The following is a 112,169-nucleotide window of genomic DNA, read 5'->3' as shown; positions in this document are numbered from 1 at the left end:
GGCTCGTTCACCGGTGCGGTGAATGGTCAAACCGGCCGTCTTCAAGCCGCTGACGGGGGTACCGTATTCCTCGACGAAGTCGATTCTCTGCCCATGGCTCTGCAGGCGAAGTTCCTGCGCTTCCTCGAGACCGGCGAGATTCAGCCGGTCGGCGAAACCCATACGTTGAACGTAGACGTCCGGATTATCGCCGCGACCAATGCCAATCTTCAGGAAAAGATTGCGCGGGGAGAGTTCCGTAAAGACCTCTATTACCGTCTCAACGTCGTTCCGATCGAGATACCGCCGTTGCGCGAGCGCATGGGCGACATCCAGTTGCTGCTGCAGCACTTTATGACGCAGTTTGCCGAAGAGCATAAGCTTCCGGAGGCTTCGTTCAGCAAGGCGGCTCTCAGCCGGCTTGCAACTTACTCCTGGCCTGGCAACGTCAGAGAACTTCGCAATGTGTGCGAGCGACTGTCCATCCTGCTGGCCGGGCGGACTATCGATGAGGGCAATCTGCCTCTGGAGATCGTCAATAGGGTGCCGTCGCAGAAGCCGGTATTTGACTTGCCTGAGCTGGGCATCGATCTGGAAAAAGTCGAGATGGATCTGATTCGCCAGGCCTTGGCGCGGACCAATGGCAACCGCAGCCGCTCGGCCCGGCTTTTGGGAATCTCACGGGATACTTTGCTTTATCGCATGCAGAAATACGGAATCAGCTAAGAGACATTTTCCTGGGCGGTCTCACTCTCCCGCCCAACGGAATTCTTAAAGCCCGCGGTAAGACCACGGGCTTTTTTCGTTTAGACGAACTTCAGACCTTTTTTCGCAGCAATCCGCATGCGTAAGGCATTGAGTTTGATGAACCCTTCCGCGTCTTTCTGGTTGTACGCGCCGCGATCGTCCTCGAACGTGGCGATGCTCATGTCGAACAGGCTGTTGCTGTCGGACTTGCGGCCGACGACGGTCACATTGCCTTTGTAAAGCTTCACTCTGACTTCGCCGTTCACTGCCGCCTGCGAGGCGTCGATTAGTTCTTGCAGCATCAGACGTTCCGGGCTCCACCAGTAGCCGTTGTAAATTAGGCTGGCATAGCGGGGCATCAGTTCGTCCTTCAGATGTGCTACTTCGCGGTCCAGCGTGAGGGATTCGATGGCGCGATGGGCTCTGAGCATGATGGTGCCGCCCGGTGTTTCGTAGCAGCCGCGGGACTTCATGCCGACGTACCGGTTTTCGACGATATCCAAGCGGCCGACGCCGTTAGCGCCGCCCAGTTGGTTGAGCTTCGCCAGGATTTGTGCGGGTGAGAGCGATTCGCCGTTGATAGCTACGATGTCGCCGCGCTCGTAACTCAGCTCGATATAGGTCGGTTTGTCCGCTGCTTTTTCCGGGGACACGGTCCAGCGCCACATGTCTTCCTCGGGTTCGGCCCATGGATCTTCGAGAATGCCGCCTTCGTAGGAGATGTGCAGCAGGTTGGCGTCCATGGAATAAGGCGATGCCTTGCCACGTTTCATTTCGATCGGAATGCCGTGCCGCTCGGCATAGGCCAGGAGCTTCTCGCGCGAATTCAGATCCCATTCCCGCCAAGGGGCGATGATCTTGATGTCGGGCCGCAGCGCGTAAGCGCCCAATTCGAACCGGACCTGATCGTTGCCCTTACCGGTAGCGCCGTGGGCGATGGCGTCGGCCCCGGTCTCGTTGGTGATTTCGATGAGACGCTTGGCGATCAAGGGTCGGGCAATCGACGTTCCCAAGAGGTATTCGCCTTCATAGATCGCATTGGCGCGGAACATCGGGAACACGAAATCCCGGGCGAATTCCTCCTTGAGGTCGTCGATGTAGATTTCTTTGATGCCGAGAGCCTGAGCTTTGGCACGCGCGGGCTCCAACTCCTCGCCCTGGCCGATGTCCGCGGTGAAGGTGACGACTTCGCAGCCGTAGGTCTCCTGCAGCCACTTGAGGATGACAGAGGTGTCGAGCCCGCCGGAGTAGGCGAGGGCGACCTTTTTTACAGTCTGGTTGGACATGATGTTCCCGTTGCGTGAAGAAGAGAAAAACGGCGAGATTATAACGTTGTCGCGAAGCTCGCGCAGCGTGAGGCTACGGATTTCGAACGTTTCGAGAGGTCAAGGTTCGGATGACCTCGGGTGAATTTTTCTGCTATCCCGATCTGACGGTCCCGTGAGAGTAGGCGACCAACAGCGATCGTCTGGGAAATCCCGCGTTGATCGCGGAGCTGCTGTCGTGTCCATGGCCGAGTTCGATCCCCCAAACACGCGCGACGGTCATCGAGTTCGTCGCCGATGCCGGCTCGTAACGGCAACGATATCGCAGTTCTTTCACAGCCCGTACTTCTTCCGCTTTCTCCAAAAGGTCGCTCGGCTCATGCCGAGCAATTGCGCAGCGCGGTCGATATGGCCATGGGCGGATGCCAGGGCTCGGCGAATGCGATCGGCCTCGTTTTCCGTTACCGGCAAGTCGGCGACCGTCGGCGATAGGGGCTCTTCTCGAAATTCGGGCGGCAGATCGTCCAGCTGCAGTACGTCGCCCCGTCCCACGGCAAAGGCGTATTCCACGACATTTTGCAGTTCGCGCACGTTGCCGGGCCAGTGATGATCCAAAAGCACCCGCATGGCTTCCGGTTCGATGCTCTGGATACGGCGCGGCCCGTGAAGATTGTGCTGGTCGATGAAGTGCTGCAACAGAAGACCGATGTCCTGCCGCCGTGCCCGCAGCGGCGGCAGAAAGATGGGGACCACGCGCAAGCGGTACATCAAATCCTCGCGGAAGTGTCCGGCCTTGACTTCCTCGCGCAGCGACCGGTGGGTGGCCGCGACGATGCGCACGTCCACGGTGATCGGATGATCGCCGCCCACCGGGATAAAGGTTTTCTCCTGGAGTACGCGCAGCAGCTTGGCTTGCAGTTCCAGCGGGAGTTCCGCGACTTCATCGAGGAAAATCGTGCCGCCGTCGGCGCGTTTGAACAGTCCCTGGTGATCCTTGATCGCGCCAGTGAATGCGCCGCGGACATGCCCGAAGAGCTCGCTTTCCAACAGATTGGCGCTAAGCGTGGCGCAGTTGATGGCTAAGAACGGATGACTGCGGCGATGGCTTTCCTCGTGCAGGGCTTGAGCGACCAATTCCTTGCCGGTGCCCGATTCGCCCCGGATCAAAACCGTTGCTTCGGTCTGGGCGACGTTGCGGATGATTTGGAAGGCTTGCTTGAGGGCGGAATCGCGGGTGATGAGGCCATGAAAGACTTCCGCTTTATCCGCCGCTTGCAGTCCGATGCTTTTCGTTCTGGGCTCGGCCTCTGCCGGCCAAAGCATTTCGATCGCTCCCGCAAAACGCCCTTGGGCGTCGAAGAAAGCTTGGGCCGAGCGTTTGACGCGGACGGTTCCGCCCTGTGCATGATCGAGTTCAATCGAAACGCCGTCGATCCTTCCTTCTTGGGCAATGCTATTTCGAACATCGCGATCTCGGCAACGGATGGCAGAGCTACAAGGTTGTCCCAGCACTTGCTCGCTGGAAAAGCCGAGCAGGCGCTCTGCTCCACGGCTCCATAGCAAAATTTCGCCTTTTGCGTTAACGACGAAGACGGCGCCGCCCATCAGTTCGGCCAAAGTCGATACGGCTCTATCGGGTCCAACGGTGCTCAACCAACGATTCAGAAAAGGAGAGAACTGGCTCACAATGAGGCGATTGAAAGGTTTCGGGGGTGTTTCAAGCGACGTGTTTTGTTGCACATAATGTATCACGCGAAACGTATAATGAAACGTCGGGTAGGTAGGGCCATGGCCAGGAGTCGTAAAAACCCGCGAAACGCCGGGCACGCCGTAGATGCGAAGGGTTGTTCCGGCGTAGGCACGGTCTTTGTAAGTAGTCAGTCAGAGTTGGCGGATTCCTGATCCAAAGGAGGCTACGATGATCTTCAAACAACTTTTTGAACCCGATACCTTTACCTACACCTATCTGCTCGCCTGCGAACGGACCCGTCGCGCGTTGCTGATCGATCCGGTCGCGACCGAGGTCGAAAATTATATTGGCCTAATAAAAAAACTCGACCTTGATCTGCGCTACACGATGGAGACTCATGTCCATGCCGACCACATTACGGGCTCCGGGCTTTTGCGCGAGCGTTTGGGCAGCAAGAGCGTCGTGCACCGTGACGCTGGCGCCATGTGCGCCGATCTTCTGGTGACCGACGGCATCCTGCTTCAGATAGGGGACATCGAAATCGAGGTGCGGCACACTCCCGGCCACACCAACGGCTGCGTAAGCTATGTCGTCGGCGACCGGGTTTTTACCGGCGATGCGTTGTTCATCGGAGGTTGCGGGCGTACCGACTTTCAGCAGGGCGATGCCGGTCGGCTGTACGACAGCATCATCAAGAAACTGTTCACCCTGTCGCCCGATACTCTGGTTTATCCGGGGCATGACTACAACGGCAACACGGTTTCTACCATCAAACAGGAGATGGCCAAAAATCCACGCGTGGGAGGCGGCAAGAGTCGCGAGGAATTCATCGATATCATGAATAAACTTGACCTGCCGTATCCGAAGTACATCGATCAGGCGTTGCCGGCAAACCAAGCCTGCGGCCGGGAACTCGCCGTACGCCACGGCTGAAACGCTCGCTCGCCAGAGAAACATTACCGGAACCCGGCCTCTGTGCGTAATTGAGAGGTCGGGTCATCCGGTATTTGAGGGAGATTGCTCATGACCCTCGTCGTCATCTTATCGCTCGTGATCGGTTTGCTGCTGGGATTGCTCGGCGGTGGCGGATCGATACTCACAGTCCCGGTGCTGGTCTATTTGGTCCATATCGAACCTAAAACAGCCATTGCTACATCTCTAGTCGTCGTGGGCGTCACCAGCCTCGCCGCAGTTGTCAATCACGCCCGCAACGGGCGGGTCTGCTGGCGTACCGGACTGATCTTCGGCATCGCGGGCATGGTGGGTGCCTATGGCGGCGGACGGCTGGCGGCCTATGTTCCGGGCGGCGTTTTGCTGTTGCTGTTTGCTGCCATTATGTTCGGCACAGCTTTGGCGATGTTGCGCGGGCGACGGCAAAACAACGTGGAAGCGGATGCGGTTAAGCCGATTTGTCCGGCCGATCTCCCTTTGCTGGCGATTATATTCGACGGGCTCATGGTTGGTGTCCTCACCGGATTGGTGGGTGCCGGCGGCGGCTTCTTGGTCGTGCCTGCCTTGAATTTGCTCGGTGGATTGCCCATGCACGCGGCTATCGGCACCTCATTGTTGGTCATCGCCATGAAATCGTTTGCGGGCCTCGCCGGATATATTACTCACGTCAGTATCGATCTCGAATTGGTTTCCATCGTCACCGGCGTCGCAATCGTTGGCAGCGTGTTAGGCGGACTGCTCTCTCGCCATGTCAGTGGACAATCATTGCGGCGGATCTTTGCGGTATTCGTCATCGCGATCGCCTGCTACCTCCTGTACAAAGAACTGACGCCCCAATTGATCGCAGAGACTCGGGAAGCGCTTCTGAATCGTCCCGATTTCTTTTTAGGTATGGCCACCATGCTGGGGATCGTTGCGATTGCACGGCTTTGGCGATGGATTCATGCTCAAGGCCTGCATCAAAAAAAAAGTAGCATTTACGCTGAATCCCGGTAAATTGCTGAGCGCTATAAAGATGATTGGCATGCAATTTCGGTAATATTGGCATCCGGCACGGAATTGTTCGGCGATTCTGAGAGCGCCAAATTTGGCGCTCAAATGCCCATTCACCAGTTTACCCATTAAGGGCTGATCGACCAGGACATGCATAACATCCGCTTACCGTTTCCCCGCTCTGGGCTTTATGCCATCACTCGAGAAGCTTACCGGAATGAACAAGCCTTGGCCGAGGCTGTGGCGGCAGCCATTCGGGGCGGGGCTGCCGTGGTTCAGTACCGCGCGAAAGCCTCCCGCGATCCGCTACGCGAGGCGGCGCGTCTCTTGGCCGTCTGTCGCGACGGCGGCGTGCCGTTGATTATCAATGATGATGTGGAACTTGCCCGTCGTGTCGGTGCCGACGGGGTGCACGTGGGTAAGGACGATCTGTCGTTGACGGAAGCGCGGGACGTTCTGGGGCCGAACGCCATCATCGGCGTATCCTGTTACGATTCGGTCGATCTCGCCGTCCGGGCCGAAGCCGGCGGTGCCAGCTATGTCGCTTTTGGCCGGTTTTTCCCTTCCAAGACCAAGCCCGATGCGCCTTGCGCTCACCTCGAAACGTTATCGTTGGCCAAGCGGCAGTTAAGCATTCCTATCGCGGCCATTGGCGGCATTACGGCTGAGAACGGTGGCCAGTTGGTACATGCCGGGGCGGATTTATTGGCGGTGATCGAGTCGGTATTCGGGGTGGGCGATCCTTGCCTTGCTGCCTCGGAATTTGCTCCTTTGTTTGAACACGTAGGAAGAAGCGAAAGGCCCGTCTCGCCGCCAGCACTTTAACTGGAGTGGCGGCTCGGCGCGGACCAATGGGTAACACTTCAGTTAGGCAGTTAGCGTCTTCTTGCCGCGACGAGTTTTCAGCAGGGGAATGCCCCATGCCAGCAACAAGAGGCTCGCCGGCTCTGGAACCGGGCTTCCCGAAGTCGGGGGAGGAGTGCGAATCAAGCCGTGCAGCGAGGCGATCTTCACGAAGTCGTCTTTCGTAGTCAATCCACAAGTCTGTCCAGGCCCGCAGGAAATTTTCGGATTGTAGGCGCTGACCAGCCAATATTTGGAGGTGATGCCGGTCGGGTTGATGTTCGTCGGCTGGTCTTTTTGTAAATTGGCGTAGTTGTCAACCAAGGACCACCCACCGGTCGTGGTTAGATTGCTATAGTTGTATCCGGTTAGGTTCGGCAACACAGCGGTGTCGCTCGTATCTGCGGTATACGCCAGAACCGTGATATCCGTGTCGCAGGTTATTTGAGTATAGCCAATGTCACATTGGCTAGTGTTGCCAAAATTCGGCCATCCGATGGTGATTTGGTCCAGTGCGACGGCTGCATCGAAAGCGAAGACTATCGAATCAATGCGTCGGTAATTGTCCATCGCGTGTTCCGGTGTGGAGCAACTTGAGTCGCCGGCGGAACAAACGCCCAATCCTCCGGAATAGGTGCCTACGTTTGCTGTCCGGAGATTTCCGCTTCCGTAGGTGTTGCTTGAATTTACGTAGGCTGACCACTCTAGGCCAGGAGCACCGCTAGTCGTCGTGATGCCACTGTTGGGGAGTCCCCAGGTATAGTTCGCCGAAGCTATGGGCGCTAAAAATGAAGCAAAGAATCCAACCAAAGCGAATTTACCGAGTCGTTTCAGTGTACGCATTCTGTTACTCATCGTTTTATTGTTGTTACAGCAAGTATTATGCAACCGAGGTGCCAATACTGTTTTTTTGTTAATTTTCAATGGCATGGGCTTTAATGTCGCTAATGAGCGACGGCCATATGGAAAAACTGTAAAAAAAACTGACATGAGGACGCGCTTGTGGGAACAGAACGAGAACGAAAAACTTGGGTGAATCGGTGCTCGTTTCTTAAGTAACGAATTTTTCAAGCGATTGTTCTCGACAAGGAAAATGTAAGCGTCGTACAGCGATCCGAATCTCGACCCGCTTACCGATGATCCTGCAGCTTAGCCTGTAATTTCTTCGCGTCTTCGATCTCATCGAACATCGTATTCGCACGTAAAGCTTCGTTTAGCTCGTTAAGGGCCTCTTTTCTCCGGCCCAGTGCATCCAAGGCGACGGCAGTGTGGTAACGGATTTCGGGGTCGGACGACGAACGAATATGGGCGTTCCGCAAGTAGGGCAATCCTTCGGCAGGCTTTCCCTGTCGCACGAGAATCCATCCGATCGTGTCGTTCACCGAGGGGTTGTCCGGAGCCGCTTTGTGGGCTCGTTCCGCGAGCTTCAAAGCTCTCGGGTCGTTTGCATTCGAATAGAGAACAGCCAGGTTGTTTAAGGTAGGCGGGTAGTCCGGGTATCTTTTGAGAATCCGTTCGAAATACCCGATCGCCTCAGCCTGTTTCCCAGCCTGGAGATAGCCCTCGGCGAGGGCTTGCATCGAATTGAAATCCTCCGAGTGGGAACTTACCCATTGCTCCAGGAAACGGAACGCTTCCTCGCCTTTCCCCGCCAGTCTTTGCGCCTGATAGAGCCTGACGGCGCCCAGTGAATCTTGGTTCTTCTGGAAGGCGGATCGATAACTGACAATGGCCTCGGCGTATTGGGATTGATGCATCCGAATGTCGCCCGTCAGTTGATCGCTCAAAGCGAGGTCGGGATGTCGGTTGTGCAGATTCTCTACTACTTCGATGGCTTTTTCGGTTATCCCAGATTTTAGGTAAGTCTCCACCAAAGCCGCCTGGACGGGAAGATAATCCGGGTTGGCGCGGGCGGCGCTTTCGAGAGACCAGATTGCGTCGCTCACGGCATCCGCAGCGATTTGCAATCCAGCCGTTTTAAACAATCGCTCGGCATCGTTGAATGCCGAGCGGGCTATCTTCTGCAAGATAACTTGCGCGACCGGTTTTTTACCAAGGGCAAGCTGACAGCGGGCGGACGCCGTCAAAACGTCCAAATTGTCGGGAGCTATCGTTTCCGCTTCCTGAGCCACAGCGAGTGCTTTTTGGGTATCGCGGACTCCTAGATACCTGTCGATCAGTTTGAGTTTGATGTGTATGGCCTTGTTATCGGCGGCTCGCGCTTTTTCGAGCCACCGTAGAGCCTCGGTGCTGCGTCCGCGGGCATCCTCCAGCGCAGCGAGTTGGATCATGGTCTGCGTATCCTGGGGCCGTTCTCGAAGAATACCCAAGAAGCGATTTTCGGCTTGCTCGATTTTCCCTTCGATTAGATCTAACTTGCCGAGATTAATCAGCGAAGGAAGAAAGCTGGCGTCTTTTGAGAGCGCTTTTTCGAAATTCTTCCGGGCTGAATCGCGCTCCCCGGATGCCATTTGGGCCGCCGCCAGCATGTTGATCAGCGTCAGGTTATTCGGTTCTCGCTCCAGCGACTTTGTCAGAATCTTCACGGCTTCCGCTGGCTGCCCCCGTTTTAGGTACAGCACACCGAGCGCGATTGCCGCTGGGCGCTGGCCGGGATCGTTCTCGAGAATGGATCTCAGTTCGCTGATACCGATGTTCTGCTGACTCGTTCCCAAGCGGCTAAATGCCAACTGGGTTTTGACCTCCGCTAAACCGCCGCTGGCTTGGCTCGCTTTCTCGAGTGCGGTGATCGCGTCCGAATGCTGGCCTTTGTGCATGTAAGCGGTGCCGAGCAAATACAGCAAGCGGAAATGATCGGGATGGTACTTGAGTGCCTGGCTGAGGATACGGATAGCCTCGTTATGGTCTCTTTGCTCCACCAGCACCGAGCCGAGCGCTTCGGCGACTTCTGCATGGCCTGGATATTGCCCGAAATAGTGGGTCAGGAATTCACGAGCTTTTTCGAAGTGGCGCAGGTTGTAATTAGATAACCCCGCCACCAGCAATAAAGTAGGTTTTCCCCTTACGACTTGCGTATCGAGTCCATCGATAACGGTTACAGTTTCGTTCAACGCGGTTTTCGCAGCTTCGGGCGCACCGTTACGCGCCATTAACAGCGCGTAAAGGTAGTTGGCCCTAGGCTCGAAGGGTTGCGTCTTTCGCAGAAAATTCAGGTCTTCCGAAGTATGATCGTTCTTGCCCAGCTCGAACAGCAGGCCGGCGCGGGCGAGTCGGGCCTCGTAGTGCTTCGGTTCTAGGTCGATCACGCGGCCATATTCTTCTATGGCTTGTTCATGTTGCCCCTTGGCGTGACTGATCGACGCCTTGAGATTCCAGCCATCGGCATTGGTCGCATCGCGGGATACGGCTTCTGCTGCGATCTTTTCGGCGTCGTCCACCATGCCTCGCCGCAAGAGCAGGGTTCCCTGCCCAACCAATGGCGAAACGGCTTTCGGATCGAGTTTCCCTGCCTCCCGGAAACTCGCCGCCGCTGCTTCGAAATCCCGCACCTCCGTATAAGCTTGTCCGCGTAGAGCGAGAATCTCGGACCGAAGCTCCGGTGGAAAACCTTCGGCCGACACCGTCGCGAGCAGATCGTGGTACTTCATCTGCGTTAGTAGGGCCTGGGCGAGTGGCACTACGGTCAAGGAGCGATCCGCGCCCAGGCGATTGGCGTTAAGCAGTTCCTCGGCCGCTAGTTCTCCGTTTCCTAGTTTGAGATAAGAGAGTCCCAGAAGCAGATGAGCCGAAGGTAGTCCAGGTGATAACTGTAGAGCATTCTTCAGTTGAATCACCGCAGTGTTGTAATCCTCCTTGTTGTAATAAACCAAGGCGTCTTCATAAAAAGCGGAGGCACTCTGGGTTTCGGCCCGGGAAACAGGAGACGTTAGCAGGACGGCCACAAAAACATAAGCCATTTGAACTTTAAGAAATACAAAAGGCTTAAAGACTCGAGCCTTGATCGATTGCATGAAATGGTCTCGACAACAATAAGTGGATTGGATCTGAGCTCTCAATGATAGAAGAGCAGTTGAAAAATATTACGAGCCGGACGAGAGGAAGCGGAAAAACGCAGCCTGGAATTTTCGTGCTTTTCTTCTGATTCTAGCGGCTATCCCGTCCCCGATGTCCGCTAATACGTTCTGCTGTCTCTTTTCATAAATATAGTCATATCATGAACTGGAACTGGTCTATTACCAATCTTTTCGCTGCGTTGCTGTTGCCTCCGCTCAACATGCTCGTTATCGGAGCAATCGGTTTCTGGCAGCTCAAGATGCGGCCTCGGCTGGGCCGCGGTTTGATCGCCGTCGGCCTTTTCGGATTGGGGCTGCTGTCGATACCTTACGTGTCCAACTGTCTGTTGGCTACGCTCCAGGTTCCGCCTCTGCCTGCCGTCGACCGCGATGCGGAAGCCATCGTGATTCTCGGCGGGGGCATTCGGTCGAATGCACCGGAGTATGGCGGCGATGCAACCGTCAATGATCGCACTCTGGAAAGGATTCGATACGGAGCGTCCTTGTGCCGCAAGACCGGAAAACCGATCTTGGTCACCGGCGGCGCGCCCGAAGGCTACGCGGCGGAAGGTCCTATCATGCGCTCGATTTTGGAGAACGAGTTCGGCGTCCCGGTCCGCTGGGTCGAAAGCAGGTCCCTAAATACGAGAGAGAATGGCCGATTCTCCGCGCCGATTCTCAGGCAAGCAGGCATACGCCGGATTTATCTCGTCAGCCATTCCTGGCATCTGCCGCGAGCGGTTCCGGAGTTCGAGCGGGAAGGCTTGGAAGTGGTCCCTGCCGGAACGGGATATGTGCCGACGGACCGCCTCAGGCCGATCGATTTTGTACCCAGCTATCGGGCCATAACCAACAGCGCCTTCGCATTTCACGAATGGATCGGCCTGGCGTGGTATCGGATTCAAGGCTGACGGCAGGCAGTTCCGGGAGCGATTAGGAATTGGTCCAAGATTCTTGTCAGTTCAACGGGCCACCGCGATCCATGCGGCGCCCTGCCAACTGGGCGATCTCTGAAAGCGGCAGCGGCCGGCCGAACAAATAGCCCTGGCCAAAATGGCAATGGTGGCTGCGGAGAAATTCGAGTTGTTCGGGCGATTCTACTCCCTCGGCAACGACCTGCAGGTTGAGATTGTGGGCCAAACCGATGATCGCTCGAATGATTTTTCCGTCATCGGTCTCCAAACACGCGCCGGCGATGAAGGATTTGTCGATCTTGAGGGCGGAAATTTTGAATTGCCTCAGGTAGCTTAGCGAGGAATAACCGGTGCCGAAGTCGTCGATCAGCACGTCGATCCCCATGTCGGCCAGCTGATCCAACACGGCGATGGTCTCTTGCACCTGCTGCATCGCGAGGCTTTCGGTCAGCTCCAGTTTGAGCCGTGACGGCGAAAGACCGACGCGTGACAGAATGTACCCGATGATCTTGGTGAGGTTATTCCGGAATTGATGGCCGGATAGGTTCACCGAGACGCTGAGATCGGTTCCCAGGATTTTCCCGAACTGAAGACAGTCCCGACAGGCCTGCTCGAGTACCCAATCTCCGACCGGATTAATCAGGCCGGTGTCTTCCAATAGCGGCACGAACTGGTCTGGAGGAATCATGCCGCGGTCCGGGTGATTCCAGCGGATGAGCGCCTCCATGCTGACGATGCGGCCGTTTCGTAGGTCAACCTGAGGTTGATAATGAAGCGAGAATTCTCTTCGCTCCAGGGCGTTGTATAAGTCGTTTTCCAAATCCAGCCGCGTGCTGTTTTTCTCGTGGATTTTGCCGGAATAGAACTGATAGGTGTTCCGGCCTTGGTGCTTGGCATCGTACATCGCCAAATCGGCGTGGCGGATCAAGTCGTCGACGTTTTCGGCATCGCGGGGGCTCAAAGCGATGCCGATGGTCACGGTAATGCGGCGTGTACGATCGCCGAACAGAAAAGGTTCCGTAAATGCCTCCAACACCCGCTGGGCGATTTTGTTCGCATCGTCTGGGCCACCCAGGTCGTTGACAATAAGTGCAAATTCATCGCCGCCCAGCCTTGCAACGACGTCGCCTCGGCGGGTGCGTCCATTTTCACGCAAGCACTTTGTCAGCCGCTCGGCAACCTGTTGCAGCAGGCGGTCGCCGATCTGGTGGCCGAAAGTATCGTTGATGGTCTTGAAGCGGTCGATGTCGAGGTACAGCAACGCCGCCTGCTTGCGTTCGCCATGCGCCCTGAGGATGGCTTTTTTCAGGTGATTGCGGAACATCAGTCGGTTAGGAAGTTCGGTCAGATGGTCGTGATTGATCAGCTGATCGACGAGAGAATTCGTAAATTTTCGGGAGCTTAGATCGGCAAATACACCTATGTAGCGAATGACTTGATGTCCGTCGTCCTTCAATGCAGTGATGCTCAGCCATTCCGGGTAGATCTCGCCGCTCTTCCGTTTATTCCAGATTTCGCCCTGCCATTGGCCGGATTCATCCAGGCTGAGCCACATTTGGCGATAGAATTTCCGGTCGTGCCGTCCGGAACTGAACATCGAAGGTTTGCGTCCTATCACCTCGTCTTTCGAGTAGCCGGTGATGGTGGTCAGCGCACGATTCACCATCACGATATTGGCTTTGGCGTCGGTGATGAGGATGCCTTCCGAACTGGTTTCGAACACGCTGGCGGCGATTCGAAGCTGTTCTTCGGCGCGCCGGCGTCCTTCTTTGTTCCAGATATTCCGGATTGCCAAGGCTAAAGTATCTGCAAAGGTGGCGACGAGAAGTTCGTCGTCCCCGTCGAAGAACCCGCCGTCTGTCTTATCGCAGAGATAGAGGCGCCCATACGTCTCTCCGTTGTGGGAAATCGAGACGGCGAGAAGGTTGCGCATGGGCGGGTGGCCCGGCGGAAATCCCGCCGCATGCGGGTGCTCGTGCAGATTCTGCAGCCGCAGAAACTGGTTCCGGGCCAGCGCCCTCCCGAGGAGTCCCTTTCCTTCCGGCCAGTGTTCGATGCGCTGCGCCTGTTCTTCGCTCAAACCTGTGTAGATGAATTCGGCGACTTGGCCTTGCTCGTCGAAAATCCCGATCGCCCCGTAGCGCGCCGACAGCAGACGGGTCAGATATTCGAGAGAACTTTCCAATAGATGCCGTTCCAGCTTTATCGTATTCATGATCCGCAGCAAGGAACGGGTCGCTAGGCTAAGCGATCTCAGCTGCTCGGACCATGATGGCGAAGGATCGCGATTCGTCGACAATTCGGCATGGCGATGCGATTCATCCGACAAAAGCTCCTTTTCGCGCTTCAGGAGCGCGTCAATCAGGCTGGTTCGGGTTACGGCTCCGATAAAATCGCCGCTATCGTTGAAAACCGCTAGAGCCGCCAGGTGCTCGTTTTCCAGCCGGTTTTTCACGATTTCGAGCGGCGTGTTTTCATGGACAGGGGCCGGAATCGGGTCAACCACCAAGTCCGCCAGTATCTGGTCCGGATTCCGGGCGATTTGTTCGCTCGATACGAGTCCCAGAAAGAGACTTATCCCAGCGGGGAGGACATCGAAAACGCTATAGATACAGCCCGGCTCGAGCTCCTCTCGTGATGGCCGGTCGTCGGCTTTTGCTCTTGTCAGTTGATCGGTTAATGCTTCCCGTGCGCAAAGTCTCGAGCGTCCGATCGGATGGTTAGTCGAATCGCTCATTCGTCGGCCTGGGCGAAACGGTTCATGAGGTTTTCAAGATCCACAGCCAACTGTAACGCTTGTTCACTAGTGTTGGCGGTCCGCTCAGCCTCTTTCGCGATGTTCTTGGTTTTTTGGTTGATGTTTTCAACGTTGCGCATGATTTCTTGAGTGACGCAGGATTGCTCCTCCACGGCACTTGCTACCTGCACATTCATATCCTTGATTTCTTCAATCGCTCGCGTGATCTCGGAAAGCGTTTCATTGCAGACCTCCGCCTGTTGCACGCTCACTTGAGCTTGCCGGCGGCCTTTCTCCATAACGGCGGTGGCTTCCTGGGCTTCTTTCTGCAGCCGCTCGACGATTTTCTGGATTTCCCGGGTCGAACTCTGGGTGGTGGACGCCAGCTTGCGTACTTCTTCGGCAACGACCGCGAAACCGCGTCCCCGCTCGCCCGCGCGCGCAGCCTCGATGGCGGCGTTCAAGGCCAACAGATTGGTTTGATCGGCGATGTCGCGGATCACGTTGACTACGACATCGATGCCTCTGCTTTCTTGTTCCAGTTTTTCTATCACCTGTGCGGCATTCTCGACCTCATGGGCCAGGTCGTCGATTGCAACGCTGGTCTGCCCCACGGCATGTTTGCCCTTGCCGGCTGCATGGGTCGCGCGGTCGGCTGCGGAAGCGGCTTCTGCGGCATTGCGGGCAATGCTCTGAACGGTTGCCGTCATTTCATCGACGGCCGTCGCTACCATGGCGATCTCCGACTGCTGATGGGTGAGGTCGTTGCTGGTCTGGGCCGCAGCCTGCCGGGCGTGAGTCGCCATGTCCTGGAGCCGGGCGGCGGCGTCATCGAAGCGCCCGATTACGGTTCGCAGCCTAGCCTGCAAGGAGACGATAGCGGTCTGCAATTGGCCCACTTCATCATCTCTTCCGGCATAGACCTTTCGGGCGATGCCGTTGTCGATGAACTGCTTGGAGAAATTCGCAGCCTGGGTGAGCGGCCGTGTGAGAAGACGTGCCATGAATAACGAGAGGGCCATACTGACGGCGGCTGCCGCATAAAACGCGGGTTGCGCGCCGGCTCCGGTAAAACCGAGAGCTAGCAGGGGTGCCGTGGCGACGAGAAATCCGACGAACGCTTTCGCCGAGAAGCTCAATCGGAGCAGCGAAGGCAGCTTGAACTTTTTTTCGCGGAACGACCGGTAGAGCGCTTCGGCCCTAGCAACGTACTCCCGTGAAGGACTCACCCTCACCGATTCGTAGCCGATTATGCGGTCTTTATCCAGCATCGGCATAACGAATGCGTCCACCCAGTAATAGTCGCCGTTCTTACATCGATTTTTGACGATGCCCATCCAAGGGGTCCGGTTTTTCAAGGTGGTCCAGAGATCGGCGAACGCTTCCGGCGGCATATCCGGATGTCGAACGATATTGTGGTTCTTATTCAATAGCTCCTGTTCGGTGAACCCGGCGACTGTCTGAAAGTCCTTGTTCGCGTAAGTGATGATTCCCTTTAAATTGGTAGTCGAGATCAGTTGTGTAGCGGCGGGATACGTCGATTCGTTTGCAGTGACGGGAAGATTGATTTTCATAGAGAAGCCTTTGTTCAGTCCGCTCGGCAGGCAAAGCGCGGGCGCGCGTTCCGTTTGCATCGTCGAGGCAGGGTTCGTTCACGTTGCGAAAAGCCCATCCGCGCTGGTGTTAGGAAAAATCCGGGGACCATGGGGATGACGGCCTAGAGTATAGGTGGGAGGAAACAAGAAATTTCTTATTTTTGGCGCTGGGTCGTTTTCCTGGTTCGTGTACTGCCAGCGAGGCAGTTCGGATAGCAGGAGGTGGGCGGCGCCAAGAGCGGCGGCGCAGGCCGAATCGCACCGGCCCGATTCGCATATTCGCCGAACTGGTCTAACTTTTGGGCCAGTTCTCCAGAAGTTCTATAGTGACTGTCGGGATCGGAACGAGCGGCGGCTCCCAGCCGTCGGACCGAACCGGCTGGAGGCTCCGGTTTTCTTACAGGCGCTTTTTAGGGGTCCGTTATGTCCGAACACACCGATACACTGATTGGTCATTTGCTGGAAGTTCGCAACGGTCAATTCGTAGCCAAGCTATTGAGCGAGGAGGAAGGCTTTTGCCCGACTGTGTCGGTGGACGGTGAGCTCAAAGTGGTCGGACAACCGGGATCTTACGTATCGATCCGTCAGCACGGTTTTCGATCCTTGGCGCTGATCAATCATGTAGAAGCAGATCGTTCCGGTGGTCGAATATGCCGTTCCGCGGCCGGCAGCCTGGTCGCGCTTACGCCGCTCGGACAAATTACCGATGAAGGCGTGTTCCAGCGCGGTGTAAGGCATTTTCCGACACCCGGCGCCGAAGTGCACATCGTGGCCGAGGACGAGATCGATTCGATTTTCGCGAATTACCGGCAGTATCGGTTCAATCCCGGCTATCTCCGCAGCCATCCCTCGACCGGCGTTTACCTGGATCCGTCGGCTTTGTGCAGTCGCCATTTCGCTATTCTCGGGCAGTCCGGCTCCGGCAAGTCATGGTCGGTGGCAAGTTTGATTCAGCGCATGGTCGATGCCATGCCCAACGCGCATATCATCCTGCTCGATTTGCACGGCGAATATTGCTGGAAGGATAGGAGCAGGGCTCTCCATTCCGCCTTTAAGCCGGAACAGACGCGTTATCTCGACGCCCGAGCCCTGGAAATTCCTTATTGGCTGATGACTTTCGCCGAGTTGCTCGACCTGCTGATCGATCGCAACGACCCGGGAGCTGCCATACAGACTGCTTTCCTGCGCGAGACGATTTACGAGTTGAAGAAAAAATCGGCGAAATCCCTGGATTTGGAAACAATCTCGCTCGACTCGCCAATTTATTTCTCGTTACAGGAGGTTTACGACAGCTTCAAGGAAGCCAATGAATTCCGCACCGATTTCGGCAAGACCAAAGGCCCGCTGTTCGGCCAGTTCGACGAGTTTCTGGTCAAGCTGCTGAGCCGGCTCAATGACGTGCGCTATGATTTTCTGCTCAATCCGGTAAGACGGAACCGCTCGGAGAGTCTGCCCGGGCTGCTGCGGGATTTCGTCGGATTGGGCGACCCCAAATGTCAGATCACGATTATCGACTTGAGCCCGGTACCTTTCGACGTGCGTCCGACCGTTTCCGCGCAGATCGGGCGCTTGGCCTTCGAGTTCAATTACTGGAACCCGTTCAACCGAGAGTTTCCCATTCTCCTGGTCTGCGAAGAAGCTCATGCCTATATTCCCCGTGAGTCCAACACCCAGTTTGAAGGCACTCGCAAGACCATGGAGCGGATCGCCAAGGAAGGGCGCAAGTACGGTGTCGGTTTGGGGGTTATCAGTCAGCGGCCCCACGAGTTGTCGGAAACGGTATTGTCGCAATGCGGCACGTACATCTGCCTGCGCATTACCAATCCCGACGACCAGGACTATGTGCGCAAGCTGGTGCCGGAGGGCGAGTCCGATTTGGTCGATATCCTGACGTCTCTCAGCCGGGGCGAGGCCATGATCCTCGGCGAGGCCATCCCACTCCCTACCCGGACCCAGATTTATAAGCCCGACCCGACGCCCAACAGCAACGACGCGGATTTCTATTCGGCGTGGAAGTCCGGTCCGGAAGATTTAGACATCGAGGGTATCGTCGATCGATGGAGGCGGCAGGGGCGGTAAGCCGGGTGCTTGTCCGGTACTGGCCAGATTTCCGCCATTTTCTTGAATGTCTTGGGTATTATTAATCAGGCCCGTAAATACCCTCCTGGTATTTCGGGCCGCCGCCCAGGCCGGTACAAGCCCGGCCTGGGCTCACGCGGCTTGTCGCCGCGCCGGGGCATCCCTGCCCCGGATTAACCCGGCCTATATTTATAGGCCGGGTTAATAATGATTTAGATTGCCTATCTAAGGTCGGTCCACAATCTTATGCACAGGGACGGTGAACAACTGTCGTTCCTGCTTTAGTGGAGCGGCCACGCCTCAACGGTTATAATGCCGGTTGGTTATTTACGCGGCGTATCTGAAGCGGCGCGGCTCCTTTACGGTACAGCACTCCCTCATGACTTCCTTCGCCAAAGAAATTATTCCGGTCAGTCTCGAAGACGAGATGAAACAGTCCTATCTCGATTACGCCATGAGCGTGATCGTGGGGCGCGCCTTGCCGGATGTGCGTGACGGTTTGAAGCCGGTACATCGGCGCGTGCTTTACGCCATGCACGAGCTGAGCAACGATTGGAATAAGCCTTACAAGAAGTCTGCCCGCGTCGTGGGTGACGTCATCGGTAAATACCATCCGCACGGCGACGCCGCGGTGTATGACACGATCGTGCGCATGGCCCAGCCGTTTTCGCTGCGCTATATGCTAATCGACGGTCAGGGCAATTTCGGGTCGGTCGATGGCGATCCGCCGGCGGCCATGCGTTATACCGAAGTGCGCATGGCCCGCATTGCGCACGAATTGCTCGCCGATCTCGAGAAAGAGACGGTCGATTTCATCCCGAACTACGACGAATCCGAAAAAGAGCCTTCGGTACTGCCCACGCGCATTCCGAACTTGCTCATCAACGGTTCGGCAGGCATCGCGGTGGGCATGGCGACGAATATCCCGCCCCACAATCTCACCGAAGTCATCAGCGCCTGCTTGTTGCTGATCGAGAATCCGGATGCCGGCATCGCCGAACTGATGGAACACATCCCGGGACCGGATTTTCCCACAGCCGGCATCATCAATGGGGCGAGCGGCATCCGTGAAGCTTATCTCACCGGCCGGGGCCGCATTTACATCCGTGCCCGCTGCGATTTCGAGGAAGACGGCGGACGCACCAGCATCATCGTCAGCGAGTTGCCGTATCAGGTGAACAAGGCCCGGCTCATGGAAAAAATCGCCGAGCTGGCCAAGGAGGGGAAGCTGGAGGGCATTTCCGGGCTGCGCGACGAGTCGGACAAGGACGGCATGCGCATGGTGATCGAACTCAAGCGCGGCGAAGTGCCGGAAGTGGTGCTGAACAATCTCTATCAGCAGACCGCCATGCAGAGCGTGTTCGGCATCAATACCGTGGCCTTGCTGGACGGACGTCCGCGCTGTCTGAACCTCAAGGAGTTGCTCGCGGCGTTTATCGATCATCGCCGCGAAGTCGTCACCCGGCGCACGCTGTACGATCTTCGAAAAGCGCGCGAACGTGCGCATATCCTGGAAGGTCAGGCCGTCGCTCTCGCGAATATCGACGAAGTGATCGAACTGATCAAGACGTCGCCCAATCCTGCGGAAGCGAAACAGCGGCTATTGGAGCGCACCTGGCGTCCCGGCGTGGTTTCGGATCTTCTGGCCAGGGCGGAAGACGCAATGCGGTCCCGTCCGGAAAACCTCGCGGCCGGTTACGGTCTGACCGAACACGGTTACAACCTGTCGCCGGAGCAGGCGCAGGCAATTTTGGATCTCCGTCTGCACCGCCTGACCGGGCTGGAGCAGGACAAGATCATCGATGAATACAAGCAGCTGTTGGCGCAGATTGACGAGCTCCTCGAAATTTTGGCCAGCGACAAGCGATTGATGGAAGTCATCCGCGACGAGCTTGTCGCCATCCGCGACCAGTTCGGCGACAAGCGTCGCACCGAAATCATCGAGGACCGTCTCGATTTGTCCGCGGAAGATCTGATCACCGAGGAAGACGTGGTGGTCACGGTTTCCCACGAAGGCTACGTGAAATCGCAGCCGCTCGGCGCCTACCGGGCGCAACGGCGGGGCGGGCGCGGCAAGGCGGCGGCGACCACCAAGGAAGAGGATTTCATCGAAAAACTCATCGTGGCCAACACCCATGACACCATTCTGTGCTTTTCGAGCGTGGGCAAGGTGTACTGGCTCAAGGTCTACGAGCTGCCTTCGGCCAGCCGCGTGTCGCGCGGCAAGCCTTTCGTCAATCTGCTGCCGCTGGAGCAGGGCGAGCGCATCAATGCCATCCTCCCGATTCGGGAATTCGACGAAAGCCATTACGTTTTCATGGCGACCGCCTCGGGTATCGTCAAAAAAGTGGGGCTGCGGGAGTTCGAGCGTCCGCGCCCGTCCGGGAAAATCGCCATCGATCTGCGGCAGGACGATCACTTGGTGAACGTGGCCATCACAGACGGCAAGCAGCATGTCATGCTGTTCAGCAATGCGGGCAAGGCCGTGTGCTTCGAGGAAGAGGACGTGCGGCCCATGGGGCGTGGCGCAACCGGCGTCCGCGGCATGACGCTGCACGACGGCCAGAAGATCATTGCCCTCATCATCGGCACCGAGGGTTCGGTGCTGAACATTACCGAAAACGGGTTCGGCAAGCGTACGGCGCTGAGCGACTTTCCGATACACCGCCGCGGCGGCCAAGGCGTGATCGCCATCCAAACCAGCGAACGTAACGGTTCGGTAGTCGGCGCCGTACTCGTTCAGGATTCGGACGAGATCATGCTGATCACCGATGCCGGCACGCTGGTGCGGACGCGGGTCGAAGAGATTCGGGAACTCGGGCGCAATACTCAAGGCGTGACGGTGATCCGCCTCAGTCCGGGTGAAAAAGTCGTCGGAGTGGACAGGATTCCGGTCCTTGAGGGCGAAAACGACGAGTTGGCGGAAACGGATGAAGACCAGGAGGGCGACGATGGCTAGGGTTTACAATTTCAGCGCGGGACCGTCCATGCTTCCAGAGCCGGTGTTGCTCCGCGCGCGCGAAGAGTTGCCGGATTGGCATTCCACTGGTATGTCGATCATGGAAATGAGTCACCGCGGCAAAGATTTTGTCGCCGTCGCCGAGAAATCCGAGGCGGACCTGCGCGAGCTTCTGACGATTCCGGCGAATTACAAAGTCTTGTTTTTACAAGGTGGCGCGACCGGACAATTCGCGGCGGTCCCAATGAATCTTCTTCGGGGAAAATTCAAGGCTTGCTATGTCAATACCGGCCTCTGGTCGGAGAAGGCCGTTTCCGAGGCCGAGCGGTACTGCTCGGTCGCTATTGCGGCGAGTTCCAAGGAAAGCGGCTTTACGACTGTTCCGCCTCGCTCCGATTGGCGCATCGATCCGGATGCGGCTTATCTCCATTACACCGCCAACGAAACCATCGGCGGGGTCGAATTCCAGGATGTTCCTGACTCGGCCGGGCTGCCGCTGGTTTGCGACATGTCGTCCAATATCCTGTCGCGCCCGCTGGATGTCGGCCGATTCGGCCTGATTTACGCCGGCGCGCAGAAAAACATGGGGCCGGCCGGTATCGTCGTGGTGATCGCGCGCGAAGATCTGATCGGGCAGGCCCTGACTGGTACGCCGTCGATCTTCGACTATAAGAAGCAGGCGGACAGCGGTTCCATGCTCAATACGCCGCCGACCTACAACTGGTATTTGCTGGGCCTGGTGTTGGAGTGGCTGAGGGATCAGGGCGGATTGGCTGCCGTCGAAGCGCGCAATATCCGTAAGGCGGAAAAACTGTACGCCGCTATCGACGGTTCGACGTTCTATTCGAACCCCATCCAGCCGGCTTATCGTTCCCGCATGAACGTCCCGTTCCGGCTGGCGAAAGCGGACCTGGAAAAAACGTTTTTGGCCGAAGCCAAAGCAGCAGGATTAGTGAACCTGGAGGGGCACCGGTCGGTAGGTGGATTCAGGGCTAGCATCTACAACGCGATGCCTGAAGAAGGAGTCGATGCCTTAATCGAATTCATGCGCGAGTTCGAGCGCAGACACGGATAGTTTCATGTTCAAGATTCTCACCTACGACAACATCTCGGTGGCCGGATTAGAGCGACTGCCCCGCGACCGTTACGAGATTGCGTCGGAAATTCAGCATCCCGACGCGATACTGCTGCGCTCCCATAACCTCCACGGCGTGCCCATCCCGGAATCGGTGAAGGCGGTGGGACGTGCCGGCGCCGGGGTGAACAACATTCCCGTCGCGGAGTATTCGAAGTGCGGCATTCCGGTGTTCAATGCACCGGGCGCCAACGCCAATGCCGTGAAAGAGTTGGTCATTGCGGGGATGCTATTGGCGGCCCGCAACATTTGTACGGCTTGGGACTTTGCCCGCCAGTTGGAGGGCGACGACGAGACGATTCATCACCGCGTCGAAAAAACTAAGAAACAATTCGCCGGTTTCGAGCTGGCGGGCAAGACCTTGGGGGTTTTGGGACTGGGCGCGATCGGCGTAAGAGTGGCCAATGCGGCGACGGGTTTGGGCATGCATGTGATCGGTTACGATCCGCTGCTTACGGTCGAAAGCGCCTGGCAGCTGTCTTCGTCGGTTGCGCGGGCCGCGAGCATCGACGATTTGATTGCGAAGGTCGACCTCCTGACCTTGCACGTGCCGCTGAACGACCAGACGCGCCACCTCGTCAATGCGGCACGAATCGGCATCATGAAGAAAGGGGCGGTCTTGCTCAATTTTTCCCGCGCCGGCATCGTGGACGACGCCAGCGTGTACGGCGCTTTGAACGCAGGCCATCTCGCCGCCTATGTATGCGACTTTCCTTCGCGCGCCATGCTGGACCATCCCCGCGCAGTCGTACTCCCGCATCTCGGTGCCTCCACCGCCGAAGCCGAGGAAAACTGTGCGGTAATGGTGGCCGATAGGGTGCGGGATTTTCTGGAAAACGGTAACATCCGACACTCGGTGAATTTTCCGGACGTGGTCATGCCGCGGACCGAGGGCGTCCGCCTCGGAGTAGCGAATGAGAACGTGCCCAAGATGGTAGGGCAGATTTCCGGTGCGCTGGCCGACGCCAACCTCAATATTCTCGATTTGTTGAACAAGTCGAGAGGTGAACTTGCTTATACGCTCATCGACCTCAATACCGAGGTGCCCGCCGAAACGCTGGAACATATCCGGGCCATCAAGGGAGTGCTTTCCGCCCGCGTCATATAACGAGTTGTCATGGAGAATTCGAACAATACATCGACTGTCGATACTGCGTTGCTTCACCTCCGCAAGGAGATCGATGCGATCGACGATCGGATCTTGGAGCTGTTGAACCAGCGTGCGCGCTGCGCCCAGCAAGTTGCCGAAATCAAGACGGCGGCGGGCGAGGTCGATTGTTTTCACCGCCCCGAGCGGGAAGCGGAAGTGCTGCGGCGCATCGCCGAAAACAATAGCGGTCCTTTGAGCCAGGAAGCAGTCACCCGTTTTTTCCGCGAGCTCATGTCGGAATGCCTGGCCTTGGAAAAACCGTTGACCGTTGCTTTTCTCGGTCCTCAGGGCACGTTCACGCAGCAGGCCGCTTACAAACACTTCGGCCATGCCATTCAGGCGGTGCCCTTGCCGGCTATCGACGAAATTTTCCGGGCTGTCGAAAGCGGCGCCTGCCAGTACGGCGTGGTGCCCGTCGAAAATTCCACCGAAGGGGTGATCACCCACACCCTGGATAGCTTTTTGCGATCCTTTTTGCTCATCGCCGGCGAGGTGGGGCTGCGTATTCACCACAACCTGATGAGCAAGTTGAGTAGCTCCGAAGAAATACGTGAAGTTTTCTCCCATCAACAATCTCTCGCTCAATGCCGCGAATGGCTGGATCGTTATCTTCCGAACGTTCGGAAGACCGCCGTCAGCAGCAATGCCGAGGCGGCACGACTTGCCGCTGTCATGCCGAATACCGCGGCCATAGCGGGGGAAGTGGCGGCCGAGCTGTATGGACTCAATGTTCTGGAGCGCAACATCGAAGACGAGCCGGACAATACCACGCGGTTCTTGGTGATCGGGCGGAATCCGGTCGGAGCCACCGGAAACGATAAGACGTCGTTACTCCTCTCGACCCGGAACAATCCCGGCGCTCTTTATGCTGTCCTCGAGCCTTTTGCGAGGCACAGCATCAGCATGACCAAAATCGAATCCCGACCGTCTCGCCGGGGTACGTGGGACTATGTCTTCTTCGTCGATGTGGAAGGACACCGGAATGAACCTCGATTGGCGGAGGCATTAAAGGAAGTTGAGAAAAGCGTCACGATGTTGAAAATCCTCGGTTCTTATCCTCGGGCCTCGTCTTGATCGTTTGATCCTAGTATTCGACTCATCTTTATGAAAGCAGAGCATTTAGCCGTTCCCGGAGTTCGGGCGCTCACGCCTTACCTGCCCGGCAAACCCATCAGTGAACTGGAACGGGAGTTAGGGCTACGCAATATCGTTAAACTGGCATCGAACGAGAACCCTCTAGGGCCTAGCCCGAAGGCGCTCGAAGCAGCACGTCGTGCATCATCCGAAATCCACCTATACCCGGACGGCAGCGGTTTCGAGCTCAAGGCCGCATTATCGCGCAAACTCGATGTCCGACCCGAACAGATTACCTTGGGTAACGGTTCCAACGACGCACTGGAGTTGGTGGCCCGCGCTTTCCTGTCCCCGCAGTCGAAAGCGATCTATTCCGAATATGCCTTTGCGGTTTATTCCATCGTGACGCAAGCCGTCGGCGCACAGGCGGTCGTTGCACCGGCCCATGACGGCTCTCACGGGCCCCGTTATGGCCATGACTTGCAGGCCATGGCCCAGGCAGTTGATGAATCGACGCGGGTCGTATTCATTGCCAATCCCAATAATCCGACCGGGACCTATTTGACGAAATCGGAGTTGCGCAGTTTTCTCGGCGACCTTCCCGAGCATGTCATCGCCGTTGTGGACGAGGCGTATTTCGAATATGTTGAAGCTCCCGACTATCCCGATTGCATAGAGTGGCTGTCCGATTTTCCCAGTTTGATCGTGATCCGGACTTTTTCCAAAGCCTATGGACTGGCGGGGCTGCGGGTCGGGTATGCGGTGTCGAGCCCAGCGATTGCCGATCTTTTGAATCGCGTGCGGCAACCGTTCAACGTCAATTCTCTGGCCTTGGAAGCCGCCAAGGCTGCACTCGACGACAACGATCATCTGACCCGTTCGGTGAGCTTGAATCGAGAGGGCCTGTGCCGGCTAAGCGAAGCCTTCACCGAGCGCGACTTGAACTTCATTCCTTCGGTCGGCAACTTCATTATGGTCGACGTGGGAAGACCGGCAGCCCCGGTTTACGAGGCGCTGTTACGGCAGGGCGTCATCGTTCGGCCGGTTGCCAATTACGGTCTTCCCAATCATTTGCGCGTCACCGTCGGTACCGAGGAAGAAAACCGGATTTTCCTGGCCGCACTGGACTGTGTCTTGGCCTTATGATCGAGCGTCTATGCATCATCGGCGTGGGGCTGATCGGCGGATCGGTGGCGCGTGCCGCGCGCGCCAAAGGGCTCTGCCATGAAATCGTGGGCGTCGATGCCGATACCGATAACTTGCGAAAAGCATTGGAATGCGGTGTCATCGACGTCGGGTTTTCCGATGCAAAGCAGGGCGCTGCAAATGCAGACTTGGTGATGATCGCGACCCCCGTCGGAACTTTTGACGCCATTTTGGGCGCGTTGAAACCGGTATGGTCCACCCGAGCGGTCGTTACGGACGCGGGCAGCACGAAGTGTAATGTCATCGAATCCGCCGAAAGAATTTTTGGTGAAATTCCCGAAAATTTCGTGCCGGGCCACCCGATCGCGGGAGCCGAACGGAGCGGTGTGGATGCCTCGACCGCCGATTTGTATCAGGGCAAGCGAGTTATCCTGACGCCTCTAAACAACACGTCGCCGCTGGCCATCAAGCGGGTTGAGCGTTTTTGGCAAGCGATAGGAGCCAAGGTTTCGGAAATGGAGCCAGCCCATCACGACGAAGTGTTGGCCGCGACCAGCCATTTGCCTCACGTGTTGGCCTTTACGCTGACTTACATGCTAGGTAAGAAAGACGAGCAGCAGGAAATTTTTCAGTATGCCGCTGGCGGATTTCGGGACTTTACCCGTATCGCGTCCAGCGATCCGAAAATGTGGCTGGATATCTGCCTCGCGAACCGGCGGCAAATCGTATCCTTGATCCATCAGTTCCGCGAAGAGCTTAGTGTGGCCGCCGGTCTGATTTCGAGAGGGGCCGAGGACGAACTCTATTCTTTATTCTCCGAAGCCCGCAGTGCGCGACAACGATTCTTAGATCAACTTGAAAAATAACAGGTCCATGCAGAACAACACGATCAGCTTTCGGGTGCAGCCGGGTGGCACGCTTCGCGGAGAGGCACGGGTGCCCGGCGATAAATCCATCTCCCATCGATCCATCATGTTGGGTGCGCTGGCCGAAGGCACGACCCGCGTCACCGGCTTTTTGGAAGCGGACGATTGCCTCGCCACTATGAATGCGTTTCGGGCGATGGGCGTCGACATCGAGGGCCCGCAAGACGGGCAGGTGTGCATTCGAGGTGTGGGGCTGCATGGGTTGCGTGCGCCCAAAGAACCGTTGTACCTGGGGAATTCGGGCACGTCGATGCGTCTCCTTTGCGGTCTGTTGGCGGGGCAGCATTTTGACTCGGTTTTGACCGGCGACGTTTCTCTTTCCCGCCGCCCCATGAAGCGAGTAACCGAGCCGCTACGTACGATGGGCGCAGTGGTGGAAACTACCGAGGCGGGAACCGCTCCGCTCAAGATTAGAGGCAGCACGAAGCTGAGGGGGATTCACTACGATATGCCGGTGGCCAGTGCCCAGGTCAAGTCCTGTCTTCTCTTGGCCGGGCTTTACGCCGCCGGCAGGACGTGTGTGCGCGAGCCGGCTCCTACGCGCGATCATACCGAGCGCATGTTAGCCGGATTTTCCTATCCGGTGGTTCGTGAAGGCGATACCGTATGCGTACAGCCGGACGGGAGACTTGTTGCCTGCGACATCGATGTGCCTGGCGACATATCATCGGCGGCATTTTTCATGGTCGGCGCAGCAATCGGCGAAGATGCCGATGTCACCCTCCGGCATGTGGGCGTGAATCCGACTCGTACCGGGGTTTTGGACATTCTGCGTCTGATGGGGGCGGATATTCAGGTCGTCGATGTCCGCGAGATGGGCGGTGAGCCGGTTGCGGATATCCGCATCCGTTCAAGTCGCCTGCGCGGGATCGAGATTCCGCAAGAATTGGTGCCTTTGGCGATCGACGAGTTTCCGGTTCTGTTTGTCGCCGCGGCTTGCGCCGAGGGGGAAACTCGATTGACCGGCGCCGAGGAACTACGGGTCAAGGAAAGCGATCGTATCCAAGTAATGGCTGACGGTTTGCAAGCCTTGGGCATCGACGCCCAGCCGACGCCGGATGGGATGATTGTACGGGGCGGAAAACTGTCCGGGGGGAAAGTAAATTCCCACGGCGATCATCGTATTGCCATGGCATTTTCTGTTGCCGCGCTGCGGGCCGCCGGCCTGATCGAAATCGACGACTGCGCGAACGTCAATACATCCTTTCCGAGCTTCGTGGAGTTGGCGCGCGATATGGGCCTAAACATCTCTGCCATTTTCGGCGAGATCCTATGACAACGAAGGTGCCGGTGATCACCATCGATGGGCCGAGCGGTGCCGGCAAGGGGACGGTGAGCCGTGCGTTGGCCAAGACGCTGGGCTGGCATTTCTTGGACAGCGGGGCCATCTACCGTTCATTGGCCTTCGCCGTTACCCAGGCTGCGATCGACCCCCACAATGTCGACGCCGTTGTCAGTGTCGCTCGGTCGATGGATCTTCAATTCGAGGCGAACGATCCGCCGCGCATCCTTCTGAACGGCCAGGATATTGCCTGTCAAATCCAGACGGAAGACTGCGGCAACACGGCTTCGAAGATCGCCGCTTATGGGCCGGTACGACAGGCGCTCTTGCAGAAGCAGCGCGATTTTCAGCGAGAACCCGGCTTGGTCGCAGACGGCCGCGACATGGGCACAGTCGTTTTTCCCGACGCCCCGTATAAGATATTTTTAACTGCCAGCGCGGAAGTGCGCGCAAAAAGGCGGCATAAGCAGTTGAAAGAGAAGGGGGCTGATGTTAACCTTGAACGCTTAACGAAAGAGATTGAAGAACGGGACCGGCGCGACAAGGAACGTGCTGAGGCGCCGCTGACTGTACCGGATGGCGCTGTTCTGATTGATTCGTCCGATCTCACGATTGATCAAGTTATCGCCCGATGTCTCGATATTATAGGCGGTAGGTAAGATCGTAATCGGTAATTTTTGAGGCGTTGCCGGCGTTTGCTCGGCAATTTGTTTAACCAATTAACCCAAACGGCTAGGGAAACTTGGCTGTTAGAACCAAGTTCGTTTTATGAGCGATAGCTTTGCACAATTGTTTGAAGAGAGTCTGGCTCAGGCGGAAATGCGCCCAGGCAGCATCATCACGGGCACCGTAATCGATATCGGCCCCGATGTGGTCGTAGTCAATGCGGGATTGAAGTCGGAAGGCGTCATACCCAAATGGCAGTTCTTGAATTCCGACGGACAAATCGAAGTACAGATCGGCGACACGGTCGAAGTGGCGCTCGACATGCTGGAAGACGGTTTAGGGGCTACGCTGTTGTCCCGCGACAAGGCAAAGCGGTTGAAGGCATGGCAAGAGCTCGAACAGGCGTACGAGAAGAATGAGACCGTGGTCGGTAGAATTACGGGCAAGGTACGCGGAGGCTTCACGGTGGCCGTCGGTGCGTTGCGCGCCTTTTTGCCCGGATCTCTGGTCGATGTGCGTCCGGTCCGCGACACATCCTACTTGGAAGGGCGCGACCTCGAATTCAAGGTCATCAAGATCGACCAAAAGCGCAATAATGTTGTGCTTTCCCGCCGCGCCGTAGTGGAATCCGAGTTCAGCGCCGAGAAGGAAGCGTTGCTCGAGAACCTGAAAGAAGGTGCGATCGTCACGGGCGTGGTGAAGAACCTGACCGATTATGGCGCCTTTATCGATCTCGGCGGCATCGACGGCCTGCTCCACATTACCGATATGGCTTGGAAGAGAGTGCGGCATCCCTCGGAAGCCGTTCAGATCGGCCAAGAAATCCAGGTCAAGGTACTTAAATTTGATCAGGAAAAGAATCGCGTCTCGCTTGGCTTGAAGCAGCTGGGAGAGGATCCGTGGCTGAATATCGCACGTCGTTATCCGCCGGGCACGCGCCTTTTCGGAAAGGTCAGCAACCTTACGGATTACGGCTGTTTCGTCGAGTTGGAAGAGGGCGTCGAAGGCCTCGTTCACGTATCCGAGATGGATTGGACCAACAAGAACGTCAACCCGGCCAAGGTTATCCAGTTGGGTGAGGAAGTCGAGGTCATGGTACTCGACATCGACGAGGAGCGTCGTCGCATTTCTCTCGGCATGAAGCAGTGCAAGCCCAATCCTTGGGAAGAATTTGCTGCGAGCCACAAGAAGGGCGACAAGATTAAGGGCAGCATCAAGTCGATTACCGATTTCGGTATTTTCATCGGACTGGAAGGTGCTATCGACGGTCTGGTGCATCTGTCGGACATTTCTTGGTCCATTCCGGGCGAAGAAGCGATTCGCCAGTACAAGAAAGGCGATGAAGTGGAGACCATCATCCTGGCCATCGATCCTGAGCGGGAACGAATCTCGCTCGGCATAAAGCAGTTGGAGCAGGATCCCTTCCAGAATTACTTGGCGACCCACGAGAAAGGCAGCATTGTCAACGGGGTTGTCAAGGAAGTCGACGCTAAGGGGGCAGTTATCACCCTGGCTGACAGTGTTGAAGGCTATCTCCGCGCGTCCGAAATTTCTCGCGATCGAGTAGAAGACGCTCGTACCCAGTTGAAGGTAGGCGACGAAGTCGAAGCGAAGTTCATCGGGGTCGACAAGAAAAACAAATCCATTACTCTCTCGATTAAGGCGAAGGATCAAGAAGAGGAAGCTGCTGCAATCAAGGGGTACTCACAGCAATCTTCCTCCGGTATGCCTACTTTGGGAGATATCTTCAAGGAACAGATGGAAAATAAATAGTCAGGTCAAGCAAGGGGGGCGGACACACTGCCCCCCGCTATTTATGGAAATGACAGTGACAAAGTCAGAATTGATCAATCTCTTAGCAGAGAAGTACGGCCACTTGGCGTTTAAGGATGTCGAGTTGGCGGTAAAAGGAATGATCGAACATATGACCCATGCCCTTTCATCGGGCGAGCGCATCGAAATTAGAGGGTTCGGGAGTTTCTCGCTGCATTATCGTCCACCGAGGATGGGGCGGAATCCAAAAACAGGCGACTCAGTCGAGTTGGCTTCCAAGTTTGTACCTCATTTTAAGCCTGGCAAAGAACTGCGAGATCGAGTCAATCAAGCGCGGAGTTGAGTTGCCCCTGAGGCCGCCACAAATTAGGCGATATAGATTTGGTCCATTAAAGGCATCGTATTGCGTCTCCGTCCCTCTGTCTCTGTCCTAGCATATTCTGTTTAGCACACCAGCCGGTGTAAGTCCTTCCTCACAAAAATTGCCATCCAGCCGTGACGTGCTCCGACGTGCATTGCTGCACTGGGATCGTCTGGGTCCGGCGACAAGTCAATCTTGGAAAGTGCAGTGGAATGCGCTGGAGTGTCAGCAACCACGCCTATCAACTGCCTTGAAGGTGTCTATGAGAACGCCTCCAATACTGTCCGCTTCGGCAGTAACAGAACCCAAGCGCTGCTTTCATCGGTCTCTCATCTGTAAAGCACTGCCTAAATGACTTGTCGGCAAAAGCTTACGCAAAAATCCGAAAATTCCTACAGTAATTTCAATTGCATATGCGGCATCGACTGCTAGCTTTAAGCTTGCAACATATTTGCAACCTACAGGAGCCGTCATGTTGAAGCTTAGGAAAGTTATATTTGCATTAATGCTTTTTAGCTGTGCGTGGTGCGTATCAGCTGAACCAGTAGATATTAATTCCGCTACGGCCGACCAGCTTGCCCAAAGTTTAAACGGTGTAGGCAAGGCAAAAGCGGAAGCGATTATTCAGGATCGTGAAAAAAACGGCAAATTTAAGTCGGCGGATGATTTGGCGCGTGTCAAAGGAATTGGCACCGCGACAATCGAAAAGAACCGCGACAAGATTACTGTCGGCGCTGAAGCACCAAATTCGGCAGCGGCATCTGCCAAGGCCAAATAATCAAAAATCGACTATCGATTCCGAAAGGCTCCTTCGTGGAGCCTTTTTTTTGAAAAATAAATTTCCATCCTTGGTGAGCGCCATCGAACTCAAGGCTAAAATACTCGAGGGAATTAAAACGAGTGAAAGTGATTTCTATGAGTTCAAACATCGTATGGCACAACGCGTCCGTAACACGAGAAAAGCGAGAGCGGCTTAATGGGCACAAAAGCTTTATTTTATGGTTTACCGGCCTTTCCGGGGCCGGTAAATCGACCTTGGCTCATCGTGTCGAAGAGCTGCTGTTCGAACGGGGATGTCGTACCTACGTGTTCGATGGCGATAACGTACGGCATGGACTTTGCTCTGATTTAGCGTTCAGTATAGAAGACAGACGGGAAAATATCCGCCGCATCGGCGAGATGAGTAAGCTGTTCATCGATGCAGGCGTTATTGCTCTGACGGCTTTTATATCCCCGTTTCGACGGGACCGACAAATGGTGAGATCACTAGTCGGTGAGGGAGATTTCATCGAAGTTTACTGCGATGCATCGGTAGAGGTGTGCGAAAATCGTGACGTCAAAGGTTTGTATAAGAGGGCTCGACTTGGCGAAATTCCTGATTTTACAGGCATCTCTTCTCCGTACGAGGAGCCAGAAAATCCTGAAATTACCTTACATTCAGGTGTCGACTCTTTGGATACATGTGCTCAGATAGTGCTTCGATATCTCGAGGATAAACACAAGATTTAATTTGGTTGAGTAAAGAGCAAAGCAAACAATGAAGAGGATTGTAAGAAAAGCAGTTTTTCCGGTTGCCGGCCTAGGAACGCGATTTCTTCCAGCCACTAAGGCGAGCCCGAAAGAAATGTTGCCTATTGTAGACAAGCCATTGATCCAATATGCCGTGGAAGAAGCGGTTGCGGCCGGGGTCGACGTCATGGTGTTCATTACTAGCCGGACGAAAAGGGCAATTTCAGATCATTTCGACAAGGCCTACGAACTTGAAACCGAGCTGGCCAACCGCGGTAAGTCGGAGATCTTGCGGATTGTTCAAAACATCGTCCCGCCCCATGTCACTTGCGTTTACATTCGCCAAGCGGAAGCCTTGGGCTTGGGGCACGCAGTCAATTGTGCTCGGGCTGTGATTGGAGATGAACCCTTCGCCGTGTTGCTGGCTGACGACATGATCGACGATGGGCATACCGGCTGTCTGTCGCAGATGGTTAAAATCTTCGACGAATGGCAGTGTTCGGTACTGGGAGTTGAGAGGATCGCTCCTTCGGAAACTCAAAGCTACGGCATCGTTAAAGCTAATCTGATTCAAGACAACATTGGAAAGTTGGAGCAAATCGTCGAGAAACCGAAGCCAGAAAATGCACCTTCGAATTTGGCGGTAGTTGGTCGGTACATTTTAACCCCTGCCATTTTTGACAAACTCGATAACGTGGCTAAAGGGGCCGGCGGCGAAATTCAACTTACCGATGCTATTGCGATGCTGCTGCACGAGGAACCGGTTCTAGCTTATGAATTCCATGGTAAACGTTATGACTGCGGTTCAAAGCTCGGATATTTGATCGCAACGGTAGAGCAGGGCCTGAAACATCCAGAACTGAGTGATAGCTTCAAGGACTATTTGACCACTCTCAAGTTGTCGTAGTAGCGCCTGAAGGGTGTCACCGGGCGGATGGAGTTCCCATACGCGGAAGTAGGGGAGGGTCTAGGTAAGGTCGGACATCTAAAATCAGTGCATCGTCCGCGCGATTTTTTACGAACTCAGACGTCGCGCGTTGTACGGCCCGATGCTAAGCTTTGAGGTGAGCGTGGCGGTCGAGTGATCTCTCTCGACCGCCAAGACTTAAACAATGCTTCGTACGCGCAATTGACCACTCAAATATAGAGAGCGCTGCGCGAACGCGCGTCAATGCAGTGTCGGAGAAAGCGACGCATAGGTCCAGTTAACGCAAGTCCTCGGAAAACAGCGAAACACTCTATTTCAGTTTGGCCAAGCCTTCGCCTCGCGGATCGCTGGCGGCGTAAACCCGATTAATGCTCTTGTCCCAGAGAACCGATTGCATGTCACCGTAGCGGCGATCGATGGGTTTCAACTCATGACCCCTTTTCTTAAGTTCCACTTGCTCCTCCTCGGTTAGGCCGCCGGGTTCATATTGGATAACATCCGGTAGATATTGATGGTGAAATCGAGGAATGGACACCCAAGAATCCGGTGTGTGGCCTTCGGCGAAATCCAAAACGGCTAGCAGTACCATGGAGACGATACGGCTTCCGCCGGGGGTTCCGATCATGCCTATGCGATGCTGGTCCTCAACAAACGTCGGCGTCATGCTGGACAGCATCCGTTTACCGGGTGCAATGGTGTTAGCCTCACCGCCTACCAATCCGTAAACGTTGCTTGAGCCGGGATGAGCGGCAAAATCATCCATCTCGTCGTTCAGCAATACGCCGGTGCCAGGAGGCATAAATCCGGAGCCAAAAGGATAGTTGACGCTTAGAGTGGCGGCGACACGATTGCCTTCCCTGTCTAGAACGGAAAAATGAGTGGTGTTTTCGCCATCCGGCTCAGGGGCGTTGAACTGACTTAAATACAGACTCGGGAGTGCTCGGCTCGGGTGTATCGCCGCGCGTAAACCGGCGGCATAATTCGGGCTGAGTAACCGACGTAACGGCATCATTACGAAATCGGGATCACCCAGGAATCGCTCGCGGTCGTGATAGGCGCGCCGCATGGCTTCGACTATGAGATGCTTGCGGGTAGTGCTGTCGACGGCTTTCAGATCGTAGCCGGACAATATGTTCAGGATTTCGATCAAGCCGATCCCGCCCGCGGAAGGCGGTGGTGGCGCGGTTATGCGTATTCCACGGTAGAAGCCTTGAACGGGCTCCCGCTCGACTACACGATAATCGGACAAGTCTTGTACGGTCCAAATGCCGCCGGCACTTCGGACGCCTTCGACTAATCTTTTCGCGGTATCGCCGTTATAAAAGCCGATCTTGCCGGATTCGCCGAGCTGCGTGAGCGTATTCGCGAGTTCCTTTTGCTTCAAAAGCGCACCGGGCTCGGGCATTTTCCCATTGACTAGAAAAACGTTGGCTGCTGCTTTCGACCTGCGCAATACGTCGGCGCGAAATGACAGTAGTCGACAATGACGTTCACTTATGGGAAACCCGTCTTCGGCATAGCGAATAGCCGGCGCTAAGTCGCTAGAGAGTGGGAGCCGTCCGTAATTCCGGGCAAGATGCACGAGCGCAGCCGGCATGCCTGGAATGCCCGCAGAAAGAGCTCCGTTGACTGATTTGTTGGGCACGGCTTTTCCTTCGTCATCGAGGTACATGTCGGGCCGGGCCGCCAAGGGAGCCCGCTCTCGACCGTCCAGCATCACCGTTTTGCCGTCGGACGCTCGATGAAGAAGCCAAAAGCCGCCACCGCCGAGCCCCGATCCCGCAGGTTCGACCACTGCGAGTGCTGCACTGATGGCCACCGCGGCATCGAACGCATTACCGCCCTTATCCAGAATTTCAAAACCGGCTTCCGTGGCGAGCGGGTGCGCGCTGGCGATGGCAGCTTGTGGCGGAGCAGCCGTCGCTACCGGCAAGAAAAAGATAAGGCAGAAAGTGAGCCGGATTAGCCGCGGCTTAAGAAACGACCTGCTAAGAAGTTTAAGCGTGTTGACTTGGCGGTTGACCCATGGAGAGTACGGACGGAATCGACTGTCCATTACCTAATTGTCACGTTAAGGCGAAGGTAAGCCGTTAGGCCTTGAGCCCCAGTACGTCCTGCATGTCGTAAATGCCCGGCGTTTTGTCCATAAGCCAAATGGCGGCGCGCATGGCTCCCTTGGCAAAGGTCATGCGGCTGGTCGCGTTATGGGTAATTTCGACGCGCTCGCCTTCGTCGGCGAACATCACGGTATGTTCGCCCACGATATCGCCAGCCCGAATCACGGAAAAGCCTATCGTTTTGGGATCGCGTTCCCCGGTGTAGCCTTCCCGTCCATAGACGGCGCATTCGCGCAGATCTCGGCCGAGTGCGGCGGCCACGACCTCGCCCATACGTAATGCCGTCCCGGAGGGGGCATCCACTTTATGCCTGTGATGGGCCTCGATGATCTCGATATCGGTTTGCTCGCCGATGACCTTCGCAGCGATTTCCAACAGTTTGAGGCAAAGATTTACCCCTACGCTCATGTTCGGTGCTAGTACGAGCGGTATCGTAAGTGCGATATGTTCGATATCCGCTTTCTGTTCAGGCGTGAAGCCAGTCGTACCGATAACGAGTCGTTTACCGTGCTCCCGACACACCGCGAGATGTTCCATGGTTGCCTCGGGACGGGTGAAGTCGACGACGACATCGAGGTCCGAGATGACGCGGCTCAGGTCGTCGACCACCGGGATGTTGAGCTTCGACAGTCCGGCAAGCTCTCCGGCGTCCTTCCCCGTTTCGGGGCTGCCTTTTCTCTCCACCGCGGCTCTCAAGAGCATTCCGTTGGTGTCGAGGCAGGCGCGTATCAAGGCTTGTCCCATGCGACCAGCGGCTCCGACGATTCCAACTTTGATCATTATGGTTTTCCTGAGATATGGCTTTGGTATTTTCGTGTCGATCAGTGGCCTTGCGGCGTTTCGATAATCCGGCAATCCGGCAATTAAAGCCCGAGTTTGTCGAAAAACTGTTTCACTCCGTCGAGCCAGCCATGCGCTTGTGGACTGTGATGACTGCCGCCCCCGCTCAGGGAGTCGTCCAGTTTCTTGATCAACTCGATCTGGTCCTTATTGAGATGTACCGGCGTTTCGATACGGACTCGGCACAACAGATCGCCCTGCGGGCCGCCGCGCACCGGTTTTACCCCTTTGCCGCGCAGCCGGAACAGCCGGCCGGTTTGGGTTTCCGCGGGAATCTTAAGTACCACTTTGCCATCGAGCGTTGGAACCTCCAGTTCGCCGCCCAAACAAGCGGTCGGGAAGCTGATCGGAACCTCACAATAGAGATTGGCACCATCCCGGGTAAAAATCGGGTGCTCTTTAACGGAGATTTGTACGTACAAGTCGCCCGGTGGTCCTCCGCTTTCTCCCGCTTCGCCTTCGCCGGCCAAACGGATACGATCCCCCGTGTCCACACCTGGCGGGATCTTGACTGATAGCGTTTTGGTTTCCTGAACACGTCCCTGCCCGTGACAGACGCGACAAGGATCCTTTATTTGCTGGCCCGTACCGTGACAGGTCGGGCAGGTTTGCTGCACGGCGAAGAAGCCTTGCTGCATGCGGATGGCGCCATGGCCCTGGCAAGTAGAGCAGGTCGTGGGTCCCGTGCCCTTCTTGGCGCCGGTGCCATTGCATTCGTCACAAGTTACGAAGGTCGGTACGCGGATCTTGACTTCGGTGCCCGCGACCGCTTCCTCGAGGGTGATCTCCAGGTTATAGCGAAGATCGGCACCGCGTTGCACGCGACTGCCCCGTCTTCGGCCTGTCGCACCGCCACCGAAGATATCACCAAAGACATCACTGAAGATGTCGCTGAAACTTTCGCCGGTAAAGCCGAACCCACCGGCTGCGCCCATGGATGGATCAACTCCGGCATGGCCGAATTGATCATAAGCGGAACGCTTCTTCGGATCGGAAAGCACATCGTAGGCTTCCTTGATCTTTTTGAACTGCTCTTCCGCTTTCGGATTGTCGCGGTTGCGATCTGGATGATATTTCATCGCTAAGCGGCGAAAGCTCTTTTTGATGTCGCTATCGCTCGCGTTTCGCGCCACGCCTAAAAGTTCGTAATAATCTTCTTTCGCCATAACATAAAGAGCCGCAGGGCTTTGCCTGCGGCTAAGTTGGAGTCAATGCGCAGGACGCATCAAACTTGCCCGAAATACTCAGGCGTTAATTCCTCGCCACCTTCCCTCACCCGAAAGCTCGACTGCTTTACGCATAAACTTAGGAGAGGAGGGCGGATGAGCAGAGCAGTTTGCTTCCGCTCATCTGCATTCATGGCACAGTGCCAAACCGAGCGATAAGGCCTTATTTCCGATCCTCTTTCACTTCTTCGAATTCGGCATCGACGACATCTTCGCCTGCCTTGGCTTCCGTCGGTTGTTCGGTTTCAGCGCCGGGCGAACCAGCTGTCTCGCCTTTCTGTGCGTATAAGCGTTCCGCCAGTTTACCCGAAAGCTCGGTCAGATGTTCAGTCTTTCGCTCGATTTCCGCCTTATCGTCACCGTTCATGGCGGTCTTCAATTCACTAATCGCACCTTCGATTTTGCTGCGCTCGTCGCTTTCCACTTTATCGCCAAGTTCGTGCAGCGTCTTGTTCGTTGCATGGATCATGGCGTCTGCGTTATTGCGCGCAGTTACCAGTTCGTGCAGTTTCTTGTCTTCTTCGGCATGCAGTTCCGCATCCTTGACCATACGCTTGATCTCGTCCTCGGTCAGGCCGCTGGAGGCGGTGATGCGGATCGATTGCTGCTTGCCAGTAGCTTTGTCCTTGGCCGACACGTGCAGGATGCCGTTGGCGTCGATATCGAAAGTCACTTCGACCTGCGGTATGCCGCGCGGAGCCGGCGGGATGTCGGTCAGATCGAATTTGCCGAGAGACTTGTTGTCTTTCGCCATTTCACGTTCGCCCTGCAGGACGTGAATCGTAACCGCGGTTTGGTTGTCCTCGGCCGTCGAGAAGACCTGCCCGGTTTTGGTGGGGATGGTGGTGTTCTTCTCGATCAGCTTGGTCATGACGCCGCCCAAGGTCTCGATGCCTAGAGACAACGGAGTGACGTCCAGCAGCAGTACGTCTTTGACCTGTCCACCTAGAACGCCGCCTTGGATCGCCGCACCGAGCGCCACCGCTTCATCCGGATTGACGTCCTTGCGAGGCTCTTTGCCGAAGATGTCCTTCACGAAATCCTGAACTTTCGGCATGCGCGTCTGCCCACCGACGAGGATAACCTCGTTGATTTCGCTGGGCTTGAGGCCAGCATCCTTGAGCGCGGTTTCGCACGGGCCTTTTGTCTTCAAGATCAGATCCTCGACCAAGGATTCGAGCTTGGCACGGGTAAGCTTCATATTGAGATGCTTGGGCCCGCTCGCATCGGCCGTGACGTAGGGCAGGTTGATGTCGGTCTGCTGGCTCGAAGACAGCTCGATCTTCGCCTTTTCCGCCGCTTCCTTCAGGCGTTGCAGAGCCAACGGATCATTGTGCAGGTCGATGCCGTTCTCTTTTTTAAACTCGTCGCAGATGTAATCGATGATGCGCAGGTCGAAGTCTTCGCCGCCAAGATGGGTGTCGCCGTTGGTGGAAAGTACTTCAAACTGATGCTCACCGTCGACTTCGGCAATTTCGATGATGGAAATATCGAACGTACCGCCGCCGAGATCGTAGACCGCAACTTTGATGTCTCCGTGCTTTCTGTCCAGACCGAAGGCCATGGCTGCGGCGGTCGGCTCATTGATGATGCGCTTGACATCGAGCCCAGCAATGCGGCCGGCGTCTTTCGTTGCTTGGCGTTGGGAGTCGTTAAAGTACGCGGGTACGGTGATGACCGCCTCTTTGATCTCCTCGCCGAGAAACGCTTCGGCGTCCTTTTTCAGCTTCATCAATACGCGTGCCGAAATTTCCGGAGGGGCCATTTTTTTGCCGTTGACTTCGACCCACGCGTCGCCGTTATCGGCTTCGACAATCTTGTACGGCACAAGATGTATGTCTTTTTGAACCACAGAATCCTTGAAGCGGCGTCCGATAAGCCGCTTTATGGCATATAAGGTATTCTTGGGATTGGTGATCGCCTGCCGCTTAGCGGACTGCCCGACCAGTACCTCGTTATCGGCCGTAAAGGCCACGACCGAGGGGGTGGTGCGAGCGCCTTCGGCATTTTCGATGACGCGCGGTTTGCCCCCTTCAAGAATGGCCACACAGGAATTGGTGGTGCCCAAATCGATGCCAATAATCTTCGCCATTTAATTCTCCAAATTAATCAATAGCTTGTGGGTTAGGTGTGGGTTTAGCGTTAATATGGGGGCGCCAAGGCTGATTTCAAGCTTGCTCGTCGATGCGCGTGGATTCTGCGGCGGCTTGGGCAATAACCACCATGGCCGGACGTAACAGGCGATCATGGAGGAGATATCCTTTTTGGAAAACTTTTACCACCGTATTGGGCTCGATATCAGTGGTCGGTTGCATCGCCATGGCCTGGTGTAAGTCCGGATTGAACTTTTCGCCTATGGGATCCACTGCTCGGACGCTGAATTTTTCCAGTACCGAATTCAGCTGCTTTAGCGTGAGCTCCATGCCTTCGCGCAATTTCACCACATCCGAGGTCTCTCCGACGGCCGCTTGCAGCCCGAGTTCGAGGCTATCGACCACGGTCAATAGCTCCTTCGAAAATTTCTCCAGAGCATATTTATTGGCATTCTGGAGTTCTTTTTCCGAGCGTCGGCGCAAATTCTCCAACTCGGCCTGGGTGCGTACGAATTTGTCCCAATTCTCCTCCGCTCGGCGAGTTGCTTCGGTCAATTGCTGTGCAAGTTGCTCGATCGGCGTTGGTTCGACAACACCTTCTTCCGTTGTGATTGCCGTGTCGACAGAAGCGGCTTGTTCCGCTTGATCTGGCGCCTTTGGCGCCGATTCGGGCGAAGCCTGGTCTTTGCTCATATAACTGCTCCTCAACGAAAAATAATGAGCCCGTGTGCCTATGCACGCACACAGGTCGACGATTTCTACCAATATGGGTTAAGAATTAAGATGGGGTCAGCGATTTTTGATTCAAGGCGGCCCCCAACAATTTCGCGGTAATGTCAACCAAAGGAATGACCCGCTCATACGCCATGCGGGTGGGGCCGATAACGCCGAGTACGCCTACCGCCTCGCCATTGAGAGAGTAAGAGGCGGTTACCAGGCTGCACTGATCCAGCGCACGATAGCCGGATTCCTCGCCTATAAAGATCTTGACGCCGGGGGTTTCTAGGCAACGGTCTAGTAGATGGACTAAGTCTTCCTTCTGATGAAACGTTTCGAATAAGGAACGGAGCCGCTCCATATTGGCCAAATCGGCAAAATCCATCAGATTGATTTCGCCGGTTAGCACAAACGGGTTCCGACGTTTTCCTTTATCCTTAAGTGCCAAATCCGCGATTTCAGCCGCATCAATAATTTCCTGGCTTAAACGATTCCGCATTTCCTGCAAGTCGTTAAATAGACTCTCGCGGATCGCAGTTAGATCCTTGCCTGCATAGGTTGAATTGAGGAAATTTGCTGCCGCTTGCAAATCGGCAGGCGTGAACTGACGGGGTGAGTGAATGATCTTGTTGTGGACTTCCTGTTCGTTAGTGACCAGGATGACCAGCAAGCGTTGACCGGACAGCGGGATAAATTCGATGTGTCTGAAGGTGACTATCTCCCTGCGCGGCAACATCACGAGGCCCGCCATATGGGTTACTTCCGAGAGGACGCGAGAGGCGGCTTCGAGCAAATCGTCGGGATCTTCCTGAGTATTCAGGTCCTGGCGGAGCTGTCGGATGATGTCTTGCTGCAAAGGTTTGATGGTCAGCAAGGTATCAACAAAAAAACGGTAGCCGGTTACCGTCGGCATGCGTCCCGCTGACGTATGTGGCGATGTGATCAGCCCTATGTCTTCGAGATCCGCCATGATGTTGCGGATCGTCGCCGGGCTTAAATTCAAGCCGGTGTCGCGCGCTAAAGCCCGCGAACCAACCGGCTGGCCTTCGCCGATATAACGCTCCACCAGCACTTTAAGCAAGTGTTGGGCTCGCTCGCTCAATTGGGGATATTTAGGCACCGGTATCCTCGAATGGTGGGGGTTTTAGCACTCGAGACCATCGAGTGCTAAAAAGTTAGCAACCCCTAGATAATGTGTCAAGAAGCTCATACCATATCGAGCAAAGCGGCGTCTAATTAGGTGTAAATCTTAGGTCACCACATGGCGAACGCTTCCATATCCAAGGAGAGAATTATGCAAGGCGACTCGACGGTTATCGATTATCTTAATCGCGTGCTGGGCAACGAACTGATCGGCATCAACCAGTATTTTCTTCATGCGAGAATGTACAGGAACTGGGGGTTGGGCGAGCTCGACAAGCACGAATATGATGAATCTATCGGTAAGATGAAGCGTGCCGACAAGTTGATCGAGCGTATTTTGTTTCTTGAAGGATTGCCAAACTTGCAGGATTTGGGGCATTTGAAGATCGGAGAAAATCCGGAGGAAATGCTCGGCTGCGACCTTCAGTTGGAACTTCAAAGCGTATCTTTGCTGCGCGAAGCGGTCGAGTTTTGTGAAAAGGCCGGAGATTATGTCTCCCGAGATCTTCTGGAAGAGATACTCGAAGATGAGGAAGAGCAGGTCGACTGGCTTGAAACGCAGGCGGAGTTGATTCGGAAAATCGGCCTGCAGAACTATTTGCAGTCTCAGATGTAAGCTGCGGTACCGGTCAGCCCCATTTACAGTGACGCGGGACGCTCGCGGCTTCAGAAACATATGCCATCCATTTTCCGGAACGTAGCCCTAATCGGGAAGCCCGATGCGCCACGCATAGCCGAAACCCTTTCCTCGCTTTACGGACATCTTACCGGGAGATGCCTGCGTGTTTTGGTGCAACGGGACTGCGCTCATTTCGTAGCCGATTCTTCGCCGGAAACGTGTACCGTTGCCGAAATAGGCCAGTGCTGCGATCTCGCAATTGTGGTTGGCGGCGATGGCACACTTTTATCCGCCGCGCGTGTTCTCGCGCAGTTCGAGATTCCATTGATTGGGGTCAATCTGGGGCGATTGGGGTTCCTGGTCGATATTTCTCCGTCGGACGCCGGAGCGAAGCTCGATGAAATTCTTGACGGACGCTACAGTGCCGATGAGCGCTTTCTGTTGCGGGCGAAAATTTTTCGCAACGGTCATGTGATATACGAGCAGACGGCGGTTAACGAAGTAGTCGTGCATAGCGGGAATGCCGCCAGCATGATCGAGATTGAGGCATCGATCAACGGCGTTTTTCTGAATTCGCAACGCTCTGATGGGCTTATCGCGTCAACTCCCACGGGCTCTACGGCTTACGCCCTGTCGGCTGGAGGTCCGATTCTTTATCCCACGCTTAAGGCTATCGTATTAGCGCCGATCAATCCCCATACCTTGTCTAATCGTCCGATCGTGGTGGATGACGACAGCGTAATCGAAATTGCCTTCCGTCCCAGCAAACAATTCAAAGCTCAGGTCGTTTGCGACAATGTGTCGTTTCCTGATGTCGAAATAGAGGATCGCATCGAGATTCGAAGAGAACCTAAGACTTTTCGCATTCTTCATCCGCTTGACTATGATTTCTTTGAGATTCTCAGAGCGAAGCTCAACTGGAGCTCCGGTTATCGAAGCTGACTATGCTTGTCCACCTCAGCATCAGAGATTTGGCCGTCGTCCGATCACTCGATCTGGAGTTTGAGCGCGGATTGACCGTGCTAACCGGCGAGACCGGCGCCGGGAAATCGATATTATTAACTGCTTTGGGGTTGGCTTTGGGCGAGCGTGCCGATTCGGGGTTCATCCGCCCCGGGGCTGCGCGCGCCGAGATCAGTCTTTCGTTCGGCTTGGAGGATGCTGCAGATGCGCGTCGCTGGCTCGACGAAAATGAATTATCGGAGGACGGCGAGTGTCTGGTGCGGCGGGTTATCAGTCAAGACGGCCGTTCGAAGGCTTTCGTCAATGGTCGCCCGGTTACCTTGCAAGCCTTGCAGGAGTTGGGTTCCAGCTTGGTCGAGATACACGGCCAGCATGCTCATGTACATCTTCTGAAGGCAGCGGAGCAGCGCCGGTTACTGGATGAAGCCGCTGGGAACGAATCGTTGTTGGTCCAGATCGGCAATCTCTATGATCGTTGGCGAAGTACTCGGTGCGAGCTGGAAAAGCTTACCAATACAGCCAAGGATCAAGCCGCCCGCGAAGAGTTGTTGCGCTACCAAATCGACGAGTTGGAGCAGCACGGCATCTCTGGGCTCGATTACCCGGCCCTAGTTGACGAGCATACACTCCTTGCCAATGTTGGCAAAATTCTCACCACCGGTCAGGCGCAGCTCGAACTCCTCTATGAAGATGAAAGTCAATCGGTCAACGCGCGCCTGGCGCAAGCTATCCATGCCCTATCGGATTTGAGCCGGCTGGCTCCCGAACTGGAAGAAACGACCGCTCTCCTAAATGAAGCGCAAGTGCAAGTTAAAGAAGGGGCATTGCAGCTCCGTCGTCAACTGGAGCGGATTGAGGCCGACCCCGGTCGTCTGGACTGGCTTGAACAGCGCCTTGGCGATATCCATCGTTTGGCCCGCAAACACCAGGTCCGGCCGGAAGAATTGCCTGGACTGCTTGATTCGCTACGCTCGGAATTGAACGGTATCGCCCATGGATCGGAAAGAATCGAAGCGTTGGAGTCGGATCTTCGGCAGGTCCTCACGGATTACGGGAAAGTTGCCGATATGTTGTCCCAACGCCGTCGTACGGCCGCTAGCCGGTTACAGTCACGGATCTCGGAGATGATTCAGGAATTGGGCATGCCACAGGGGCAGTTTTTGGTGGATGTGGGTGCCGAGAATGCGAAAGAACCGACCCCGTTTGGCCTGGATCAGGCCGAGTTCTTGGTAAGCGCCAACCCGGGATTGCCGCCGCGTCCTTTGGCCAAAGTCGCGTCTGGCGGCGAATTGTCACGCATCAGTCTAGCCATTCAGGTGGCTGCTACCGACTCCAAGACAGTTCCGAGCTTGATATTCGATGAGGTGGATACGGGAATCGGCGGCCGGGTGGCCGAAATCGTCGGTCAAAAACTGCGCGCGCTGGGACAGGGGCGGCAGGTATTTTGCGTGACCCACCTGCCTCAGGTTGCGGCTCAAGGTCATTACCACTTGTTAGTAGAAAAAGTCAGCACCGATGGGGTAACACTATCGACCGTCCGAAAGCTTTCTCGTGAAGAGAGGAAGCAGGAGATTGCGCGTATGCTTGGTGGAATCCGTGTCACCCAGCAAACCTTGGCGCATGCCGAGGAGATGTTGAATAGCCACTTGCAAAGCGAGTTGGAGGTGTGACTGAGCGCTGAAGATTGTTTAAGAAGTGAACTGTACGAGCCATTTGCAGTGCGACAAAGGCCCTCGGATTATACGGTAGATCTAAGACAAACGAAGAACTTGTCGGGCGGCAGAGCCGCCCGACAAGTTGACTAGCACGCTATTTCTTTCTCCCTGGCCAAAATCACTCCGTGCCACTTTCGACACTCGATTTGTCCGGTACGACAACGGCAGTAGTGCTCCGACTTTCTTCGGCTGGTCGGTGCTCATCGGTGGCTCGGTTGTCATTGGCCGTCGAGACCACTTCACCCGTTTCGCGGCGATCTTCGTGAATACTGTCATCGGGTCCTTCGCTGGACTCACTTCGTTTGGCGCTAAACCTCTTATCTCGTCTGCCGCGCCCCCGGCGTTTGGCCAAGGATCGGCGAGGCGATTTACGCGCTTCGAGACTCAAATCTTCCGCTTCGGTTTCCTCGCTATCATCCGATGGTGAATCAAGCTCAAAGGACCCGATAACCGGCGTACTAACTGAGCTTATGCTTTCGCGCTCGCCCCGAGATTCCTCGGGCGCCCTGGGCCTTGGCAAATGGACCGCAGGAATCTCCGGCTTTTCCTCTTTCTCCAGCGACGGACGGTCTGGTTCGGTTACGATTTGGACCCCATTGTCGGAAACCAGAGCGGACATGATTGTCTCAGTCGGTGCCTCTTCGGTAGGTTTGTACCCAATCGTTTGACGCTCCGGGATCGGGAGATTGGCGTCTTCGATTTTCTCCGGGGCGATCTCTCTAGCTTGGTTTTGCTGGCCGCTACGCGCTAAGCCGGGCTCGCCCCGCCTCGGGCGTCTCCTGCGCGACCCCCCGCGTCTGGACTGATCTCGGGTTCGCCGGTCACCATTGCCGAATTCCTGTTTCTCCGGAATTGGAGTTCGGGCTTCGATTTCTCTGGTTTCAAGCATTTCCCCGCTCATTGACTGCTGACGCTGTTTGAAGTCGGCTATCCGATGGGGGCGGTGTTGAGCGACTTGTGAGAGTATCGGCTGAGGCTTTTCGACGACAGCTTCCGCTTCATCCTCAAGTTTGCCGCCGGTCAAAATCGACCAGAACCGCTTTATGAAGCCACCTGCGGCGTGTTTCCCTGCGCTAGTAATCGGAGCCGGATGAGCGGGCAGGAATTCCTTAACGGCAGGCTCCGCGCTGATTGATGCGCTTTCCCTCGTAAATCTGGGGAGCTCGGATTCAGCTGACTTCAGCATCTGATAGCTCGGTTTCCGCTCTCCTTCTTCCTCTGCGCCAGTGCTTCGCACGCGCTGGATTTCATACGCCGGCGTCTCAAGATGTTTGGTCGGTATTACGATAACACTAACTAGGTGGCGCTTTTCGATGTCCGCGACAGCCGAGCGCTTTTCGTTGAGAAGGTAGGTAGCCGAATCTACGGGCAGATGCGCGATAACCTTGTCGGTATTTTTTTTCATCGCCTCTTCTTCGATGATACGCAGTACCGAGAGTGCCAACGACTGTACGCTGCGCACGGAGCCTTGGCCGTTACATCGTGGACAGGTGAGCAGGCTGGATTCACCGAGCGACGGTCGGAGGCGCTGACGGGACATCTCGAGCAAACCAAAACGAGAGATTCGGCCGATTTGTATCCGGGCTCTATCCGCCTTGATCGCGTCACGTAATCGGTTTTCGACGGCCCGCTGATTACGCGCCGCCATCATGTCTATGAAGTCGATCACGAACAAACCGCCCAAATCCCGCAGTCTGAGTTGGCGCGCGATTTCGTCGGCGGCTTCCAAGTTGGTATTTAGCGCTGTTTCTTCGATATCGCCGCCTTTGGTTGCCCGGGCGGAGTTGATGTCGATCGCTGTCAAGGCTTCGCTGTGATCGATTACGATGGCTCCACCGGATGGCAAAGGGACCTCGCGGCTGTAAGCTGTTTCAATCTGGCTTTCGATCTGATAACGACTGAATAGCGGGACTGTGTCTTGGTAAAGCTTTGCCTTTTGGATGAACTGCGGCATGACCTGCTGCAAAAAGCTGCGCACCAGCTTGAAAGTGCCCGCATCATCGATCAGTATCTCGTCGATATCGCCGCGGAGATGATCTCTCAGCGCACGAATGATCACGTTGCTTTCCTGAAAGATTAGGAACGGGGCGGCCTTTTCCTTGGCCGAGCGGTCAATAGCCTCCCACAATTGCAAAAGGTAATTCAGGTCCCATTGAAGTTCTTCGGCTGACTTGCCGCCCCCGGCAGTCCGCACGATAAGCCCCATGCCTTCCGGAATTTGGAGTTGATTCATAACCTCGCGCATGTCGGAACGAATATCGCCCTCGATACGTCGAGAAATGCCGCCGGCGCGCGGATTATTGGGCATTAGCACCAGGTAACTGCCGGCCAGGCTGATGTAAGTCGTTAACGCCGCCCCTTTGCTCCCGCGCTCCTCCTTCTCGACCTGAACTATGACTTCCTGTCCCTCTTTGACTAAATCCTTGATATCCCGGCGGGAAAATTCCTCGTCCAGGGGCTGTCCGAAATAGTTCGGCGTAATTTCCTTGAATGGCAAGAAGCCATGGCGGTCGGCGCCATAATTGACGAAGGCCGCTTCGAGACTGGGTTCAATGCGGGTAATAATACCTTTATAAATGTTGGCTTTTTTCTGTTCTTTGGAAGGGATTTCTATATCAAAGTCGTAAAGTTTTTGTCCGTCCACCAGTGCAACCCGAAGTTCTTCGGGCTGAGTGGCGTTGATTAACATTCTTCTCATCCGGCTGGTCCTTTAGCGGTTCCCCGAAGAAGCGGGCAAGCGGTTTCATGCAGCCATTGTTCTTATCAATCAAAGCGTGTTCTCAATTGACGTGAATGCGCCTATTGCGCTGAAAACCGAATCTTGACGTTGCGAGGGATACCCTGCCTCAATCGGAGGAGGGGGTTCCATTCTTCTCTTCAGGTCACGCGATACTCGCTCGTCATGGGTCGAGCGAAAAAACCCTACTGTTGTCGTTTTTTCCGGCCAAATTTTTCTGTTTGGTACTTTGACCTTCTAAACAAAATGTTCTGTCTGTCGCCAATAATTCCGTTCAGCAAACGGTTCTCGGTTAGATCTGGCATTTGCCAGGGATGGACTATTTTGGGCTGACGTGTGAGCAGTCGAGCCCCGCTACCTCGAAAATCGAGTCGTATCCCGCCGCTCTGCGCGACGGCGTCCTCATTTAACCGCGAAACTTACGATTCTCCCGCCCCATGTCATGTAGCCCCGAGACAGATTGCTTTATAGGCATTCTTATCGACCATTTAGTCCAGGCCGTTCTAATTCTTCATGGGCTATCACCACCGGGCACGGTCCGGATAACTACTAGGCGTTCGGTTGCTGTCAACCGTAAGCTAACTATAACAATCTTAAGGAGAGTCATCAATTTGGCTGGGCAAAGCTGATATTATGTTCCTATGAAACAAGCATTGAGTGGCGCCTCTGTCAGATGGATCGAAGTGGATGAGGAGAGCGCGGGGCAGCGAATCGACAACTTTCTATTCACACGCCTTAAGGGAGTGCCGAAAAGCCATATTTATCGAATTTTGCGTACCGGTGAAGTCCGCCGAAATGGCGGACGCATTCAGGCCCAAGATCGGCTGGATACGGGGGATGTGATCCGTGTTCCACCGATTAGGGTAACGATGAGCAATCCCAGCCAAATTCCGGAGACTTTCGTGCGAGCCCGTTTGGAGCCTCGCATTTTGTACGAGGACGATGATCTTTTGGTCCTTAATAAACCTGCTGGCATGGCCGTGCACGGCGGTAGTGGATTGAGTTTCGGTGTGATCGAAGGGTTGAGGGAAATCCGGTCGGAGGCACGGTTCTTGGAGCTTGTGCACCGTTTGGATCGAGATACCTCCGGTTGTTTGCTGATCGCCAAGAAGCGCAGTGCCCTGCGAGCTCTGCACGCGCAATTTCGTGGTGACGAAGTAAAGAAGGTTTACCTGGCACTGCTTGCCGGAGTGTGGGCGAGAGCGCGATGGATTGCGGATGCGCCGTTAAAAAAGAATGTCTTGCAGAGCGGCGAACGGATGGTTAAGGTCGCGCGCGAGGGTAAGCCCGCAGTTACCGAATTCAGGCGAAGGGAGCGCTATTTTGATTCGACGCTAGTTGAGGCACGTCCGGTTACTGGGCGAACCCATCAAATTCGGGTCCACGCTCAATCTATGGGGCATCCCATTGTCGGCGATGAGCGGTACGGCGATGAGAAAGTCAATCGGGAGTTTCGTCGACTTGGTTTGAAACGTCTTTTTCTTCACGCTTTGGAAACGGTTTTTCTCCACCCGCGTACGGGCACTCCGATCGAGGTAAAGGCTCCGCTTGATCAGGAGCTTTCCGAATTTCTTAAAGTGCTGCCGCGATGAGGAACCAATTCGATCTTTTGGTTTTTGATTGGGATGGCACTCTGTTCGACTCGGTCGGATGGATCGTGGATTGCTTGCAGCGGGCTGCGCACGGCTGCGGTCTCCCTATTCCGTCTGACCAAGAGGCTAAATCCGTCATAGGTCTCGGGTTGATGGAGGCGATGGAGGCTTTATTTCCCGAATATCCTTCCGAAATGGCGCGCCGCTTGGCGGAAGGTTATCGCCGTCATTACGGTGACAGGATAATTAGTGCGGATGGTTTATTCGCTGGTGTGCTCGATATGTTGACGGAGTTGAGGGGGCGCGGTTACCGCCTTGCGGTCGCTACTGGGAAGACCCGCGCGGGGTTGAATCATGCGCTTGCCGCAACTGGGACGGAGCTGTTTTTTCATTCGACCCGCTGTGCGGATGAGACGGTTTCCAAGCCGAACCCGGAAATGCTCTTTCAACTCATGTCTGAAGCCGGCATCGCCCGAGAGAGGACTTTAATGGTGGGTGATTCGCTTCATGATCTACGCATGGCTCACAATGCCGGGGTCGCTGCGGTAGGTGTCGGATGCGGTGCGAATGATTTGTTCGAGTTGGCTGAGTTTGATCCTTTGGCATGTATAGAGCGGACTACCGACCTTCTGGAAATTCTGAGCTGACGAATTACTTTGGTTTGAATCTGAGGCAAACGAAGTCGACTGAGATAACGCTATGGACCAACGCGACATGAGTGAAATCGAGCAAGAGCCGGAAACACCGACGCCTTCACCCGCATGGGAGCGCGATACGCTGGAAAAAGTGCTGTTGGCGTCTCTTGCGGAACAGCGACAGGCGAGGCGCTGGGGAATATTTTTTAAGCTGCTTATGCTGGCCTACTTTGGCGTTGCGCTTTGGTTGGTTGCACAACCGTTGTCGGATCAGCGTAGTAGGGGGGAGAAAAGTCATACAGCTGTTATTGACGTGGCGGGGATGATCGCCGCCGGGGAAAAGGCTAATGCCGATGCCATTATCGAAGGACTTAGGGCAGCCGCGGAAGCAGTTGGTGCAAAAGGGATCATATTGCGCATGAATACGCCAGGTGGTAGCCCCGTTCAGTCGGCTTACGTTTACGAGGAGATTCGACGGATAAAAAAACTAAAACCGGAGCTCCCGATTTATGCGGTGGTTGCGGATATGTGCACTTCTGGTGGGTATTACATTGCCTCCGCTGCCGATAAGATCTTCGTCAACCAATCGAGCATTGTCGGATCGATCGGCGTAATCATGGACAGCTTCGGATTCGTGGATGCTATTAACAAACTCGGTATCGAGCGCAGAGTAATGACGGCCGGAGAACACAAGGCGATTCTCGATCCTTTTTCGCCGGTCGACCCCGTGGCAAAAGAACATGTGCAATCGGTGTTAAATGCAATTCATCAACAGTTTATCGATGCCGTCCGTCAAGGGCGGGCCGGACGCCTCAAGGAGAATACTCCTGAACTGTATTCGGGGCTGGTTTGGACGGGTGACGAAGGTATTAAGCTCGGACTAGCGGATGGGCTTGGGGATGTCCGTTCTGTTGCAGAATCGGTGATCGGTGCCAAGGATATGGTCAATTACACACCGGAGGAAAATCTTTGGGACCGCGTCACAAGTCGCATTGGTATCACATTCGGCCACATGCTGCGCACTGCTGTATCGGCCGGCCCCTATTTGAACTAGGTCGGCGCAATTATGAATGAAATCGACAAGGCGTTCGAGTTGATCAAGGAAGAGCCGATCTATCGCGGATTCTTCAGTCTGTCGCGCATACGATTTAGGCATGCATTGTTTCGTGGAGGCTGGAGTGACTATTTGGATAGGGAGTTGTTTCATCGTGGCAGGAGCGTTGCCGTTATTCCCTATGATCCTGTGGCGGATCAAGTGGTGCTTATCGAGCAGTTCAGGGTCGGAGCCATGTTTGTGAATGGGGATCCGTGGTTGCTCGAAATCGTGGCGGGAGCCTTCGAACAAGGGGAAAGTCCAGAAGACGTCGCCTATCGCGAAGCCGCCGAGGAGGCGGGATGTGAAATCACTGAGCTTATTCGTATTGCCGAGTTTTTTCCGACGCCCGGCGGTTGTTCGGAAAAAATTACGCTGTATTGTGGAATCGTCGACTCACGGGGCTTGGGTGGTATTCACGGTGTTGAAGAGGAGCACGAAGATATTCTGGCTCGCGTGGCGAGCTTCGATCAAGCGATGGACTGGCTTAGTCGGGGCCGAATTGAGGCCGCTATTCCCATCATAGGTCTTCAGTGGCTCGCATTGAATCGGCATCACCTGCGGGCAAGGCATGGGTAGAGGTTTGCTGTGGGAGTGCTCTGATTCGTTTTTGCTGGTGCGTGACCTTTTCCGGTTAGGGCCGGTGCAACTATCAGAAGCGGTGAAGTTGTTAAGAAAAATAATTTGACGAGGCATGTGCCATAATTCATAATACGCATTCTGCCGCGCGCCTGTAGCTCAGTTGGATAGAGTACCTGGCTACGAACTAGGTGGTCGGGAGTTCGAATCTCTCCAGGCGCGCCATCTTGTACGGTTTGCGTGGGGTTTGACAGGGGATTGGTCTGTTTCTATAATCCCACGACTCAATTTGTTCCCCTGTAGCTCAGTCGGTAGAGCAGCTGGCTGTTAACCAGCGGGTCGGCGGTTCGAGCCCGTCCGGGGGAGCCACATTTCCATGTTGTGAGTTCTGTTCGCTTTTTGGTGTCAGGCTCGCGAGTAAGAAGTCATCGTGCGATCTCTGGGGCCGCGGGGCGGTCCTGGCAAGGTTTCTTTCTTATCCCTTCTGTCTTCTTGGGTGTCATCAGTCCGCGGCGATTGGTGTGATGGGCTGTGAAGATGCGTTGATGTGCTCGATCGTCATTGTGAGCCGGGATTGAGGGTAATTGGATTGTGGGTAGCGTCCAAGTTCGCGGTTCTGGTTTATTCCTCCGTAGATCTCGGTGCAGCTAAGAAGGGATGTTTCTCGAAGTGCCAATTTCTTTGTGTCTCGCGATTCTGGGGTTTTTAGGTTTCGGTCGCGTGATGTTGACAAGTCGGTTTTTTAGTTTTAAATTTCGCCGCTTTACCAGCGCCTTTTAACGTTTTGGGTGGGCAAGGTTTCTGGTGACGATTTTTCCGAAGGTTGAGCGAAAAAGTTTTGGAGTTTGGTAATGAGCACGATAAACCAGTTGGTTCGGAAGCCGCGAGTCAGAAAAAAAGACAAAAGCAATGTGCCGGCCCTGGACAGTTGTCCTCAAAGGCGTGGCGTATGTACGCGCGTTTATACGACTACGCCTAAGAAACCGAATTCCGCTTTGAGAAAAGTGGCTCGTGTTCGCCTGACGAATGGTGCTGAGGTGACCAGCTACATTGGTGGAGAGGGTCACAATTTGCAGGAGCACTCCGTGGTTTTAATTAGGGGTGGTCGTGTAAAAGACTTGCCGGGTGTGAGGTATCACATTGTTCGAGGTAGTCTTGATACTGCGGGCGTTCAAAAGCGTCGCCAAGGGCGGTCCAAGTACGGTGCGAAAAGACCGAAAAGTTAACTGAGTTCCAGGTTGCGTTATGTCTAGAAGAAGAGTCGCTCAAAGAAGAGAAGTTATTCCGGATCCGCGCTTCGGCAGCGAAATACTGGCTCGTTTCGTCAATATGTTGATGTTGGACGGAAAAAAGTCCGTGGCTGAAAAGGTGGTCTACGGTGCTTTGGATCACATTTCTGCCAAGACCAGTCAATCGTCCCTGGATGTGTTGACCAAGGCTCTGGAAAACGTTCAGCCCCTGGTGGAGGTCAAGTCGCGTCGCGTTGGTGGGGCTACCTATCAGGTTCCAGTTGAGGTTCGTCCGGCGCGTAGGGCTGCTTTGGCTATGCGTTGGCTAATCGATGCTGCTCGCAAGAGGAGTGAGAAGGGTATGGTCATGAGGTTGGCCGCCGAACTGCTCGATGCGAACGAGAATCGCGGATCGGCTGTGAAGAAGCGTGAAGATACGCACCGAATGGCAGAGGCAAACAAAGCATTCTCTCATTATCGCTGGTAAGCAGTGACTTCTTATCTCCAATTAGGTTAGCGAAGGTTAAAGCAGTGGCACGCACGACTCCAATCGAGAGATACCGGAACATCGGGATTTCCGCGCATATTGATGCGGGTAAGACTACCACCACAGAGCGTGTGTTGTTTTATACCGGCATAAATCACAAGATCGGTGAGGTTCATGATGGCGCCGCTACTATGGACTGGATGGAGCAGGAGCAGGAGCGTGGTATCACCATCACCTCTGCGGCGACTACGACCTATTGGCGGGGTATGGGTCTCAACTATCCTGAGCACCGTATCAATATTATCGATACTCCTGGGCACGTCGATTTTACGATCGAAGTAGAGCGTTCTATGCGCGTTTTGGATGGCGCTTGCATGCTCTACTGCGCGGTTGGTGGTGTTCAGCCCCAGTCGGAAACGGTGTGGCGCCAGGCTACGAAATATGGCGTTCCCCGCATCGCGTTCGTAAACAAAATGGATCGGACGGGGGCGGACTTTTTTAAGGTTTATAAGCAGATGCGTGAGCGTCTGCGCGCGAACCCGGTTCCGATTCAAATTCCCGTTGGTGCTGAAGATTCGTTCAAAGGCGTAATCGACCTTGTGAAGATGAAGGCTATTGTGTGGAACGAAGAAGACCACGGCGCGACGTTTGTGTATGCGGACATTCCCGCAGAGCTCGCGGACGCTGCTGTTGAGTGGCGGGAAAAGATGGTCGAGGCTGCGGCCGAGGCTGACGAAGAGTTGATGAATAAATATCTGGAGCAGGGTGAGCTCTCTGAAGACGAGATTAAAGGCGGGCTCCGTAAGCGGACTATCGGCCTCGAAATCGTTCCAATGCTCTGTGGCTCCGCCTTCAAGAACAAGGGTGTGCAGGCCATGTTGGACGCGGTTGTCGACTATCTGCCGTCCCCGGTGGATGTGCCTCCTATAAAAGGAGCGGATGCGGATTCCGGGCAGCCTGTTGAGCGCAGATCGGAAGATAATGAGCCGTTTTCGGCGCTTGCGTTCAAAATTATGACCGACCCGTTCGTGGGTACCCTGACCTTTGTTCGGGTTTATTCGGGTGTATTGAGCTCCGGCGATAGCGTAATTAATTCGCAATCCGGAAACAAAGAGCGCATCGGTCGATTGTTGCGCATGCATGCCAATACCCGTGAGGAGATAAAAGAGATTCGCGCTGGCGACATTGCTGCCTGCGTCGGCTTGAAGGATATTGTTACCGGGACGACCCTTTCGGCTGTGGATAAGCCGGTGGTTCTCGAGCGAATGGAGTTCCCTGAGCCGGTAATATCGGTTGCGGTGGAGCCGAAAACCAAGAGTGACCAGGAAAAGATGGGGCTCGCGCTGCAGCGACTGGCTCAGGAAGATCCGTCTTTTCGCGTTCACACTGACGAAGAGTCGGGGCAGACCATTATCTCCGGCATGGGGGAGTTGCACCTGGAGATTATCGTCGACCGAATGAAGCGCGAGTTTAAGGTTGAAGCCAACGTGGGTGCGCCCCAGGTGGCCTACCGGGAAACCATCCGCAAGTCGGTCGAGCAAGAGGGGAAATACATTCGCCAGACCGGTGGGCGCGGTCAGTATGGGCACGTGTGGTTGCGGATCGAGCCGTTAGAGACTGGCGGTTACGAGTTTGTCAACGGGATCGTAGGCGGCGTTGTTCCGAAGGAATATATTCCGGCAGTGGATAAAGGTGTGCAAGAGCAACTGCAAAATGGTATATTAGCCGGCTACCCCGTTGTTGACGTAAAAGTCACGCTGTTCGACGGTTCGTACCACGACGTAGACTCCAGCGAAATGGCATTTAAGATCGCTGGCTCGATGTGTTTCAAAGAGGGTGCCCGTAAGGCCAATCCGGTCCTGCTTGAGCCCATCATGAGTGTGGACGTCGAGACGCCGGAGGATTATATGGGTGATGTCGTGGGTGACTTGAACAGGCGGCGCGGCATGGTGCTCGGGATGGAAGATAATGCCGGCATCAAGGTGCTGAAGGCGGAAGTTCCCTTGGCGGAAATGTTTGGTTATTCGACCACTCTGCGCTCATTAAGTCAGGGTCGAGCCACTTACTCGATGGAATTCAAGAAATACCAAGAAGCCCCTGCGAACATTGCGGACGCGGTGATTAAGAAGGCATCTGTGGGTTAATGTTTAGAAAATAAGAAGTAGCGAGGTATCCAGGTCGTGTCCAAAGAGAAATTTACGCGCACAAAGCCGCATGTGAACGTCGGGACGATTGGTCACGTTGACCATGGCAAGACGACCCTGACGGCGGCTCTGACCAAGGTGGGTGCGGAGCGCTTTGGTGGCGAATTCAAGGCATACGATCAGATCGATGCGGCGCCGGAAGAGCGGGCGCGCGGCATTACGATCGCGACGGCGCACGTGGAATATGAATCCCCCACACGACACTATGCGCACGTCGACTGCCCCGGTCACGCCGACTACGTCAAGAACATGATTACCGGTGCGGCGCAGATGGATGGTGCCATTCTAGTGTGCTCGGCCGCGGATGGTCCGATGCCGCAGACCCGTGAGCACATCCTGTTGGCGCGTCAGGTTGGGGTGCCCTATATCGTGGTCTTTCTGAACAAGGCCGATATGGTGGATGATCCCGAGCTGCTCGAATTGGTCGAGATGGAAGTGCGCGAGCTGCTGTCCAAGTACGATTTCCCCGGAGACGACACTCCGATCGTGCGTGGCTCGGCGCTGAAGGCGCTGGAAGGGGATCAGGGCGAGATCGGTGTGCCGGCGATTTTGAAGCTGGTGGATGCGCTCGATGCGTATATTCCGGAGCCGAAGCGCGACATTGAGAAGCCGTTCCTGATGCCGATCGAAGACGTGTTCTCGATTTCGGGGCGCGGCACGGTGGTGACGGGGCGGATCGAGCGCGGCAAGGTCAAGGTTGGGGACGAGATTTCCATTGTTGGTCTGCGTGAGACCACCAAGACTACCTGCACCGGTGTCGAGATGTTCCGGAAGCTCCTGGACGAAGGGGTGGCGGGCGATAACGTTGGGGTGTTGCTGCGCGGCACCAAGCGGGAAGATGTGGAGCGTGGTCAAGTGTTGGCGGCGCCGAACACGATTACCCCGCACACCCATTTTGAAGCGGAGATTTACGTGTTGTCCAAGGAAGAGGGTGGGCGTCATACCCCGTTCTTCAATGGCTATCGGCCGCAGTTCTACTTCCGGACGACGGATGTGACGGGGGCGGTGGAGTTGCCGGAAGGGGTGGAGATGGTCATGCCGGGGGACAACGTCAAGATCACGGTGAAATTGATCGCGCCGATCGCGATGGAGGAAGGCTTGCGCTTTGCGGTACGCGAAGGCGGCCGGACCGTCGGGGCCGGTGTCGTGTCCAAGGTGTTGGAGTAATTCTGTGCAAAAACAGCGAATCAGGATCCGTCTGAAGGCGTTTGATCATCGACTGATCGATCAGTCTGCCAGCGAAATCGTTGAAACGGCCAAGCGAACCGGTGCCCAGGTTTTGGGACCGATCCCCTTGCCGACCAAAAAAGAGCGCTACACCGTTCTCATCTCGCCACACGTCAATAAAGACGCGCGCGACCAATACGAACTGAGGACCCATAAGCGTTTGATGGACATCGTTGAGCCGACGGATAAAACGGTTGACGCTTTGATGAAGCTCGACCTTGCTGCCGGCGTAGACGTACAAATAAAGTTGAATTGACGTATTTAGGAGCGATCGATGGCGTTAGGTTTGGTTGGGCGGAAGTGCGGCATGACCCGTATTTATGCCGAAGACGGCTCCGCAGTGCCGGTTTCCGTAATCCATGTGGAGCCGAATCGCGTCGTGCAGGTCAAGGCATTGGATACAGACGGTTACCGGGCGATTCAGGTGACCGCTGGGGTTAAGAAGAGGTCCCGTTTGTCCAGGCCGGAGGCCGGGCACTACGCTAAGGCGGGTGTCGAGGCTGGGCGCGGTTTATGGGAATTTCGTGTAGAAGAGGGCGATGCGGGTCAATACTCGGTGGGCTCCGAGGTGGGCGTAGACATTTTCCAGGAAGGGCAATACGTCGATGTTCAGGGTATGAGTATCGGTAAAGGTTTTGCGGGTGTGGTTAAGCGTCACAACTTCAGAACCCAGGATGCTACGCACGGAAACTCGTTATCGCATCGTGCGCCGGGTTCTATCGGTCAGAACCAAACGCCTGGTCGCGTTTTTAAAGGCAAACGAATGGCCGGACACCTTGGTAGTGTCACGACCACCGTGCAAAGTTTGAAGGTGTGCGCGGTTGATAAGGAGCGCTCGTTGCTTCTGATCAAGGGGGCTGTGCCAGGCGCGAAAGGTGCCGAGGTCTTAATTAAGCCGGCTGTTAAGAAGTAAAGAGGGTAATATGGGGTTGCAGATTCCATCGGCTGTCGATGGCGGCACGCCGCTCGAAGTCTCCGAGGCAGTGTTTGGGCGGGATTACAATGATTCTCTTGTTCACCAGCTAGTAGTTGCGTATTTCGCTGGAGCTCGATCCGGTACAAAAGCGCAAAAGACGCGCTCAGAAGTTAGCGGCGGCGGTGCGAAGCCGTGGCGACAAAAAGGCAGTGGTCGTGCTCGTGCCGGTACAACTCGAAGCCCTCTCTGGCGTACGGGCGGTGTTACATTCGCAGCGCGTCCCCGGTCCTATGAACAGAAACTGAACAAGAAGATGTACCGGGCTGCTATGCGGTCGATTCTGTCCGAGCTGTTGCGTCAAGGGCGGTTGTATATCAGCGATGATATTCATCCTTCGGCTCCTAAAACAAAGGAGTTTCTTCAGAAGCTTCAAGGTCTCGGATTTAAGCGAGGGTTGGTTGTTACCGATGCGCTTGATGAAAACTTGTTCTTGGCTGCGCGGAATCTCCAAGACGTGTTGGTGTGCACTGCCAGCTCCGTGAATCCGGTGGCCCTCGTACATAGCGAGAAAGTGATTTTGACGTCACAAGCAGCAAAGCAACTTGAGGTCGGCCTAGCATGAGACAGCTGGAACTAATGAGCGTCATCGAGGCGCCAATTATTTCGGAAAAGAGCACTGCGGCCGCTGAAAAAGCAGGTCAGGTTGCTTTTCGTGTAAAACGGACCGCGAGTAAACCTCAGATTAAAGAGGCCGTTGAACTCATGTTCAATGTTAAGGTGGCCTCGGTTCATGTCCTGAATGTGGGCGGAAAAGTTAAGCGATCCGGGCGGTTTATAGGTAAACGTTCCGACTGGAAAAAAGCGTACGTGAAACTGAAGCCGGGATTCGATATCGATCTGTCCGTAGCGTAGGAAAAACGCGAGAACATAGAACAGTAAATAATTGCGGGAATTTCAGATGGCGCTAATTAAATCGAAACCCACCTCGGCCGGTTCACGGTTTGTGGTTCGAGTACGGACAGAAGGTCTTCACAAGGGGAAGCCTTATGCAGGTCTCGTCGAAAAAAAGACGAGAAATTCCGGTCGAAACAATCAAGGCCGAGTGACGACGCGTCATAAAGGCGGCGGCCACAAAAAGTTTTATCGTGTGATCGACTTTAAACGGGACAAGCTGGAGATACCCGGCCGAGTTGAGCGTATAGAGTACGATCCGAATAGAACAGCTCATATCGCGCTCGTGGTTTACAAAGATGGCGAGCGGCGATACGTCATTGCGCCCAAAGGGGTGACCGTCGGGGCCGAGGTTGTCTCATCGGAGTATGCGCCCATACGCCCTGGCAACTGTTTACCGATTAGAAACATCCCCATTGGTACGCTGATTCACTGCATCGAGCTCAAGCCGGGAAAAGGTGCTCAGCTAGCACGTAGCGGAGGTGCGTCCGCGCAACTCGTTGCAAAAGAGGGTGCGTACGCAACTATCCGCCTGCGGTCGAGCGAGATGCGCAAGGTGCTTGCCGAATGCAAAGCCGTGATCGGTGAAGTTTCAAATCACGAACATAACTTGATTTCTTTAGGTAAGGCTGGAGCTACCCGATGGCGCGGTATTCGGCCTACCGTGCGCGGCGTGGCGATGAATCCCGTCGACCACCCGCACGGCGGTGGTGAAGGTAGAACTTCTGGTGGCAGACACCCGGTATCTCCATGGGGTGCGCCAACCAAAGGGTATAAGACGCGAAACAACAAACGCACCGACGCCATGATCGTGCGGGGTCGTAAGCAAAAATAGATATGAGAGGTAGAAGACGTGCCACGTTCGATTAAGAAGGGACCGTTTGTCGATTATCACCTACTTAAAAAGGTAGCGGACATGGGGCAGTCTGGGGCGAAAAAGCCCATAAAGACTTGGTCTCGCCGTTCGATGATCATCCCTGAGATGATCGGATACACCTTGGCGGTACACAATGGCCGCCAACACGTTCCAGTGCTCGTGACCGACAACATGGTGGGGCACAAGCTTGGAGAGTTTGCCCCGACTCGAACGTACAAAGGCCATCAAGCCGACAAGAAGACAAAGTGATTGGAGGCGGTGAAACATGGCAACGGTAGCGAAGCTAAACAATACGCGCGTATCTGCTCAAAAGTGCAGGTTGGTGGCCGATCAAATTCGGGGACTGAGGGTCGACAAGGCGATCGATTTACTCAGCTATAGCACGAAGAAATCTGCGCGAATTTTAAAGAAAGTGCTGGAATCTGCGATAGCGAACGCCGAGCACAACGACGGCGCCGACGTGGACGAGTTGTTAGTCAGTGTGATCGAAGTGGCCGAGGGCCCTACGCTGAAGCGCATGTCGCCACGTGCCAAGGGGCGAGCTAATCGTGTCCTCAAGCGTACATGTCATATAACGATTCACGTCTCAGAGCATCGATAAAGGATATTTATGGGGCAGAAAGTTCATCCGACCGGGATACGGCTCGGCTACATCAAAGATTGGACCTCTCGCTGGTACGCGTCCAGCAAGGACTACTCGGCGTTTCTCTTCAACGACTTGAAGGTACGGGAGTTCCTAAAAAGGAAACTTGGACACGCATCGATCAGCCGTGTCCAAATTAACCGGCCGGCGAACAATGCGCATATCACCATCCACACGGCAAGACCTGGTCTAGTCATTGGAAAGAAGGGTGAGGATATCGATGCCTTGCGTCGAGAGTTGTCATCGATGATGGGCATTCCCGTTCAGGTAAGTGTAGAGGAAATTCGTAAACCTGAACTGGACGCTCAACTCGTGGCGGAAGGCGTTGCCCAGCAGTTGGAAAAGCGAATCATGTTCCGGCGTGCGATGAAGCGCGCCGTGACCAACACTCTTCGGCTTGGTGCCGAAGGAGTGAAAATTAACGTAAGCGGGCGGCTGAACGGCGCAGAAATTGCACGTAGTGAGTGGTACCGCGAGGGACGTGTTCCTCTTCACACCTTTCGTGCCGATATCGACTATGGGTTCGCCGAGGCGAAGACAACTTACGGAGTCATCGGAGTGAAAGTGTGGATTTTCAAGGGCGAGGTTTTTTCAACCGGAGAAAGCGAATCCAAAGGCGTCGCTTCATCTGAGGTATAACCGGGGCTAGTAGACCATGTTGCAGCCGAAGAGAACGAAATATAGAAAACAGCAGAAAGGCAGAAACACAGGCCTCGCCACCAAAGGTAACCGGGTCAGTTTCGGCGAGTTTGGTCTGAAGGCCGTGGAGAGGGGAAGGATCACTGCGAGGCAAGTTGAAGCCGCGCGCCGTGCTATCACACGACATGTTAAGCGTGGTGGAAAGATGTGGATTCGCGTATTTCCCGATAAACCGATATCGAAAAAGCCGCTCGAAGTTCGAATGGGGAGTGGAAAAGGAAGCGTGGAGTACTGGGTCGCGGAGATAAAGCCTGGCACGATGCTTTACGAGCTTGAGGGAGTGAGCGAAGAGTTAGCGCGTGAAGCGTTCGAGCTTGCCGCAGCTAAGCTTCCGATAAAGACAACTTTTTCGTTTCGGACGGTCATGTGATGAAAGCCAGCGAACTTAGATCGAAAACCGAGGGCGAACTTAAAGAAATGCTGCTCGAACTTCACCGAGAGCGCTTTAACCTCAGGATGCAAAAGGCTACCGGTCAATTAACCAAATCGGATCAACTGCAAGGGATTAGGCGGGACATCGCCAGGGTAAATACGGTTCTAACCGAAAAGAGCTTTTCAGTATGAGCGAAACAGTCAAGACGTCCCGTACCATCACGGGAAGAGTTATCAGCTCCAAAATGGATAAGACGATCACGGTTCTGGTGGAGCGGTTGGTATCTCATCCAGTTTATGGAAAGTTCGTACGTCGAACGAGCAAGGTGTTGGCCCATGACGAGAATAACGAGTGTCACGAGGGTGACGTCGTAGTTGTTTCTTCCTGCCGTCCGCTATCGAAGAAAAAGGTTTGGATGCTGGACAGAGTGGTCGAGCGGACTAAATGACAACGAGAAGGGCAACGGCAATAAATAAGGGGTATCGAAGATGATTCAGATGCAAAGCAACCTGGATGTGGCTGATAACAGCGGCGCTAAAAAGGTCATGTGCATCAAGGTGCTCGGTGGTTCGCATCGCCGGTATGCAAACATCGGCGACATCATCAAGGTTAGCGTTAAGGATGCTATTCCTCGCGGACGCGTTAAGAAAGGCGAGGTTTACAATGCCGTGGTTGTGCGGACAAGAAAAGGCGTTCGTCGGACAGATGGATCGGTTGTCCGGTTCGACGGCAATGCGGCAGTGTTGCTTAACAATCAGCATCAACCCATCGGCACGCGCATTTTCGGGCCGGTTACGCGAGAACTGCGGTCCGAAAAGTTCATGAAGATCATTTCGCTCGCACCTGAAGTACTTTAACGAGGATCCTTGCGTCATGCGAAAGATTAAGAAAGGCGATCAAGTTGTAGTGCTCACCGGGAAAGACAAAGGGAAGCGGGGTGCGGTCTTGTCGGTGTCCTCGGACGATCGGGTCGTCGTCGAAGGTATCAACCTGGTTCGGAAACACCAAAGACCGATTCCGATGAGGGGAATAAATGGCGGAATAGTTGAAAAGGCTATGCCGATTCACCGGTCTAATGTGGCACTGTATAACCCGGGAACAAACAAACCCGATAAAGTGGGCTTTAAGCTTTTGGCCGACGGTAGAAAGGTTCGTTATTTCAAGTCCACGAACGAAGTTATTGACGTTTGATTTTGCGGATAACAGAAATGGCTAGGCTTCAATCTATTTACAAAGAACAGGTAGTTCCGCAGCTGATCAAGCGATTTAACTACCAATCGGTAATGCAAGTTCCGCGACTGGAAAAGATCACCCTTAATATGGGAGTAGGCGAAGCCGTAGCCGACAAGAAGATACTCCAGAACGCGATGGAAGACCTGCAAAAGATCTCCGGCCAAAAACCCATCGTAACGATCGCCAGAAAGTCAATCGCCGGGTTCAAGATCAGAGAGGGCATGCCCATAGGCTGCAAAGTAACGCTGCGGCGTGATAGGATGTATGAATTTTTGGATCGGCTTGTCAATATAGCGATACCGCGGATTCGAGATTTCCGCGGATTGAGCCCAAGGTCATTCGACGGTCGTGGCAACTATAGCATGGGTGTCCGGGAGCAGATCATCTTCCCCGAGATTGATTACGACAAAATCGACGCTATACGCGGTATCGACATAACCATTACGACTTCGGCTGGCAGCGATGACGAAGCCCGTGCGCTGTTGGAGCAGTTTAAGTTTCCGTTTAGAACATAGGAACGGCAATGGCAAAAAAATCTATGATCGCACGAGAAAAGAAGCGTCAAGCGTTGGTTAGCAAGCACTACAAAAAGCGGGCTGAGCTGAAAACCATCGTTCAGAGTGTGTCGTCGACGGATGAAGAGAAATACCAAGCGCAACTAAAGCTTCAACAGCTCCCCAGAGACGCGTCGCCGTCGCGCCTCCACAACCGGTGCAGTTTGACCGGTAGGCCGCACGGGTTCTATCGGAAGTTCGGTCTCGGACGGAATAAGCTGCGTGAGTCGGTTATGCGCGGCGATGTGCCGGGCGTGACGAAGGCAAGCTGGTAAGAGTGGATCGTCGACCCAATCACCGTCTGAGCCCAACCGTTTTGTTTACGGAGAATTTGAAATGAGTATGACCGATCCGTTGGCTGATATGATCATCCGTATAAGAAACGGGCAAGCCGCCGGAAAAAACGAAGTCGTTATGCCGTCGTCGAACGTTAAAATCGCAGTATGCCGCGTATTGAAGGACGAAGGCTACATCACGGATTATCAGGTAAGCCAGGATGCCGGGAAGGCCTCGCTTTGTGTGCAGCTCAAGTATTACAAAGGGCAGCCCGTTATCGAGCAGTTCGAACGCGTCAGTAAGCCCGGCCGTCGCATTTACCGATCGAAAGACAAGCTTCCCCTGATTCTGGGCGGGCTAGGTACGGCGATCGTGTCCACCTCGAAAGGCGTTATGACAGACAAGGATGCACGAGAGGGTGGGCATGGTGGCGAGGTCCTCTGTCTGGTGTCGTAATCGAGCATAGAGACTTATCAATGTCCAGAATAGCAAAAAATCCGGTCGCTCTTCCGAAAGGAGTGGAGGCTAGCATTTCCGGTGACGTAATCACCGTAAAGGGTGCTAAAGGTGCGCTGACTCGCAGTTTGAGTCCCAAAGTTCGAGTTGAAATCGCAGACGGTCATATATCGATTTTAGCCGATAAAGCCGATAGACAAGCTAATGCGCTTGCTGGTAGCACGCGTGCAAACATTGCGAATATGGTAACGGGCGTGAGCGTTGGCTTCGCTCGTAAATTGACGATGGTTGGCGTTGGCTATAGGGCTCAAGCGAAAGGAGACGTATTGAGTCTCTCGCTGGGATTTTCCCACCCTCTTGAGCTTACCGCTCCGGAGGGTATTACGATCGAAACGCCCTCCCAGACCGAGATTGTGGTCAAGGGGTGCGACAAACAGCGGGTGGGTCAGGTTGCTGCCGACATCAGAGCATATCGACCACCGGAGCCTTATAAGGGAAAAGGTGTTCGATACGCGGAAGAGGAAGTCGTCAGAAAAGAAGCGAAAAAGAAGTAGGTGATTGATGGATAAGAAATCGGCGAGATTGAAGCGGGCGACGAAAGCCAGAGCGATCATCAAGTCATTAGGCGTGAATCGGCTTACCGTCCATCGGACGCCGCGTCATATCTATGCACAGGTAACGAGCGCCGATGGGGCGCTGGTCCTCGCGTCGGCATCTACGTTGCAGCCGGATATCAAGGCCAGCTTGGCGTCGACCGGAAACGTTGAGGCGGCCAAAGCGATTGGCAGGCTAATAGCGGAACGGGCGCTGTCGGCGGGAGTATCAAATGTGGCCTTCGATCGATCAGGATTCAAATATCACGGTCGTGTCAAAGCATTGGCTGACGCCGCGCGTGAAGCCGGGCTTGGGTTTTAGGGGGAGTTATGGCGAGCCTAAACGTTCAGAGCAGTTCGGCCGAAGGGTTTCAGGAAAAGTTGGTCGCGGTCAGGCGCGTCGCCAAAGTTGTAAAGGGCGGCCGTCAGTTCGGGTTCACCGCGTTAACTGTTGTTGGTGACGCGAATGGTCGGATCGGGTATGGCTTGTGCAAAGCGCGCGAAGTTCCTGTCGCGATCCAGAAGTCAATGGAGCAAGCCCGGAGAAATATGCGTAAGGTGAGCCTCAACGGTGACACCTTGCATTACGCAATCACTGCTAGCACTGGGGCTGCCAAGGTATTTATGCAGCCGGCATCTCAAGGTACCGGGATCATCGCGGGAGGTGCGATGCGCGCGGTATTCGAGGTTGTTGGCATACATAATGTGCTTGCCAAGTGTATTGGAACAAATAACCCCATTAACGTCGTTCGCGCAACGATTAAAGGACTGACGGAGATCAGAGACCCTCGTTCCATCGCAGCCAAGCGCGGGAAATTGGCAGATAATCGTTCGGGGAAAGATAAATGAGCGAGAAGCAACTCAAAGTTACGCAGATAAAGAGCGAGATCGGGCGTCTTAAGTCTCACCAGGCGTGTCTTCGCGGGCTTGGCATCAGACGTATGCACCGACCGGTATACGTTAGCGCAACACCGGCTAACTGCGGGATGATCAACAAGGTTGCGTACATGCTCAAGATTGAGGATGCTTAAATGTTCCTAAATTCGATTAGGCCGTCGGAAGGCAGCAGAAAAAAGAGAACCCGCGTCGGGCGCGGCATTGGCTCTACATTGGGTAAGACCAGCGGAAAAGGACATAAAGGCCAAAAAGCCCGAGCCGGAGGCTTTCATAAGGTAGGATTCGAAGGCGGACAGATGCCGCTTCAACGGAGACTGCCGAAAGTCGGATTTAAATCGAGAGTAAAAGCGTTCGTCGCTGAGGTTCGGTTAAACGAACTTAATCGGCTGGCTGGCGAGAAAGTCGATATCCAAGCGTTAAAGGCGGCAAATTTGGTTCCGGCGCAGGCTCGCTCTGTCAAGGTTATTGACTCGGGAGAGTTGACGTCCTCGGTGACCCTTGTCGGCATTAAAGTTACGAAGGGCGCGCGTTCAAAAATCGAAGCGGCTGGCGGCACAATCGAGGCATAAGTGAGCATCGCGAACTCCACCCTAAGCGAAAGGTTTGGTAGGCTCACAGAGCTTCGCCAACGGCTTCTCTTCGTAATCGGCGCTCTCGTCGTTTACCGAATTGGGGCACACGTTCCCATTCCTGGAGTTGATCCAAAGGCTTTGGCTGCGATGTTCGCGCAGCAAGGCGGGTCGATACTGGACATGGTGAACATGTTTTCAGGGGGCGCGCTGAAGCGCCTGAGTATATTTGCTCTTGGGATCATGCCGTATATCTCGGCTTCAATCATTATGCAATTGATGGCAGGCGTAATCCCGAAGCTGGAGCAGATAAAAAAAGAGGGTGAGTCAGGGCGGAAAAAAATCAACCAGTACACAAGGTACGGCACCGTTTTTCTCGCAACGTTCCAGGCCATCGGAGTCGGGCTTGCGCTACAAAACCAATCCGCCTCAGGTGTCCCTGTCGTTATTAGCCCGGGAATTCACTTCCTGTTTATCACGGCTGTGTCGCTGGTCTGCGGAACCGTGTTTTTGATGTGGCTTGGCGAGCAGGTTACGGAACGAGGGATTGGAAATGGGATATCTATCATAATTTTTGCCGGTATTGTGGCTGGGCTTCCGTCGGCAGTTGGCGGCACCCTCGAATTAGCGCGAACCGGTGAATTGAGCATGATGAGTATCGTCGCTCTGTTTGGTATTGCGCTAGCAGTAACGGCGCTCGTCGTGTTTGTTGAGCGGGGGCAGCGGCGGATTACCATTAATTATGCGAAACGGCAGGAAGGACGGCGGATGTATGCTGCTCACAAGAGTTTTCTGCCCTTGAAGTTGAATATGTCGGGTGTGATACCGCCGATATTTGCGTCTAGTATCATCCTATTTCCTGCAACGTTGGCGGGTTGGTTCGGAAACACTAAGAACCTTGGTTGGCTGCAGGATATCGCCACAACTTTATCACCCGGGCAACCGCTATACGTGTTGTGCTACGCCAGCGCGATCGTCTTTTTTTGCTTTTTCTATGCCGCGTTGGTGTTCAACTCGAATGAAACGGCGGAGAACCTGAAGAAATCGGGCGCGTTTATTCCGGGTGTCAGGCCTGGCCAGCAAACCGCAGCCTATATTGATGCCGTGATGACGCGTTTGACATTGGCGGGCGCCATTTACATTACCGCTGTATGCTTGCTGCCCGAATTTTTAATCGTTTATTGGAACGTGCCGTTCTATTTCGGCGGAACCTCTCTGCTGATCATAGTGGTGGTGGTAATGGATTTTATGTCACAAATCCAAACCTACATCATTTCGCACCAGTATGAAGGTTTACTAAAGAAGTCCAATATCAAGCTCAGTTAACCTGGTTTTAGAATCACGGTTTACAATCATCAGGGGAATTTTAATGAAGGTTCGTGCGTCAGTTAAGAAGATCTGCCGAAACTGCAAGATTTTGAAGAGAAAAGGGATTGTTCGCATAATATGTAAGGATGCGCGTCATAAGCAGCGCCAAGGCTAATCATTGAATAGCGTATTCTTAAATGACGTGGTATGATGCGAGATTCAGCCTAAGTCTAGAGAGTTGATGTGGAGGCAGGATAAATGGCACGAATTGCGGGAGTTAATATCCCGGATCACAAGCACCTAGTTATTTCGCTTACGGCGATTTATGGTATCGGCAGATCTAGGGCATCACTGATTTGTGAGAATGTTGGTCTGAGCCCCTCGGTTAAGGTCAGGGAACTCGGGGACAGTGATATCGAGCGCATCCGCGAGGAAGTTGCGAAGTTTGTTGTGGAAGGGGATCTTCGGCGCGAGAGCGCGATGAATATCAAGCGCCTAATGGACTTGGGTTGTTATCGTGGAATGCGGCATCGGCGAGGTCTCCCTGTTCGCGGGCAACGGACCCGTACTAACGCACGAACCAGAAAAGGTCCGCGACGGCCGATTCGCAAATAAATCTAAAGAGTGGTTTCGAGGTAAGACATCGACATGGCTGCATCTAGTCGTCCCGCAAAACGGATTAAACGAGATATTTCTGACGGAGTTGTTCACATCAGCGCGTCATTCAATAACACCATAATAACGATTACAGATCGTAAGGGTAATGCGCTCGCATGGGCAACTGCTGGGGCCTCGGGGTTTCGCGGGTCTCGGAAAAGCACGCCGTTTGCTGCTCAGGTCGCCGCAGAAAAGGTGGGAAGCATAGTAAAGGATTATGGCGTGAAGAATCTGGATGTGCGAATAAAGGGACCTGGGCCAGGCAGAGAGTCGGCGGTAAGGACGCTCAATAATATGGGATTTAAGATCACGAATATTATTGATGACACACCGATACCGCACAATGGGTGCCGTCCTCCAAAGAAACGGCGGGTATAAGCAGAGGGGCGAAAAATGGCTAGATATCTAGGGCCGAAGTGCAAGCTCAGTAGAAGAGAAGGCACGGATCTGTTTCTTAAATCGCGCGGCAAGTCGCTCGAAGGAAAGTGCAAGCTCGATCAACAGCCGGGGCAGCACGGCCAGAAGCGCGCCCGTATGTCGGACTACGCAACTCAGCTCCGCGAGAAGCAGAAGCTGCGCAGAATTTACGGCGTATTGGAGCGCCAATTCCGGAATTATTATAAGGCCGCGTCGAGCAGAAAGGGATCAACCGGCGAAAACTTGCTGAACCTGCTCGAGTCTCGTTTAGATAACGTGGTCTATCGCATGGGTTTTGCTTCCACCAGGGCCGAAGCGCGCCAGCTTGTTAGCCACAAAGCGATTACGGTTAATGGCAAGGTCTTGAATGTGCCGTCCTACCAAGTCGCGCCAGGAGATGTTGTCTCAGTACGGGAAAAGGCAAAGAATCAGCTAAGAGTTAAAGATGCACTGCAAGTTTTGGAACAGTATGGATTTCCTGCTTGGGTGGATGTCGACGCAAAGCAAATGCGGGGCGTGTTTAAGTCAGTGCCTGAACGTAGTGATCTGGGCGCTGAAATAAACGAGCAACTGGTTGTCGAGTTGTACTCCAAATAATTGTTGTTCCTAATCGATGCAAAACTACTTGGCGAATCTAATTAAACCGCGGTTGGTTGACGTCAATCCCATAGATCGAAACAGTGCGAGGATTGTAATCGAGCCTCTGGAAAGGGGGTTTGGTCATACCCTGGGCAATGCGCTGAGGCGAGTTCTGCTCTCCTCGATACCCGGCTGTGCAGTTACGGAAGTAACAATAGAAGGGGTATTGCATGAGTACTCTACGATAGATGGCGTTCAAGAAGACGTTATTGACATTCTTTTGAACCTTAAGAACCTCGCGATTCGTATACCGACCGGACAAGAGGTTACGCTTAAGATAAACAAGTCGGGTCCTGGCAAAGTTACCGCAAGCGACATAGAGCTTACCCACGATGCGGAAATTCTTAACCCGGAGTTGGAGATCGCGAATCTGACGCACTCCGGGAAGTTAAGCATGACGCTCAAAGTTGAAAAGGGTCGAGGATATCAGCCGGTGGGCGCGCGGAATTCCGGGCAGGCGGAAACCGCAGTTGGCGTGCTTAATATCGACGCTTCTTTTAGCCCGATTCGGCGCGTCTCGTATTTGGTAGAGAACGCTCGTGTCGAGCAGCGTACGGATCTAGATAAGCTTATTCTGGAGCTGGAAACTAATGGGACGGTTGATCCAGAAGAAGCGGTTCGACAAGCTGCATCGATTTTGAACGAACACCTATCGGTATTCGTTGCCCTCAAAAGTGAGGAGACGCCGAGAATCAGCGAAGAAAGGCCGCAGTTCGATCCGTTGCTGCTTCGGTCGGTTGATGATCTCGAACTGACTGTTCGCTCCGCTAATTGCTTGAAGGCGGAAAACATATTCTACATCGGCGATCTGATTCAAAGGACCGAAGTGGATTTGCTCAAAACCCCAAACCTTGGAAAGAAGTCGCTGACTGAAATTAAGGATGTTTTGGCGACGAAGGGTTTGTCACTTGGCATGCGACTTGAAAATTGGCCTCCCGAGGGTCTTAAACGTGACCAACAAGACTCTTAAATTTGTGTGGGTGTAACAAATGCGGCATCGTAATTCGGGTAGAAAACTAAATATTACCGGCAGTCACCGAAACGCCTTGTTTCGAAACCTAACTGCCTCCTTGATCCAACATGAGATCATTCAAACGACTTTGCCGAAAGCGAAAGAGATCAGGCGGTTTGCTGAGCCTTTGATCACCTTGTCGAAGAAGAATAGCGTAGCCGCACGACGCCTTGCGTTTGCGCGTATCAGAGACCGTGACGCAGTCGTAAAACTGTTCGACGAGTTAGGACCCCGATTTAAGGATCGGCCGGGTGGCTATTTAAGGATTTTGAAATGCGGTTTCCGCAGGGGCGATGCCACACCCATGGCATACGTAGAACTTGTTGATCGGTCAAACGCATAAGAGCCGGACGCCGGCTAAGGTGCAAGATTGGCCTGAATGGCCAATGTCGTTGGCCCGCTTATGCGGGCCAATTGCTCTGCAGCAAAGTAAAGTTTTCCGCATTGCCTAGCCTACTCATATAACGTAGGAGGCGGCTGAGAAAATATCGGTCGCTCATTTATACTACCGTCACCAAGCGGAATTTTCGGCATCTAACGGTGCTCTTGCGCGGGAACTCCGTCATGCAATATAAGCCCCTTATCATGGGGATTCTGAACGTAACTCCAGATAGCTTTTCGGATGGTGGCCGGTATTGTGTGCCAGCGGACGCGTTATTGCATGCGCAACGTATGGTATTAGAGGGTGCGGATATCATCGATATCGGTGGGGAGTCGACGCGGCCCGGCTCAGAGCCGGTTAGCGAAGAGGCGCAACTTAGCCGCGTCATTCCGGTCGTTCGTACTTTGCGCAGCCATTTGCCGCACAATGTGATGTTAAGCGTCGATACGACAAGAAGTCGCGTCGCAGAGGAAGCGATATCTGCTGGCGTAAACATGGTGAATGATATCTCAGCCGGTAGGGATGACCCAAGGATGTTCTCGGTAGCAGCAAAGGTTGGTGTGCCGTTGGTACTTATGCATATGCAGGGCAAGCCAAAAGGTATGCAAGATAACCCCGTGTATACGGATGTAGTCGAAGAAGTATTGGTGTTCTTAATGGAACGGGCAGAAGCTGCAATGAAAGAAGGGGTTGCGGCCGAGAACATTGTCATCGATCCTGGCATCGGGTTTGGAAAGCGGAAAGACGACAATCTGCGGTTGATTAAAGAGCTAAGTCGCTTCGTGGCGACGGGTTATAAGGTTTTATTAGGGACAAGCAGGAAGCGCTTTATGGGGGCGATCTGCGGCGAGAGTCATCCGCCGGAACTGGTGGGGGCGACGATAGCAACTACTGTTCTTGGAGTATCGGCTGGAGTGGCTTTGTTTCGCGTGCACGATGTTAAGCCCAACCGTCAGGCTGCGGATGTGACCGCGGCGGTTTTGCGGATGTGAATTGGCGGCACGATGGCGAACTGTCAGTTAGTCCCGGCGATTCGGCTAAGTTATTAAATGCAAACCGCTAAATCAGTAGGTGACGCAGTTGAGCTCAGGCTGCTTGTATGGGTATCGACTGACCCGTCCGGACGATTTGGTTGTGTTCTCCAAGATAGATCAGTGTGGGTTTATAGCCGATGAGTTCGCTCTGATTTAACCCTACGTAGGCGCATATAATCATGATGTCTCCAGGAGCAGCAAGACGAGCGGCAGCGCCATTGACAGAAATTACGCCCGATCCCTCTTGTGCGCGAATGGCGTAGGTAGTGAACCTTTGCCCGTTGTTAACATTATAAATGTGGATTTGTTCATATTCTCTGATTCCCGAGCGTTCGAGTAGCAAACCATCAATGGCACAAGAGCCCTCATACTCGAGTTCGGAGTGTGTCACTCGAGCTCTGTGTAGCTTTGCTTTGAGCATCATCGTTTGCATACGGTAAACCTGTGAGTAGGCTCGTTCGAGTCGGGGATTATCCAGAAAAAGCTAGACAGTAGCAACCCGGCGTAGAATTAGTCGGCTTGGCGAAACCATTCATTATAGGTGATTAAGGCAGAACGTCGCAAGGAAAGTGCCAGCGATCTTGTCTCTTGGCCGGAGGGGCTGTTATGGATGATTTACCTTAGGCACTGAGGTGTCAGCGGTCGCCAAGGTCGGAGTGAAACGGGATGTCGGATGGAAGTAGTGCTAGTTTTATACGGTAGGCCTAACTTATTTGATTTTGTGCGGTCTTATTTTCGTGGTTTTAATTTGCAGTGGCCAGCTCGCTCTATGTGCCCGTAAATTCTTTAACAGTAGAATATGGCAATTACCAATGACCAAGAAACGGATGCAGAGAATCGTACTGGGTCTTGGCCGGGAAAACGCCTGGTTATTTTTAACGAAGCGAATTCGGTAATATCTCTCGAGTTAACGTCACTAAAAGCATGTAGGAGTAAATTGATGGGTATCGGTATATGGGAGCTACTGCTCCTTTTCTTGATCGTACTGTTGCTGTTCGGCACCAAACGACTACGTAACATTGGCGGCGATCTGGGATCGGCAATAAAGAGTTTTCGTAGTGCGATGAGCGAGGGGGACGAAGAGAAATCCGGGAGGACGATCGACGGAGAGGCGGTCCACGAGAACAAAGACAAGACGACCTAACAACGATTCAAAAAAGCATGTTCGATATTGGCTTTTGGGAATTGGTCTTGGTAGGTGTCGTATCGCTTCTGGTGTTCGGTCCGGAGCGTCTACCCAAGGTGGCAAGAGAGGTCGCACTGTGGGTTCGAAGGGCTCGTGCAATGGCCGCTTCGGTGAGGCAAGAAATTGACCATGAGCTTCAGTTGCAAGAGTTGCGTCAATCTTTATTAGAAGAAAAGAAAAAGGTGGAGTTATTATCGACTCCGGTGCGACCTGGCAAAAAGAAAGATCGCGTGTCGATATCTGATCCGAACGAAACGGACGAAAAAGAGCCTGCTTCTAAGCACCGCGATGGTGAACTATAAAAAGTATAGTCGGGGACAGATGCAAGACACCGAGCAACCTTTTATTTCTCACCTAGTAGAACTACGGGATAGACTGCTGCGGTGCATACTCGTGGTTTTGTTTGTTTTTATGAGCATGGCCTATTTTGCCAACGAGATCTACGCTTATTTGGCAGGGCCGCTCATGAAGCATTTGCCGCCCGGTTCGCAAATGATCGCGATCGATGTCGCCTCGCCATTCCTGACACCGTTCAAGCTTACGCTGGTGGCGGCGGTTTTCCTGTCGATACCGTATATTCTTTACCAAGTTTGGGCCTTTGTCGCGCCGGGCTTATATGAGCATGAGCGCCGTCTGGTGCTGCCGCTTCTGTTTGCAAGTACAGTGCTGTTTTATGGGGGTATGGCGTTTGCCTATTATCTGGTCTTCCCTCTGATTTTCGGGTTCCTGACCGCAACGGCGCCGGCGGGAGTAGCGGTAATGACCGATATTACGCATTACCTGGATTTCGTACTAACTTTGTTCTTCGCTTTCGGGGTCTCGTTTGAGGTTCCAATTGCGACCATCGTGCTAATTTGGAGCGGCATTTCTACCCGAGAGAGCCTGTCCGAAAAACGGCCTTACATTATTGTGGCCGCTTTTGTCATCGGAATGGTGCTTTCACCTCCCGACGTGGTTTCGCAAAGTCTTTTGGCAGTGCCCATCTGGCTGCTGTTCGAGTTGGGGCTTGTATTTTCGCGATTGTTTCGGCCTAGACGCATAGAGCAGATTCCAAACCTCCAAGACGAGTAAGGTCAGACCATAGCCGTCAATCCGCTGTTGCTGACACCGATATGATTTTTCTATTTACCGATTTCGGTTCAGAGGGGTCGTATCTTGGGCAAATGGAAGCGGTGCTGCGATTGCGGGCGCCGGGAGTCGACATTGTAAATCTCGTTAGCAACGCACCCATGGGCGAGCCCCGGTGGAGTTCATATCTACTCGCAGCCCTGTGCAAACAACTTCCGACCGGTAGCGTATTTCTTGCCGTGGTCGATCCCGGCGTCGGCGGTGAACGGTTGCCGGTTGTTCTACAAGCGGATGGGCAATGGTTTGTGGGGCCGGATAACGGTCTCCTCAATACTGTGGCAGCGCAATCGGCCGAAGCGGAATGGCGGGTGATCGATTGGCGTCCAAGGATGCTCTCGTCGAGTTTCCACGGCCGCGATCTTTTCGCTCCTATCGCTGCACGCATTGCCACCCATGACTTCAGCTGGGCGAGCCACAACCATCAGAAACCGGATCTGATCGAATGGCCGTCCGATCTCGCCGAGATCATCTATTTCGATCACTACGGCAATGCCATTACTGGAATGCGGCACAGGACTGAATACTGCGGAATGACGCTCTGTGCAAATGGCCAGTCGTTACGGCAGGCTAACACATTTTGTTCGGTTCCCGCCACCCAAGCCTTCTGGTATCAAAACTCAATCGGACTGATTGAAATCGCAGTCAACTGTGGACGCGCCGATCGAGACTTAGAGCTGTCCCTCGGTACGGCCATTTCGTTCAAGGCTTAAGATTGTTGGTCGCTGGAGCGTTTAACGTCCATGTTCCTCGAGAAAAGAGAGCAAGCGTTGGCGGTTTTTCTCTTGACCAAAGGTGGCGATGTGAAATCCTTCGGTGACCCAGAGCGACTTGGGTTCGCCGGCCGCTTCGAACAGCGCGATGCTGTGACGGGCCGGCACTATGTCATCGGTTTCGCTGCAGATGATGAGCAGCGGCAATGGTGATATCTCGGCGATATTTTTGATCGGGCTATAGTCGTCCGGCATCAGCCGGGAGAGCGGATACTGTAGCGGCCACGTGATAGGGACTTGGGCCAGTTTGTCACGGGTGATTTCGCGATAGCTGGCAAAAGGCGCATCCAAAACGATCGCAGTTAAGCGTTGCCGCGCTTCCGGATTCGCGCCCGCGTAGTAGGCGCCCAAGTTTGCACCTAGGCTTTGGCCGACAAGGAAAAGGTTTCTGTTCGCTACGCGAGGCTCGCTCAAAAGCCATTGAAAGCCTGTAGCCACATCGGTCAACACTTCCGGCAGACCTGGCGAGCCGTCGGATAGTCCATAGCCGCGATAGTCGAGGAGAAACACCTGATATCCTTTTTCCGGCAGCCAGGCGACGCTATAGATGTGAGTGCTGATGTTCTGGGCATTGCCGTGGAGGAAAAATACCGTTCCGCGCGGGGCGCCGCGAGCAAACAAGAACCAGCCGTGCAATTTAATCCCGTCTGGGGTGACCAGGTTCACATCTTCGTATTTCAGGCCTAAGGCATCGGGTGTGAGCCGCATCGCCCGGTCCGGATAAAAAAGCAGGCTGGCGCATCCGGAAAGGCTAAGGGCGAACGGAATAATCAAAAGATTTCGGAAAAAGCATCGGGACACGGTAATGCTCCATCAGCGCCGGATGCAAATACGCGGCAATATTTGTTCGACTCTCAAAAATACCGCCGCACCGACAAAAGAAATTCACTCGCATAAGTACGCTCTCCCCGGTCTCGGCCGAGACGCAGGTTCAGCGCATAGTCCTTGCCTAGATTCACCGTATGGTCCAAGCGCAATCCGCCCGTGCAATACTCGTCTTCCACGATATAGCAGTCAATTCGAAAGTCCAGCAGTCCCTGCCCGCCCAGGCCGCGATACAGCCAGCCGATGCGGGGGCCAAGCCCGATATCGACGTTCGGTCGAACCGACTCGCTTACTTCAAGCGTGCCGTTCACTAGGCCGAAGATCATTCCGTCGCCGATGCTGTAGCTCAAACCGACGCCTCCGTCCAGATAGCCGACCAACGGTCGGCCGGTTTCAAGCAATTTTCGCCGGGCGCCGAGGCCGACGGACCAGGACAAGGGCTGGATAAACTCTGTGCGCGGGGTTAATGATGCGATATTGATGACATCCACGGCTTCGACGCGGAATCTCTCGTCTTCGTAATACCGGACACTGGCATCGAGAAATTTGATCTGGGCTCCCAGCCGGTAGCCGGCTAAAGGATCGGTCAGATCGTGATAGGCGGAGCGCAATCGGAATGAGCCGAACGCCGTATGATCGAAAAAACCGAAGCCGAGGTCGGCGCGCCAAGGCTTGTGCCCTTCATCATCCCGAGTGGCCGGACGCTCCGGCGGTTTTAGCGGTGAAACGTCATCGATCCGGCTTCGGGCCAGTAGGAGTTTATAACTCAGACCGGCAACACGCTCCCTCGGCAATTTGTCGGCCAACGACCGGTAGCGCAAAGACTCGTATGCCGTCTCCAGTGTAGCCGCTTGTTCGGCGGCAGACATCGGTCTAAGAGCATCGCTGTCCAGCGCGATTTTTCCATCTGCCAACTGTCTGGCCACGCGGCGTTGGTCAGACGTGAGCTGGCGGGTATGCTCGTTCAACACCGTTGCCGCGGATGGACGGTAATCCACATGCTCGACCAATCCCGCATCAACGATGGCGCGCACGGTATCCGAGGGAATGGAGCGGTAGGGAAATTTCTCCCGAAGCGCAAGAGCCGGACGCACGACATCCAGCAAGCTCAAAATACGATAAGAGCAGTTTTCTCCGATAAAGTAATAGTCGAACCGAATCGGCCGAATTTCCCAGACGTGACGGATCAGTTGCGCGGTTTCGGCGGGCGACAGGTTAAGGGAATATTCCCAAATATCGCGGTTTTCGAAGTCGCTGTATTCCTTAACTTTTTCATAAAACGGCTGTACCGAAATCACGCCCGGATAGCCACCGAACAGACCTCGGTACGCGTAGAACAATTCGTTGTCCGCCACATTCACGTCCGCCGCATAATTGATCGTATGGGCCAGCAGGCGTGCATTTTCATCCTGATTTTCGCGGTCTAGGCGCAAAAAAGTATGTCCGAACATGGATGACGGGCTGTTCAGGTAGGATGCGGGAAAGATCAGGCTTACCGAATGGGCCTTCAGGGTCTCGGTCCATTCGGAAAACGCTTTGCAGTCGTGATCCGAAGATAGCGAACCGCCGAAATCGAGCCGGCTTTTTAGCCAATGATAACGAGCGGGAAATCGGCACCGAGGGTGCTCGTCTCCGTCTCCTGGCGCAAAATAGGCTAGAAGGGTGGCGGATAATTCCGCGTCGGGATCGTGTTGACCCGTTTCGGCAAGAAAAAAGGCCGGGTCGTCCGCATCGCTGGCCCAGTCTCCGAAGGGAGTGCGCCGGTAATGGCCCAGGGCCAGCCAGGTAGGGTCGTCGTGCAGACGCATCGCTCGCGCCTGTCGAAGCAGTATCGAGGGATTTTCCGACCCAAAGGCGCGGAAAGCTGCCGTCTGAAATGTCAGAGCAACAACGAGGCATAAGAGCGACTTCACGGCGGATGAAAGAAGAGGCGCTTCATATTTCGGGGAGCGCCTCGCAAGCTAGGGATCAGCCGACGTACTTCGCCAATGCGGAGTCGGACTTCATCACGACGATCAAGGCGTCCATTACCTCGTCGCTGGTAACGGATTCTCGCGGATAAATCACGGCGAAATGTTTCTTGACCAGCGCGAAAAAGGCCAGGCGATCTTCTTTTGCGATGCCCATAACTTCGGAAAGCCCGGCAAGTGTTTCGCCGTTTCCGCGAGACATGTCCTCGGCCAGCTTGGTCATGTTGGCCCCGATGTACATGCGGCCGCCCCTGTAGCGAATGGTTTGGTTGGCGTCGCAACCGTTGGTGCCGGACGATATACCGAAAGTGTTATTGCCGAAGCTTCCATTGGTGGTAATCGCGAGTGAATGGGCGCCGACGCCGCTGTTGCCGTCGAACAGCAACGCTCCCCAGCCGCAACCACTTGCGCCATCTCCCCTGGGACCGGCTCCTTGGGTATGGCTGGTCGCGTGGGCTAGGATAGGACTGATTAACAACAAACCACCCACCACTGTCATCATCTTTTTCATTGGAATTCTCCTTGAGGTTGTTGAACTTAGATCGACACGGAGCGCGAAATGAAGCGCCATTCCCTTAATACCAGATTGTGCCGAAGCTTGTAAATTTATCTGCTGGTTTAAGTCGAGTTTGGAGCGGTTTTCAGTGTTTCAGTCCGGCAAATTGGCGCGACGTTTTGCAGGCAGGTCGTATTGCAGTAATTCTTTTAGCAAAAGCGGGAGATGGAACGCTGGCTCCAAAAGAGTTACGGTTTGTATACAGGAGAATACAGTCGCTTCATTTAAATACCTTAGCGCTTTGCGTATAGTTTTTGCGCAAAAGTCATCCTAAAAATAGCGAATAACACCCGTGCCAAACAGGCCATTAACGAAATATCAAGACAAGATCATTTCCCACGGCGCCAGCCTCCTCAGGCCGCACTATCCATTGATCGACCATTTTAGCGATGCCCGAATTATCGCTATTGATAACGGCCGTTCCATAACTTTGGGCGAATTTTTCCGGGAAGTAATCAATCTGGCGGCAAATCTCCCCGATCGTCCTTACATGGTCAATCTCTGCGAGAACCGATACCGGTTTCTTGCGGCTTTCGCCGCAGCCGTGCTTAAAGGGCAGATCAACCTGCTGCCGCCGAGCCGGGCACCTAGGGTCTTGCAGCAAGTGACGGAACACTATCCGCAGCTTTATTCCCTGGTTGACGGTCCGGATTTTCCGGAAGGACTTGATACGATTGTCCGTTACGATTGCAGCCCACGACAGACGCCACGCCAGGACGCTTACATCCCGGAGATTCCGGGAGATCGAGTAGTTGCAATCGCGTTTACGTCCGGTAGCACAGGCCAGCCGAAAGCTCACGTCAAAACGTGGCTGAGCTTTTGCGAGAGTGCGAAACTGATCGGGGCTGGCCTAGGTTTGAGGCCGGAGCAGTCGGCTAGTGTCATCGCCACGGTACCGCCGCAGCACATGTACGGTCTCGAGACCAGTATTCTTCTGCCGCTTTGCCTTGGCGGAATGGCGCTGCACTCCGGTAAGCCTTTTTTTCCGGCCGATATCCGCGCCGCTTTGGAATTGTGCCCGGAGCCGCGAATCCTCGTAACGACGCCGGTGCACATACGGGCACTGATCGAGGCCGGGGAAGATCTTCCGGAGATCGAGCTCATCGTCTCCGCTACGGCACCGCTTTCTCGCGACTGGGCAGCCAAGGCGGAAGGTCTGTTTCGAACCCGCGTGCTGGAGATTTACGGCTGTACGGAAGCGGGATCGATTGCCTCCCGCCGCACGAGTCGAGACGACATGTGGCATGCGTTCGACGGCGTGCGTTTTCAGGCGAAAGGTGGCGAATCATGGGTCGATGCCCACCATCTTCCCGGACCTGTCGTGTTGAACGATTTGATCGAATGTTGTGGTGCTCGGCAGTTCAAACTGTTGGGACGCAACGCGGATCTGGTCAACATCGCCGGAAAGCGCACCTCGCTCGATGCTCTGAATCATGTGCTGAACGAGATAGACGGGGTCCGGGACGGGGTCTTTTTTTTGCCGGATGGCCCTGAAGGGACCGTCCGCCTGATCGCGTTCGCCGTAGCTCCCGGCAAGACTAAGGAACAGCTGCTTGCAGAATTGCAGGCGCGTCTCGATCCGATTTTCCTGCCTCGCCCTTTGTATTTGCTGGACAAATTGCCTCGTTCGGAGACCGGCAAGTTGCCCCGGCAAGCTTTGGCCGAGATGGCGGAGCAATTGTCGACGATTTGACCGTGGCGTTCTGCTTCGGTACTCGGCGAGGAGTCGAAACGCTCTCCTGGGATAAAAAAAGCCCCGCAGTGTGAGCGGGGCTTCGCATTTTCGAGGACAACCAACCCGTTTATTTAACCTTGATCAGTTCTCGCCCTTCGCTGTCGAAATGGCAGATGCCTGCGACGAAATATTTACAGTCCGGCGATTGCTCGACCTTGGCACCGTCATTGGACAGCAAAATCCTCAGCGCGCAATAGTGAGCTTCGCCTTCTGCCTGTTTTTTCAGCACGATCTCGTTTTCGCTGACTGCCTTGGCTTCGCCTGAAATTTCCGCGGAGCACGATCTACGGCCTTCCTCGGCCGAACCGGTGGGCTCGAAATCCACGTCCATGGTCACCTTGATGTCGTCTCCGAATTTGCGGATTTTAAGATGCTGGACATGATCGCCCTCACGACGGATGTAATGGTCCGTGGAGGCGAAAACATTTGCCGAAAACAACAGGGCGAAAGTCAAAAACAGGCTCTTCTTCATGGTATTACCTCGTAGTTGGGATGGAACTCTCCCGAATGGATTTGCGCGTCTCGGAATTCGATCAATCGCGTAGCAGTTCGTTGATACCGACTTTACTGCGGGTTTTTTCGTCCACCTGCTTGATGATGACTGCGCAATAAAGACTATGGCTTCCATCCTTCGCGGGCAGGTTTCCGGATACCACCACCGAGCCGGCCGGTACGCGTCCGTAAGTGATCTCGCCGGTCATTCGGTTGTAGATCTTGGTACTCTGGCCGATGTAGACACCCATGGAGATGACCGAACCTTCTTCGACGATCACCCCTTCGACGATCTCCGAGCGCGCACCGATGAAGCAGTTGTCCTCGATGATGGTGGGCGCAGCCTGCAAGGGTTCCAGTACACCGCCGATACCGACGCCGCCGGACAGGTGCACGTTCTTGCCGATCTGGGCGCAGGAGCCCACCGTCGCCCAGGTGTCGACCATCGTGCCGGAATCGACGTAAGCGCCGATGTTGACGAACGACGGCATCAGCACGACACCGGGGCCGATGTAGGCGCCGCGCCGGACGGTCGCCGGCGGCACCACGCGGGCGCTCATGGCGGCAAAGTGTTCCGGCCTGAAGCCGCCGAATTTCGGTTCGACCTTGTCGAAATATTTCGTCTCGCCGCCTTCCATGATGCGGTTGTCGGAGATCCGGAAAGACAGCAGCACGGCTTTCTTGAGCCATTGATTGACGACCCAATCCCCGTTTTTCTTTTCGGCGACACGGGCGCGTCCGCTGTCCAGCAACGTCAAGGCTTCCTGAACGGCTTCACGGATCACCGCGCTGGTCGAGGTCGGAGTGAGCTGGGCTCGGTCTTCAAAGGCTTCATTGATGATGTTTTCTAGGGACATGGCTTTACTTTTCGATTTACATGGATTGAATAAACTCTCGAATGCGGTGGGCAGCCTCCACGCATTCCTCCAGAGGGGCGACCAAGGCTATCCGGACATGATTTTGGCCGGGATTGATCCCATGCGCTTCGCGGGACAGAAAACTGCCGGGCAGCACGGTCAGATTTTGCCGCGCATAAAGATCCTGCGCGAATTGGCAATCATCGCGGTGGACATCGGGCCAGAGATAGAAGCCGCCTGGCGGTATCGACAGGTCCAGATGGTCCTTCAGAACGTCGTGGACTGCGGAGAACTTCCGCCGATACGCCGCTCGGCTTTCCGTGACATGCTTTTCATCTTGCCAGGCTTTGATGCTCGCGTGCTGAACCGGCAGCGAGAGCGCGCAGCCGTGATAGGTGCGATACCTCTGGTACTGCTTGAGGATATCGGCATCCCCGGCAACGAAACCGGACCGCAGTCCCGGCGCGTTGGAACGCTTGGAGAGGCTATGAAACACGACGCAGCGCTTGAATTCCGTATTGCCCATGTCATGGGCAGACTGCAGCAAGCTTGGAGGCGGAACCGATTCGTCAAGATAAATCTCGGAATAACACTCATCCGAAGCGATGATGAAATCATGGCGCTCGGACAGATTGATGAGCGCTCTATGCGTCTCGGCGCTAATGACGGAGCCTGAGGGATTGCCGGGCGAGCAGATGTAAATCAGCTGGCAACGTTCCCAAATCTTGTCCGGCACCGATTCGAAGTCCGGCAGATAGCCAGTTTCTCGTGTCGTATTGAGAAAATAGGGTTCCGCACCGCCCAGCAGGGCTGCGCCTTCGTAGATCTGATAGAACGGGTTGGGCATCAATACCAGCGGTTGCTCGGCGGCATCGATGACACACTGAGCGAACGAGAACAGCGCCTCGCGGGTCCCGTTGCAGGGCAGTACGTGGCGTTCCGGGTCCACGCTCGCCGGAGGCAGGGAAAACCGGTGCGACAGCCAGTCCGCGATGGTTCGGCGCAGTTCCAAGAGCCCCTTGGTGGCCGGGTAATTGGCCAGCCCGTGAAGGTGCGCGATCAGGCTTTCGGCAATGAAGTGGGGCGTCGGATGCTTGGGCTCGCCTATCGAGAGCGCGATATGAGGTTTGTCGCCCGGCGGAGTAATTCCTTGCTTGAGTTCGGACAGCTTTTCGAACGGGTAGGGCTGTAGTTTTTGCAGATGAGGATTCATGCCGGACTGTTCGGTTCCAAAGTTCAGCGCCTTACCGCTTAAAAAGCGGGGCCATAGTATAAGGGCATGCGAGGGCGGTTCCAACTTGCGCGATCAAACCGCGCAAACTGTGGATGGACGGTCCGGCGTCCCGCAGCTGGACGCCGGACTGCGGCTAACCGATGCCGTTTAGCCGTGCCCGAATGAACGGCACGACTTCCTCCAGCGGAATTTGGATCGCTTCGGCATCCCGTCGCCCCTTGTATTCCGCCTGATTCGATTCGAGCAGGCGCTCGCTGACGACCACCCGATGCGGAATGCCGATCAGTTCCAAGTCGGCGAACATGACGCCGGGACGAACCTTTCGGTCGTCGAACAAGACTTCGATCCCTTCGTTCCGAAGAGAGCGGTACAGATGCTCGGCAACCTCCTGCGCCCGTTCCGATGTGTGCATGTTGATCGGCGCGAGAGCGACCTGGAACGGTGCGAGCGCTTCGGGCCAGACGATTCCCCGTTCGTCGTGGTTCTGCTCGATGGCGGCGGCGACCACGCGTGACACGCCTATGCCGTAGCAGCCCATGATCAGCGCCTGGTTTTTTCCTTCTTCGTTGAGCACCGTGGCCTGCATCGCTTCGCTGTATTTGGTGCCGAGCTGGAAGACATGCCCGACTTCGATGCCGCGTGCGATGCGGAGATTTCCTTTGCCGTCCGGGCTAGGATCGCCTTCCGTCACCTTGCGGAGGTCGTGGACATGTCGGGGCGCCGGTTGGTCTCGGTCCCAGTTGACGCCGATCAGATGGAACCCCTTCTCGTTGGCGCCGCAGACGAAATCGCTCATGGCCGGAACGGGGCGATCGGCGATGACGTTTATGGCTCCTTTCGCGCCGGGCATTTGGACCGGGCCGATGTAGCCCGCCCGAGAGCCCATGTGCTGCTCGATTTCATCGTCGGTGGCAAAGCGGAAACTGCCGAGGATCTTTCCGGCCTTCACTTCGTTGAGCTCATGATCGCCCCGCAGCAGTAACAGGCAAAACTCTTCCCACTCCCTATCGAGGTCGCGCTTGCCGATCATCACGGCGATGGCCTTGACGATTTTTTCAGCAGGGACGTTCAGGAATTCCGCTACCTCGGCAATACTGGTCTTGCCAGGGGTAGCGATCTTCTCCATGGGACGGCTCGCAGGCGCACGCGCTTCGGCGGGAGCGATAGCTTCGGCCATCTCGATATTGGCGGCATAATCGCTCCGGTCGGAAAAGGCGATGGCATCCTCGCCGGAATCGGCCAGCACGTGAAACTCATGGGACATGCTCCCGCCGATAGCGCCGGTATCGGCCAGCACCGCACGGAATCGCAGTCCCAGCCGTTCGAAGATACGGGAGTAAGTCTCGTACATCCGGTCGTAGGTTTCCTGCAAGGAGTCCTTGTCGAGATGGAAAGAGTAGGCATCCTTCATCAGGAATTCGCGAGCCCGCATGACGCCGAACCGCGGGCGGATCTCGTCCCGGAATTTCGTTTGAATCTGGTAAAAGTTGACCGGCAACTGCTTGTAGCTTTTGATTTCGCTGCGGACCAGATCGGTGATGATTTCCTCGTGAGTGGGACCTAGGCAGAAATCGCGCTCGTGGCGATCCTTGAATCGGCAGAGTTCCGGGCCGAACACATCCCAGCGCCCCGATTCCTGCCAGAGCTCCGCGGGTTGCACCGCCGGCATGAGCACTTCCAAAGCGCCGCTGCGATCCATTTCCTCGCGGACTATGTTTTCCACCTTGCGGAGTACGCGCAGCCCCAGAGGGAGCCACGTATAAAGACCGGCGGCTAGCTTGCGGATCAGACCGGCGCGCAGCATCAGCTTATGGCTGACGATTTCGGCATCGGCCGGGGTTTCTTTGATGGTGTTGAGCGGAAATTGGCTAGTGCGCATGATGGATGGAATACGTCCAAATGAGAAATGATTCTATTGTATCGTCAGCCAGCACGGGCCGTCAGCGAAGATTGAATCGTGCAGGTCGATTTTTTGAGCGCGAGAACAGAGCGACCGGAAAACTTGCTTGTTCTTTCGTGTTTTCGCAAAATTCGGTCCTGCCGCTCCTGTTATTCCTTCATGGACTACTTTGTCGATTCTTTTTTTGCCGCGCTCCGTCTAATCTTTCAGTTCGATCCCGAGGTTTACCGAATCGTCTGGACATCGCTCGAGATCTCGCTTACCGCAACCGTTTGCGCAGCGCTTCTCGCGGTTCCGGCCGGCGTCTGGTCCGCATCTATTGAATTTAAGGGAAAGCGGCTCCTGCGGCGGAGCTTGAACGCCTTGATGGCGATGCCGACGGTTATGATCGGCCTGATTTTTTACGGGTTGTTCAGCCGTCGCGGGCCGTTGGGCGAGTTCGCTCTTTTGTACACCCCGACGGCCGTCATCATAGGCGAGGCGGTGCTGATTTTTCCGCTCATCATGAATCTTGCGATGACCGCCGTCGAATCCGCCGATCCGCGTCTGCTGCCTACGTTGCGCTCTTTAGGCGCCAGCCCGGCGCAGCAGTTCGGGCTGGTATTGTCGGAAACCCGCTTGGCCCTGTTGGTGGCGGTTGCGGCCGGTTTCGGGCGAGCCATCGGAGAAGTGGGAACGGCGATGATGTTGGGCGGAAACATCCAGGGGCTTACCCGTACCATGACGACCGCCATCGCGCTGGAGACGAGTAAAGGCGAGTTCGAGCTCGGTTTGGCTTTGGGCATGATGTTGCTGCTGGTCGCGTTTTCGGTGAATTGGCTACTGCAATCTGCGGACCGGAGTGCCGGTTGAAGCGAGCGTATTGGCTGGAGCACGTGGTTTTTGCTTATGGGGATAAGCCGGCGTTGACCATCGATCATCTGGCGATCTCCGCCGGCCGGATTACGGCGCTGATCGGTCCGAACGGCGCCGGTAAGAGCACGCTTCTCGAGCTGCTCGCTTTTCTGATTCATCCGGATGCCGGCGAAATGTATTTTTTCGGTCAGCCGGTCAGGCGAGAGGACGTTCTGGCACTTCGGCGCCGCGTCGGGTTGGTGGCGCAAAGTCCTTATCTGCTTCAGGGTAGCGTGATGGATAACGTGGAGTTGGGACTGAGGCTGCGCGGTATCGGAAAGGAACAGCGGCACCGAAGTGCGATGGATGCAATGGAGCGAGTGGGACTTGCCGGATTCGAAAAGCGATCCGTCAGGGCGCTTTCCGGAGGCGAGAAACAGAGGGTTGCCTTGGCGAGAGCGCTGGCTCCGGCACCCGAAGTGCTGTTGTTCGACGAGCCATTTACGTATCTCGATCAAAGTAATGTGCGCTTGGTCGAGCAGGTGCTCTCGAATTATGCGCGGCAAAGTGGGAACACGGTGGTGTTCAGCACCCATGAGCAGGTGCAGGGTATCGCGCTCGCCGACGAGTCCATCAGCCTTTTCGCCGGAAGATCGGTCGGGGCGCCGCTCGTCAATTTGTTTCGCGGAGCGCTACGAAACGGCGTGTTCGACACCGGCAAGCTGGCGATACAGGTGCCGCGTGCGCTGGATCAGGGATCGCATCTCTCCGTCGATCCCGAGGAGATCGTGCTCTCCCCGGAACCTCTGAATTCCAGTCTCCGTAATTCGTTTCGCGGCCGTATCATCATGATCGCGGAAGAGGCGGGGCGGGCGAGGATTACCATCGATATCGGCGAGAAACTTAACGCCCGGATTACACTCGAGTCGCTGCAAGTCCTTGGTTTGGAACTGGGGAAGGAAGTTTGGGTCAGTTTTAAAGCCACGGCGGTGAAAGTGTTTTGACCGTTCGGAGTCCGCCGCCGTGTTCTCGACGTTTTAATCAAGTCAGGAAAACGCGTATTTACGCCGTATGACGGATTGGCTATGGTGAAACCATAATTATTTACCCGGCCTATAAATATAGGCCGGGTAAATCCGGGGCAGGGATGCCCCGGCGCGGCGACAAGCCGCGTGAGCCCAGGCCGGGCGTGTACACCGGCCTGGGCGGCGGCCCGAAATACCAGGAGGGTATTTACGGGCCTGATTAATAAAATTCATAAAGCAGATAATCCGATACGCCAAAATGTGGCTACAAAAACGAATCGCGTTGAAACCGCGAGCGCGCGGTTTTCACCTAATCACCGAAGAATTGCTGGGGCTTTTGCCTGAATTGAGGAAATTTCGCATCGGTATCGCTCATTTTTTCATTCAGCATACCTCCGCGTCGTTGGTTCTCAATGAAAACGCCGACCCGAGCGTGCGGCGCGACCTGGAAACTCACCTGAGAAGTCTGGCACCCGACGGCTCGGCTCATTACACCCATACCTTGGAGGGGGAGGACGATATGCCGGCCCACATCAAATCCTGTCTGATGGGTTCCAGCGTAACCGTTCCGGTCGGCGACGGGCGATTGCTGTTAGGCACCTGGCAGGGCATCTATTTGGGCGAGCACCGTGATCTTGCTGGGTCGCGCTCGGTGGTCGCCACTTTGAACGGGGAAACGTTTTAAACCTGGAGTGATCAATGAAATTTTTGCGTTTGATGCTACTAACGGTAGTTCTGTCGCCGTTTTCGATCCGTGCCGAAGAGAGCGTATGGGACAAAGGCGTACCGGTCCTCGAGAACCCGGTGGAAATGACCGTTTATCGCAGCCCCACTTGCGGCTGCTGCGGAAAATGGCTGGAGCACATGAAAAAACATGGCTTTGCCGTGCGCGATATCAAATCCAACGATATGGACAGGATCAAGAAAGAACTGGGAGTGCCGGAGAATTTGCAATCCTGCCATACCGCGCTGGTCAACGGTTACGTAGTCGAAGGCCATGTTCCCGCTGCGGATGTCCAGAAGTTGCTGCAAGCCAAGCCCGAAGCGGCGGGATTAGCTGTTCCCGGCATGCCTGTGGGTACGCCCGGAATGGAAATGGGCGGGAAAAAGGATCCGTTCGCCGTGCTGCTCTTCGACAAGAAGGGGAGGGTGAGCACGTTTCAGGAATACCGATTTTATTGATCTCTCCTAAGAGACAGGGAGGGCCGTCATGCTACTAGCGGGCGACGTGGGTGGAACGAAAACGATCCTGGCTTTGTACGACGGGGGGCTGGAAGGACTGCCCGCATCAATATTGAGGGAGGAGACCTATCCGAGTGCGGGATATGGCTCGTTCGAGGACATCGTTAAAGATTTCTTGAGGGATCAGAGCGAACCGCTGGACGCCGCTTGCTTCGGAGTCGCGGGCCCCGTCGTCGACGGCCGCTGTCAAACCACCAATCTACCCTGGTTGATTGACGAGAGGCGCCTGATGCCCCTGCTGGGCATCTCCAAGGTGAAATTGCTGAACGACCTTCAGGCCATGGCCTTAGGTTTGCTTTGGCTGCGGTCTGACGAGTGGGTCGAGCTGAATCCCCGTGCAGTGCCCGCAACCGGCAACCGGGCGGTCATCGCAGCCGGTACCGGGCTCGGCCAGGCCGTATTGTACTGGGATGGTCATCTCTATCATGCATTGGCAACCGAAGGCGGGCATGGGGATTTTGCGTCCAACAACACCATGGAAGACGGCTTGCTTGTATATCTTCGAAACAAGTTCGGAGGGCATGTGAGTTATGAACGGATTTTGTCCGGACCGGGAATCGTCAATGTCTACGAGTATCTACGCGACATAAACTATGCGCCCGAATCGCCCGAATTGGCCGGCGCGATAAACAGGGCGGAGGACCCCGCACGGGAAATCACCACGCATGCCTTGCATCGGGGAGATGCGCTGTGTCGGGGAACTCTGGCCCTGTTCGCGCGCATTTTTGGTGCGGAGGCCGGCAACTTGGCCTTGAGGTGTTTCGCTACCGGCGGCGTGCTGGTCGGCGGCGGCATTGCGCCAAAGATTCTGCCCGCACTACAGGACGGCCATTTCATGCAAGGTTTTTGTGCTAAAGGCCGGCTTTCAGAGTTTCTCTGCGCTGTCCCGGTCCGTGTTGCCTTGAATTTTCACACTGGGTTGATCGGGGCGGCCGATTTTGCGGCACGCATGTTGCTTGAAAAGTCCTGAGACGCTTGATGGCTGGATTTCCTTAAGGCTGGTTTGGTCCTTGTAATGCAATCATCAACTTCGTATCTCAGAATTAATCGATTTCCGGAGGAGGTTCGTTATGCGTGTCGATGAAGTTCGGGAGATCGCCAAACGTATGGGCTTGGTTCCAGGCCGCATGAACAAGCGGGATCTGATCCGAAAGATCCAGATTGTCGAAGGAAACTTCGACTGCTTCGGTACGGCTCGCGATGCTGCCTGCGATCAGCATGGTTGTTTATGGCGAGAAGAATGTTTTTCACAGGCTAAAAAGGAGAATTAGGGGCTTTCAATTAATCGATAAGTTCGTTCCAAGGAAGTTGAGACGCGTAGTCGCGCTGTTTTTATGCATCTGAAACCAAGGAGAGATTGATGATCGCTGCAGAGCTATTGAATTTAGCCCGCCATGAGGGTATCCGAGACCTCGAATATTTCCGTACAGAAAAACAACTCGTGTGGGCTATCCAGCGAGCCAGGGGTAAAGCCGCATGTTTTTTGTCCGAGGATCGCATGGAGTGCAAAGAATTCGAGTGCCAGTGGCGCCGGGAATGCCTTAAGCTGGTTGCCGAATGGCGCCGGTGAGCGATCTCGGGGACCAGACCTTCCGGTCTTGGATTCGCGTGGCAAAGCGCGAACAAGATTGTCTGCATCGGGGCGGAGGCACAAACCTCCGCCTCGCTACGATATTGAGGCCGATTCAGCCGGGCTCTGATGTTCACTTTAGAATCGCGGAGATGTCGGCCTCGATAATTGTTTTTGCTGACTGATCGCTCGACAGAGTATGTGGCTCTGGGTTACACGCCAAAGCGTCGACTACGGTTAGACTAGAGAATAAGCTCGAGTCGTTCTGAGGATGGCCTGGTTCCTCCGAACGTATACAATCGTTCATAAGTTTCAAGTCTGTAGAGCTGCATACTGCTATGAGAATCGGGGTACCTAAAGAAATCAAGAATAACGAAAACCGCGTCGCGCTGACGCCGCATCAAGCATCGATACTTGTCGAGGCGGGGCACGAAGTTTTGATCGAAACGAATGCGGGGCTCGGTTCCGGATTTAAGGATGAGGAATACGTTCGGATGGGCGCTCGTATTTGCGGCGTCGAGGACGCATGGAATTCGGACTTGGTTCTCAAGGTCAAAGAGCCGATAGAACCGGAGTACCTTTTTCTCCGAAATCAGATCGTGTTTACCTTCTTCCATCTTGCGGGGGCTCCTCGCTCGCTCACTGAGATCTTACTGGAACGCCGCACTATGGCGGTGGCATACGAAACCTTGGAGGACAGATCCGGTCGATTGCCGATTCTCGCTCCCATGAGCGCGGTCGCGGGTAATATGGCGGCACTGGTCGGTGCTTATTATCTGGCCGAGTTCAATGGCGGTAGAGGGGTGCAGCTCGGCAAGGTTCTGGGCGCGAGACACGGAAGGGTGTTGATCGTAGGCGACGGGGTCGTGGCTTTTCACGCCGCGCAGACGGCGTGGGGGCTTGGGGCTCAGGTTTCTGTTGCAGGCATCGACAAGGCCAAGGGCGAGCGGATGCAGCGCGAAATTTCAGGGGAACTCGAGTTTTTTGCTTCCGAGCCGGACGTCATTGCACGCCGTATATGTGAAGCCGATTTAGTCGTCGGCGCGGTATTGCGGCACGGGGCCAAGGCAGACTACGTGGTGACCGAGAAAATGGTCGGATCGATGCAGCCCGGTTCCGTGATCGTCGACGTCAGCATCGATCAGGGCGGCTGCGTGGAAACTTCGCGGCCCACTACTCATTCAGAACCCGTTTACGAGAAGCACGGCGTCATCCATTACTGCGTGACCAACATGCCCGGCGCTTATCCCCGGACATCGACGATCGCTTTAACCGAGGCCAGCTTTCCCTATGTCCTCCAGTTAGCCAATCAGGGCTTGACGGCGTTTCGCGAAAATCCAGGGTTTGCCAAGGCCGTAAACACTTACCAGGGACATCTAACCTGCAAGCCCGTAGCCGAAACGTTCGGATTCATCGAGCGATACAGCGCATTTCCCGCATCGTGATCGTTCGGGCGGCGACGAGGCGAGTCAAGCCAAGCGAAAATCAATGCTCGTCTTCTTCGTTTAGAAAGTCGTCCAAGGTGAGATCCCGCTGATCCGGTTCATGCAAATCCGGATCGGTGTAACCGAGGTCATCGATTTCCACGTCATCGAAAGGAGCGCTCCAGTCTTCGGGGGGCTCTATAGGCGCAAAAGGCGATTCGTACCAAGAGGCAAAGTCAAATTCGCCGAGATCGCCGTTGAGATACTGGATTTCGATGGCGTCGTTTTCCTCGTCCAATGCGACAACACGAAACGATCGTCCGGTCTCGGCATCTTGATACCAGTTTTCGAGCAGCGGATCTGCAACCGTCGGCATGGCTTTATCCTCCGATTAGGCTTGGAAACATGGCTTCCAAAAGGTACGACCCATTGATCGGTCGCCGCAAGCATAGCACGAGTCTTTGACGAAAAAACGGGGTTGCGGACTCCGCTATATCTGAAACGGATGCGGAAAAACGTTTAATTTGTTCCCACCAGCGCGATGATCGCTTCGCTCAATTGGCGCTTCTGGAGTTCGCTGTTTAGCGGATGATCGCGATGGTCGGTGATATAGAAAATGTCTTCGGCTCTGCTGCCGATGGTGGAAATTTTTGCATTATAGAGGCGCACGTCACATTCCCTGAACGCTTGGCCGACCTTCGACAAAAGCCCAGGGCGGTCGGTGGCGACCAATTCCAGAATCGAATAACGGTTCTGCGGGTCGTCGTGAAAATAAATTTGAGTGGGTACCGTGAAATGTTTTATTTCCCGCGGTTCGCGCCGATGGACGCGTAGCGGTGTGCAGCTCGGTTGTAGCAGGCATGCCCGCAATCGGCTGCAAATCTGGGCCTGCCGCAGGTGATCGTTGATCGGTTCTCCAGTCTGCTCGAGGACGTGATAGCTGTTCAACACATAGCCATCGGCGGAAGTGATGATCTTGGCGTCGAAGACGGTCAATCCGAGTTGGTCCAAAACCGCCGTACTGTAAGCGAATATGAAATCCTGGTCTTTCGCATACAGGAAAATTTCCGCGCTCCCCCGCTGGCTGACCGGGCGCAACAGGACCAGGGGTAAGTCTCCCGGCTTGCAGGCGCTGATGGCCACGGTATGCCAGGCGATTTCCTCCGCCAAATAGCGCAGAAAATATTCGTCGTTAACCATCTGCCAGACTTTTTCGATGGTTCGGTCGCTGATGCCTAAGCGCCTCAGCAGAGCAAGGCTTTCCGCTTTGACCGCATTGATCTTTTCTTCTTGTTCCAGCGGTTTTGTGAGTCCTCGTCGGAATGTCCACCGCGTCGTGAGATACAGTTCCTTGAGCAGGGCGTCTTTCCACGAGTTCCACAGGTTCGGGTTGGTGGCGCGAATGTCGGCCACGGTCAAGAGATATAGATAATTCAGCGTGTCTTGGTTGCCGATGGCGGTGGCGAACTCATGAATGACGTCTGGATCGCTGATATCCTTGCGCTGAGCTGTCATGGACATGAGCAAATGGTTCTGAACCAGCCACTTGACCAGGTCGGTGTCCCGACGGCTTATGCCGTGGCGTTGGCAAAAACCCTCGGCAATGTCCGCGCCGATGACGGAATGATCGCCGCCGCTACCTTTGGCGATGTCGTGCATTAAGCCGGCAATGTATAGAAGCTCCGGTCTTTCGATGATCTGAAAAATTTCATTGCAGAGGGGATGCTCGGCTCTGTGCTTTTCTAGAGCGAATCGTCTGAGGTTGCGTACTACGAAGAGCGTATGTTCGTCCACGGTGTAAACGTGGAAGAGATCATACTGCATGCGGCCGACGACGCGGCCGAAAGCCGGGAGATACGCGGCCAGAATGCCGTAGCGGTTCATCCTCCGCAGTTGATGCGTGATGCCTCCCGGTTGGCGCAGGATTTCCATAAAAAGCCGGCAAGCTTCCGGATCGTTGCGGAAATTCTCGTCGATCAGGTAGAGATGTTGGCGAATGAGCCGGATGGTCGCGGCGCGTATGCCTAACAAGCTGGCGTTTTGCTGCAATAGGAGAAATATTTGCAGCAGGGCAAGAGGCTGTTCCCGAAAAACGTTCGGGTGCAGTGCCTCGATGTAGTTGTTGACCGCCTGAAAGTTTCTGTTGATCGGGAGGATTACGGCATCTTCATCGCGATGCAGTGCGGCTTCCTTGAACAGTTGCAATAGCATTTCGTTCAGCCGCTCCAGTCCCATGACGGTGCGGAAATAGCGCTGCATGAATTGCTCGACCGCTTGGTTGACGTCCGGATCCTGATATCCGAACTGTAGGGCCAGCTCCTTTTGATACTCGAACAGCAGGCGATCTTCGCAACGCCCGGTCAACGTGTGCAAGGCGAAACGGAGCTGCCAGAGGAAATGCTGCGCTTGCATGAGCTCGCCGTGCTCCGCTTCGGTTAGCCAGCCGTGCAGGAGCAGATCGTTCAGATTCGACGCATTGTAATGGCGCTTGATAATCCATCCGATGATTTGGATATCCCGGAGACCGCCCGGGCCCTCTTTGATATTAGGCTCCAGGTTGTAGGCCGTGTCGTGGTATTTGGCATAGCGTGCGGCTTGTTCAGCCATCTTGGCTTCGAAGAACTCTCGCGAGGACCAGAGATGTTCGGGGCCGATACGCGCCCACAGCTCCTTGAACAACGCCGAGGAACCATGGAGCAGTCGGGATTCCATGAGATTGGTGATGACCGTCACATCTTGCCGGGCCTGTTCCACGCACTCTTCGATCGTACGGACGCTGTGAGCGGGCTTGAGGCCAATGTCCCACAGCAAATTGAAGAAATCGGCCAAGCCTTGCCGGTAGGGCGGTTCTTCGGCTCGATTCGCGCCGCTGTGGTGAAAATCGAGGAGAATCAAAACATCGATATCGGAGTAAGGGTGCAGCTCGCGTCGGCCATAGCCCCCTACCGCAATAAGTGCGAGCTGTTCGGCGTCGGATCCGAGGAAATGATTCCAGCAGGCTCCGAGCAGTTCATCGATGAAATCGGAGCGCGCCTGAATCAGTTCGGCGGCTGGTATGCCGGCGTGAAAGCGCTCGGTTAGCTCCGCATTATTCTGTTGGATATGTTCTCTAAGCGACCTGATGCGCTCGGCGGACGAAAGGATATCGTCATAACGCGGCGAGTTTAAGTCGGCCGTTTTCAATCGCGTGTGCCTCTTCTTGACGCAGGGTGAGGATTTCGTAGCCATCCGCCGTAACTAAAACCGTGTGCTCCCACTGTGCGGACAGGCTGTGGTCTTTAGTTACAGCGGTCCATCCGTCGGGAAGTATTTTCACGTAGCGTTTGCCCAAGTTGATCATGGGTTCGACGGTGAAAATCATACCCGGTTCCAGCATTATTCCGGTATTAGATTTGCCGTAGTGGAGCACCTGGGGGTCTTCATGAAAGTTCCGGCCGATACCGTGCCCGCAGAACTCTTGCACGACGGAATAGCCGTGGGACTCCGCATGACGCTGAATGGCAAAGCCGATATCGCCCAACCGCGCGCCAGGACGTACTTGCTGAATTCCCAGATACATGGCCTCCTGACAGATCTTCACCAGGCGTTTGGCTCGTATGGGCACTTCACCGACCAGAAACATTTTACTGGTGTCGCCGTGATAGCCGTCCTTAATTACGGTGATGTCGATGTTGACGATATCGCCGCTTTTCAGTTTCTTCGGACCTGGTATGCCGTGGCATACCTGATGGTTCACCGAGGTGCAGATGGATTTGGGAAATCCCTTGTAATTCAGGGGAGCGGGAATGGCTTTTTGCACATCGACAATGTAGTCGTGGCAAATTTGATCCAGTTCTTCAGTCGTTACCCCGGGAACCACGAATGGCTCAATCATTTCCAATACTTGTGCAGCGAGTCGGCCCGCGACACGCATTTTCTCAATTTCGGCAGGCGTTTTCAGGATGATGCTCATCGCGAGATTCGTTGGTTCGTGTGGCGCTCGGTCGAGCGAGGATGCGGGAAAAGGGTCGGATTGTTGAATAAAGCAGGTTATGGTATAAAGCGCTGCTATTTTTGGCAATAACACACACGTATCGTCACGTCCGGCGGGGTGCCACATCCCCGTGATTTGGTCGCCGGTTGGGGTGCGTGGAGGCTCAACCCATCGCCGGTTCAATCCGGCTCAGCTCTATTAGGAGATTTGAATGTCCAATGTAACCATGCGCCAAATGCTGGAGGCCGGCGTACATTTCGGTCACCAGACGCGCTATTGGAATCCCAAGATGGCTCCGTATATTTTCGGCGCGCGGAGCAACATCCATATCATCAATCTGGAAAAGACTATACCTCTGTTCAATGAGGCCATGAAATACCTCGAACAGCAGGCGGCCAACAGAGGCAGAGTTCTTTTCGTCGGCACCAAGAGAACCACCCGCAAGGTCATCGAAGATGAAGCCAAGCGCTGTGGTATGCCTTATGTGAATTATCGCTGGTTGGGCGGAATGCTCACCAATTTCAAGACCATCAAACAATCTATCGCTCGCATGAAAGAGCTTGAAGCGATGCGGGACGACGGTCGCTTGCAGCGGTTCAACAAGAAGGAAGCGCTCGGCATGATGCGCGAGTTGGAGAAGTTGGAGCATAGTTTGGGCGGGATTCGGGATATGGACCGGCTTCCGGAGGTGTTGTTCATTATGGATGTAGGCTATGAAAAGAATGCCATCAGCGAAGCGAAAAAGCTGGGCATTCCGGTCGTCGGCATTGTCGATACCAACAACAGCCCGGTCGGCATCGACTATGTCATACCGGGCAACGACGACTCCATTCGTGCTGTTCAGCTGTATGCGCAGAGCGCCGCGACAGCCATCCTGCAAGGCAAGGCGCACAGTCTCGATTTTGCCGGAGGGGAAGACGAATTTGTGGAGATGGAGTCAAATACCGAGACGAGTTCGGATTCCGCTGCGGAAGCGGCTAGCGCATATGCCGAGTAAGGCATGCGTTTTTCGTGCCTGAATGCGTTGATACGCTCAAAACGCCTCCATCAGGGGGCGTTTTTATAAGCGTAAATGCTTGAATAGCGATGATAAGCAATTAATGATGAGGTTCGGTCAATGAATATCAGTGCCGCAATGGTGAAGGAGCTCCGCGAACGCACCGGTTCGGGGATGATGGAATGCAAGAAGGCGTTGCAGGATGCCAACGGTGATATGGAAGCCGCAGTTGAGTTGATGCGGAAAGCGGGTCTCGCGAAAGCAGACAAGAAGTCTGGCCGCACTGCCGCCGAAGGCCGTATTTCTACGAAAACGAGTGCCGATGGTAAGCGTGCGGTCATCGTGGAAATCAACTGCGAGACCGATTTCGTCGCCAAGGGCGATGATTTCGTAGAGTTCGTCAATAACGTCGTGCAAACCGCATTGGATTCGACAGCTAGTTCGCTCGACGAATTGCTCGCTACTGTGATGCCGTCCTCGGGATCCAGCGTGGAGGAAACGCGCCGGGCTATGGTTGCCAAAATCGGCGAGAATATCAATGTGCGGCGGTTCGAGAGCATTACATCGGAAAGCGGTAATATCGCGAGTTATTTGCACGGAACCCGGATCGGTGTTCTTGTCGAGTTGGTCGGCGGTGATCAGGAGTTGGGTCGGGATATTGCCATGCACGTCGCGGCTAGCAAACCCTTGTGCGTGGACGAAAAAGGCGTGCCTGCCGAAACGGTCGCCAAGGAGCGGGATATCGCCAAGGCGCAGGCTGAAGCCGAAGGGAAGCCTGCTAATATCGTCGAGAAAATGGTAGAGGGCAAGATCAAGAAATTCCTGGGGGAAGTTACCTTGCTCGGTCAACCTTTCGTCAAAGATCCCGATCAGACTGTCGGTAAGTTGCTGAGTAGCCGAGGAGCTAGCGTAGGTCGCTTTGTACGATTCGAGGTTGGCGAAGGCATAGAAAAGGTAGAAAGCAATTTCGCCGAAGAAGTGATGGCACAAGTAAGAAACAGTTAAACTTTCGTGAGTAAACCTCTGGCGGAGTGCTTTGCACGGCGACCCGTCAGGGGTTTGCGGATAACCAATCGACAACACAGAATTTGAACCGATGAGCGCGCCTAAATACACCCGAATTCTGCTGAAGTTAAGCGGCGAAGCGCTTATGGGTGAACAGGGAAGTGGTATCGACCCACAAACGATTAAGCGTCTAGCGCACGAAATAAATGATTTGTGTCAGATCGGTGTCCAGGTGGGGCTGGTCATTGGGGGCGGCAACATCATACGTGGCTCGGAAAAGGCATCAGAAGGCTTGGATCGGGTTACCGGCGATTACATGGGTATGCTGGCCACAGTCCTGAATGCCCTTGCTATGCAGGACGCCCTTGAAAAACTCGGGCAGCCGGTCCGCGTCATGTCGGCTTTGAAAATCAATCAGGTTTGCGAGGATTACATCAGGCGTCGTGCAGTCCGACACCTTGAGAAAGGGCGGGTAGTCATCTTTGCTGCGGGTACCGGCAATCCATTTTTCACGACGGATTCGGCAGCCAGCCTGCGTGCGATCGAGATCAATGCCGAGTTGCTGATTAAGGCCACTAAAGTGGAGGGGGTTTATTCGGCGGATCCGCTCAAGGATTCCAATGCGCGGTTTTACTCGAGGCTGACCTATGACGAGGCCTTGGATCAACGCCTTAATGTAATGGATGCCACGGCGCTGGTTTTGTGCCGCGACCATAATATGCCGCTGAGGGTGATGAACGTGTTCGATCCCGGGGCCGTCATGCGCGTGGTTCTGGGCGAAGATATTGGATCCTTAATTGAAACCGGTAGATAACCATGATCGACGATATTCAAAAACGGACTGCGGAACGAATGAAGAAGAGTATCGAGGCGCTCAAGCATGAGTTTGCCAAGATAAGGACCGGCCGAGCTCATCCCAGCCTCTTGGATCACATCATGGTGTCTTACTACGGCAACGAGGTACCGTTAACGCAAACGGCCAACGTCGCTGTCGAAGATGCCCGAACACTGACCGTGACCCCATGGGAGCGCAGTATGGTTCAGGCTATCGAAAAGGCGATCATGACGTCCGATTTGGGGCTGAATCCCTCGACTGCCGGTTCGGTAATCCGTGTCCCCATGCCGCCGCTTACCGAAGAACGGCGGCGCGACCTGATCAAGGTCGTGCGTCACGAAGCCGAAAATGCCCGGGTCGCGATTCGCAATATACGGCGCGATGCCAATAATGAGCTCAAGGCTGCGTTGAAGGAAAAGCAAATCTCGGAAGACCAGGAGCGACGCAGTCAAGAGCAAGTTCAAAAATTGACCGATCAGTACATTAAAGACGTCGATGGTTTGCTGAGCGAAAAGGAAGCGGACTTAATGGCAATTTAATCGGTCCCTTCCGGTCGTGTCGAAATTCGGCTCTTTCTTCAATAATTATCAGCCAGTATTCGATGGTGCCCCCGGCGAAACCGATTTCACTCAGGAACGGTTGGGCATCTCGTTTTCCAAAATGATGATCAGTTCGGAACCTAAATATGGAAGTGCCCGCTGTCCCTATCGATGATGACCGGCTGCCCCGCCATATCGCCATCGTTATGGATGGTAATGGCCGTTGGGCAAAAAAGCGTTTTCTGCCGCGTACGGCTGGGCATCGCGCCGGTGTCTCGGCAGTACGAAAGGTTATCGAACACTGTCTGAAGCGCCGAATCGAGGCGCTCACCCTGTTCGCCTTCAGCAGCGAAAACTGGCGGCGTCCTCCGCAAGAGGTGTCTCTGCTCATGGAGCTGTTTTTGACAACCTTGGAGCGGGAAACCGAAAAGCTTCATGAAAATGGCGTCCGGCTTCGGGTGATCGGCGATCGGGCGGCGTTTTCGCCCGCGCTGCAGGAAAAGATTTCGGCTGCCGAAAGGCTTACCAGTTCGAATACCCATTTGAACCTGACCATCGCGGCTAATTACGGCGGCCGCTGGGATATTTTGCAGGCTGCCCGTGCGCTGGCCGAAAAGGTCGCACGAGGCGAGCTGTGTTCCGGAGACATTAGCGCGGATGTCTTTGAATCTCAGTTGACCCTGACGGATCTGCCCGAGCCCGATCTTTTCATTCGCACCGGTGGCGAACAGCGGATTAGCAATTTCTTGTTGTGGCAGCTGGCTTACACCGAACTCTATTTCACGCCTGCCTTGTGGCCAGATTTCGACGAACAATCACTCGAACTCGCGTTGAACGACTACGCAAGTCGACAGCGCCGCTTCGGATATACGAGCGAGCAAGTCGAGGATCTGGTTCCAGAAAACGTTTGCACTAAGACAAGCGAATCCCGTTAATTTTGCTATTTACGAGACAGTCATGCTGAAAAATCGAGTCATTACCGCTTTGGTGCTGGCGCCGCTCATTATCGCCGCGATTTTATTCTTGCCCGCTGACGGTTTTGCGGTGTTTTGGGGCGCGATTATTTTAGCTGGCGCTTGGGAGTGGGCGAATCTTTCCGGTCTCGGTAGCTTATCGTCGCGTCTCAGTTTCGTCGGTGTGGTGTTCGCTTTTCTGCTTGCTGCGCGGTATTTCGCCATCGACTGGGCACCGGGTGAACTGCCTGAGTGGTTTTACTGGCCCGTAGTGGCCTGGTGGTTCGTGTGGGGAATCGCGTTCCGTCGGATACCTGAGCGTTTGGTCAAGATCCAGTATCCGCTTGCTGCGAAACTGGCCGCCGGTGCATTCGTGCTGATCACCGGTTGGATCTTGATGGTCTGGCTGCGCTTGAATTTTCGTCAGGAACAGGTTTTTTATCTGGTATTTCTCGTTTGGGCGGCCGATGTGACGGCTTATTTTGTGGGCAAGCGCTGGGGCCATACCAAGTTGCTGGAACCGATCAGTCCCGGCAAGACCGTTGAAGGGGTTTATGGGGCCTTGTTCGCTGCGGCGGTCCTGGCAATTGCGGTAGGGCTATTCGCAAAGCTCGAAGCAATCGCCCTTGCCGATTTCGTGTTCCTGTCTTTGTTTACAGTGGCCGCGTCAGTATGCGGTGACCTTTTCGAAAGCCTAGCAAAGCGCGTTCGCGGGGTGAAGGACAGTGGCGCCGTATTACCGGGGCACGGTGGAATTCTCGATCGCATCGATAGCTTGCTGGCGGCAGTTTCGATCTTTTATGCCGGTTCGTTGCTGCTCGGAGTATTTTTGACGGCGGAGTTGGAAACAAATATCGTCATTCCCGAGGAGCTGCCTGCTGAAAGTTCCGGAGACATAACGCCTCATGACGAGGAGGGGACAAACGATGAAGGTTTTGTGGAAGAAGGCGTCGTAAACGAAGAAAAATCTCCCTCGAACAAGGGAGCCCATTAAGATGAAAGGCATTTGCATTCTTGGCTCGACAGGATCCATTGGCGTCAGCACGCTCGATGTGGTTGCACGGCATCCGGATCGTTACCGGGTCGTGGCGCTTACCGCGAATAACAATCTGGACCGGCTTTATGAGCAATGTCAGCAGTTCCGACCTTCATATGTGGTTCTCCGTAGCGAAGGGCAGGCTGAAGAATTGAGACGGCGGCTCTGTGCTGCTGGGCTGCCGGATACCGAAGTGCTAAGCGGCACGAAATCTCTGGAAGAGGTGGCCATGTTGCCTGAAGTGGATGGCGTCATGGCCGCTATTGTCGGGGCGGCGGGGCTTTTGCCGACTTTGGCGGCGGCAAGAGCCGGCAAGACCGTATTCTTGGCGAACAAAGAGGCGCTGGTGATGTCGGGGCAGCTTTTCATGGCCGAGGTTGCCAAGTCGGGCGCCAAGCTGCTGCCGATCGACAGTGAGCACAATGCCATTTTTCAGTGCATGCCGGCAGATTACTGCGCCGGTCAGACGGCTTCCGGCGTCCGGCAGATTTTGCTTACCGCTTCCGGCGGTCCTTTTTTGCGTAAGCCATTAGATGAGTTGGACGACGTAACGCCGGATCAAGCCGTGGCTCATCCCAACTGGGTTATGGGGCGGAAAATTTCGGTCGATTCGGCTACTATGATGAACAAAGGGCTAGAAGTGATCGAAGCATGCCTGTTGTTCAACATGCTGCCTGAGCGCATTCAAGTCGTTATTCATCGGCAAAGCGTCATTCATTCGTTGGTCGATTATGTCGACGGGACGGTGCTGGCGCAAATGGGTAGCCCGGATATGCGTATTCCCATCGCCCATGCCTTAGCTTGGCCGGAGCGATTCGAGTCTGGGGCGGAACCACTGGACCTATTCAGTGTCAGACAATTGGACTTCGAGGCACCGGATGAAGCTCGTTTTCCATGTTTGAGTTTGGCTTATCAAGCTGTTCGTGCAGCCGGAACGATGCCGGCTATTCTAAATGCCGCGAACGAAGTGGCCGTTTCGTCGTTCTTGGATCGTAAGATACGGTTCACGGATATTCCAGAGACAATCAAGCATTGCATGGCGACTATTGTGCCGGGCCCCGCCAATACAATCGATGCCGTTCTCGATGCGGACCGAATCGCTCGCTCGACGGCCGAGTCATATATCAATCGGCTAGCGGTGTATTAACGCTCCCATGTTTTCGCTCCTTCATACGCTTTTTTACTTCATCGTAGCGTTAACAATCCTGATCGCCTTTCATGAGTTGGGCCATTTTTGGGCCGCGCGGAAATTAGGAGTTAAGGTTATCCGGTTTTCGTTGGGGTTCGGGAAGATTCTCTGGCGTCATCAAAGAACACCTGATAGTACCGAATTCACCGTGGCGGCGCTTCCCTTGGGCGGCTATGTGAAAATGGTGGATGAACGGGAGGGGGCGGTAGCACCGGCTGATCTGCCTTATGCTTTCAACCGTCAACCTCTAATCCGTCGCGTAGCGATTGTATTTGCAGGACCGTTCTTCAATTTCGTTTTAGCGATTCTGGTCTACTGGGCGGTTTTCATGATCGGCGAAACCGGCATGCGCCCCGTGTTGGGACCCGTGGCCGGCGGCTCGTTGGCGGCTCAGGTCGGGTTTTCAGAAGGCGACGAGATTGTGGCTGTGGCAGGTGAAGCGACGCCTACCTGGAACCAAGCCATGGGCGAATTGCTGGAGCGAATCATGGAGGGTGAAGCGATTCCCGTCGACGTCAAGACGAAGGGCGGTGAACAACTGCAGCGAACCCTGACGGTACCGGAGGAACTCGCACAGCAGCCTAATTTATTGTATCAGCGCCTGGGCATTCGTCCTTGGGAGCCGGATATTCCGCCGATTATCGATAGGGTCGAGCCGGGCGGTGCGGCGGAGAGAGCCGGGTTGCAGGCTGGCGATAGGCTGGTAAGTGTGGACGGCAGACCGATTAGGACATGGCGGGAGTGGGTGGATCATGTGCGCGCCCATCCCAACGCTTCGCTCGAAGTCGTCGTGGAGCGCGGTGGCGAGCGCTTGTCTCGCTCGGTAACGCCGACGCCGGTTGAATCGGAAGAAGGTCGTATCGGGAGAATAGGCGCTGCAGTTCAGATACCCGAGCACCTTATTGATGCAATGCAGGTAGAGTATCGTCTCGGCGTGCTTCCTGCGTTTGTGGCCGCAGTAGAAAAAACCGGCGATTACTCCGTTTTGACTTTGAAAATGATCGGGCGGATGCTGGTCGGTAAAGCAGGCATCGAAAACCTGAGTGGTCCGATCAGCATCGCTCAGTATGCCGGAAAATCGGCGAGCATAGGCTTTAGTCAATTTCTTAAGTTTCTCGCCATTGTCAGCGTCAGCTTGGCCGTGTTGAATTTATTGCCGATTCCCGTGCTCGACGGCGGACATCTCATGTTTTATCTGGTCGAGGCTGTCAAAGGCAGTCCCGTGTCGGAGCAGACGCAAGCGTTCTTTCAGCAAATCGGCTTATTCATTCTGTTATCCTTGATGAGTCTGGCATTCATTCTCGACATCGAGCGTTTGCTGACATAAATCGAAACCGAAGCAACCCACGGATACATTCATGAAAACACATCGGGGCGTCGCATTCTTGGGCATGGCGGCTCTTTTTTTCGGGCCGGCCTATGCCGACAATAAAGCCATTGAACAAGCGTTAAAGGACGCTTTGCCCGGAGTCAAGCCGGATTCGATCACACCGTCCGCCATGTCGGGGCTTTACGAAGTCGTTGTTGGGCCGAAGCTGTTCTATGTTTCGGAGGACGGTCGGTATTTGTTTCAGGGCTCGATGATCGATATTAAGGCGCGCGAAGATTTAACGGAAGGCAAGCTGGCCGACGCGCGAGTCAGTTCTCTGAAAAAAGTCGGCTCAGACAACATGATAGTCTTCAAGCCTAAGAGTTCGAAGCACTTGCTATACGTGTTCACCGATATCGATTGCGGCTACTGTCGAAAACTGCATTCGGAGATCGATCAGTATCTAACGGAAGGTATCGAGATTCGTTACCTGTTCTTCCCTCGCGCTGGCGAAGGCTCTGATTCCTACAAGAAAGCGGTGTCGGTGTGGTGTGCGGACGATCGCAACGCGGCTTTGACCAAGGCGAAGCGTGGCGAGACCATCGAAAACCGGCAATGCGACAACCCGGTAGATCGGCATCTGACACTGGGAACGCAAATGGGCGCCGCCGGAACGCCCATGCTTGTCACCGAGAAAGGGAACATACTGCCGGGATACGTGCCGGCTAGTCAATTGGCCAAGATTTTGGCTCAAGAGAGCGAAAAATAAGCGCCCATTTAGGCGTGGTCGACTCCAGCGTCTTGCTCTCAGTTCGTCAAGTCCTTTAGGGTGAACAGCAAGTCCAAGGCCTGTTTGGGCGTGATTTCTTCGGGTCTGATCGTTCTGAGCAGATCCAACGCAGGGTGAGGCTCGGCATTCGCGAAAAGGTCGAATTGCCGTGCTTCGCTTTGATGTTCCGCATAGGTCTGGTTCTCCAGAACCGTCAACTTCTTGCGCGCGTTGTCAATCACCGTTCTCGGCACGCCAGCCAGAGCAGCCACCTGGAGTCCGTAGCTCTGGTTGGCCGGGCCGTCCTTGACGGCATGAAGGAACACGACCCCATCGCCGTGCTCTACTGCGTCCAGATGGACGTTCTGTACCCCGGGGCACTCGTCAGGCAGCGTAATCAATTCGAAGTAGTGGGTCGCAAAAAGCGTGAACGCCTGGATCTTGCGTGCCAAGTAGTCGGCCGTTGCCCAGGCCAGCGCCAAGCCATCAAAGGTGCTGGTGCCGCGACCGATCTCATCCATTAGCACGAGACTTGATGATGTCGCGTTATGAAGGATGTTCGCGGTCTCGGTCATCTCGACCATAAATGTCGATCGGCCGCTGGCCAAGTCGTCGGAGGCACCGATCCGGGTGAAAATCCGGTCGATCGGGCCTATCATCGCCGCTTCCGCAGGCACGTAGCTGCCGATATGAGCCATTAAGACGATAAGTGCGGTTTGGCGCATATAAGTGGATTTCCCGCCCATATTGGGGCCGGTGATAATGAGCATGCGGCGGTCGGAGTTGAGTTCCAAATCGTTGGGGACAAACGGCGTATCGGCAACCGTTTCGACGACGGGATGGCGGCCGCCTGTGATGCGAATGCCTGGTTCCTTGATTAGTAGGGGCATGGTGAGGTTCAGGCTTTCGGCGCGCTCGGCCAGGTTGGCCAAGACGTCCAGCTCCGAGAGCCCTGAAGCGCAGTCCTGCAGCGCTTTTATCGACGTGCCAAGAATATCCAATAGCTCGTCATAAAGGGCTTTCTCAAACGCTAGGGAGCGTTCCCGTGCGCTCAGCACCTTATCTTCAAAGGCTTTTAGTTCTGGCGTGATATAGCGCTCGGCACCCTTCAAGGTTTGGCGCCGGATGTAGTCTGCCGGGACCCTGTCGGCCTGCGTGCGGGAAAGCTCGAGATAGAAGCCTTGCACACGATTGTATCCGACCTTTAGGTTTGATAGCCCAGTTCGCTGGCGTTCCCGCTGCTCGAGGTCAACCAGGAAGCGTTCCGTGTTTTGGCTGAGGTTGCGTAGTTCGTCCAGTTCCGGATGGTAACCTTCGGCAATGACGCCGCCATCGCGGATCAGCATAGGCGGGTTTTCTATGATCGCGCGATCGAGCAGTTGGTAAATTTCAGGCTGCTCTCGAATCCGCTGCCGTATGTCCGTAAGGAGCGTGCTCTCCAGGGTTTCGAGCTGATTTAAGAGCTCGGGTAGCGTACCTAACGATGCTCGCAATACCACGAGATCCCGCGGCCGCGCCGATTTGAGCGCGATGCGGGCGACGATGCGTTCAATGTCCCCGACTGATGCAAGCACATCGCGAATGGAAGCGTAATTCCTATCTTTGCGTAGTGCCTCTATGGCCTCGTAACGCTGATAAAGAATGCGTTGATCTCGTAGAGGATGATGGAGCCAGCGTCGCAGCAGGCGTCCGCCCATGGCGGTTGAGGTGCGGTCGAGTACGCCGAACAGGGTAAGATTGACCCGACCCGACGGATGAAAATCCAATTCCAAGTTGCGCCGGCTTGCCGCGTCCAGGATGATGCTTTCCTCGCCAGTTTCTGTCCGTAACCCTTGGATGTGGGGCAGCGCGCTTTTTTGGGTGTCCTGAACATATTGAAGCAAACAACCTGCGGCGGCGATCGCCGCGGGCGAACCTTCGCAGCCGAAGCCGGAGAGATCTTGAGTTTTGAATTGAAGAAGCAATCGATGGCGTGCGCTCTCGGGGTCGAAGTGCCAAGACGGTCGCCGGGTGATCCCACGCCTTGCGGCTATGGTTGGTGGTGGCGACCATTCTTCGCTGATGAGTAGCTCAGAAGGATTTAAACGCTCCAGTTCGCCGGCTAATCTCTCCAGGCTGGTGACCTGCTGAACTGTGAATCGTCCGCCGGCCAGGTCTAATCCGGCGAGACCATAAATTTCGCCGAGCTGGACTATGGCGACCAATAGATTCTCTTTGCGATCCTCCAGCAAGGCCTCTTCGGTCACTGTGCCGGGGCTGACGATGCGTACGACCTTGCGTTCGACGGGACCTTTGGAAGCGGCTGGATCTCCAATTTGTTCACAGATCGCAACCGATTCACCGAGTTTGATCAGTCGAGCGAGATAACCATCGACGGCATGATAGGGGACACCCGCCATAGGTATGCGTTCGCCGGCCGATTCGCCCCTAGCGGTCAAGGTGATGTCCAGGAGTTGTGCGGCTTTACGCGCATCCTCGTAGAAGAGTTCGTAAAAATCCCCCATTCGGAAAAAGAGAAGCTGCTCGGGGTGTTCGGCCTTGATGCGCAGGTACTGCTGCATCAGTGGGGTATGTCTGGAGAGTGTGGTTGCTTGATCGGTCATCAGAGTAGTTTATCGGATAGAATAAAGGTCTGCGATTGAGCGAATGGCTGACATATGGCGGAGGACGAAGCGTTATACGCGTTGGCGCGCGAGGTTGGGCAGATCCTGAGGCTTCAGGAGCGAGTGCTAGTCTTGGCCGAGTCTTGCACCGGTGGGTGGGTGGCCCAATGTATCACCGATGTGCCCGGAAGCTCCGCTTGGTTCGATAGAGGGTTCGTCACCTACAGCAATCAGGCGAAGTACGAGTTGCTGGGCGTGCCGAGCGAAATCATCGAAGTTTATGGCGCTGTCAGCGTCGAAACGGTGCGAGCCATGGCTGCGGGTGCCTTGAGTCATAGTGCGGCGGGCGTGGCGGCGGCCGTTAGCGGAATCGCCGGGCCGACCGGCGGTACGCCGGATAAGCCTGTGGGCACCGTATGGTTCGCTTGGCAGCGGGGCGATGGCATCTGCCGCGTAAAACACATGCAGTTCGGCGGTGATCGGCGTCAGGTCAGGCGGCAAGCGGTTAGAGTCGCGCTTCAAGGTATTCTTGATGTCTGCCGAGATTAAAACGCTTCGTTTGTTTTTCGCTCTTTGGCCAGACGGGGCGGTACGCGCTTCACTGGCGCAGCTTGTCGATACGCTCAAGCAAACGGCTACGGCTAAGTGGGTAAAGGGGGAAAATCTTCATATTACACTGGCTTTTTTGGGAGAAGTGAATGAAGATCGGTTGCCGGTGGTCAGTCAGGTTGGCGACAGCATTGTCGGACAGTCATTTGAGCTGAGTCTCGATCGAATCGAGTTTTGGCCGAAAAAGGGAATTATCTGCCTGTCGCCCCTGAGTGCGCCGGAAGCGCTGAACCATTTGGCAAACAGTTTGACTGCCGGCCTCGGTCGAATTGGGTTTGTCATGGAAAACAGGCCATTCCGGGCGCATCTGACGCTGGCCAGGAAAGCTTGCCGCGACAGTGTGTCGTCACAGACTATCGACGATCCGATCCGTTGGCGCGTGAGTTCGTTCAGTCTGATCGAGTCCCAAATTAGCCGCGCCGGCTCACTGTATCTGGTGCGGAAGAGCTGGAACCTGCCGAGTTTTCAGGCTATTCCCGACGATTCGTCTGTGAGATAATTAGTAATTATTTACAACGGTTTAGTCAGTATTAATCTAATGGACGAAAACAAAAAGAAAGCGTTGAGTGCAGCGCTTTCGCAAATCGAAAAGCAGTTTGGCAAAGGGTCCGTGATGCGGATGGGGGATGTCCCCGCAATGCGTGACCTCGAAGTCATTCCCACGGGCTCGCTGTCTCTCGATATCGCATTGGGCTGCGGCGGTTTGCCTCGCGGACGTATCGTAGAAATATACGGTCCCGAATCATCCGGCAAGACGACTCTGACGCTCGAAGTCATTGCTCAGGCTCAAAAGCGGGGCGGGGTTGCGGCTTTCGTCGATGCCGAGCACGCCCTAGACCCCGTTTACGCGGAAAAAATTGGTGTCAATCTGGACGATTTGCTGGTATCCCAGCCCGATACCGGCGAGCAGGCACTGGAAATCGCCGACATGTTGGTTCGGTCGGGCGGCGTCGACATCGTCGTGATCGACTCAGTGGCGGCTTTAACGCCTAAAGCGGAAATCGAAGGCGAAATGGGCGACTCCCATGTCGGTCTTCAGGCTCGTTTGATGTCTCAGGCGCTGCGAAAACTTACGGCCAATATCAAGCGCTCGAATACTTTGGTCATTTTCATCAATCAGATCCGCATGAAGATCGGCGTTATGTTCGGCAATCCGGAGACGACAACCGGCGGAAATGCACTCAAATTTTACGCTTCGGTTCGTCTCGATATTCGCCGTTTGGGGGCGATCAAGAATGGTGACGAAGTGGTCGGCAACGAGACTCGTGTCAAGGTGGTGAAGAACAAAGTGGCGCCTCCGTTCAGGAATGCGGATTTCGAAATTCTTTACGGCGAAGGCGTTTCCCACGAAGGCGAATTGGTCGATTTGGGCGTGAATTACGGCATTCTGCAGAAGTCGGGCTCCTGGTACAGTCTCGGAGCGGAGCGTATCGGTCAAGGTAAGGATAACGCTCGCAATTTCCTGAAAGAGCGTCCGGAGTTGGCTGAAAGCATCGAGTCTAAGATTCGTGAAAAAGCCTTCGGCAGCAGCGCCCCTGCAGTGGGGCAGGTCGCTGCGTCCGATCCGCTTGAGGAGGCCGGATCCTGAGCGACGTTCCCGACTCGTTGCAGGCGGTAAAGGCTGCGGCCCTGCGTTATCTTTCACATCGCGAATGCAGCAGTGCGGAGCTGCGGCAGAAGCTTTGCCGCAAGGGGTATTCGGAAGCCGTGGTTGAGCAAGTCGTTGCAGATCTGGCATCTCAAGGCTTGCAGAGCGATGGGCGTTTCGCTGAAGTGTTCGCGCGCAGTCGCGCCGAAAAGGGATACGGAGCGTACCGGATTAGACAGGAGTTGCGACAGCACGGCGTCGACGTGGATAAATCGCTGGAAAATGATCGGGATTGGGACGCGTTGATCCATAAAACTTATGTCAAAAGGTATGGCGAGACCATTCCGGATTCGCTCCTAGAGCGTGCGGCGCGGGAGCGCTTTCTTAGGCGACGTGGCTTCGAATCGGATCAGATCCGCCGCTTGTTCAAACGCTTGAGATATCCTGACAGCGAATAATCCTCACAAGAATAAGAATGAAACCATCGGTAGCAGCGAAATGACCAGCGCAGAACTGCGTTCACTTTTTTTGAAGTATTTCGAGGAGCGGCAACATACGGTCGTTCCATCCAGCTCGTTGATTCCGGCCGATGATCCTACTCTGCTGTTCACGAACGCGGGTATGGTTCAATTCAAAGACGTGTTTTTGGGGCGAGAAGAGCGTCCGTACGTTCGCGCGGCCTCGGCGCAACGCTGCGTAAGAGCGGGTGGTAAGCACAACGACTTGGAAAACGTTGGATATACGGCGCGCCATCATACGTTCTTCGAGATGCTGGGGAATTTCAGCTTCGGCGATTATTTCAAGCGTGATGCGATTCATTACGCGTGGGAATTTTTGACCGGGGTTTTGAAGCTGCCGGCCGAGCGGCTCTGGGTTACGGTTTACGACCAGGATAAGGAAGCCGAGGCGATCTGGCTTAACGATGTAGGCGTTGATCCAACACGGTTTGCACGCATAGGCTCTAAGGATAACTTCTGGAGCATGGGCGACACGGGGCCCTGTGGCCCTTGTACCGAAATTTTCTATGACCATGGCGAAGGGATTCCGGGAGGTCCGCCCGGTTCGCTCAACGAGGATGGCGATAGGTACATCGAAATCTGGAATCTCGTATTCATGCAGTACGATCGTGCTCCGGATGGAACGCTTACGCCATTGCCTAGGCCGTCGGTCGATACAGGTATGGGCTTGGAGCGGATTGCTGCCGTCGTTCAAGGCGTACACAGCAATTACGAAATCGACATCTTTAAGGCTTTGATAAGGGCCGCAGCGGATCTTGCGCGAGTCGGAAGCACCGACAACAGCTCGTTGAGAGTACTGGCCGATCATATTCGCTCGTGTGCTTTCCTGATTGCCGACGGCGTTTTGCCGTCCAACGAGGGGCGCGGCTATGTGCTCCGTCGTATCATTCGAAGAGCGATTCGCCACGGTTACAAGCTGGGGATTCGCGAGACCTTCTTTTACCGGTTGGTTGGTCCGCTTTGCGCTCAGATGGGTGATGCGTATCCGGATTTGGCTGCGGCGCGGTCCATGGTGGAGCAAGTCCTAAAGAAGGAAGAAGAGCGTTTTGCCGAAACCTTGGAGCAAGGGATGAGAGTTCTGGAAGCCCATCTCAAGGGGATGAGCGGCAAGACGATTTCCGGCGATGCTGTGTTTCAGCTTTATGACACCTACGGCTTTCCGGTTGATTTAACAGCCGATTTTGCCCGTGAGCATGGTCTGATTTTGGACCTGGAAGGTTTCGAGAAAGCAATGGAGGAGCAGCGGGAGCGCGCGCGCGCGGCCAGTCATTTCGGCGTCGATTACTCCCACGATGTACATCTCGACGTACGCTGTGAATTCACCGGTTATAAGAGTTCGCATGAGGAGACAGCCGTTGAGGCGGCGCTACGGGATGGCAAGCCCGTTGAGACTCTATCGGCCGGCGAGGAAGGCATTCTGATTTTGGCCAAAACTCCGTTCTACGCCGAGTCTGGTGGACAGGTCGGCGATCGAGGCATCATTCGCGCGGGCGACAATCTGTTCGAAGTATCGGATACCCAGAAGAAGACCGGCGATTTGATTCTTCATATCGGGCGAGTATTGAAAGGCGAGTTCAAAGCCGGTTCGATTTGCGAGGCGGAAGTCGATGTCGAGTCTCGCAATGCTACGGCGCTCAATCATTCCGCGACTCACTTGCTGCACGCGGCATTAAGGAAAGTTTTAGGGGATCACGTGACTCAGAAGGGCTCCCTGGTTGATCCCGACCGGTTACGTTTCGATTTTTCCCACTTTGCGCCGGTAACGGCGGAGCAAATCGAGACGATCGAACGGTTGGTGAATGAACAGATTCGTGCCAACAATGCCGTAACGGCGGAAATGATGCCGAGGGAGGCCGCCATCAAGGCGGGAGCGATGGCCTTGTTTGGTGAGAAGTATGGCGATAACGTGCGTGTCCTTCGGATCGGCGATTTTTCGACCGAATTGTGCGGCGGAATTCATGTCAAACGCGCTGGTGACATTGGCTTGTTTAAGATCGTGAGCGAAACCGGAGTGGCAGCCGGAGTTCGTAGAATCGAAGCGGTTACAGGTGAGGCCGCTGTCGATTGGATAGAGAAAAACGATCGCATCTTGCTGTCTCTCGAAGAGAGAGTGAAAGCCGGGCGGGACGCTTTGGATGAAAAAGTGAACCAGCTTCTCGAAAGAAATCGTTCTTTGGAGAAGGAATTGGACCGACTCAAAGCAAAGCTGGCGAGTGCCGCAGGTGATGATCTGGTCTCTCGGGCGATATCGGTCGACGGAGTGAAAGTTTTGGCGGCAAAAGTGGAAGAAAGCGATCCGAAAGGGCTCCGGGATATGGTCGATCAACTCAGGAATAAGCTGGGGAGTGCAGCGATCGTACTGGGGTCGGTCAAAGAGGATAAGGTGACGCTGATCGCCGGAGTAACCAAAGATCAGATAAACCGGATCAAGGCTGGGGATTTGGTTAACGCAGTGGCCGTGCAGGTCGGCGGAAAAGGTGGCGGCCGAGCCGATATGGCTCAAGCTGGAGGGACCAATCCGGCAATGCTGGACGCAGCGCTGAAGAGCGTACCGGATTGGGTGCGGCGCCATACAGCATAATCACAGACAGACTTCTCAGAAGAACATGGCCTTATACGTACACAAATACGGCGGTACGTCGGTGGGTAGTACCGAGCGAATACGACATGTCGCCGACAACATCGTCAAGGCGCGAGGGAGAGGCGAGGACATCGTTGTTGTCGTATCTGCAATGAGTGGAGAAACCAATCGTCTGGTGACCTTGGCTCAGGAGATTCAAGCGCGTCCCGAGCCGCGGGAAATGGATGTACTGCTCGCTACGGGTGAGCAGATCACCATAGCTCTTCTGTGCATGGCTCTGCACGAAAAGGGCATCCCGGCATGCTCATACACTGGCGGGCAAGTCAGAATCGTCACCGACCGCGCCCATACGAAGGCGCGTATTTTGAATATCGACACCGATCGCATCTTGAGTGATCTCGGTCGGGGCAGGGTGGTGGTGGTAGCCGGTTTTCAAGGCATCACCGAGGATGGTGATATCACCACATTGGGGCGCGGCGGGTCGGATACCACGGCGGTAGCCCTGGCTGCGGCGCTCAAAGCGAGTGAGTGCTTGATCTACACCGACGTGGATGGTGTTTACACCACCGATCCGCGCGTTGAGCCGCGCGCCAGGCGGCTGGACCGAATTACATTCGAAGAAATGTTAGAAATGGCGAGTTTGGGATCGAAAGTATTGCAGATTCGATCAGTCGAGTTCGCCGGTAAATACAATGTCCCTCTACGGGTGCTTTCGAGTTTTAAGGAAGGCCCTGGCACGTTGATCAGTTACGAGGAAGAAAACGTGGAAAAGCCGCTAATTTCCGGCATAGCGTTCAATCGAGACGAAGCTAAGCTGACCATTATGGGTGTGCCCGATCGTCCAGGCATCGCCTATAAAATCCTTGGTCCCATCGCAAATGCGAATATTGAAGTCGATATGATTGTCCAAAATATCGGAGAGGACGGCACAACCGATTTCACGTTTACAGTGCATCGCAATGACTATGGAAAAGCTTTGGACATTCTGCATAGCACTTGCGCCGAACTCGGCGCGCGCGAAGTTGCTGGTGATGACAAGATTGTCAAAGTATCCTTGGTTGGTGTCGGGATGCGCTCGCACGCCGGGATTGCCAGCAAGATGTTCGAGGCTCTTGCAAAAGAGGGGATCAATATCCAGATGATATCGACCTCCGAAATCAAGATTTCTGTAGTTTTGAATGAAAAATATCTGGAACTCGCAGTTCGGAGTTTGCACGAAGCCTTTAATCTCGATCAGTCGGTGGAAGCGGCGTGAGGTCAAATTTTCATTATAAACATAAGAAAAACTGATATAATATAGCGCTTAACCGTTTGTGTTGGTTGGCTTGGTGTTGCGGCAAGCGGCACCATTTTAAGGTAGGTCACGAGCGACCGGAAAGGAAGGATTTATGTTGATATTGACTCGTAGAGTCGGTGAGACTCTGATGATCGGGGATGATGTAACGGTTACCGTATTAGGGGTAAAAGGTAATCAGGTTCGCATTGGTGTGAACGCGCCCAAGGAAGTTTCTGTGCATCGGGAAGAGATCTATGAGCGCATAAAAAGAGAGCAGCAGGCTCAAACACCAGAAAAAACAGCTGAGCATACGGAATAAGTCGATTATAATCTCGTCAGTTTCGGAGAGATGGCCGAGAGGCTGAAGGCGCTCCCCTGCTAAGGGAGTATAGGGTCAAAAGCTCTATCGAGGGTTCGAATCCCTCTCTCTCCGCCATTCCATTAAAGCGCAGAAGATCTCGAGTGGCGATTACCCGGTTCGGGTGGGTTCGGGAGCTGCGAGTCTGTTTTCAATCTAGCCCGTATGACGCAAATCTGTTTCAATTTTGGCGCTGAGTCTTGGTTTGGCATGATTTTGGCGGCCAAGTCTTCACATAAACAGGTTTTTCGGTAAAATATCTGGTTTTTTCGGGTTGTTCTTGCATCCTTAAGAGGAAATTTAATGGTCACGATTCGTCTTGCCCGTGGTGGCGCAAAAAAGCGCCCTTTCTATCATGTCGTTGTTGCCGACAGCAGATGTAAACGAGATGGTCGTTACATTGAGCGAGTTGGGTTTTTTAACCCGATCGCTTCCGGGAAAGACGAAAGACTGCGTTTAAATGATGCGCGTGTTCAGTATTGGCTGAGTCAAGGCGCCAAGACGACCGAACGGGTTCACTCCTTGATTAAGGAATTTCGGAAAGGCGCAGACTCGGCTGCGGCTTAAATTTATTCCCGCGACACAGGTTTACAGTGGCGCGGCAGATTGTCGCCGGTGAAGTGTTGGGTGCGTTTGGCGTCCGAGGGTGGGTAAGAGTTCGCTCACATACCGATCCGCCAGACAATATCTTGAGTTATTCGCCGTGGCTGATCGGCGATGAGAAAGCTCAAAAGGAATTTAAGATCGTCGGCGGGCGCCGGCATGGGAACACGGTCGTAGCGCATCTGGAGGGTGTGGATAACCGTGACCAAGCGTTGCAGTTATCTACGCTGAATATCTTCGTTAACAGAGAACAGTTTCAGCCA

General features: G+C 54.7%; 115 protein-coding genes and 3 tRNA genes (2 of these 118 running past the window's edge). 93 read left to right on the top strand and 25 right to left on the bottom strand.

Annotated features, from left to right (window positions below; genetic code table 11):
- Window positions 1–705 carry the 3' portion of a sigma-54 interaction domain-containing protein gene (locus ACR2R1_RS11205; RefSeq protein ID WP_434110140.1) on the top strand. It extends 237 nt beyond the left edge of the window, so 705 of the gene's 942 nt are visible here — the last part of the coding sequence; the start codon falls outside the window, past its left edge; it ends in the stop codon at window positions 703–705.
- Window positions 706–785: 80 nt separating this feature from the next.
- On the opposite strand, the gene ACR2R1_RS11200 is transcribed toward ACR2R1_RS11205, so the two are convergent.
- Together ACR2R1_RS11200 and ACR2R1_RS11195 are read right to left on the bottom strand one after the other, a co-directional pair.
- Window positions 786–2,012 carry an argininosuccinate synthase gene (locus ACR2R1_RS11200; RefSeq protein WP_156880191.1) on the bottom strand — a complete coding sequence of 409 codons (1,227 nt, stop codon included), beginning with the start codon at window positions 2,010–2,012 and terminating at the stop codon, window positions 786–788.
- Between the two features lie 312 nt (window positions 2,013–2,324).
- Window positions 2,325–3,644: a sigma-54 interaction domain-containing protein gene (locus tag ACR2R1_RS11195; protein WP_240502380.1), complete on the bottom strand. Its 1,320-nt coding sequence runs from the start codon at window positions 3,642–3,644 to the stop codon at window positions 2,325–2,327.
- 265 nt (window positions 3,645–3,909) lie between these two features.
- Between ACR2R1_RS11195 and ACR2R1_RS11190 the strand changes: the two genes are divergently transcribed.
- From ACR2R1_RS11190 to thiE, 3 genes are all read left to right on the top strand, one after another.
- A complete protein-coding gene (locus ACR2R1_RS11190) occupies window positions 3,910–4,614 on the top strand; it encodes an MBL fold metallo-hydrolase (protein WP_077728385.1) in 705 nt (234 codons plus the stop codon).
- Window positions 4,615–4,704: 90 nt separating this feature from the next.
- Complete coding sequence (locus ACR2R1_RS11185; RefSeq protein WP_077728384.1) at window positions 4,705–5,628, top strand: sulfite exporter TauE/SafE family protein; 924 nt, start codon at window positions 4,705–4,707, stop codon at window positions 5,626–5,628.
- 147 nt (window positions 5,629–5,775) lie between these two features.
- On the top strand, window positions 5,776–6,450 hold the full coding sequence (gene thiE / locus ACR2R1_RS11180; RefSeq protein ID WP_077728383.1) for a thiamine phosphate synthase: 675 nt from the start codon (window positions 5,776–5,778) through the stop codon (window positions 6,448–6,450).
- Window positions 6,451–6,492: 42 nt separating this feature from the next.
- Here the strand turns inward: thiE and xdp1 are convergent, their stop codons facing one another.
- Window positions 6,493–7,311 (bottom strand): exosortase-dependent surface protein XDP1, encoded by an 819-nt coding sequence (gene xdp1, locus ACR2R1_RS11175; protein ID WP_210023779.1) that lies wholly within the window; start codon window positions 7,309–7,311, stop codon window positions 6,493–6,495.
- 287 nt (window positions 7,312–7,598) lie between these two features.
- Window positions 7,599–10,439, bottom strand: coding sequence for an XrtA/PEP-CTERM system TPR-repeat protein PrsT (gene prsT, locus ACR2R1_RS11170; RefSeq protein WP_156880187.1), 2,841 nt, complete (start codon window positions 10,437–10,439; stop codon window positions 7,599–7,601).
- Window positions 10,440–10,642: 203 nt separating this feature from the next.
- Here prsT and ACR2R1_RS11165 point away from each other — a divergent pair, with 203 nt between their 5' ends.
- Window positions 10,643–11,392: an ElyC/SanA/YdcF family protein gene (locus tag ACR2R1_RS11165; protein WP_208110136.1), complete on the top strand. Its 750-nt coding sequence runs from the start codon at window positions 10,643–10,645 to the stop codon at window positions 11,390–11,392.
- Window positions 11,393–11,438: 46 nt separating this feature from the next.
- Here the strand turns inward: ACR2R1_RS11165 and ACR2R1_RS11160 are convergent, their stop codons facing one another.
- Both ACR2R1_RS11160 and ACR2R1_RS11155 read right to left on the bottom strand, forming a co-directional pair.
- Window positions 11,439–14,132, bottom strand: a complete 2,694-nt coding sequence (locus ACR2R1_RS11160) for an EAL domain-containing protein (protein ID WP_434114157.1) — start codon at window positions 14,130–14,132, stop codon at window positions 11,439–11,441.
- A complete protein-coding gene (locus ACR2R1_RS11155) occupies window positions 14,129–15,706 on the bottom strand; it encodes a methyl-accepting chemotaxis protein (RefSeq protein ID WP_168183887.1) in 1,578 nt (525 codons plus the stop codon). Before ACR2R1_RS11155 ends, ACR2R1_RS11160 begins: the two co-directional genes overlap by 4 nt.
- 444 nt (window positions 15,707–16,150) lie before the next feature.
- On the opposite strand from ACR2R1_RS11155, the gene ACR2R1_RS11150 reads away from it, so the two are divergent.
- The 14 genes from ACR2R1_RS11150 to galU all read left to right on the top strand — a co-directional run bounded on the left by ACR2R1_RS11150 (window position 16,151) and on the right by galU (window position 32,694).
- Complete coding sequence (locus ACR2R1_RS11150; protein WP_077728378.1) at window positions 16,151–17,806, top strand: ATP-binding protein; 1,656 nt, start codon at window positions 16,151–16,153, stop codon at window positions 17,804–17,806.
- A gap of 379 nt (window positions 17,807–18,185) precedes the next feature.
- Window positions 18,186–20,765 (top strand): DNA gyrase subunit A, encoded by a 2,580-nt coding sequence (gene gyrA, locus ACR2R1_RS11145; RefSeq protein ID WP_156880179.1) that lies wholly within the window; start codon window positions 18,186–18,188, stop codon window positions 20,763–20,765.
- Entirely contained in the window at window positions 20,758–21,840 is a 1,083-nt protein-coding gene (gene serC, locus ACR2R1_RS11140) for a 3-phosphoserine/phosphohydroxythreonine transaminase (protein ID WP_434114152.1), read from the top strand. Before gyrA ends, serC begins: the two co-directional genes overlap by 8 nt.
- Before the next feature lie 4 nt (window positions 21,841–21,844).
- Window positions 21,845–23,008, top strand: a complete 1,164-nt coding sequence (locus ACR2R1_RS11135; protein ID WP_077728376.1) for a phosphoglycerate dehydrogenase — start codon at window positions 21,845–21,847, stop codon at window positions 23,006–23,008.
- 9 nt (window positions 23,009–23,017) lie between these two features.
- Window positions 23,018–24,124 (top strand): prephenate dehydratase, encoded by a 1,107-nt coding sequence (pheA, locus tag ACR2R1_RS11130; protein ID WP_077728375.1) that lies wholly within the window; start codon window positions 23,018–23,020, stop codon window positions 24,122–24,124.
- Between the two features lie 30 nt (window positions 24,125–24,154).
- Window positions 24,155–25,270, top strand: a complete 1,116-nt coding sequence (gene hisC, locus ACR2R1_RS11125) for a histidinol-phosphate transaminase (protein ID WP_347257343.1) — start codon at window positions 24,155–24,157, stop codon at window positions 25,268–25,270.
- The gene (locus ACR2R1_RS11120) at window positions 25,267–26,136 is read left to right on the top strand and encodes a prephenate dehydrogenase (protein WP_434114147.1); all 870 of its coding nucleotides are present in this window, start codon (window positions 25,267–25,269) and stop codon (window positions 26,134–26,136) included. The genes hisC and ACR2R1_RS11120 overlap by 4 nt, the downstream gene beginning before the upstream one ends.
- A 7-nt stretch (window positions 26,137–26,143) precedes the next feature.
- A complete protein-coding gene (gene aroA / locus ACR2R1_RS11115; protein WP_077728372.1) occupies window positions 26,144–27,472 on the top strand; it encodes a 3-phosphoshikimate 1-carboxyvinyltransferase in 1,329 nt (442 codons plus the stop codon).
- Window positions 27,469–28,137 carry a (d)CMP kinase gene (cmk, locus tag ACR2R1_RS11110; protein ID WP_077728371.1) on the top strand — a complete coding sequence of 223 codons (669 nt, stop codon included), beginning with the start codon at window positions 27,469–27,471 and terminating at the stop codon, window positions 28,135–28,137. Before aroA ends, cmk begins: the two co-directional genes overlap by 4 nt.
- Window positions 28,138–28,246: 109 nt before the next feature.
- Window positions 28,247–29,917, top strand: coding sequence for a 30S ribosomal protein S1 (gene rpsA, locus ACR2R1_RS11105; protein ID WP_077728370.1), 1,671 nt, complete (start codon window positions 28,247–28,249; stop codon window positions 29,915–29,917).
- 43 nt (window positions 29,918–29,960) lie between these two features.
- The gene (locus tag ACR2R1_RS11100; protein WP_276205321.1) at window positions 29,961–30,260 is read left to right on the top strand and encodes an integration host factor subunit beta; all 300 of its coding nucleotides are present in this window, start codon (window positions 29,961–29,963) and stop codon (window positions 30,258–30,260) included.
- Between the two features lie 490 nt (window positions 30,261–30,750).
- Window positions 30,751–31,056, top strand: coding sequence for a ComEA family DNA-binding protein (locus tag ACR2R1_RS11095; RefSeq protein ID WP_077728369.1), 306 nt, complete (start codon window positions 30,751–30,753; stop codon window positions 31,054–31,056).
- Window positions 31,057–31,193: 137 nt separating this feature from the next.
- Window positions 31,194–31,787: an adenylyl-sulfate kinase gene (gene cysC, locus ACR2R1_RS11090; protein ID WP_077728534.1), complete on the top strand. Its 594-nt coding sequence runs from the start codon at window positions 31,194–31,196 to the stop codon at window positions 31,785–31,787.
- 28 nt (window positions 31,788–31,815) lie between these two features.
- A complete protein-coding gene (gene galU, locus ACR2R1_RS11085) occupies window positions 31,816–32,694 on the top strand; it encodes a UTP--glucose-1-phosphate uridylyltransferase GalU (protein ID WP_077728368.1) in 879 nt (292 codons plus the stop codon).
- A 331-nt stretch (window positions 32,695–33,025) separates the two neighbouring features.
- On the opposite strand, the gene ggt is transcribed toward galU, so the two are convergent.
- From ggt to hrcA, 6 genes are all read right to left on the bottom strand, one after another.
- On the bottom strand, window positions 33,026–34,771 hold the full coding sequence (gene ggt / locus ACR2R1_RS11080; RefSeq protein ID WP_077728367.1) for a gamma-glutamyltransferase: 1,746 nt from the start codon (window positions 34,769–34,771) through the stop codon (window positions 33,026–33,028).
- A gap of 34 nt (window positions 34,772–34,805) precedes the next feature.
- Complete coding sequence (gene dapB, locus ACR2R1_RS11075; RefSeq protein ID WP_434114141.1) at window positions 34,806–35,612, bottom strand: 4-hydroxy-tetrahydrodipicolinate reductase; 807 nt, start codon at window positions 35,610–35,612, stop codon at window positions 34,806–34,808.
- An 83-nt stretch (window positions 35,613–35,695) separates the two neighbouring features.
- The gene (gene dnaJ, locus ACR2R1_RS11070) at window positions 35,696–36,838 is read right to left on the bottom strand and encodes a molecular chaperone DnaJ (RefSeq protein ID WP_077728365.1); all 1,143 of its coding nucleotides are present in this window, start codon (window positions 36,836–36,838) and stop codon (window positions 35,696–35,698) included.
- Between the two features lie 223 nt (window positions 36,839–37,061).
- Window positions 37,062–38,990 (bottom strand): molecular chaperone DnaK, encoded by a 1,929-nt coding sequence (gene dnaK, locus ACR2R1_RS11065; RefSeq protein WP_077728364.1) that lies wholly within the window; start codon window positions 38,988–38,990, stop codon window positions 37,062–37,064.
- 76 nt (window positions 38,991–39,066) lie between these two features.
- Complete coding sequence (gene grpE, locus ACR2R1_RS11060; protein ID WP_077728363.1) at window positions 39,067–39,684, bottom strand: nucleotide exchange factor GrpE; 618 nt, start codon at window positions 39,682–39,684, stop codon at window positions 39,067–39,069.
- An 85-nt stretch (window positions 39,685–39,769) separates the two neighbouring features.
- Window positions 39,770–40,828 carry a heat-inducible transcriptional repressor HrcA gene (hrcA, locus tag ACR2R1_RS11055; protein ID WP_077728362.1) on the bottom strand — a complete coding sequence of 353 codons (1,059 nt, stop codon included), beginning with the start codon at window positions 40,826–40,828 and terminating at the stop codon, window positions 39,770–39,772.
- A gap of 174 nt (window positions 40,829–41,002) precedes the next feature.
- Here hrcA and bfr point away from each other — a divergent pair, with 174 nt between their 5' ends.
- Genes bfr through recN form a run of 3 tightly spaced genes read left to right on the top strand, consistent with a single transcriptional unit; the run spans window position 41,003 to window position 44,103 of the window.
- A complete protein-coding gene (bfr, locus tag ACR2R1_RS11050; RefSeq protein WP_077728361.1) occupies window positions 41,003–41,467 on the top strand; it encodes a bacterioferritin in 465 nt (154 codons plus the stop codon).
- 60 nt (window positions 41,468–41,527) lie between these two features.
- Complete coding sequence (locus ACR2R1_RS11045) at window positions 41,528–42,412, top strand: NAD(+) kinase (protein WP_077728360.1); 885 nt, start codon at window positions 41,528–41,530, stop codon at window positions 42,410–42,412.
- A gap of 2 nt (window positions 42,413–42,414) precedes the next feature.
- Window positions 42,415–44,103, top strand: a complete 1,689-nt coding sequence (gene recN, locus ACR2R1_RS11040) for a DNA repair protein RecN (RefSeq protein ID WP_434114139.1) — start codon at window positions 42,415–42,417, stop codon at window positions 44,101–44,103.
- A gap of 163 nt (window positions 44,104–44,266) precedes the next feature.
- Here the strand turns inward: recN and ACR2R1_RS11035 are convergent, their stop codons facing one another.
- Window positions 44,267–46,846 carry an Rne/Rng family ribonuclease gene (locus ACR2R1_RS11035; RefSeq protein WP_077728358.1) on the bottom strand — a complete coding sequence of 860 codons (2,580 nt, stop codon included), beginning with the start codon at window positions 46,844–46,846 and terminating at the stop codon, window positions 44,267–44,269.
- 680 nt (window positions 46,847–47,526) lie between these two features.
- Between ACR2R1_RS11035 and rluC the strand changes: the two genes are divergently transcribed.
- From rluC to folP, 39 genes are all read left to right on the top strand, one after another.
- Entirely contained in the window at window positions 47,527–48,477 is a 951-nt protein-coding gene (rluC, locus tag ACR2R1_RS11030; RefSeq protein WP_077728357.1) for a 23S rRNA pseudouridine(955/2504/2580) synthase RluC, read from the top strand.
- Window positions 48,474–49,124, top strand: a complete 651-nt coding sequence (locus tag ACR2R1_RS11025) for an HAD family hydrolase (RefSeq protein ID WP_077728356.1) — start codon at window positions 48,474–48,476, stop codon at window positions 49,122–49,124. The genes rluC and ACR2R1_RS11025 overlap by 4 nt, the downstream gene beginning before the upstream one ends.
- A 52-nt stretch (window positions 49,125–49,176) precedes the next feature.
- Window positions 49,177–50,166 (top strand): S49 family peptidase, encoded by a 990-nt coding sequence (locus tag ACR2R1_RS11020; protein ID WP_434114136.1) that lies wholly within the window; start codon window positions 49,177–49,179, stop codon window positions 50,164–50,166.
- Window positions 50,167–50,187: 21 nt separating this feature from the next.
- On the top strand, window positions 50,188–50,784 hold the full coding sequence (locus ACR2R1_RS11015; protein WP_077728532.1) for an NUDIX domain-containing protein: 597 nt from the start codon (window positions 50,188–50,190) through the stop codon (window positions 50,782–50,784).
- A 148-nt stretch (window positions 50,785–50,932) separates the two neighbouring features.
- Window positions 50,933–51,009 (top strand) — tRNA-Arg (locus ACR2R1_RS11010).
- Window positions 51,010–51,077: 68 nt separating this feature from the next.
- Window positions 51,078–51,153 (top strand) — tRNA-Asn (locus ACR2R1_RS11005).
- 482 nt (window positions 51,154–51,635) lie between these two features.
- Window positions 51,636–52,010 (top strand): 30S ribosomal protein S12, encoded by a 375-nt coding sequence (gene rpsL / locus ACR2R1_RS11000; RefSeq protein WP_077728355.1) that lies wholly within the window; start codon window positions 51,636–51,638, stop codon window positions 52,008–52,010.
- Between the two features lie 19 nt (window positions 52,011–52,029).
- The gene (rpsG, locus tag ACR2R1_RS10995) at window positions 52,030–52,500 is read left to right on the top strand and encodes a 30S ribosomal protein S7 (protein WP_077728354.1); all 471 of its coding nucleotides are present in this window, start codon (window positions 52,030–52,032) and stop codon (window positions 52,498–52,500) included.
- Window positions 52,501–52,544: 44 nt separating this feature from the next.
- Entirely contained in the window at window positions 52,545–54,644 is a 2,100-nt protein-coding gene (gene fusA, locus ACR2R1_RS10990; RefSeq protein WP_077728353.1) for an elongation factor G, read from the top strand.
- A gap of 36 nt (window positions 54,645–54,680) precedes the next feature.
- Complete coding sequence (gene tuf / locus ACR2R1_RS10985) at window positions 54,681–55,871, top strand: elongation factor Tu (protein WP_434110961.1); 1,191 nt, start codon at window positions 54,681–54,683, stop codon at window positions 55,869–55,871.
- A 4-nt stretch (window positions 55,872–55,875) separates the two neighbouring features.
- Window positions 55,876–56,187, top strand: coding sequence for a 30S ribosomal protein S10 (rpsJ, locus tag ACR2R1_RS10980; protein WP_026609162.1), 312 nt, complete (start codon window positions 55,876–55,878; stop codon window positions 56,185–56,187).
- Window positions 56,188–56,205: 18 nt separating this feature from the next.
- Complete coding sequence (gene rplC / locus ACR2R1_RS10975) at window positions 56,206–56,844, top strand: 50S ribosomal protein L3 (protein WP_086135207.1); 639 nt, start codon at window positions 56,206–56,208, stop codon at window positions 56,842–56,844.
- Window positions 56,845–56,854: 10 nt separating this feature from the next.
- On the top strand, window positions 56,855–57,469 hold the full coding sequence (gene rplD / locus ACR2R1_RS10970) for a 50S ribosomal protein L4 (RefSeq protein WP_077731315.1): 615 nt from the start codon (window positions 56,855–56,857) through the stop codon (window positions 57,467–57,469).
- Window positions 57,466–57,759, top strand: coding sequence for a 50S ribosomal protein L23 (gene rplW / locus ACR2R1_RS10965; RefSeq protein WP_086135208.1), 294 nt, complete (start codon window positions 57,466–57,468; stop codon window positions 57,757–57,759). Before rplD ends, rplW begins: the two co-directional genes overlap by 4 nt.
- A gap of 46 nt (window positions 57,760–57,805) precedes the next feature.
- Window positions 57,806–58,633, top strand: coding sequence for a 50S ribosomal protein L2 (gene rplB / locus ACR2R1_RS10960; protein WP_077731313.1), 828 nt, complete (start codon window positions 57,806–57,808; stop codon window positions 58,631–58,633).
- 18 nt (window positions 58,634–58,651) lie between these two features.
- On the top strand, window positions 58,652–58,924 hold the full coding sequence (gene rpsS, locus ACR2R1_RS10955; RefSeq protein WP_077731312.1) for a 30S ribosomal protein S19: 273 nt from the start codon (window positions 58,652–58,654) through the stop codon (window positions 58,922–58,924).
- Window positions 58,925–58,940: 16 nt separating this feature from the next.
- Window positions 58,941–59,276: a 50S ribosomal protein L22 gene (gene rplV, locus ACR2R1_RS10950; RefSeq protein WP_077731311.1), complete on the top strand. Its 336-nt coding sequence runs from the start codon at window positions 58,941–58,943 to the stop codon at window positions 59,274–59,276.
- Window positions 59,277–59,285: 9 nt separating this feature from the next.
- On the top strand, window positions 59,286–59,957 hold the full coding sequence (rpsC, locus tag ACR2R1_RS10945) for a 30S ribosomal protein S3 (protein ID WP_077731310.1): 672 nt from the start codon (window positions 59,286–59,288) through the stop codon (window positions 59,955–59,957).
- Window positions 59,958–59,973: 16 nt separating this feature from the next.
- A complete protein-coding gene (gene rplP / locus ACR2R1_RS10940) occupies window positions 59,974–60,387 on the top strand; it encodes a 50S ribosomal protein L16 (protein ID WP_077731309.1) in 414 nt (137 codons plus the stop codon).
- On the top strand, window positions 60,387–60,581 hold the full coding sequence (gene rpmC / locus ACR2R1_RS10935) for a 50S ribosomal protein L29 (protein WP_077731308.1): 195 nt from the start codon (window positions 60,387–60,389) through the stop codon (window positions 60,579–60,581). The genes rplP and rpmC overlap by 1 nt, the downstream gene beginning before the upstream one ends.
- Window positions 60,578–60,838 carry a 30S ribosomal protein S17 gene (gene rpsQ, locus ACR2R1_RS10930; protein WP_086135209.1) on the top strand — a complete coding sequence of 87 codons (261 nt, stop codon included), beginning with the start codon at window positions 60,578–60,580 and terminating at the stop codon, window positions 60,836–60,838. Before rpmC ends, rpsQ begins: the two co-directional genes overlap by 4 nt.
- A gap of 40 nt (window positions 60,839–60,878) precedes the next feature.
- On the top strand, window positions 60,879–61,247 hold the full coding sequence (rplN, locus tag ACR2R1_RS10925) for a 50S ribosomal protein L14 (RefSeq protein ID WP_077731306.1): 369 nt from the start codon (window positions 60,879–60,881) through the stop codon (window positions 61,245–61,247).
- A gap of 16 nt (window positions 61,248–61,263) precedes the next feature.
- Window positions 61,264–61,581 (top strand): 50S ribosomal protein L24, encoded by a 318-nt coding sequence (rplX, locus tag ACR2R1_RS10920; RefSeq protein WP_077731305.1) that lies wholly within the window; start codon window positions 61,264–61,266, stop codon window positions 61,579–61,581.
- 17 nt (window positions 61,582–61,598) lie between these two features.
- On the top strand, window positions 61,599–62,138 hold the full coding sequence (gene rplE, locus ACR2R1_RS10915; protein WP_077731304.1) for a 50S ribosomal protein L5: 540 nt from the start codon (window positions 61,599–61,601) through the stop codon (window positions 62,136–62,138).
- 8 nt (window positions 62,139–62,146) lie between these two features.
- Entirely contained in the window at window positions 62,147–62,452 is a 306-nt protein-coding gene (rpsN, locus tag ACR2R1_RS10910; RefSeq protein ID WP_077731303.1) for a 30S ribosomal protein S14, read from the top strand.
- Between the two features lie 61 nt (window positions 62,453–62,513).
- Window positions 62,514–62,909, top strand: a complete 396-nt coding sequence (rpsH, locus tag ACR2R1_RS10905) for a 30S ribosomal protein S8 (protein ID WP_077731302.1) — start codon at window positions 62,514–62,516, stop codon at window positions 62,907–62,909.
- 20 nt (window positions 62,910–62,929) lie between these two features.
- On the top strand, window positions 62,930–63,463 hold the full coding sequence (rplF, locus tag ACR2R1_RS10900; protein WP_077731301.1) for a 50S ribosomal protein L6: 534 nt from the start codon (window positions 62,930–62,932) through the stop codon (window positions 63,461–63,463).
- 7 nt (window positions 63,464–63,470) lie between these two features.
- Window positions 63,471–63,824, top strand: a complete 354-nt coding sequence (gene rplR / locus ACR2R1_RS10895; protein ID WP_077731300.1) for a 50S ribosomal protein L18 — start codon at window positions 63,471–63,473, stop codon at window positions 63,822–63,824.
- Between the two features lie 8 nt (window positions 63,825–63,832).
- Window positions 63,833–64,351 (top strand): 30S ribosomal protein S5, encoded by a 519-nt coding sequence (gene rpsE / locus ACR2R1_RS10890; RefSeq protein ID WP_434114132.1) that lies wholly within the window; start codon window positions 63,833–63,835, stop codon window positions 64,349–64,351.
- Window positions 64,348–64,533: a 50S ribosomal protein L30 gene (rpmD, locus tag ACR2R1_RS10885; protein WP_077731298.1), complete on the top strand. Its 186-nt coding sequence runs from the start codon at window positions 64,348–64,350 to the stop codon at window positions 64,531–64,533. Before rpsE ends, rpmD begins: the two co-directional genes overlap by 4 nt.
- A complete protein-coding gene (gene rplO, locus ACR2R1_RS10880; RefSeq protein WP_077731297.1) occupies window positions 64,534–64,968 on the top strand; it encodes a 50S ribosomal protein L15 in 435 nt (144 codons plus the stop codon).
- Window positions 64,969–66,294 (top strand): preprotein translocase subunit SecY, encoded by a 1,326-nt coding sequence (gene secY / locus ACR2R1_RS10875; RefSeq protein ID WP_434114129.1) that lies wholly within the window; start codon window positions 64,969–64,971, stop codon window positions 66,292–66,294.
- 43 nt (window positions 66,295–66,337) lie between these two features.
- Window positions 66,338–66,451: a 50S ribosomal protein L36 gene (gene rpmJ, locus ACR2R1_RS10870; protein ID WP_077731295.1), complete on the top strand. Its 114-nt coding sequence runs from the start codon at window positions 66,338–66,340 to the stop codon at window positions 66,449–66,451.
- Window positions 66,452–66,534: 83 nt separating this feature from the next.
- Entirely contained in the window at window positions 66,535–66,891 is a 357-nt protein-coding gene (gene rpsM / locus ACR2R1_RS10865; RefSeq protein WP_077731294.1) for a 30S ribosomal protein S13, read from the top strand.
- Window positions 66,892–66,924: 33 nt separating this feature from the next.
- On the top strand, window positions 66,925–67,311 hold the full coding sequence (rpsK, locus tag ACR2R1_RS10860) for a 30S ribosomal protein S11 (RefSeq protein WP_077731293.1): 387 nt from the start codon (window positions 66,925–66,927) through the stop codon (window positions 67,309–67,311).
- Window positions 67,312–67,326: 15 nt separating this feature from the next.
- Entirely contained in the window at window positions 67,327–67,947 is a 621-nt protein-coding gene (gene rpsD, locus ACR2R1_RS10855) for a 30S ribosomal protein S4 (RefSeq protein WP_077731292.1), read from the top strand.
- A 16-nt stretch (window positions 67,948–67,963) separates the two neighbouring features.
- Window positions 67,964–68,959 carry a DNA-directed RNA polymerase subunit alpha gene (locus tag ACR2R1_RS10850; RefSeq protein WP_077731291.1) on the top strand — a complete coding sequence of 332 codons (996 nt, stop codon included), beginning with the start codon at window positions 67,964–67,966 and terminating at the stop codon, window positions 68,957–68,959.
- Between the two features lie 19 nt (window positions 68,960–68,978).
- Entirely contained in the window at window positions 68,979–69,344 is a 366-nt protein-coding gene (gene rplQ, locus ACR2R1_RS10845; protein ID WP_077731290.1) for a 50S ribosomal protein L17, read from the top strand.
- 221 nt (window positions 69,345–69,565) lie between these two features.
- Window positions 69,566–70,375 (top strand): dihydropteroate synthase, encoded by an 810-nt coding sequence (gene folP / locus ACR2R1_RS10840; RefSeq protein ID WP_077731289.1) that lies wholly within the window; start codon window positions 69,566–69,568, stop codon window positions 70,373–70,375.
- Window positions 70,376–70,469: 94 nt separating this feature from the next.
- On the opposite strand, the gene panD is transcribed toward folP, so the two are convergent.
- Window positions 70,470–70,850: an aspartate 1-decarboxylase gene (gene panD / locus ACR2R1_RS10835; protein ID WP_086135211.1), complete on the bottom strand. Its 381-nt coding sequence runs from the start codon at window positions 70,848–70,850 to the stop codon at window positions 70,470–70,472.
- Window positions 70,851–71,357: 507 nt separating this feature from the next.
- Here panD and tatA point away from each other — a divergent pair.
- Genes tatA through ACR2R1_RS10815 form a run of 4 tightly spaced genes read left to right on the top strand, consistent with a single transcriptional unit; the run spans window position 71,358 to window position 73,441 of the window.
- Entirely contained in the window at window positions 71,358–71,561 is a 204-nt protein-coding gene (tatA, locus tag ACR2R1_RS10830; protein ID WP_077731287.1) for a twin-arginine translocase TatA/TatE family subunit, read from the top strand.
- 17 nt (window positions 71,562–71,578) lie between these two features.
- Window positions 71,579–71,905 carry a Sec-independent protein translocase protein TatB gene (tatB, locus tag ACR2R1_RS10825; protein ID WP_077731286.1) on the top strand — a complete coding sequence of 109 codons (327 nt, stop codon included), beginning with the start codon at window positions 71,579–71,581 and terminating at the stop codon, window positions 71,903–71,905.
- Between the two features lie 19 nt (window positions 71,906–71,924).
- Entirely contained in the window at window positions 71,925–72,674 is a 750-nt protein-coding gene (gene tatC, locus ACR2R1_RS10820; RefSeq protein WP_077731320.1) for a twin-arginine translocase subunit TatC, read from the top strand.
- A gap of 41 nt (window positions 72,675–72,715) precedes the next feature.
- A complete protein-coding gene (locus ACR2R1_RS10815) occupies window positions 72,716–73,441 on the top strand; it encodes an SAM hydrolase/SAM-dependent halogenase family protein (RefSeq protein ID WP_434114124.1) in 726 nt (241 codons plus the stop codon).
- A 21-nt stretch (window positions 73,442–73,462) separates the two neighbouring features.
- Here ACR2R1_RS10815 and ACR2R1_RS10810 read toward each other — a convergent pair whose 3' ends face one another.
- The 3 genes from ACR2R1_RS10810 to ACR2R1_RS10800 form a co-directional block, all read right to left on the bottom strand.
- Complete coding sequence (locus ACR2R1_RS10810; RefSeq protein ID WP_434114121.1) at window positions 73,463–74,209, bottom strand: alpha/beta hydrolase; 747 nt, start codon at window positions 74,207–74,209, stop codon at window positions 73,463–73,465.
- Window positions 74,210–74,355: 146 nt separating this feature from the next.
- The gene (locus ACR2R1_RS10805) at window positions 74,356–76,134 is read right to left on the bottom strand and encodes an Lnb N-terminal periplasmic domain-containing protein (RefSeq protein WP_434114119.1); all 1,779 of its coding nucleotides are present in this window, start codon (window positions 76,132–76,134) and stop codon (window positions 74,356–74,358) included.
- A gap of 160 nt (window positions 76,135–76,294) precedes the next feature.
- Window positions 76,295–76,807 (bottom strand): DUF3015 domain-containing protein, encoded by a 513-nt coding sequence (locus ACR2R1_RS10800; protein ID WP_166642596.1) that lies wholly within the window; start codon window positions 76,805–76,807, stop codon window positions 76,295–76,297.
- A gap of 337 nt (window positions 76,808–77,144) precedes the next feature.
- Here ACR2R1_RS10800 and ACR2R1_RS10795 point away from each other — a divergent pair, with 337 nt between their 5' ends.
- Window positions 77,145–78,545: an AMP-binding protein gene (locus ACR2R1_RS10795; protein WP_434114117.1), complete on the top strand. Its 1,401-nt coding sequence runs from the start codon at window positions 77,145–77,147 to the stop codon at window positions 78,543–78,545.
- Between the two features lie 109 nt (window positions 78,546–78,654).
- Here ACR2R1_RS10795 and ACR2R1_RS10790 read toward each other — a convergent pair whose 3' ends face one another.
- The 4 genes from ACR2R1_RS10790 to ACR2R1_RS10775 all read right to left on the bottom strand — a co-directional run bounded on the left by ACR2R1_RS10790 (window position 78,655) and on the right by ACR2R1_RS10775 (window position 83,049).
- On the bottom strand, window positions 78,655–79,059 hold the full coding sequence (locus tag ACR2R1_RS10790) for a hypothetical protein (protein WP_133717899.1): 405 nt from the start codon (window positions 79,057–79,059) through the stop codon (window positions 78,655–78,657).
- 61 nt (window positions 79,060–79,120) lie between these two features.
- Entirely contained in the window at window positions 79,121–79,936 is an 816-nt protein-coding gene (dapD, locus tag ACR2R1_RS10785; protein WP_434114115.1) for a 2,3,4,5-tetrahydropyridine-2,6-dicarboxylate N-succinyltransferase, read from the bottom strand.
- Between the two features lie 16 nt (window positions 79,937–79,952).
- Window positions 79,953–81,149: a succinyldiaminopimelate transaminase gene (gene dapC / locus ACR2R1_RS10780; protein ID WP_434114113.1), complete on the bottom strand. Its 1,197-nt coding sequence runs from the start codon at window positions 81,147–81,149 to the stop codon at window positions 79,953–79,955.
- A gap of 154 nt (window positions 81,150–81,303) precedes the next feature.
- A complete protein-coding gene (locus ACR2R1_RS10775) occupies window positions 81,304–83,049 on the bottom strand; it encodes a proline--tRNA ligase (RefSeq protein WP_434114111.1) in 1,746 nt (581 codons plus the stop codon).
- A 180-nt stretch (window positions 83,050–83,229) separates the two neighbouring features.
- On the opposite strand from ACR2R1_RS10775, the gene ACR2R1_RS10770 reads away from it, so the two are divergent.
- From ACR2R1_RS10770 to ald, 8 genes are all read left to right on the top strand, one after another.
- Complete coding sequence (locus tag ACR2R1_RS10770; RefSeq protein WP_434114109.1) at window positions 83,230–83,922, top strand: ABC transporter permease; 693 nt, start codon at window positions 83,230–83,232, stop codon at window positions 83,920–83,922.
- Window positions 83,919–84,908 (top strand): ABC transporter ATP-binding protein, encoded by a 990-nt coding sequence (locus ACR2R1_RS10765; protein WP_434114106.1) that lies wholly within the window; start codon window positions 83,919–83,921, stop codon window positions 84,906–84,908. The genes ACR2R1_RS10770 and ACR2R1_RS10765 overlap by 4 nt, the downstream gene beginning before the upstream one ends.
- A gap of 280 nt (window positions 84,909–85,188) precedes the next feature.
- Complete coding sequence (locus ACR2R1_RS10760) at window positions 85,189–85,614, top strand: secondary thiamine-phosphate synthase enzyme YjbQ (RefSeq protein WP_077731275.1); 426 nt, start codon at window positions 85,189–85,191, stop codon at window positions 85,612–85,614.
- A gap of 14 nt (window positions 85,615–85,628) precedes the next feature.
- On the top strand, window positions 85,629–86,111 hold the full coding sequence (locus ACR2R1_RS10755) for a DUF411 domain-containing protein (protein WP_434114103.1): 483 nt from the start codon (window positions 85,629–85,631) through the stop codon (window positions 86,109–86,111).
- Between the two features lie 28 nt (window positions 86,112–86,139).
- A complete protein-coding gene (gene glk, locus ACR2R1_RS10750) occupies window positions 86,140–87,141 on the top strand; it encodes a glucokinase (RefSeq protein WP_434114100.1) in 1,002 nt (333 codons plus the stop codon).
- Between the two features lie 100 nt (window positions 87,142–87,241).
- Window positions 87,242–87,442 carry a Rho termination factor N-terminal domain-containing protein gene (locus ACR2R1_RS10745; RefSeq protein ID WP_077731273.1) on the top strand — a complete coding sequence of 67 codons (201 nt, stop codon included), beginning with the start codon at window positions 87,242–87,244 and terminating at the stop codon, window positions 87,440–87,442.
- A gap of 89 nt (window positions 87,443–87,531) precedes the next feature.
- A complete protein-coding gene (locus ACR2R1_RS10740) occupies window positions 87,532–87,741 on the top strand; it encodes a hypothetical protein (RefSeq protein ID WP_077731272.1) in 210 nt (69 codons plus the stop codon).
- A gap of 338 nt (window positions 87,742–88,079) precedes the next feature.
- A complete protein-coding gene (gene ald, locus ACR2R1_RS10735; RefSeq protein WP_077731270.1) occupies window positions 88,080–89,186 on the top strand; it encodes an alanine dehydrogenase in 1,107 nt (368 codons plus the stop codon).
- Between the two features lie 40 nt (window positions 89,187–89,226).
- Here ald and ACR2R1_RS10730 read toward each other — a convergent pair whose 3' ends face one another.
- The 3 genes from ACR2R1_RS10730 to map form a co-directional block, all read right to left on the bottom strand.
- A complete protein-coding gene (locus ACR2R1_RS10730) occupies window positions 89,227–89,541 on the bottom strand; it encodes a DUF6763 family protein (RefSeq protein ID WP_077731269.1) in 315 nt (104 codons plus the stop codon).
- Window positions 89,542–89,684: 143 nt separating this feature from the next.
- Window positions 89,685–92,348 (bottom strand): [protein-PII] uridylyltransferase, encoded by a 2,664-nt coding sequence (gene glnD / locus ACR2R1_RS10725; protein WP_347257228.1) that lies wholly within the window; start codon window positions 92,346–92,348, stop codon window positions 89,685–89,687.
- Window positions 92,314–93,117, bottom strand: a complete 804-nt coding sequence (gene map / locus ACR2R1_RS10720) for a type I methionyl aminopeptidase (protein ID WP_077731267.1) — start codon at window positions 93,115–93,117, stop codon at window positions 92,314–92,316. The genes glnD and map overlap by 35 nt, the downstream gene beginning before the upstream one ends.
- A gap of 232 nt (window positions 93,118–93,349) precedes the next feature.
- On the opposite strand from map, the gene rpsB reads away from it, so the two are divergent.
- The 9 genes from rpsB to ACR2R1_RS10675 all read left to right on the top strand — a co-directional run bounded on the left by rpsB (window position 93,350) and on the right by ACR2R1_RS10675 (window position 101,770).
- The gene (gene rpsB / locus ACR2R1_RS10715; RefSeq protein WP_077731266.1) at window positions 93,350–94,135 is read left to right on the top strand and encodes a 30S ribosomal protein S2; all 786 of its coding nucleotides are present in this window, start codon (window positions 93,350–93,352) and stop codon (window positions 94,133–94,135) included.
- Window positions 94,136–94,255: 120 nt separating this feature from the next.
- Complete coding sequence (gene tsf, locus ACR2R1_RS10710; protein ID WP_077731265.1) at window positions 94,256–95,140, top strand: translation elongation factor Ts; 885 nt, start codon at window positions 94,256–94,258, stop codon at window positions 95,138–95,140.
- A 91-nt stretch (window positions 95,141–95,231) separates the two neighbouring features.
- Window positions 95,232–95,954: a UMP kinase gene (gene pyrH / locus ACR2R1_RS10705; RefSeq protein WP_077731264.1), complete on the top strand. Its 723-nt coding sequence runs from the start codon at window positions 95,232–95,234 to the stop codon at window positions 95,952–95,954.
- Between the two features lie 2 nt (window positions 95,955–95,956).
- Window positions 95,957–96,514 (top strand): ribosome recycling factor, encoded by a 558-nt coding sequence (gene frr, locus ACR2R1_RS10700; protein WP_077731263.1) that lies wholly within the window; start codon window positions 95,957–95,959, stop codon window positions 96,512–96,514.
- Window positions 96,515–96,660: 146 nt separating this feature from the next.
- On the top strand, window positions 96,661–97,449 hold the full coding sequence (gene uppS / locus ACR2R1_RS10695; protein ID WP_077731262.1) for a polyprenyl diphosphate synthase: 789 nt from the start codon (window positions 96,661–96,663) through the stop codon (window positions 97,447–97,449).
- A 52-nt stretch (window positions 97,450–97,501) separates the two neighbouring features.
- Complete coding sequence (locus ACR2R1_RS10690) at window positions 97,502–98,461, top strand: phosphatidate cytidylyltransferase (protein WP_434114237.1); 960 nt, start codon at window positions 97,502–97,504, stop codon at window positions 98,459–98,461.
- Between the two features lies 1 nt (window position 98,462).
- Entirely contained in the window at window positions 98,463–99,650 is a 1,188-nt protein-coding gene (gene ispC / locus ACR2R1_RS10685) for a 1-deoxy-D-xylulose-5-phosphate reductoisomerase (protein ID WP_434114096.1), read from the top strand.
- A gap of 7 nt (window positions 99,651–99,657) precedes the next feature.
- Window positions 99,658–101,019, top strand: a complete 1,362-nt coding sequence (gene rseP / locus ACR2R1_RS10680) for an RIP metalloprotease RseP (protein WP_434114093.1) — start codon at window positions 99,658–99,660, stop codon at window positions 101,017–101,019.
- Window positions 101,020–101,050: 31 nt separating this feature from the next.
- The gene (locus ACR2R1_RS10675) at window positions 101,051–101,770 is read left to right on the top strand and encodes a DsbC family protein (protein ID WP_434114091.1); all 720 of its coding nucleotides are present in this window, start codon (window positions 101,051–101,053) and stop codon (window positions 101,768–101,770) included.
- A 38-nt stretch (window positions 101,771–101,808) separates the two neighbouring features.
- Here ACR2R1_RS10675 and mutS read toward each other — a convergent pair whose 3' ends face one another.
- Entirely contained in the window at window positions 101,809–104,373 is a 2,565-nt protein-coding gene (gene mutS, locus ACR2R1_RS10670) for a DNA mismatch repair protein MutS (protein WP_347257226.1), read from the bottom strand.
- A gap of 54 nt (window positions 104,374–104,427) precedes the next feature.
- On the opposite strand from mutS, the gene ACR2R1_RS10665 reads away from it, so the two are divergent.
- The 10 genes from ACR2R1_RS10665 to rimM form a co-directional block, all read left to right on the top strand.
- Window positions 104,428–104,922: a CinA family protein gene (locus ACR2R1_RS10665; RefSeq protein WP_077731256.1), complete on the top strand. Its 495-nt coding sequence runs from the start codon at window positions 104,428–104,430 to the stop codon at window positions 104,920–104,922.
- Window positions 104,906–105,481: an RNA 2',3'-cyclic phosphodiesterase gene (gene thpR, locus ACR2R1_RS10660; RefSeq protein WP_077731255.1), complete on the top strand. Its 576-nt coding sequence runs from the start codon at window positions 104,906–104,908 to the stop codon at window positions 105,479–105,481. The genes ACR2R1_RS10665 and thpR overlap by 17 nt, the downstream gene beginning before the upstream one ends.
- A gap of 39 nt (window positions 105,482–105,520) precedes the next feature.
- Window positions 105,521–106,570 carry a recombinase RecA gene (gene recA, locus ACR2R1_RS10655; RefSeq protein ID WP_077731254.1) on the top strand — a complete coding sequence of 350 codons (1,050 nt, stop codon included), beginning with the start codon at window positions 105,521–105,523 and terminating at the stop codon, window positions 106,568–106,570.
- A gap of 17 nt (window positions 106,571–106,587) precedes the next feature.
- Window positions 106,588–107,028, top strand: coding sequence for a regulatory protein RecX (locus tag ACR2R1_RS10650; RefSeq protein ID WP_168175468.1), 441 nt, complete (start codon window positions 106,588–106,590; stop codon window positions 107,026–107,028).
- Between the two features lie 40 nt (window positions 107,029–107,068).
- Complete coding sequence (alaS, locus tag ACR2R1_RS10645; RefSeq protein ID WP_434114087.1) at window positions 107,069–109,669, top strand: alanine--tRNA ligase; 2,601 nt, start codon at window positions 107,069–107,071, stop codon at window positions 109,667–109,669.
- Window positions 109,670–109,694: 25 nt separating this feature from the next.
- Window positions 109,695–110,924 carry an aspartate kinase gene (locus ACR2R1_RS10640; RefSeq protein WP_347257224.1) on the top strand — a complete coding sequence of 410 codons (1,230 nt, stop codon included), beginning with the start codon at window positions 109,695–109,697 and terminating at the stop codon, window positions 110,922–110,924.
- A gap of 133 nt (window positions 110,925–111,057) precedes the next feature.
- Window positions 111,058–111,264 (top strand): carbon storage regulator CsrA, encoded by a 207-nt coding sequence (gene csrA / locus ACR2R1_RS10635; RefSeq protein ID WP_077731250.1) that lies wholly within the window; start codon window positions 111,058–111,060, stop codon window positions 111,262–111,264.
- 24 nt (window positions 111,265–111,288) lie between these two features.
- Window positions 111,289–111,381 (top strand) — tRNA-Ser (locus tag ACR2R1_RS10630).
- Between the two features lie 225 nt (window positions 111,382–111,606).
- A complete protein-coding gene (rpsP, locus tag ACR2R1_RS10625) occupies window positions 111,607–111,870 on the top strand; it encodes a 30S ribosomal protein S16 (RefSeq protein WP_077731249.1) in 264 nt (87 codons plus the stop codon).
- A 26-nt stretch (window positions 111,871–111,896) separates the two neighbouring features.
- On the top strand, window positions 111,897–112,169 hold the 5' portion of the coding sequence (gene rimM / locus ACR2R1_RS10620) for a ribosome maturation factor RimM (RefSeq protein ID WP_240507009.1). 228 nt of this gene lie beyond the right edge of the window; the window shows 273 of its 501 coding nt (coding positions 1–273); it begins with the start codon at window positions 111,897–111,899; the stop codon falls past the right edge of the window.

This window comes from Methylocaldum sp. GT1TLB, from assembly GCF_051027445.1.
Classification (GTDB): domain Bacteria; phylum Pseudomonadota; class Gammaproteobacteria; order Methylococcales; family Methylococcaceae; genus Methylocaldum.
Note: the sequence above shows the minus strand (reverse complement) of the source record. Positions and strands in the feature narration are given on the sequence as shown.

What these genes read in the sequence shown, in the direction of transcription:
- ACR2R1_RS11200 (WP_156880191.1), bottom strand. Translation starts at nt 2,012, where the DNA reads ATGTCCAACCAGACTGTAAAAAAGGTCGCCCTCGCCTACTCCGGCGGG.
- ACR2R1_RS11190 (WP_077728385.1), top strand. Translation starts at nt 3,910, where the DNA reads ATGATCTTCAAACAACTTTTTGAACCCGATACCTTTACCTACACCTAT.
- ACR2R1_RS11185 (WP_077728384.1), top strand. Translation starts at nt 4,705, where the DNA reads ATGACCCTCGTCGTCATCTTATCGCTCGTGATCGGTTTGCTGCTGGGA.
- thiE (WP_077728383.1), top strand. Translation starts at nt 5,776, where the DNA reads ATGCATAACATCCGCTTACCGTTTCCCCGCTCTGGGCTTTATGCCATC.
- xdp1 (WP_210023779.1), bottom strand. Translation starts at nt 7,311, where the DNA reads ATGCGTACACTGAAACGACTCGGTAAATTCGCTTTGGTTGGATTCTTT.
- prsT (WP_156880187.1), bottom strand. Translation starts at nt 10,439, where the DNA reads ATGCAATCGATCAAGGCTCGAGTCTTTAAGCCTTTTGTATTTCTTAAA.
- ACR2R1_RS11165 (WP_208110136.1), top strand. Translation starts at nt 10,643, where the DNA reads ATGAACTGGAACTGGTCTATTACCAATCTTTTCGCTGCGTTGCTGTTG.
- ACR2R1_RS11160 (WP_434114157.1), bottom strand. Translation starts at nt 14,132, where the DNA reads ATGAGCGATTCGACTAACCATCCGATCGGACGCTCGAGACTTTGCGCA.
- ACR2R1_RS11155 (WP_168183887.1), bottom strand. Translation starts at nt 15,706, where the DNA reads ATGAAAATCAATCTTCCCGTCACTGCAAACGAATCGACGTATCCCGCC.
- ACR2R1_RS11150 (WP_077728378.1), top strand. Translation starts at nt 16,151, where the DNA reads ATGTCCGAACACACCGATACACTGATTGGTCATTTGCTGGAAGTTCGC.
- gyrA (WP_156880179.1), top strand. Translation starts at nt 18,186, where the DNA reads ATGACTTCCTTCGCCAAAGAAATTATTCCGGTCAGTCTCGAAGACGAG.
- serC (WP_434114152.1), top strand. Translation starts at nt 20,758, where the DNA reads ATGGCTAGGGTTTACAATTTCAGCGCGGGACCGTCCATGCTTCCAGAG.
- ACR2R1_RS11135 (WP_077728376.1), top strand. Translation starts at nt 21,845, where the DNA reads ATGTTCAAGATTCTCACCTACGACAACATCTCGGTGGCCGGATTAGAG.
- pheA (WP_077728375.1), top strand. Translation starts at nt 23,018, where the DNA reads ATGGAGAATTCGAACAATACATCGACTGTCGATACTGCGTTGCTTCAC.
- hisC (WP_347257343.1), top strand. Translation starts at nt 24,155, where the DNA reads ATGAAAGCAGAGCATTTAGCCGTTCCCGGAGTTCGGGCGCTCACGCCT.
- ACR2R1_RS11120 (WP_434114147.1), top strand. Translation starts at nt 25,267, where the DNA reads ATGATCGAGCGTCTATGCATCATCGGCGTGGGGCTGATCGGCGGATCG.
- aroA (WP_077728372.1), top strand. Translation starts at nt 26,144, where the DNA reads ATGCAGAACAACACGATCAGCTTTCGGGTGCAGCCGGGTGGCACGCTT.
- cmk (WP_077728371.1), top strand. Translation starts at nt 27,469, where the DNA reads ATGACAACGAAGGTGCCGGTGATCACCATCGATGGGCCGAGCGGTGCC.
- rpsA (WP_077728370.1), top strand. Translation starts at nt 28,247, where the DNA reads ATGAGCGATAGCTTTGCACAATTGTTTGAAGAGAGTCTGGCTCAGGCG.
- ACR2R1_RS11100 (WP_276205321.1), top strand. Translation starts at nt 29,961, where the DNA reads ATGGAAATGACAGTGACAAAGTCAGAATTGATCAATCTCTTAGCAGAG.
- ACR2R1_RS11095 (WP_077728369.1), top strand. Translation starts at nt 30,751, where the DNA reads ATGTTGAAGCTTAGGAAAGTTATATTTGCATTAATGCTTTTTAGCTGT.
- cysC (WP_077728534.1), top strand. Translation starts at nt 31,194, where the DNA reads ATGAGTTCAAACATCGTATGGCACAACGCGTCCGTAACACGAGAAAAG.
- galU (WP_077728368.1), top strand. Translation starts at nt 31,816, where the DNA reads ATGAAGAGGATTGTAAGAAAAGCAGTTTTTCCGGTTGCCGGCCTAGGA.
- ggt (WP_077728367.1), bottom strand. Translation starts at nt 34,771, where the DNA reads ATGGACAGTCGATTCCGTCCGTACTCTCCATGGGTCAACCGCCAAGTC.
- dapB (WP_434114141.1), bottom strand. Translation starts at nt 35,612, where the DNA reads ATGATCAAAGTTGGAATCGTCGGAGCCGCTGGTCGCATGGGACAAGCC.
- dnaJ (WP_077728365.1), bottom strand. Translation starts at nt 36,838, where the DNA reads ATGGCGAAAGAAGATTATTACGAACTTTTAGGCGTGGCGCGAAACGCG.
- dnaK (WP_077728364.1), bottom strand. Translation starts at nt 38,990, where the DNA reads ATGGCGAAGATTATTGGCATCGATTTGGGCACCACCAATTCCTGTGTG.
- grpE (WP_077728363.1), bottom strand. Translation starts at nt 39,684, where the DNA reads ATGAGCAAAGACCAGGCTTCGCCCGAATCGGCGCCAAAGGCGCCAGAT.
- bfr (WP_077728361.1), top strand. Translation starts at nt 41,003, where the DNA reads ATGCAAGGCGACTCGACGGTTATCGATTATCTTAATCGCGTGCTGGGC.
- ACR2R1_RS11045 (WP_077728360.1), top strand. Translation starts at nt 41,528, where the DNA reads ATGCCATCCATTTTCCGGAACGTAGCCCTAATCGGGAAGCCCGATGCG.
- recN (WP_434114139.1), top strand. Translation starts at nt 42,415, where the DNA reads ATGCTTGTCCACCTCAGCATCAGAGATTTGGCCGTCGTCCGATCACTC.
- ACR2R1_RS11035 (WP_077728358.1), bottom strand. Translation starts at nt 46,846, where the DNA reads ATGAGAAGAATGTTAATCAACGCCACTCAGCCCGAAGAACTTCGGGTT.
- rluC (WP_077728357.1), top strand. Translation starts at nt 47,527, where the DNA reads ATGAAACAAGCATTGAGTGGCGCCTCTGTCAGATGGATCGAAGTGGAT.
- ACR2R1_RS11025 (WP_077728356.1), top strand. Translation starts at nt 48,474, where the DNA reads ATGAGGAACCAATTCGATCTTTTGGTTTTTGATTGGGATGGCACTCTG.
- ACR2R1_RS11020 (WP_434114136.1), top strand. Translation starts at nt 49,177, where the DNA reads ATGGACCAACGCGACATGAGTGAAATCGAGCAAGAGCCGGAAACACCG.
- rpsL (WP_077728355.1), top strand. Translation starts at nt 51,636, where the DNA reads ATGAGCACGATAAACCAGTTGGTTCGGAAGCCGCGAGTCAGAAAAAAA.
- rpsG (WP_077728354.1), top strand. Translation starts at nt 52,030, where the DNA reads ATGTCTAGAAGAAGAGTCGCTCAAAGAAGAGAAGTTATTCCGGATCCG.
- rplC (WP_086135207.1), top strand. Translation starts at nt 56,206, where the DNA reads ATGGCGTTAGGTTTGGTTGGGCGGAAGTGCGGCATGACCCGTATTTAT.
- rplD (WP_077731315.1), top strand. Translation starts at nt 56,855, where the DNA reads ATGGGGTTGCAGATTCCATCGGCTGTCGATGGCGGCACGCCGCTCGAA.
- rplW (WP_086135208.1), top strand. Translation starts at nt 57,466, where the DNA reads ATGAGACAGCTGGAACTAATGAGCGTCATCGAGGCGCCAATTATTTCG.
- rplB (WP_077731313.1), top strand. Translation starts at nt 57,806, where the DNA reads ATGGCGCTAATTAAATCGAAACCCACCTCGGCCGGTTCACGGTTTGTG.
- rplV (WP_077731311.1), top strand. Translation starts at nt 58,941, where the DNA reads ATGGCAACGGTAGCGAAGCTAAACAATACGCGCGTATCTGCTCAAAAG.
- rpsC (WP_077731310.1), top strand. Translation starts at nt 59,286, where the DNA reads ATGGGGCAGAAAGTTCATCCGACCGGGATACGGCTCGGCTACATCAAA.
- rplP (WP_077731309.1), top strand. Translation starts at nt 59,974, where the DNA reads ATGTTGCAGCCGAAGAGAACGAAATATAGAAAACAGCAGAAAGGCAGA.
- rpmC (WP_077731308.1), top strand. Translation starts at nt 60,387, where the DNA reads ATGAAAGCCAGCGAACTTAGATCGAAAACCGAGGGCGAACTTAAAGAA.
- rpsQ (WP_086135209.1), top strand. Translation starts at nt 60,578, where the DNA reads ATGAGCGAAACAGTCAAGACGTCCCGTACCATCACGGGAAGAGTTATC.
- rplN (WP_077731306.1), top strand. Translation starts at nt 60,879, where the DNA reads ATGATTCAGATGCAAAGCAACCTGGATGTGGCTGATAACAGCGGCGCT.
- rplX (WP_077731305.1), top strand. Translation starts at nt 61,264, where the DNA reads ATGCGAAAGATTAAGAAAGGCGATCAAGTTGTAGTGCTCACCGGGAAA.
- rplE (WP_077731304.1), top strand. Translation starts at nt 61,599, where the DNA reads ATGGCTAGGCTTCAATCTATTTACAAAGAACAGGTAGTTCCGCAGCTG.
- rpsN (WP_077731303.1), top strand. Translation starts at nt 62,147, where the DNA reads ATGGCAAAAAAATCTATGATCGCACGAGAAAAGAAGCGTCAAGCGTTG.
- rpsH (WP_077731302.1), top strand. Translation starts at nt 62,514, where the DNA reads ATGAGTATGACCGATCCGTTGGCTGATATGATCATCCGTATAAGAAAC.
- rplF (WP_077731301.1), top strand. Translation starts at nt 62,930, where the DNA reads ATGTCCAGAATAGCAAAAAATCCGGTCGCTCTTCCGAAAGGAGTGGAG.
- rplR (WP_077731300.1), top strand. Translation starts at nt 63,471, where the DNA reads ATGGATAAGAAATCGGCGAGATTGAAGCGGGCGACGAAAGCCAGAGCG.
- rpsE (WP_434114132.1), top strand. Translation starts at nt 63,833, where the DNA reads ATGGCGAGCCTAAACGTTCAGAGCAGTTCGGCCGAAGGGTTTCAGGAA.
- rpmD (WP_077731298.1), top strand. Translation starts at nt 64,348, where the DNA reads ATGAGCGAGAAGCAACTCAAAGTTACGCAGATAAAGAGCGAGATCGGG.
- rplO (WP_077731297.1), top strand. Translation starts at nt 64,534, where the DNA reads ATGTTCCTAAATTCGATTAGGCCGTCGGAAGGCAGCAGAAAAAAGAGA.
- rpmJ (WP_077731295.1), top strand. Translation starts at nt 66,338, where the DNA reads ATGAAGGTTCGTGCGTCAGTTAAGAAGATCTGCCGAAACTGCAAGATT.
- rpsM (WP_077731294.1), top strand. Translation starts at nt 66,535, where the DNA reads ATGGCACGAATTGCGGGAGTTAATATCCCGGATCACAAGCACCTAGTT.
- rpsK (WP_077731293.1), top strand. Translation starts at nt 66,925, where the DNA reads ATGGCTGCATCTAGTCGTCCCGCAAAACGGATTAAACGAGATATTTCT.
- rpsD (WP_077731292.1), top strand. Translation starts at nt 67,327, where the DNA reads ATGGCTAGATATCTAGGGCCGAAGTGCAAGCTCAGTAGAAGAGAAGGC.
- ACR2R1_RS10850 (WP_077731291.1), top strand. Translation starts at nt 67,964, where the DNA reads ATGCAAAACTACTTGGCGAATCTAATTAAACCGCGGTTGGTTGACGTC.
- rplQ (WP_077731290.1), top strand. Translation starts at nt 68,979, where the DNA reads ATGCGGCATCGTAATTCGGGTAGAAAACTAAATATTACCGGCAGTCAC.
- folP (WP_077731289.1), top strand. Translation starts at nt 69,566, where the DNA reads ATGCAATATAAGCCCCTTATCATGGGGATTCTGAACGTAACTCCAGAT.
- panD (WP_086135211.1), bottom strand. Translation starts at nt 70,850, where the DNA reads ATGCAAACGATGATGCTCAAAGCAAAGCTACACAGAGCTCGAGTGACA.
- tatA (WP_077731287.1), top strand. Translation starts at nt 71,358, where the DNA reads ATGGGTATCGGTATATGGGAGCTACTGCTCCTTTTCTTGATCGTACTG.
- tatB (WP_077731286.1), top strand. Translation starts at nt 71,579, where the DNA reads ATGTTCGATATTGGCTTTTGGGAATTGGTCTTGGTAGGTGTCGTATCG.
- tatC (WP_077731320.1), top strand. Translation starts at nt 71,925, where the DNA reads ATGCAAGACACCGAGCAACCTTTTATTTCTCACCTAGTAGAACTACGG.
- ACR2R1_RS10815 (WP_434114124.1), top strand. Translation starts at nt 72,716, where the DNA reads ATGATTTTTCTATTTACCGATTTCGGTTCAGAGGGGTCGTATCTTGGG.
- ACR2R1_RS10810 (WP_434114121.1), bottom strand. Translation starts at nt 74,209, where the DNA reads ATGCGGCTCACACCCGATGCCTTAGGCCTGAAATACGAAGATGTGAAC.
- ACR2R1_RS10805 (WP_434114119.1), bottom strand. Translation starts at nt 76,134, where the DNA reads ATGCGTCTGCACGACGACCCTACCTGGCTGGCCCTGGGCCATTACCGG.
- ACR2R1_RS10800 (WP_166642596.1), bottom strand. Translation starts at nt 76,807, where the DNA reads ATGAAAAAGATGATGACAGTGGTGGGTGGTTTGTTGTTAATCAGTCCT.
- ACR2R1_RS10790 (WP_133717899.1), bottom strand. Translation starts at nt 79,059, where the DNA reads ATGAAGAAGAGCCTGTTTTTGACTTTCGCCCTGTTGTTTTCGGCAAAT.
- dapD (WP_434114115.1), bottom strand. Translation starts at nt 79,936, where the DNA reads ATGTCCCTAGAAAACATCATCAATGAAGCCTTTGAAGACCGAGCCCAG.
- dapC (WP_434114113.1), bottom strand. Translation starts at nt 81,149, where the DNA reads ATGAATCCTCATCTGCAAAAACTACAGCCCTACCCGTTCGAAAAGCTG.
- ACR2R1_RS10775 (WP_434114111.1), bottom strand. Translation starts at nt 83,049, where the DNA reads ATGCGCACTAGCCAATTTCCGCTCAACACCATCAAAGAAACCCCGGCC.
- ACR2R1_RS10770 (WP_434114109.1), top strand. Translation starts at nt 83,230, where the DNA reads ATGGACTACTTTGTCGATTCTTTTTTTGCCGCGCTCCGTCTAATCTTT.
- ACR2R1_RS10760 (WP_077731275.1), top strand. Translation starts at nt 85,189, where the DNA reads ATGTGGCTACAAAAACGAATCGCGTTGAAACCGCGAGCGCGCGGTTTT.
- ACR2R1_RS10755 (WP_434114103.1), top strand. Translation starts at nt 85,629, where the DNA reads ATGAAATTTTTGCGTTTGATGCTACTAACGGTAGTTCTGTCGCCGTTT.
- glk (WP_434114100.1), top strand. Translation starts at nt 86,140, where the DNA reads ATGCTACTAGCGGGCGACGTGGGTGGAACGAAAACGATCCTGGCTTTG.
- ACR2R1_RS10745 (WP_077731273.1), top strand. Translation starts at nt 87,242, where the DNA reads ATGCGTGTCGATGAAGTTCGGGAGATCGCCAAACGTATGGGCTTGGTT.
- ACR2R1_RS10740 (WP_077731272.1), top strand. Translation starts at nt 87,532, where the DNA reads ATGATCGCTGCAGAGCTATTGAATTTAGCCCGCCATGAGGGTATCCGA.
- ald (WP_077731270.1), top strand. Translation starts at nt 88,080, where the DNA reads ATGAGAATCGGGGTACCTAAAGAAATCAAGAATAACGAAAACCGCGTC.
- ACR2R1_RS10730 (WP_077731269.1), bottom strand. Translation starts at nt 89,541, where the DNA reads ATGCCGACGGTTGCAGATCCGCTGCTCGAAAACTGGTATCAAGATGCC.
- map (WP_077731267.1), bottom strand. Translation starts at nt 93,117, where the DNA reads ATGAGCATCATCCTGAAAACGCCTGCCGAAATTGAGAAAATGCGTGTC.
- rpsB (WP_077731266.1), top strand. Translation starts at nt 93,350, where the DNA reads ATGTCCAATGTAACCATGCGCCAAATGCTGGAGGCCGGCGTACATTTC.
- tsf (WP_077731265.1), top strand. Translation starts at nt 94,256, where the DNA reads ATGAATATCAGTGCCGCAATGGTGAAGGAGCTCCGCGAACGCACCGGT.
- pyrH (WP_077731264.1), top strand. Translation starts at nt 95,232, where the DNA reads ATGAGCGCGCCTAAATACACCCGAATTCTGCTGAAGTTAAGCGGCGAA.
- frr (WP_077731263.1), top strand. Translation starts at nt 95,957, where the DNA reads ATGATCGACGATATTCAAAAACGGACTGCGGAACGAATGAAGAAGAGT.
- uppS (WP_077731262.1), top strand. Translation starts at nt 96,661, where the DNA reads ATGGAAGTGCCCGCTGTCCCTATCGATGATGACCGGCTGCCCCGCCAT.
- ispC (WP_434114096.1), top strand. Translation starts at nt 98,463, where the DNA reads ATGAAAGGCATTTGCATTCTTGGCTCGACAGGATCCATTGGCGTCAGC.
- rseP (WP_434114093.1), top strand. Translation starts at nt 99,658, where the DNA reads ATGTTTTCGCTCCTTCATACGCTTTTTTACTTCATCGTAGCGTTAACA.
- ACR2R1_RS10675 (WP_434114091.1), top strand. Translation starts at nt 101,051, where the DNA reads ATGAAAACACATCGGGGCGTCGCATTCTTGGGCATGGCGGCTCTTTTT.
- mutS (WP_347257226.1), bottom strand. Translation starts at nt 104,373, where the DNA reads ATGACCGATCAAGCAACCACACTCTCCAGACATACCCCACTGATGCAG.
- ACR2R1_RS10665 (WP_077731256.1), top strand. Translation starts at nt 104,428, where the DNA reads ATGGCGGAGGACGAAGCGTTATACGCGTTGGCGCGCGAGGTTGGGCAG.
- thpR (WP_077731255.1), top strand. Translation starts at nt 104,906, where the DNA reads ATGTCTGCCGAGATTAAAACGCTTCGTTTGTTTTTCGCTCTTTGGCCA.
- recA (WP_077731254.1), top strand. Translation starts at nt 105,521, where the DNA reads ATGGACGAAAACAAAAAGAAAGCGTTGAGTGCAGCGCTTTCGCAAATC.
- alaS (WP_434114087.1), top strand. Translation starts at nt 107,069, where the DNA reads ATGACCAGCGCAGAACTGCGTTCACTTTTTTTGAAGTATTTCGAGGAG.
- ACR2R1_RS10640 (WP_347257224.1), top strand. Translation starts at nt 109,695, where the DNA reads ATGGCCTTATACGTACACAAATACGGCGGTACGTCGGTGGGTAGTACC.
- csrA (WP_077731250.1), top strand. Translation starts at nt 111,058, where the DNA reads ATGTTGATATTGACTCGTAGAGTCGGTGAGACTCTGATGATCGGGGAT.
- rpsP (WP_077731249.1), top strand. Translation starts at nt 111,607, where the DNA reads ATGGTCACGATTCGTCTTGCCCGTGGTGGCGCAAAAAAGCGCCCTTTC.